Annotated in this window: 109 protein-coding genes, 1 tRNA gene and 2 riboswitches (1 of these 112 running past the window's edge); of the genes, 49 read left to right on the top strand and 61 right to left on the bottom strand. The window is 57.2% G+C overall.

The genetic code is table 11. The annotated features are described in order from the left end of the window. Positions 1-1,165: the 5' portion of a glycosyltransferase family 4 protein gene (locus HK24_RS10475; protein WP_086634426.1), read on the bottom strand. It extends 23 nt beyond the left edge of the window; only the first 1,165 of its 1,188 coding nucleotides appear in the window; its start codon is at positions 1,163-1,165; its stop codon lies beyond the left edge, outside the window. Between the two features lie 144 nt (positions 1,166-1,309). Here HK24_RS10475 and HK24_RS10470 point away from each other — a divergent pair, with 144 nt between their 5' ends. After that, positions 1,310-1,510 (top strand): entericidin A/B family lipoprotein, encoded by a 201-nt coding sequence (locus HK24_RS10470; protein WP_046899903.1) that lies wholly within the window; start codon positions 1,310-1,312, stop codon positions 1,508-1,510. Between the two features lie 64 nt (positions 1,511-1,574). On the opposite strand, the gene ade is transcribed toward HK24_RS10470, so the two are convergent. After that, entirely contained in the window at positions 1,575-3,272 is a 1,698-nt protein-coding gene (ade, locus tag HK24_RS10465; RefSeq protein ID WP_086634425.1) for an adenine deaminase, read from the bottom strand. A 206-nt stretch (positions 3,273-3,478) separates the two neighbouring features. Between ade and HK24_RS10460 the strand changes: the two genes are divergently transcribed. From HK24_RS10460 to HK24_RS10435, 6 genes are all read left to right on the top strand, one after another. Further along, positions 3,479-6,037 carry a TonB-dependent receptor gene (locus HK24_RS10460; RefSeq protein ID WP_086634424.1) on the top strand — a complete coding sequence of 853 codons (2,559 nt, stop codon included), beginning with the start codon at positions 3,479-3,481 and terminating at the stop codon, positions 6,035-6,037. Positions 6,038-6,119: 82 nt separating this feature from the next. Further along, complete coding sequence (locus HK24_RS10455; RefSeq protein WP_086634423.1) at positions 6,120-7,343, top strand: TIGR03862 family flavoprotein; 1,224 nt, start codon at positions 6,120-6,122, stop codon at positions 7,341-7,343. 4 nt (positions 7,344-7,347) lie between these two features. Next, positions 7,348-8,793 (top strand): ATP-binding protein, encoded by a 1,446-nt coding sequence (locus HK24_RS10450; RefSeq protein WP_086634422.1) that lies wholly within the window; start codon positions 7,348-7,350, stop codon positions 8,791-8,793. 98 nt (positions 8,794-8,891) lie between these two features. Next, positions 8,892-11,270: a TonB-dependent receptor gene (locus HK24_RS10445; protein ID WP_086634421.1), complete on the top strand. Its 2,379-nt coding sequence runs from the start codon at positions 8,892-8,894 to the stop codon at positions 11,268-11,270. Between the two features lie 10 nt (positions 11,271-11,280). After that, positions 11,281-12,393: a glycerophosphodiester phosphodiesterase family protein gene (locus HK24_RS10440; protein WP_086634420.1), complete on the top strand. Its 1,113-nt coding sequence runs from the start codon at positions 11,281-11,283 to the stop codon at positions 12,391-12,393. A gap of 312 nt (positions 12,394-12,705) precedes the next feature. Continuing rightward, complete coding sequence (locus tag HK24_RS10435) at positions 12,706-13,923, top strand: glycosyltransferase (RefSeq protein WP_086634419.1); 1,218 nt, start codon at positions 12,706-12,708, stop codon at positions 13,921-13,923. Positions 13,924-13,971: 48 nt separating this feature from the next. Here the strand turns inward: HK24_RS10435 and HK24_RS10430 are convergent, their stop codons facing one another. The 12 genes from HK24_RS10430 to tkt form a co-directional block, all read right to left on the bottom strand. After that, positions 13,972-15,399 (bottom strand): DUF563 domain-containing protein, encoded by a 1,428-nt coding sequence (locus HK24_RS10430; protein WP_158093001.1) that lies wholly within the window; start codon positions 15,397-15,399, stop codon positions 13,972-13,974. 519 nt (positions 15,400-15,918) lie between these two features. Continuing rightward, complete coding sequence (locus HK24_RS10420; protein ID WP_086634417.1) at positions 15,919-16,446, bottom strand: type 1 glutamine amidotransferase domain-containing protein; 528 nt, start codon at positions 16,444-16,446, stop codon at positions 15,919-15,921. Positions 16,447-16,503: 57 nt separating this feature from the next. After that, complete coding sequence (aldA, locus tag HK24_RS10415; protein WP_086634416.1) at positions 16,504-17,946, bottom strand: aldehyde dehydrogenase; 1,443 nt, start codon at positions 17,944-17,946, stop codon at positions 16,504-16,506. 143 nt (positions 17,947-18,089) lie between these two features. Beyond that, complete coding sequence (locus HK24_RS10410; protein ID WP_086634415.1) at positions 18,090-18,956, bottom strand: LysR family transcriptional regulator; 867 nt, start codon at positions 18,954-18,956, stop codon at positions 18,090-18,092. Positions 18,957-19,031: 75 nt separating this feature from the next. Further along, positions 19,032-19,511 carry a YaiI/YqxD family protein gene (locus tag HK24_RS10405; RefSeq protein WP_046899914.1) on the bottom strand — a complete coding sequence of 160 codons (480 nt, stop codon included), beginning with the start codon at positions 19,509-19,511 and terminating at the stop codon, positions 19,032-19,034. Next, the gene (locus HK24_RS10400) at positions 19,495-20,073 is read right to left on the bottom strand and encodes a gluconokinase (RefSeq protein ID WP_046899915.1); all 579 of its coding nucleotides are present in this window, start codon (positions 20,071-20,073) and stop codon (positions 19,495-19,497) included. Before HK24_RS10400 ends, HK24_RS10405 begins: the two co-directional genes overlap by 17 nt. Further along, on the bottom strand, positions 20,061-20,753 hold the full coding sequence (gene rpiA / locus HK24_RS10395) for a ribose-5-phosphate isomerase RpiA (RefSeq protein ID WP_046899916.1): 693 nt from the start codon (positions 20,751-20,753) through the stop codon (positions 20,061-20,063). The genes HK24_RS10400 and rpiA overlap by 13 nt, the downstream gene beginning before the upstream one ends. Further along, positions 20,750-21,490 (bottom strand): 6-phosphogluconolactonase, encoded by a 741-nt coding sequence (pgl, locus tag HK24_RS10390; protein WP_086634414.1) that lies wholly within the window; start codon positions 21,488-21,490, stop codon positions 20,750-20,752. The genes rpiA and pgl overlap by 4 nt, the downstream gene beginning before the upstream one ends. Beyond that, on the bottom strand, positions 21,487-22,347 hold the full coding sequence (locus HK24_RS10385) for a Cof-type HAD-IIB family hydrolase (protein WP_233126232.1): 861 nt from the start codon (positions 22,345-22,347) through the stop codon (positions 21,487-21,489). The genes pgl and HK24_RS10385 overlap by 4 nt, the downstream gene beginning before the upstream one ends. Before the next feature lie 82 nt (positions 22,348-22,429). After that, the gene (gene gnd, locus HK24_RS10380; protein WP_046899919.1) at positions 22,430-23,428 is read right to left on the bottom strand and encodes a phosphogluconate dehydrogenase (NAD(+)-dependent, decarboxylating); all 999 of its coding nucleotides are present in this window, start codon (positions 23,426-23,428) and stop codon (positions 22,430-22,432) included. Between the two features lie 2 nt (positions 23,429-23,430). Beyond that, complete coding sequence (locus HK24_RS10375) at positions 23,431-26,301, bottom strand: bifunctional transaldolase/phosoglucose isomerase (RefSeq protein ID WP_086634412.1); 2,871 nt, start codon at positions 26,299-26,301, stop codon at positions 23,431-23,433. Between the two features lie 11 nt (positions 26,302-26,312). Further along, entirely contained in the window at positions 26,313-28,370 is a 2,058-nt protein-coding gene (gene tkt, locus HK24_RS10370; RefSeq protein ID WP_086634411.1) for a transketolase, read from the bottom strand. Between the two features lie 121 nt (positions 28,371-28,491). Between tkt and HK24_RS10365 the strand changes: the two genes are divergently transcribed. The 4 genes from HK24_RS10365 (at position 28,492) to HK24_RS10350 (ending at position 31,535) form a co-directional block, all read left to right on the top strand. Beyond that, entirely contained in the window at positions 28,492-29,550 is a 1,059-nt protein-coding gene (locus tag HK24_RS10365; RefSeq protein ID WP_233126231.1) for an MBL fold metallo-hydrolase, read from the top strand. Continuing rightward, complete coding sequence (locus HK24_RS10360) at positions 29,547-30,050, top strand: ankyrin repeat domain-containing protein (RefSeq protein WP_046899923.1); 504 nt, start codon at positions 29,547-29,549, stop codon at positions 30,048-30,050. The genes HK24_RS10365 and HK24_RS10360 overlap by 4 nt, the downstream gene beginning before the upstream one ends. After that, the gene (gene hisC / locus HK24_RS10355; protein WP_086634410.1) at positions 30,047-31,117 is read left to right on the top strand and encodes a histidinol-phosphate transaminase; all 1,071 of its coding nucleotides are present in this window, start codon (positions 30,047-30,049) and stop codon (positions 31,115-31,117) included. The genes HK24_RS10360 and hisC overlap by 4 nt, the downstream gene beginning before the upstream one ends. 133 nt (positions 31,118-31,250) lie before the next feature. After that, positions 31,251-31,535 carry a hypothetical protein gene (locus HK24_RS10350; RefSeq protein ID WP_046899925.1) on the top strand — a complete coding sequence of 95 codons (285 nt, stop codon included), beginning with the start codon at positions 31,251-31,253 and terminating at the stop codon, positions 31,533-31,535. Between the two features lie 19 nt (positions 31,536-31,554). Here HK24_RS10350 and HK24_RS10345 read toward each other — a convergent pair whose 3' ends face one another. Beyond that, positions 31,555-32,346, bottom strand: coding sequence for a glycosyltransferase (locus HK24_RS10345; RefSeq protein ID WP_086634409.1), 792 nt, complete (start codon positions 32,344-32,346; stop codon positions 31,555-31,557). A 197-nt stretch (positions 32,347-32,543) separates the two neighbouring features. Between HK24_RS10345 and HK24_RS10340 the strand changes: the two genes are divergently transcribed. From HK24_RS10340 to HK24_RS10330, 3 genes are all read left to right on the top strand, one after another. Next, positions 32,544-33,791 (top strand): aminopeptidase, encoded by a 1,248-nt coding sequence (locus HK24_RS10340; RefSeq protein WP_086634408.1) that lies wholly within the window; start codon positions 32,544-32,546, stop codon positions 33,789-33,791. Then, a complete protein-coding gene (locus HK24_RS10335) occupies positions 33,788-34,300 on the top strand; it encodes a hypothetical protein (RefSeq protein ID WP_086634407.1) in 513 nt (170 codons plus the stop codon). Before HK24_RS10340 ends, HK24_RS10335 begins: the two co-directional genes overlap by 4 nt. A 73-nt stretch (positions 34,301-34,373) precedes the next feature. After that, the gene (locus HK24_RS10330) at positions 34,374-34,790 is read left to right on the top strand and encodes a hypothetical protein (RefSeq protein ID WP_198942117.1); all 417 of its coding nucleotides are present in this window, start codon (positions 34,374-34,376) and stop codon (positions 34,788-34,790) included. On the opposite strand, the gene HK24_RS10325 is transcribed toward HK24_RS10330, so the two are convergent. Then, the gene (locus HK24_RS10325) at positions 34,782-35,207 is read right to left on the bottom strand and encodes a flagellar export protein FliJ (protein ID WP_086634489.1); all 426 of its coding nucleotides are present in this window, start codon (positions 35,205-35,207) and stop codon (positions 34,782-34,784) included. The two genes, HK24_RS10330 and HK24_RS10325, sit on opposite strands and share 9 nt — an antisense overlap. A gap of 20 nt (positions 35,208-35,227) precedes the next feature. Beyond that, positions 35,228-36,604 (bottom strand): flagellar protein export ATPase FliI, encoded by a 1,377-nt coding sequence (gene fliI, locus HK24_RS10320; RefSeq protein ID WP_086634406.1) that lies wholly within the window; start codon positions 36,602-36,604, stop codon positions 35,228-35,230. A gap of 153 nt (positions 36,605-36,757) precedes the next feature. On the opposite strand from fliI, the gene HK24_RS10315 reads away from it, so the two are divergent. Next, on the top strand, positions 36,758-37,498 hold the full coding sequence (locus HK24_RS10315) for a response regulator transcription factor (protein ID WP_086634405.1): 741 nt from the start codon (positions 36,758-36,760) through the stop codon (positions 37,496-37,498). Between the two features lie 10 nt (positions 37,499-37,508). Here HK24_RS10315 and thiD read toward each other — a convergent pair whose 3' ends face one another. The 16 genes from thiD to secA form a co-directional block, all read right to left on the bottom strand. Continuing rightward, the gene (gene thiD / locus HK24_RS10310) at positions 37,509-38,318 is read right to left on the bottom strand and encodes a bifunctional hydroxymethylpyrimidine kinase/phosphomethylpyrimidine kinase (RefSeq protein ID WP_086634404.1); all 810 of its coding nucleotides are present in this window, start codon (positions 38,316-38,318) and stop codon (positions 37,509-37,511) included. Positions 38,319-38,321: 3 nt separating this feature from the next. After that, positions 38,322-39,680, bottom strand: coding sequence for a phosphoglucosamine mutase (glmM, locus tag HK24_RS10305; protein ID WP_086634403.1), 1,359 nt, complete (start codon positions 39,678-39,680; stop codon positions 38,322-38,324). Between the two features lie 102 nt (positions 39,681-39,782). Continuing rightward, complete coding sequence (gene ftsH / locus HK24_RS10300; RefSeq protein ID WP_064273855.1) at positions 39,783-41,687, bottom strand: ATP-dependent zinc metalloprotease FtsH; 1,905 nt, start codon at positions 41,685-41,687, stop codon at positions 39,783-39,785. A 167-nt stretch (positions 41,688-41,854) separates the two neighbouring features. Then, positions 41,855-43,015, bottom strand: a complete 1,161-nt coding sequence (gene tilS, locus HK24_RS10295) for a tRNA lysidine(34) synthetase TilS (RefSeq protein WP_233126230.1) — start codon at positions 43,013-43,015, stop codon at positions 41,855-41,857. Positions 43,016-43,076: 61 nt separating this feature from the next. After that, positions 43,077-43,964: a tol-pal system YbgF family protein gene (locus tag HK24_RS10290; RefSeq protein WP_086634402.1), complete on the bottom strand. Its 888-nt coding sequence runs from the start codon at positions 43,962-43,964 to the stop codon at positions 43,077-43,079. A gap of 155 nt (positions 43,965-44,119) precedes the next feature. After that, positions 44,120-44,599, bottom strand: coding sequence for a peptidoglycan-associated lipoprotein Pal (pal, locus tag HK24_RS10285; protein ID WP_046899934.1), 480 nt, complete (start codon positions 44,597-44,599; stop codon positions 44,120-44,122). A 597-nt stretch (positions 44,600-45,196) separates the two neighbouring features. Then, positions 45,197-46,561 carry a Tol-Pal system beta propeller repeat protein TolB gene (gene tolB, locus HK24_RS10275; RefSeq protein WP_086634401.1) on the bottom strand — a complete coding sequence of 455 codons (1,365 nt, stop codon included), beginning with the start codon at positions 46,559-46,561 and terminating at the stop codon, positions 45,197-45,199. Positions 46,562-46,578: 17 nt separating this feature from the next. After that, a complete protein-coding gene (locus HK24_RS10270; RefSeq protein WP_086634400.1) occupies positions 46,579-47,574 on the bottom strand; it encodes an energy transducer TonB in 996 nt (331 codons plus the stop codon). Between the two features lie 12 nt (positions 47,575-47,586). Next, the gene (gene tolR, locus HK24_RS10265) at positions 47,587-48,024 is read right to left on the bottom strand and encodes a protein TolR (RefSeq protein WP_046899937.1); all 438 of its coding nucleotides are present in this window, start codon (positions 48,022-48,024) and stop codon (positions 47,587-47,589) included. A 3-nt stretch (positions 48,025-48,027) separates the two neighbouring features. Next, on the bottom strand, positions 48,028-48,771 hold the full coding sequence (tolQ, locus tag HK24_RS10260; RefSeq protein WP_046899938.1) for a protein TolQ: 744 nt from the start codon (positions 48,769-48,771) through the stop codon (positions 48,028-48,030). 77 nt (positions 48,772-48,848) lie between these two features. Further along, on the bottom strand, positions 48,849-49,274 hold the full coding sequence (ybgC, locus tag HK24_RS10255; protein ID WP_046899939.1) for a tol-pal system-associated acyl-CoA thioesterase: 426 nt from the start codon (positions 49,272-49,274) through the stop codon (positions 48,849-48,851). A gap of 29 nt (positions 49,275-49,303) precedes the next feature. Continuing rightward, positions 49,304-50,347: a Holliday junction branch migration DNA helicase RuvB gene (ruvB, locus tag HK24_RS10250; RefSeq protein ID WP_046899940.1), complete on the bottom strand. Its 1,044-nt coding sequence runs from the start codon at positions 50,345-50,347 to the stop codon at positions 49,304-49,306. Next, positions 50,344-50,946 carry a Holliday junction branch migration protein RuvA gene (ruvA, locus tag HK24_RS10245; protein ID WP_086634399.1) on the bottom strand — a complete coding sequence of 201 codons (603 nt, stop codon included), beginning with the start codon at positions 50,944-50,946 and terminating at the stop codon, positions 50,344-50,346. The genes ruvB and ruvA overlap by 4 nt, the downstream gene beginning before the upstream one ends. Further along, a complete protein-coding gene (ruvC, locus tag HK24_RS10240) occupies positions 50,943-51,449 on the bottom strand; it encodes a crossover junction endodeoxyribonuclease RuvC (protein WP_046899942.1) in 507 nt (168 codons plus the stop codon). Before ruvC ends, ruvA begins: the two co-directional genes overlap by 4 nt. After that, the gene (locus HK24_RS10235) at positions 51,446-52,195 is read right to left on the bottom strand and encodes a YebC/PmpR family DNA-binding transcriptional regulator (RefSeq protein ID WP_086634398.1); all 750 of its coding nucleotides are present in this window, start codon (positions 52,193-52,195) and stop codon (positions 51,446-51,448) included. The genes ruvC and HK24_RS10235 overlap by 4 nt, the downstream gene beginning before the upstream one ends. Positions 52,196-52,227: 32 nt before the next feature. Continuing rightward, positions 52,228-54,966: a preprotein translocase subunit SecA gene (secA, locus tag HK24_RS10230; RefSeq protein WP_086634397.1), complete on the bottom strand. Its 2,739-nt coding sequence runs from the start codon at positions 54,964-54,966 to the stop codon at positions 52,228-52,230. Between the two features lie 272 nt (positions 54,967-55,238). On the opposite strand from secA, the gene HK24_RS10225 reads away from it, so the two are divergent. From HK24_RS10225 to HK24_RS10205, 5 genes are all read left to right on the top strand, one after another. Further along, positions 55,239-56,159 carry a peptidylprolyl isomerase gene (locus HK24_RS10225; RefSeq protein ID WP_086634487.1) on the top strand — a complete coding sequence of 307 codons (921 nt, stop codon included), beginning with the start codon at positions 55,239-55,241 and terminating at the stop codon, positions 56,157-56,159. Positions 56,160-56,169: 10 nt separating this feature from the next. Next, the gene (gene argJ, locus HK24_RS10220; protein ID WP_046899945.1) at positions 56,170-57,405 is read left to right on the top strand and encodes a bifunctional glutamate N-acetyltransferase/amino-acid acetyltransferase ArgJ; all 1,236 of its coding nucleotides are present in this window, start codon (positions 56,170-56,172) and stop codon (positions 57,403-57,405) included. A gap of 103 nt (positions 57,406-57,508) precedes the next feature. Continuing rightward, entirely contained in the window at positions 57,509-58,738 is a 1,230-nt protein-coding gene (locus HK24_RS10215) for an NAD(P)/FAD-dependent oxidoreductase (RefSeq protein ID WP_086634396.1), read from the top strand. A gap of 52 nt (positions 58,739-58,790) precedes the next feature. Further along, positions 58,791-59,540 carry a 2OG-Fe dioxygenase family protein gene (locus tag HK24_RS10210; protein ID WP_046899947.1) on the top strand — a complete coding sequence of 250 codons (750 nt, stop codon included), beginning with the start codon at positions 58,791-58,793 and terminating at the stop codon, positions 59,538-59,540. A gap of 53 nt (positions 59,541-59,593) precedes the next feature. Continuing rightward, positions 59,594-60,154 (top strand): hypothetical protein, encoded by a 561-nt coding sequence (locus tag HK24_RS10205; protein WP_086634395.1) that lies wholly within the window; start codon positions 59,594-59,596, stop codon positions 60,152-60,154. 17 nt (positions 60,155-60,171) lie between these two features. On the opposite strand, the gene HK24_RS10200 is transcribed toward HK24_RS10205, so the two are convergent. After that, positions 60,172-60,245 (bottom strand) — tRNA-Gly (locus HK24_RS10200). Positions 60,246-60,355: 110 nt separating this feature from the next. Then, positions 60,356-60,435, top strand: a riboswitch (SAM riboswitch). Positions 60,436-60,514: 79 nt separating this feature from the next. On the opposite strand from HK24_RS10200, the gene metZ reads away from it, so the two are divergent. From metZ to HK24_RS10185, 3 genes are read left to right on the top strand one after another with little or no spacing between them, the layout of a single operon-like run. Then, positions 60,515-61,708, top strand: coding sequence for an O-succinylhomoserine sulfhydrylase (gene metZ, locus HK24_RS10195; RefSeq protein ID WP_086634394.1), 1,194 nt, complete (start codon positions 60,515-60,517; stop codon positions 61,706-61,708). Positions 61,709-61,749: 41 nt separating this feature from the next. Beyond that, on the top strand, positions 61,750-62,223 hold the full coding sequence (gene apaG, locus HK24_RS10190) for a Co2+/Mg2+ efflux protein ApaG (protein WP_086634393.1): 474 nt from the start codon (positions 61,750-61,752) through the stop codon (positions 62,221-62,223). Between the two features lie 52 nt (positions 62,224-62,275). Continuing rightward, positions 62,276-63,442 carry a bifunctional 2-C-methyl-D-erythritol 4-phosphate cytidylyltransferase/2-C-methyl-D-erythritol 2,4-cyclodiphosphate synthase gene (locus HK24_RS10185; RefSeq protein ID WP_086634486.1) on the top strand — a complete coding sequence of 389 codons (1,167 nt, stop codon included), beginning with the start codon at positions 62,276-62,278 and terminating at the stop codon, positions 63,440-63,442. Positions 63,443-63,567: 125 nt separating this feature from the next. On the opposite strand, the gene HK24_RS13990 is transcribed toward HK24_RS10185, so the two are convergent. The 11 genes from HK24_RS13990 to aat form a co-directional block, all read right to left on the bottom strand. Next, complete coding sequence (locus HK24_RS13990; protein WP_255376441.1) at positions 63,568-63,696, bottom strand: hypothetical protein; 129 nt, start codon at positions 63,694-63,696, stop codon at positions 63,568-63,570. 140 nt (positions 63,697-63,836) lie between these two features. Then, a complete protein-coding gene (locus tag HK24_RS10180; protein ID WP_086634392.1) occupies positions 63,837-64,526 on the bottom strand; it encodes an ATP12 family protein in 690 nt (229 codons plus the stop codon). Continuing rightward, complete coding sequence (locus HK24_RS10175; protein ID WP_086634391.1) at positions 64,523-67,096, bottom strand: AsmA family protein; 2,574 nt, start codon at positions 67,094-67,096, stop codon at positions 64,523-64,525. The genes HK24_RS10180 and HK24_RS10175 overlap by 4 nt, the downstream gene beginning before the upstream one ends. Next, complete coding sequence (locus HK24_RS10170) at positions 67,093-68,085, bottom strand: RluA family pseudouridine synthase (protein ID WP_086634390.1); 993 nt, start codon at positions 68,083-68,085, stop codon at positions 67,093-67,095. The genes HK24_RS10175 and HK24_RS10170 overlap by 4 nt, the downstream gene beginning before the upstream one ends. Continuing rightward, positions 68,082-69,494 carry a replication-associated recombination protein A gene (locus tag HK24_RS10165; RefSeq protein WP_086634389.1) on the bottom strand — a complete coding sequence of 471 codons (1,413 nt, stop codon included), beginning with the start codon at positions 69,492-69,494 and terminating at the stop codon, positions 68,082-68,084. Before HK24_RS10165 ends, HK24_RS10170 begins: the two co-directional genes overlap by 4 nt. 77 nt (positions 69,495-69,571) lie before the next feature. Then, positions 69,572-72,802, bottom strand: coding sequence for an AsmA-like C-terminal region-containing protein (locus tag HK24_RS10160; RefSeq protein ID WP_086634388.1), 3,231 nt, complete (start codon positions 72,800-72,802; stop codon positions 69,572-69,574). Positions 72,803-72,866: 64 nt separating this feature from the next. After that, the gene (bcp, locus tag HK24_RS10155; RefSeq protein ID WP_086634387.1) at positions 72,867-73,352 is read right to left on the bottom strand and encodes a thioredoxin-dependent thiol peroxidase; all 486 of its coding nucleotides are present in this window, start codon (positions 73,350-73,352) and stop codon (positions 72,867-72,869) included. Between the two features lie 60 nt (positions 73,353-73,412). Beyond that, the gene (locus HK24_RS10150) at positions 73,413-73,799 is read right to left on the bottom strand and encodes a hypothetical protein (protein ID WP_046899957.1); all 387 of its coding nucleotides are present in this window, start codon (positions 73,797-73,799) and stop codon (positions 73,413-73,415) included. Positions 73,800-73,941: 142 nt separating this feature from the next. Beyond that, positions 73,942-74,514 carry a hypothetical protein gene (locus HK24_RS10145; RefSeq protein WP_086634386.1) on the bottom strand — a complete coding sequence of 191 codons (573 nt, stop codon included), beginning with the start codon at positions 74,512-74,514 and terminating at the stop codon, positions 73,942-73,944. After that, positions 74,511-75,389 (bottom strand): hypothetical protein, encoded by an 879-nt coding sequence (locus HK24_RS10140; protein ID WP_086634385.1) that lies wholly within the window; start codon positions 75,387-75,389, stop codon positions 74,511-74,513. Before HK24_RS10140 ends, HK24_RS10145 begins: the two co-directional genes overlap by 4 nt. Further along, positions 75,389-76,048 (bottom strand): leucyl/phenylalanyl-tRNA--protein transferase, encoded by a 660-nt coding sequence (gene aat, locus HK24_RS10135; protein ID WP_086634384.1) that lies wholly within the window; start codon positions 76,046-76,048, stop codon positions 75,389-75,391. The genes HK24_RS10140 and aat overlap by 1 nt, the downstream gene beginning before the upstream one ends. 92 nt (positions 76,049-76,140) lie before the next feature. Between aat and HK24_RS13605 the strand changes: the two genes are divergently transcribed. Next, positions 76,141-76,308: a hypothetical protein gene (locus HK24_RS13605; RefSeq protein ID WP_157091174.1), complete on the top strand. Its 168-nt coding sequence runs from the start codon at positions 76,141-76,143 to the stop codon at positions 76,306-76,308. A 3-nt stretch (positions 76,309-76,311) separates the two neighbouring features. Here the strand turns inward: HK24_RS13605 and HK24_RS13930 are convergent, their stop codons facing one another. Genes HK24_RS13930 through HK24_RS10125 form a run of 3 tightly spaced genes read right to left on the bottom strand, consistent with a single transcriptional unit; the run spans position 76,312 to position 77,569 of the window. Then, the gene (locus HK24_RS13930) at positions 76,312-76,545 is read right to left on the bottom strand and encodes an MAPEG family protein (protein WP_233126229.1); all 234 of its coding nucleotides are present in this window, start codon (positions 76,543-76,545) and stop codon (positions 76,312-76,314) included. 18 nt (positions 76,546-76,563) lie between these two features. Continuing rightward, entirely contained in the window at positions 76,564-76,704 is a 141-nt protein-coding gene (locus HK24_RS13925) for a hypothetical protein (RefSeq protein WP_233126228.1), read from the bottom strand. A gap of 31 nt (positions 76,705-76,735) precedes the next feature. Continuing rightward, positions 76,736-77,569 carry an EcsC family protein gene (locus HK24_RS10125; RefSeq protein ID WP_086634383.1) on the bottom strand — a complete coding sequence of 278 codons (834 nt, stop codon included), beginning with the start codon at positions 77,567-77,569 and terminating at the stop codon, positions 76,736-76,738. A gap of 120 nt (positions 77,570-77,689) precedes the next feature. On the opposite strand from HK24_RS10125, the gene HK24_RS10120 reads away from it, so the two are divergent. Continuing rightward, positions 77,690-78,205, top strand: a complete 516-nt coding sequence (locus HK24_RS10120) for a hypothetical protein (RefSeq protein WP_086634382.1) — start codon at positions 77,690-77,692, stop codon at positions 78,203-78,205. A gap of 15 nt (positions 78,206-78,220) precedes the next feature. Here the strand turns inward: HK24_RS10120 and HK24_RS10115 are convergent, their stop codons facing one another. Further along, positions 78,221-78,637: an EVE domain-containing protein gene (locus HK24_RS10115; protein ID WP_086634381.1), complete on the bottom strand. Its 417-nt coding sequence runs from the start codon at positions 78,635-78,637 to the stop codon at positions 78,221-78,223. 148 nt (positions 78,638-78,785) lie between these two features. Here HK24_RS10115 and ccmC point away from each other — a divergent pair, with 148 nt between their 5' ends. From ccmC to HK24_RS10065, 11 genes are all read left to right on the top strand, one after another. Further along, positions 78,786-79,547 (top strand): heme ABC transporter permease CcmC, encoded by a 762-nt coding sequence (gene ccmC, locus HK24_RS10110; protein WP_086634380.1) that lies wholly within the window; start codon positions 78,786-78,788, stop codon positions 79,545-79,547. Continuing rightward, the gene (locus tag HK24_RS13490; protein ID WP_143412318.1) at positions 79,544-79,711 is read left to right on the top strand and encodes a heme exporter protein CcmD; all 168 of its coding nucleotides are present in this window, start codon (positions 79,544-79,546) and stop codon (positions 79,709-79,711) included. The genes ccmC and HK24_RS13490 overlap by 4 nt, the downstream gene beginning before the upstream one ends. After that, positions 79,708-80,211, top strand: coding sequence for a cytochrome c maturation protein CcmE (gene ccmE, locus HK24_RS10105; protein WP_064273832.1), 504 nt, complete (start codon positions 79,708-79,710; stop codon positions 80,209-80,211). Before HK24_RS13490 ends, ccmE begins: the two co-directional genes overlap by 4 nt. An 8-nt stretch (positions 80,212-80,219) precedes the next feature. Further along, positions 80,220-82,199: a heme lyase CcmF/NrfE family subunit gene (locus tag HK24_RS10100; RefSeq protein ID WP_086634379.1), complete on the top strand. Its 1,980-nt coding sequence runs from the start codon at positions 80,220-80,222 to the stop codon at positions 82,197-82,199. A gap of 12 nt (positions 82,200-82,211) precedes the next feature. Then, on the top strand, positions 82,212-82,766 hold the full coding sequence (locus HK24_RS10095) for a DsbE family thiol:disulfide interchange protein (RefSeq protein WP_086634378.1): 555 nt from the start codon (positions 82,212-82,214) through the stop codon (positions 82,764-82,766). Then, the gene (locus HK24_RS10090) at positions 82,766-83,224 is read left to right on the top strand and encodes a cytochrome c-type biogenesis protein (RefSeq protein WP_046899969.1); all 459 of its coding nucleotides are present in this window, start codon (positions 82,766-82,768) and stop codon (positions 83,222-83,224) included. Before HK24_RS10095 ends, HK24_RS10090 begins: the two co-directional genes overlap by 1 nt. A gap of 4 nt (positions 83,225-83,228) precedes the next feature. Then, entirely contained in the window at positions 83,229-83,969 is a 741-nt protein-coding gene (gene ccmI, locus HK24_RS10085; protein ID WP_086634377.1) for a c-type cytochrome biogenesis protein CcmI, read from the top strand. Further along, positions 83,966-84,250, top strand: a complete 285-nt coding sequence (locus HK24_RS10080) for a hypothetical protein (protein ID WP_046899971.1) — start codon at positions 83,966-83,968, stop codon at positions 84,248-84,250. The genes ccmI and HK24_RS10080 overlap by 4 nt, the downstream gene beginning before the upstream one ends. A gap of 198 nt (positions 84,251-84,448) precedes the next feature. Next, complete coding sequence (locus HK24_RS10075) at positions 84,449-85,855, top strand: lyase family protein (protein ID WP_086634376.1); 1,407 nt, start codon at positions 84,449-84,451, stop codon at positions 85,853-85,855. A 114-nt stretch (positions 85,856-85,969) separates the two neighbouring features. After that, on the top strand, positions 85,970-87,472 hold the full coding sequence (locus HK24_RS10070; protein ID WP_086634375.1) for a S10 family peptidase: 1,503 nt from the start codon (positions 85,970-85,972) through the stop codon (positions 87,470-87,472). 155 nt (positions 87,473-87,627) lie between these two features. After that, positions 87,628-89,832 (top strand): histidine kinase dimerization/phosphoacceptor domain -containing protein, encoded by a 2,205-nt coding sequence (locus HK24_RS10065; protein ID WP_086634485.1) that lies wholly within the window; start codon positions 87,628-87,630, stop codon positions 89,830-89,832. A gap of 87 nt (positions 89,833-89,919) precedes the next feature. Here the strand turns inward: HK24_RS10065 and purF are convergent, their stop codons facing one another. Genes purF through thiC form a run of 4 tightly spaced genes read right to left on the bottom strand, consistent with a single transcriptional unit; the run spans position 89,920 to position 94,175 of the window. Beyond that, on the bottom strand, positions 89,920-91,359 hold the full coding sequence (gene purF, locus HK24_RS10060) for an amidophosphoribosyltransferase (RefSeq protein ID WP_046899973.1): 1,440 nt from the start codon (positions 91,357-91,359) through the stop codon (positions 89,920-89,922). 25 nt (positions 91,360-91,384) lie between these two features. Continuing rightward, complete coding sequence (locus HK24_RS10055) at positions 91,385-91,948, bottom strand: CvpA family protein (RefSeq protein ID WP_086634374.1); 564 nt, start codon at positions 91,946-91,948, stop codon at positions 91,385-91,387. A 3-nt stretch (positions 91,949-91,951) separates the two neighbouring features. Next, complete coding sequence (locus HK24_RS10050; RefSeq protein WP_086634373.1) at positions 91,952-92,308, bottom strand: hypothetical protein; 357 nt, start codon at positions 92,306-92,308, stop codon at positions 91,952-91,954. A 13-nt stretch (positions 92,309-92,321) separates the two neighbouring features. After that, complete coding sequence (gene thiC / locus HK24_RS10045) at positions 92,322-94,175, bottom strand: phosphomethylpyrimidine synthase ThiC (RefSeq protein ID WP_233126227.1); 1,854 nt, start codon at positions 94,173-94,175, stop codon at positions 92,322-92,324. A gap of 58 nt (positions 94,176-94,233) precedes the next feature. Beyond that, positions 94,234-94,383, bottom strand: a riboswitch (TPP riboswitch). Positions 94,384-94,482: 99 nt separating this feature from the next. On the opposite strand from thiC, the gene HK24_RS10040 reads away from it, so the two are divergent. After that, complete coding sequence (locus tag HK24_RS10040; RefSeq protein WP_086634371.1) at positions 94,483-94,980, top strand: DUF1543 domain-containing protein; 498 nt, start codon at positions 94,483-94,485, stop codon at positions 94,978-94,980. Between the two features lie 31 nt (positions 94,981-95,011). Beyond that, complete coding sequence (locus tag HK24_RS10035) at positions 95,012-95,359, top strand: gamma-glutamylcyclotransferase family protein (RefSeq protein ID WP_233126226.1); 348 nt, start codon at positions 95,012-95,014, stop codon at positions 95,357-95,359. 75 nt (positions 95,360-95,434) lie between these two features. Here HK24_RS10035 and hemA read toward each other — a convergent pair whose 3' ends face one another. Both hemA and HK24_RS10025 read right to left on the bottom strand, forming a co-directional pair. Then, positions 95,435-96,646 carry a 5-aminolevulinate synthase gene (hemA, locus tag HK24_RS10030; RefSeq protein ID WP_046899979.1) on the bottom strand — a complete coding sequence of 404 codons (1,212 nt, stop codon included), beginning with the start codon at positions 96,644-96,646 and terminating at the stop codon, positions 95,435-95,437. After that, positions 96,643-97,596, bottom strand: a complete 954-nt coding sequence (locus HK24_RS10025) for a LysR family transcriptional regulator (protein ID WP_086634370.1) — start codon at positions 97,594-97,596, stop codon at positions 96,643-96,645. The genes hemA and HK24_RS10025 overlap by 4 nt, the downstream gene beginning before the upstream one ends. Positions 97,597-97,708: 112 nt before the next feature. Here HK24_RS10025 and HK24_RS10020 point away from each other — a divergent pair, with 112 nt between their 5' ends. After that, positions 97,709-98,413, top strand: a complete 705-nt coding sequence (locus HK24_RS10020; protein ID WP_086634369.1) for a pirin family protein — start codon at positions 97,709-97,711, stop codon at positions 98,411-98,413. A gap of 131 nt (positions 98,414-98,544) precedes the next feature. Further along, the gene (locus HK24_RS10015; RefSeq protein WP_086634368.1) at positions 98,545-98,904 is read left to right on the top strand and encodes a YidB family protein; all 360 of its coding nucleotides are present in this window, start codon (positions 98,545-98,547) and stop codon (positions 98,902-98,904) included. Between the two features lie 52 nt (positions 98,905-98,956). Here the strand turns inward: HK24_RS10015 and HK24_RS10010 are convergent, their stop codons facing one another. Next, positions 98,957-99,850 (bottom strand): EAL domain-containing protein, encoded by an 894-nt coding sequence (locus HK24_RS10010; RefSeq protein ID WP_233126225.1) that lies wholly within the window; start codon positions 99,848-99,850, stop codon positions 98,957-98,959. Between the two features lie 336 nt (positions 99,851-100,186). Between HK24_RS10010 and HK24_RS10005 the strand changes: the two genes are divergently transcribed. Next, complete coding sequence (locus tag HK24_RS10005; RefSeq protein WP_046899984.1) at positions 100,187-101,473, top strand: MFS transporter; 1,287 nt, start codon at positions 100,187-100,189, stop codon at positions 101,471-101,473. Here the strand turns inward: HK24_RS10005 and HK24_RS10000 are convergent. Genes HK24_RS10000 through HK24_RS09985 form a run of 4 tightly spaced genes read right to left on the bottom strand, consistent with a single transcriptional unit; the run spans position 101,470 to position 104,683 of the window. Further along, positions 101,470-103,077: an NAD(P)/FAD-dependent oxidoreductase gene (locus HK24_RS10000; protein WP_086634366.1), complete on the bottom strand. Its 1,608-nt coding sequence runs from the start codon at positions 103,075-103,077 to the stop codon at positions 101,470-101,472. The genes HK24_RS10005 and HK24_RS10000 overlap by 4 nt on opposite strands. Beyond that, on the bottom strand, positions 103,074-103,691 hold the full coding sequence (locus HK24_RS09995; RefSeq protein ID WP_086634365.1) for a TIGR00645 family protein: 618 nt from the start codon (positions 103,689-103,691) through the stop codon (positions 103,074-103,076). Before HK24_RS09995 ends, HK24_RS10000 begins: the two co-directional genes overlap by 4 nt. Before the next feature lie 60 nt (positions 103,692-103,751). Beyond that, positions 103,752-104,075 carry a ribbon-helix-helix domain-containing protein gene (locus HK24_RS09990; RefSeq protein ID WP_086634364.1) on the bottom strand — a complete coding sequence of 108 codons (324 nt, stop codon included), beginning with the start codon at positions 104,073-104,075 and terminating at the stop codon, positions 103,752-103,754. Positions 104,076-104,101: 26 nt separating this feature from the next. Then, positions 104,102-104,683: a DJ-1/PfpI family protein gene (locus tag HK24_RS09985; RefSeq protein ID WP_064273810.1), complete on the bottom strand. Its 582-nt coding sequence runs from the start codon at positions 104,681-104,683 to the stop codon at positions 104,102-104,104. A gap of 195 nt (positions 104,684-104,878) precedes the next feature. On the opposite strand from HK24_RS09985, the gene HK24_RS09980 reads away from it, so the two are divergent. The 3 genes from HK24_RS09980 to HK24_RS09970 are packed head-to-tail and all read left to right on the top strand — an operon-like array spanning position 104,879 to position 107,465. After that, positions 104,879-105,847, top strand: a complete 969-nt coding sequence (locus tag HK24_RS09980) for an ATP-binding cassette domain-containing protein (protein WP_086634363.1) — start codon at positions 104,879-104,881, stop codon at positions 105,845-105,847. Then, positions 105,844-106,668: an ABC-2 family transporter protein gene (locus tag HK24_RS09975; RefSeq protein ID WP_086634362.1), complete on the top strand. Its 825-nt coding sequence runs from the start codon at positions 105,844-105,846 to the stop codon at positions 106,666-106,668. The genes HK24_RS09980 and HK24_RS09975 overlap by 4 nt, the downstream gene beginning before the upstream one ends. Further along, positions 106,665-107,465 (top strand): ABC transporter permease, encoded by an 801-nt coding sequence (locus HK24_RS09970; protein WP_086634361.1) that lies wholly within the window; start codon positions 106,665-106,667, stop codon positions 107,463-107,465. The genes HK24_RS09975 and HK24_RS09970 overlap by 4 nt, the downstream gene beginning before the upstream one ends. Here HK24_RS09970 and HK24_RS09965 read toward each other — a convergent pair. Next, complete coding sequence (locus HK24_RS09965) at positions 107,462-108,055, bottom strand: DUF805 domain-containing protein (protein WP_086634360.1); 594 nt, start codon at positions 108,053-108,055, stop codon at positions 107,462-107,464. The two genes, HK24_RS09970 and HK24_RS09965, sit on opposite strands and share 4 nt — an antisense overlap. Before the next feature lie 214 nt (positions 108,056-108,269). Here HK24_RS09965 and HK24_RS09960 point away from each other — a divergent pair, with 214 nt between their 5' ends. From HK24_RS09960 to HK24_RS09940, 5 genes are all read left to right on the top strand, one after another. Continuing rightward, positions 108,270-109,316 carry a cation diffusion facilitator family transporter gene (locus HK24_RS09960; protein ID WP_086634359.1) on the top strand — a complete coding sequence of 349 codons (1,047 nt, stop codon included), beginning with the start codon at positions 108,270-108,272 and terminating at the stop codon, positions 109,314-109,316. Positions 109,317-109,324: 8 nt separating this feature from the next. Then, positions 109,325-110,218, top strand: coding sequence for a cation diffusion facilitator family transporter (locus HK24_RS09955; protein WP_086634358.1), 894 nt, complete (start codon positions 109,325-109,327; stop codon positions 110,216-110,218). Between the two features lie 20 nt (positions 110,219-110,238). After that, positions 110,239-111,600 carry an L-serine ammonia-lyase gene (locus HK24_RS09950; protein WP_086634357.1) on the top strand — a complete coding sequence of 454 codons (1,362 nt, stop codon included), beginning with the start codon at positions 110,239-110,241 and terminating at the stop codon, positions 111,598-111,600. A gap of 371 nt (positions 111,601-111,971) precedes the next feature. Further along, the gene (locus HK24_RS09945) at positions 111,972-113,222 is read left to right on the top strand and encodes a chloride channel protein (RefSeq protein ID WP_369826534.1); all 1,251 of its coding nucleotides are present in this window, start codon (positions 111,972-111,974) and stop codon (positions 113,220-113,222) included. Positions 113,223-113,800: 578 nt separating this feature from the next. After that, complete coding sequence (locus tag HK24_RS09940) at positions 113,801-114,658, top strand: Hint domain-containing protein (RefSeq protein WP_086634355.1); 858 nt, start codon at positions 113,801-113,803, stop codon at positions 114,656-114,658. Positions 114,659-114,689 lie beyond the last annotated feature (31 nt).

The following is a 114,689-nucleotide window of genomic DNA, read 5'->3' as shown; positions in this document are numbered from 1 at the left end:
GCAGTAACTGAGCCAACGCCGCATCAAGCTTCTCGGGCGTATGATTCTGCAATATCAGATCACGCCCGTGACGAATGACCATCTCCCATCGAGAGGCCTGTGTGTAGAGCGCCACAATGGCATCCACCACATCCTGCGGAAGATCAGCAACAACCAGCTCTTTGAGCTGCGGCGTGAAGTCGAAACCTTCAGCGGCAACGGATGTCATGACACAGGGCACCCCATGAGACAGGCTGCTTAAAACCTTTCCTTTTGTCCCTGCTCCATACCGAAGCGGCGCGACAGTTATCCTTAAACTGTTCAACACAGCCGCCAAATCTGGCACGTGCCCTAGCACAACCAGACGCGCGTCTTTCTGCGCCCGTTCTGTCAGCCAGTCTGGCGCACCCGCCCCCACGATCAGAAATCTGCAATCCGGCATGCGGACAGCCAGATCCGGCCAGACATGCTCCAGAAAATAACGCACAGCATCTTCATTCGGCCGATGCCCGAAATTGCCGATGAAACCAATATCGCGGCGCGCGTCCCAGGTATCTCCCTCGGCAGATGGCCGGGGGAAAGCCAGATGAACAACCAGCGCTTCCGGCAATTCCTGACGTAAAAGATTTTTCTCATAGCTAGACACTACGAGTGTCGCATCTGCACGACGCATAATGGCGAATTCATTATCCCGCGTGACCTCAACTGCTTTGAGCGCGGTATAATCTCCGGCAAGACGCGCAGCCCGTTCTTCTCGCAGAAAATGCAGATCACACACGTAGAAAATCATGCGGGCGGATGGAAACGCCGCACGAAGCCGATCGTAAGCTGCGCCCCCACAGCTCACGCGGCATGGGATGCAGGTATCAAGCTTCGGCCCGATCTGTTGAAGAGCCTTTTCGATCCCCTTCCATCCGGGTGAAGCCACATCATCACCGGGCGTCAGGCAGGTCACTCCCCAGGCGCGATATTCTTCCCTCGCGTTCCTATCCCGCTGCTCTCTGGGAAGGAAATACTCCCCCAGCGCAAGAAAGCTGACCTTACATCCCTGACGCAGCAGCGAGTGGATCAGCGCGTCCAGATCCATCGACCCGGAATCATGGAGGGGCCGCGGAAAATTACAGTCCACAATCAGAACTGACTTTCCAGGCGAACGCTCCGGGTTACGACGAAACACTCTGAACATCGCTGTGGCCCAATGAAATTTCTCTAACAATTTTCAGGCCTTTTTCCGTTCCTGCCGACGCAGGTCAGTACTTAAAAACGCAACTTTTTGACACGACAGGCTTTTACCCCTGAACAAACACACAGAACATAAGGACATGCCCGCATGACCAAGACCCGTAAATCCACGTTCGCTCGCCTGATGCTAGTCTCTGCCCTGCTTACAGGTACGGCAGTGTCTCTGTCCGCCTGCAACACGACGCGTGGCGCAGGCCAGGATGTCAGTGCTGTTGGCCATGCAACGTCCCATGCTGCAACCAGTGCACAGCAGGGCATCGCCAATGCAACGGGTGCCTCCACCCACTGATCAGCCTTCGTCAGGCCTGATAAAAAAAGACCCGCCCTCTCACAGGGGCGGGTCTTTTTGCGTTTCAGACCAGTTCCATCGTTCTGACGTCAATCATTCCAAGATCCGTAATCTTGAGATGCGGGATAACAGGAAGAGGCAGGAAAGCCAGTTGTAAAAACGGCTCTTCCAGAGAAACGCCCATCTCTTTCGCAGCTTTCCGCAATACGATCAGTTCGTCGCGGACCTGTTCGAACGGCGCATCACTCATGAGGCCCGCCACCGGCAGCTTCAGTTCTGCCAGCACCTTGCCATCCTGAACGGCCACAAATCCGCCGCCCGTCGCTTCCAACCGGTTCACAGCAGTCGCCATATCCGCATCATTGGTGCCTACAACACAGATATTATGGCTGTCATGCCCGACAGATGACGCCAGTGCTCCGTGCTTCAGGCCGAACCCTTTCACAAACCCCCTGCCGATATTGTCATTATGTCCATGTCGCGCCAACACACAGACCTTGGCCACATCGTTCGGAACATCCGGCAGGGCCTGCCCGTTCTCTTCCGGCAATGTCAGCCGCAGATATTCCGTAATAATCTGGCCAGGAATGAGCCCCATCACAGGGCGGTCTGTTCCACTGCCATGAATTTCCATATCCGACGCAGAAACCACACTTGGCAACTTCACACTGCCCAGCCCTACGGGCGGAATAATCTCCCGTTCAGCAAACAGGGCATCCGTGACCAGACGCCCGGCAGAAATGACATCTGACACCAGACAAGCCTCAAGATTATCCAGAAGCACAACATCTGCACGCTTGCCTGGAGCAATCTGCCCGCGGTCCCGCAGACCAAAGGCATTGGCAGCCGAAAGTGAGGCTGCGCGATACGCTGCCAGCGGCTCAACCCCCAGTTCGATCGCCCGGCGGATCAAAAAGTCCAGATGCCCTTCATGTGCGATTTCAAGCGGATTACGGTCGTCTGTGCAAAAGGCAAAGAATGGCGACGTTGCAACATTCAACAGCGGAACCAGAGCTTCCAAATCCTTGCAGACGGAGCCTTCCCGGATCAGCACGGTCATGCCCTTGCGGACTTTTTCCAGCGCTTCTTCCGCGGCGGTTGCTTCATGGTCCGTCGAAATGCCCGCAGCCAGATAGCCATTCAGTGCCTTGCCGCGCATCAGCGGCGCATGACCGTCAATATGACCGCCGGCAAATGCGGCCAGCTTGTCCAGGCAACCTGGATCACCGTTCAGAACACCCGGAATATTCATAAATTCTGCCAACCCGATCACCTTGGGATGGTCCCGGTAGGCCACCAGATCAGCTGCATCCAGTGTGGCCCCGGATGTTTCCATAGGCGTTGCAGGAACGCAACTCGACAGATTGACCCGCAGATCCATGACGGTCCCCTCAGCCGCAGCCAGAAAATAATCGAAGGCTGACCGCCCAAGGACATTGGCCATCTCATGGGGGTCACAGATGGCGGTCGTCACGCCATGCGGCAAAACGCACCGATCAAACTCGAAAGGCGTGACCAGAGAGGACTCAACATGAAGGTGGGTATCAATGAAACCGGGAACAGCGACCCGCCCGCGTCCATCGATCTCCTGCCTGCCTTCATATGTCCCGTACGTTCCAACGATCCGGTCACCGCAGATCGCAATATCCGTCGGGACCAGTTCACCTGTCACGAGATCCAGAAGACGGACGTTGCGGATCACCAGATCTGCTGGTTCCCGTCCCTGCCCCTGAGCCACCCGGCGCTGGATTGCGTTCTGCATGCCTGAAACCTCCGAATGTCAGCAATGACCACTTATAGCGCGTAGATGCCCCGGCACTCAAAGCAAGCTTTCAGGCCACTTTTGTTGCGAAAATATCACGATTATTTATGTCGTAATGTTTCATATGCCAAACTGTTGATGATTGTGACAAAGCGTGGTTTTCCCCTTCTCGCTTATTTCACTATCCGAGAAAGACCATCTTCCTGATGCGCCTTGCACGCCTGCTTTCAACGTCTGCACTCATTGCCTTAGGGGTCGCTCCTGCACTGGCAGCCCCCGCCGCGTCGTCCCCTGATCATAAGTCAAACCGCCATCAGGCAGCCGCAGCGGCACCGTCAATGATGGGTAATACCGCGCCAACAGATGAAGTGCATGAAGAGCACGTGTCCGTCAGTGGTCGGCGCAAGTATTTTGACGGCGTTACACGCCGTGACGTTGGTGGCGGCCTGATGCAGAAGCAGGACGCAGCAAAGTCTGTTTCCAGCGTGTCTCGCGATTTCATTGAAAAGCAGGCTCCGGGTCAGGACCCGATGCAGCTCATCTCCCTGCTTCCAGGCGCCAACGTGTCGTCTTCCGACCCGGCAGGCCTGACAGGTAGCCACATGAGCTCCCGTGGCCTCGATCAGACGCAGATGGGCTTTACCCTTGAAGGTTTCCCGATCAACGACGTCGGCTCCTTCCAGACATATTCCCAGGAAATCGTGGATTCAGAAAACCTTCAGAAGGTTAATCTCGCACAGGGTTCCGCGGATCTGGACAGCCCACATCTGAGCGCCACGGGCGGCGTGGTCGACATGTACATGATCGATCCGAAGATGAAGGCTGGTGGCGCATTCGACGTGTCCTACGGGTCTTATGATTATACCCGCGGCTTCCTGCGCCTCGACACTGGCAAGATCGGTCACACGAACCTGCGCGCCTATTTTTCCGGTTCCTATGCGACGGAAGATGCCGTTCATAGTGAAGCAACGAACCGGAAGCTGCACGCCGAAGGCAAGATCGTGAATGACTGGGGCGACGGCAACCGCGTCTCTCTCGCGATCGTTGGCAATCGCCTTTACAACTACCTGAACCGCTCCGTGAACATGGCATCGTGGGACGAATACGGTCTGGGCGTGAAGGACAAATACGTGACGTCCTGTTCGGCTGGGGCAACCTGCACGCGCCCGAATGGCAGCACATTCAAGAACACCACCACGTCCACGATCTCCAACACCGTCTATAATGGCGTGTACAAAGATCCGACCGGCCAGACCACGAAGAGCGATGCGGACTATTACAAGTTCCATCAGAACCCGTTCACCAACATTTATGTCAGTGCACCGTCCACCTTCAAGCTGACCGATCACCTGACACTGACGGAAACACCTTACTTCTGGTATGGCAGCGGCAGTGGCGGCGGGGCATACACGGTTCCCACCAGCTATGGTGCGACAACAATGGGCGGAACGCTTGAAGGGCAGTCCGTTGCCAAAGGCAGCCTGCTCTATGAACCGTCCATCACCACAACCTATCGCCCCGGTGCCGTCACGAAGCTGACGCTGACAACAGGCGTAAACCGCCTGATGGTTGGTTACTGGTTCGAATATTCCAAGCAGATCCAGAGCGGCCCCGCCACGGGCATTGGTGCGGACGGAACGCCCTGGAGCGTTTGGGGACAGGCTGCAAACTACGTCTTTGACAACGGGCAGACCTATCAGTACCGCTCCAACCTCACGCAGACCCGCGTGCACACAATGTTCATCGGGGATAGCCTGTCTCTGCTGAACAACAAGCTCACGATCGAGGGCGGCCTGAAATACGCCATCGTCACCCGTGATGCGCAGAATATGCTACCAAACACATCCACCGGCCCGTACATCAACAAGACGTACTATGAGCCGCTGCCGACGGCGTCGATCCGCTACCAGATCAACCCGGAAAACCAGATCTTCATCTCCGGTGCGACCAACTTCCGGATGCCGACGAACTACGCACTTTTCGATGCAGGCACGTATTACAATGTGAAGGCTCCCAACCAGGCCAGCAGCGGTTACGCCACACGCGGCACCTCAAACCTCAACCCGGAAATTTCCATCTCGGAAGAAGCGGGCTGGCGTTACACCGGTTCGACCGTCATGGGATCGATCACGTACTTCCATTATAATTTCACCAACAGGTTCTTCTCGCAGAGCCAGTGCACCGATGACGCCTGCTCAAACTACTACAGCAACAACATCAATGCGGGCGGTCAGAGCACAAACGGTGTGGATGCAGAAATCGGCACGCGTCCGATTTTCTATCATCTGCGCCCGTATGTATCCTTTGAGTATGTTGATGCTCGCACGACCAGCAACCTGCGCGGCGGCAGCGGAAGCTCCGTGGATTATCTGCACACCAAGGGCAAGTTCGCGCCTGAAACACCAAAATATCAGGTTGGCTTCAACCTGGATTACGATGACGGAAATCTCTTCGGCGCCTACAGCCTGAAATACGTGGCCAAGCAGTATTCAACGTTCATGAACGACGAGGCACTGCCGTCTTACGTGCGTATGAACCTGACCGTCGGTTATCGCTTCCACAATGTTGGCTTCCTGCAGAGCCCCAACGTCAAGCTCAACATCTCCAACATTGCCGACAAGCACTATCTGGGCTTCCCGCTCAGCGTGCAGACGAATGCAACAACCATGAAGGGCATTTTCGGCAATACGGTAAAGGGCACAGCCCCGACCTACGCCATTGCAGCACCTTTCGCCGCAACGGGCTCCATCAGCGCCGGTTTCTGATGCCCTCCTGAGGCTGACCCTCGTCGGCCTCAGAAGCACGTAGAACCTGACAAACCATCCGGCTCATGGCAATCAGACAGCCATGAGCCCTTTCTCCACGCCTCCAGTTGTTGCCATCGTTGGCGCAGGTCCCGCCGGCCTGTTCGCCGCTGAATATCTTTCTGGTCATGGATGTCACGTCGAAATCTTTGAGCAGATGCCCAGCGTGGGGCGGAAACTGCTCATGGCAGGCCGAAGTGGCCTTAACCTGACCCACTCTGAGCCACTCGACCTTTTCATAACACGCTATGGACCAGCTCAGGACTGGCTGACCCCAGCCGTGCTGAACTTCCCGCCAGATGCCCTACGCCGCTGGGCTGAAAGCCTTGGGCAAGAGTGCTTTAGTGGAAGCTCGGGGCGAGTTTTCCCCAAAAGCATGAAAGCGTCTCCCCTCCTTCGCGCATGGCTCAATCGACTTGCAGAACAAGGTGTTCAGATCCGGACACGCCATCGCTTCACAGGATGGGAGGCTTCACGACTGACCTTTGAAAGCCCTTCAGGTCCTGTCACCTTTGCTGCGGACGCCACGCTCATGGCCACAGGCGGAGCAAGCTGGTCTCGCCTGGGGTCAGACGGGCGGTGGGCCAGTCTGTTCCCTGCGGAAACATCCCCTTTCAAACCGTCAAACTGCGGCTTCATGCCCAACTGGCCCGATGACGTCCTGCAACGCCATGACGGGGAAGTGCTCCATTCCGTCGGACTGTCGTTTCAGGGAACGGAAACCCGTGGAGACCTCACCATTACGCCGCGCGGACTGGAAGGCTCTGCCCTTTATGCCCTCTCGGCCTCTCTCCGTGATGCCATCACCTCTACGGGCACCGCCACCCTGTCACTGGATCTGCGCCCCCCCCTTTCTGAAGACGCCATTCTCAAACGCCTTCAGAACCAGCGACCGAGAGAGAGCCAGTCCAACCGCCTCCGCAAAGCTCTGTCTCTCGATAGTGCCTCCCGAGAATTTCTGCGACAGGCAACGCCAAAACAAGCGACACCCCTCCAACTGGCCCGGGCCATTAAAGCCCTCCCCATCGTCCTGACCGGGACAGACACCCTCGACCGCGCCATTTCGACGGCAGGGGGATTACGTCAGGACGCATTGGACGAAAAATTCATGGTGAAGGCTCATCCCGGGGTGTTTGCAGCTGGCGAAATGCTGGATTGGGAAGCCCCAACCGGGGGTTATCTTCTGCAGGGATGTTTTTCCACCGGTCTTGCCGCAGCAAAAGGCGTCCTTGGGTGGCTAGAATCGTCAGTTTCGGGTATCCGCTGACGCCATGACATCCATCGTTCTCGGACAGGGCCGCGACGGCTCAGACACCTGCATTGATTTGCCGGAACTGCTGGCCACGCGCCTATTGGTTCAGGGTAACTCCGGCTCGGGCAAATCCCACCTTCTGCGCCGCCTGCTGGAACAGACAGCAACCCTCGTTCAACAGGTCATGATCGACCCGGAAGGCGACTTCGTCACCCTGGCAGACCGCTATGGCCATCTGGTCATTGACGTTGAAGACCAGTCTGAAGCCAGTTTGCGCGCAGCTGGTGAACGTGTCAGGGCGCATCGTGCATCTGTTGTGCTGAACCTTGAACAGGTGGAAGCCGAAATGCAGCTGCGTGCTGCTGGTGCATTTCTGAACGGCATGTTCGAAGCACCACGCGCCAACTGGTATCCGGCTCTGGTTGTGGTGGACGAAGCCCAGCTCTTCGCACCGGTTGCGGGCGGGGACACATCCGATGAAGCCCGTCGCCTCTCACTGGGGGCCATGACGAACCTCATGTGTCGTGGGCGTAAACGTGGTCTGGCCGGTGTTATCGCAACACAGCGTCTGGCCAAACTGGCAAAGAACGTCGCGGCAGAAGCCTCGAACTTCCTGATGGGCCGGACCTTCCTCGACATCGACATGGCCCGTGCGGCAGATCTTCTGGGCATGGAGCGTCGGGCCGCGGAATCGTTTCGTGATCTTGCCCGCGGGCAGTTCATGGCGCTCGGCCCCGCTCTGTCCCGTCGTCCGAAGCTGCTGACAATCGGCCCCGTAGAAACAGCCAGCCACAACACGGGGCCAGTGCTTGTTCCCTTGCAGCCCATGGATGCCGAGGACCTGCGAGACATTATTCTCGAGCCCGTTCACGAATTTTCGCCCCGCCCCCGCCGCGAAACGCGCCCCCCTCCGCCGGATCTTCTCGCACAGCTCGATGCCTATGGCGCGACCCGCGAAGCGGCTGAAGAACCCACCACAGCAACCGAAACGACCGAGATTGATCCAGCCCATATCTGGGACATGGTTGCTGGCGTGGCATCCGAGGAAGGCGCGGATTATAAGCCGCTTGCCACCCTCTATCAAGACTTCCAGCTCCGGGCGCGCATTCAGGGGCTATCACGAAACGTCCTCGATCTCGGTCGTTTCCAGCGCATTCTTGCAACCATCCGCGCGGGTCTGGACCGGGAACGTGCAGAAAGTGAAGAGTGGCAAAAAGCCGAAGCCATAGCCGCGTCTCTGCCGGAAGATGTTCAGGGCGTCTTTTTGTTGCTGGCACGCACCGCGCTCGATTCGAAAACCTGCCCGGATGACAGCGCTCTTGCCCGCGCCTACGGCACGCACTCACTGGGACGGGCCCGCCGCCAGCTGACATATCTTGAGGAAAGAGAAGTCATAGTATTGCAGGAGACCCCGTTCGGACGGCGCGTCGCGATCGTGGGCCTAGGCTGGCAAACGGCGTCATAAAACTGTCATTCCAGCTTCACACTAGGTTCACACACATCTAGCAGTATTGCGCTTAGGTTCCGCCCGTTTCGATTCTGGCTCGTTACGGGAAAACCATCATGCCTTCAAAGTCCAAGCGCAACAAAGGGTTGCTCTTTCTGTTCTGTTCGCCGCTGGCTGTCTGCATGGCACTGCCGTCTGCTCAGGGTGCTGATACGACCAAGATCGGCAAGAAACATACGATAGCTCACAAGACAGCTGCTGTTTCTGGCGGTTCGGAGCAGCTGGTCATTACGGCCAAGCGTACCCGCTCCGAGCAGACGCTGGGCCGCGTTCAGATCCAGCGTATCCTGCCGGGTATAAACCCCATCAAGTCACTCCAGATCCTGCCAGGCGTTGTATTCAACAATGCGGACCCTTGGGGCAACAACGAGCAGAACTCTTCCCTCTATGTACATGGTTTCAACCAGAATCAGCTTGGCTACACGCTGGATGGCATTCCCCTCGGCGAGCAGGCTTACGGTAACTATAACGGTCTGTCCCCGCAGCGCGCAGCCATCAGTGAAAACATTGGATCAGCGTCCATTGCGACGGGTGCAGGTGGCCTCGGCACGGCATCTACGTCCAACCTCGGCGGTACGCTCGAATTCGAAACGCAGGACCCCCTCCACAAGCGCGGAGCCCAAATCGAACAGGTTTTCGGCAGCTGGTCCACGTTCCGCACCTTCGCCCGTCTTGATACGGGTGAATTTGGAAACGGCAACTCAGCCTATGTGTCGTTTGCCCGTCAGGATGCCCGCGCGTGGGACTTCGCCGGCCATCAGGGTGGCTACCAGGTCAACGCCAAGTTCGTTCACCATAGCGCACACGATCATTTCTCCGCTTTCTTCGACTGGTCCCAGAAGGTTGAGCCGAACGAAGATAGCGTGACCTTGCCGCAGGGTTACGGCACATATGTCCGTCCGTTCACATATCCCAACTTCAATTACGCAAAATCCTATATCAACTCGGCAGCGTACAAGAATGCGGGCCTGAACTATCGTAACTACTACTCTGCCGCCCAGCGCGAAGATTTTCTCGCCTATGCCAAGTGGACGCATGATTTCAGTGCGAACCTGCACTGGGACAACTCGATCTATTATCACCATGATCTGGGCGAAGGCGTCGTCGCTGGTCCGATCACCGCAGCGGGCCTTCCGACGCTCTTTGCGGCCTACTTCCCCGGCCAGGATCTCAGCTCTGTTTTCGGTGGCTCCGGTTATGCAACCCGTACCACAGAGTACTGGGACAACCGTGGCGGCCTGATGTCCACGCTTCGCTACCATCTCGGCAAGCATTCCATCGAAGTCGGTGGCTGGTACGAGCGCAACAACAACACGCAGGCCCGTCGCTGGTATCCGCTGGACGCCAACAACCCGACCACGCCTTACGAGCGTCAGCAGAACGCCCTGATCGACCAGTACACAAACAACTTCTACACTAATACGTTCGTGACCCATCTGCAGGACAACTGGCAGATTTCCAAGAACTTCTCCCTGGCGGCCGGCTTCAAGTCCGAGCTGGTCTATACGAACGGCACGCTCCCTGTCGCCGCGAAGGCCGGCTCGCTATCTCCGTCCTATGCCGTCACGGCTCCGGGCGGCACAATTGCCGCGGAACGTCCGTTCCTGCCATCCTTCGGTGCGGTCTGGAACATCACGCCGAATGAACAGTGGTTCGCCACCATTCAGGAAAACATGCGCTCCTTTCAGGACGCGGGCTACGGCAACGCCACACCTTGGGGCGCAACCAGTCAGGCTGCATTCGAAGACTTCAAGAAGAACGGCAAGCCGGAAACATCATGGACGTACGAGACCGGTCTGCGTGAGCATCGCCAGATCCACCTTGGCCCGCTGACGTCTATCGAAGGGCAGCTGTCATACTATCACGTGCACTTCTCGAACCGCCTTCTGGCTGTTGCCACCACGCAGACGCTGTCTTCCATCATCGGGTCTGCCACAACGCTTGCCAACGTTGGTTCCGTCACAACCGACGGTATGGACTTCTCCTTCACGTCCCATTTCGGCGAGCATTTCTCGCTCTACAACGGCCTGTCCTATAACAAGTCCACCTACAACGATAACTACAGCACCGGCACGACAGTCGTGCACACGGCTGGCAAGAACGTTGTGGGTATGCCTGCCTGGTCTGAGAAGTTCGTCTTCAGCACCAACTGGGGCAATGCTTATGGCCAGTTCATCGGTGTCGTCACCGGCAAGCGTTATGCAACCTACACCAACGACATGTACGCCGCCCCATTTGCTCAGTTTGACATGAACGCCGGCTACACGTTCCATGGCATCCCTCACATTGCAGCCCTGCGTGTTCAGGGTAACATCACCAACCTGACCAACACACACGCCTGGTCCACCATCAACGCGACCCAGACTTCTGGTCAGTTCAGTGCCTTCCCGGTTGCCCCGCGCAGCTTCTTCCTGACACTGAACGCCACGCTGTAAGGACTGATCCATGCTGACGCGCCGCCGCACTCTGGGGCTGTTTTCCGCAGCCCTCCCCGCCCTTCACCTGAGCCGCTCCGCAAAGGCGGCTCCTTCCCTGGCTCCAAAGCCACTGGTGTTTGCCCACCGTGGCGCGTCGGCTCTCCGTCCTGAACACACACTCGGCGCTTATGCCAAGGCAATGCTGGACGGTGCTGATTTCATCGAGCCCGATCTGGTCATGACAAAAGACAGCCATCTGGTCGTCCGTCATGAAAGCAACATCGCCGATACGACAGATGTTTCGGATCACCCGGAATTCGCCGACCGGAAAAAGACCGTCACCATCGACGGTCAGAAACAGACCGGCTGGTTCACAACGGACTTCACGCTTGCGGAACTCAAAACACTCCGTGCCCGTGAGCGCTTGGCCACCCTGCGCGTCCATAACACCCGCTATAACGACCGCTTCGAAATCCCCACGTTTGAGGAAGTCATCGAAGTTGTCGCTGCTGAGGCTGCGGCCACCGGCAAGACCTTTGGCCTCATCCCGGAACTCAAGCATTCAACGCATTTTCACAGCCTCGGTCATGATCCGGAAGCGATCTTCCTCAAGACCATCGCGGCACACGAATATACGCGTCAGGCCCCGCTCGAAATCCAGTCTTTCGAAACGTCCAACCTTGCCCGTATCCGGGAGCAAGCACTGGCCATCAACCCACAGACACGGCTGATGCTTCTGATGGGTGAACGCAGACAGGTTCCCCCTGATCTTGCCGCAGCAGGAAAAACAACAACCTTCGGCGACCTGATGACACCGAGCGGCCTCAAGGAGGTCCGTCATTATGCCGACGTCATCGGCCCATCGAACACGGATCTGATCCCCCGGGATTCCAAAGGCGCATGGCTTGAACCCAGCACACTGGTGGATGACGCGCACCGTGCAGGTCTGCTCGTTCATTCCTACACAGCACGCCCAGAAAACTACTTTCTTCCTGCTCAGCTTCGAAATGACGCGGGCCCAGCGGCTCGCAACCCCCAAGGTATGATCGCAGAGGTCCGCCGCTACCTGGATATGGGGATCGACGGGTTCTTCACAGATGACCCAGCCCTCGGACGCCATCTAGTGGACACAACGTTTTAATAAATATTGGAGGATATTTTAATTACCTCGAATACCCTCCCATATACTAGTAGAAAACCCTGTAAAAACCGAGTTTTTAGAATAAACTATTATTTTAAAAATATTCGAATTTTTACCTATTTGTCTTATTTTACGCGCAGACTGACATTTTTAAAAAAGAAATATGAAAAAAACACTATCCCGAAAATTTATTTTCATTTTTCTAAAAAGGCTCTACCATTTTAACAAATTGGTGTGCCGAAATTATAAAGCAACGCCATTGATAAGAATAACACCGGTGGCGCAAACGCCAAGGCTTGCAAGGAAACAGTCATGCGTGTGGGAATAGCGATCTTATCCTATAAGCGGTGTGATATTACACGCCACACCATTGAACAGGTCCGACGCCACACCAAGGCCGATCATGAGCTTATCGTCGTTGACGATGGATCACCTGATAACACTCAGAATATGCTTGAAGAGCTCGGGGTAGCTTACATACGAGGACCAAACTGTGGGGTCGTATGGAACAAAAACCGAGCGATTTTTTATCTTCATGAAATGTGCCACTGCGATGTCGTCATTCTTCTTGAAGAAGACACTTTCCCAATAGAGGACGGCTGGGAACAAGCGTGGATCGATGGAGCAAAACAATGGGGTCACGTTAATCTCGCCCCGTCTCACTGGCCCTTAAATGATCGAATTGGCGGAACTGGCACTGTCTCCAATCCGATTATTTCGCGGTATGTAACTGGCCAGTGCTGCTCCTTTTCGCGAGAGGCGCTCTCGGTCGTCGGCTATCTCGACACCCGCTTTCGGGGGTACGGCCATGCCCATGTCGAACATACTATACGCTTTCTAAGAGCAGGGTGGGGAGGCTACATAAAATCAGGCCGAGATCATAATTTTTATCTCATTCGTTCCCCACTCAAGGTTACCTGCCTTGATAAGCCGCCACCGGTAGCTGATTATTCTAAAAATGGTGATGTATTTAATAGCATAAGGCATGATCATATACATCGCTGGTGCTGGAGAGATGAAGAAGAGATGGCTATTTTCCATACTTCTTTTGCAACTCTATCAAGAAGTGGAATTCCAGTTCCAACAATTTCAAAACGAGAATGGTTTTTATCTGATAACACAGATCAAAATTTAGTCTGGGATCAGAAATCTCAAGTTGTCATTTCCACTCCAGACAAAAAAGATGAAAGACCTAAAATCATTGCTACGGTCTCAGGTGAAACGGTGCAGTTCAAAGTTTTGAAAGATCAAACATTTTGGATAACATGGGGCCAACCAGGAGAAGCCGCGTTAAAGGAAAAACGTTCTGAAGCTGCCACTTTCAAACTCATTTATGGAAAAAACGGTGGAGTAGGATTTTCCTGTAACGGCCTCTTCCTTTGTACAGATCATAGTTTTGGTGACCATGTTATGCTTTCGAGGTCAGAAATGAAGAAATGGGAAATTTTCCATTTCTCAGGCTTCTCTGAGCTAGAACAACCCATCAACAACCCTATGCGCTCTGACCGCATTCAGGACTGGACTCTTTAGAGAAACATTATTGCCCCTTAAACATTTCAAGAGACAATAATATTTTTCTTAGTCTTGGTTTGTAGAAATCAAGAAAAATTGCTCCCAAGCTCGTGCATATTCTCTATTGCACTCCACAACTCCATCAGGAGTTGTGGATACAAACCTGCTTGTGACCGGATGCTTAAGTGAAAATGTTTTTTCATTTTGACTAGTCTGCATTTTAAAATTTAAAGTATTTGAAACGCTATCAAGCTGATCCATAGATAAAACATCCCCACCTGCTGTAGAAAGCTCTATCCATTTTGAATCATAAATATATGCAAAAATTTTATGTATCCGCGGGCCGACTCCACTTCCAGCATGAATTTTTCCAAGCTGCCTGTCTATTTGAAGAAAAGAGTCGAATTTTGTTTTTATTAAATAAGGACCTTCCTTTTTACTGTAGTTATCTTTGTTATTTTCTTCCTTTAAAACAATTTTATCTTCGTAATAATCTATGACTAGGTTCGCAACGTCCATAGGATTATCTATTGTGAACTCTGCGGGAACGCCAGCTCCTGGAGATTTTTTAAGGATTAGTGTCGGTGTCGAAAAATATTGAATGTTTGCGTCGTTGACCTGGTCCATCAGCCAGAAATTTGTGGAATAACTATTGCCATAGCAAAGCGCTAAACCACGAGGAGAGGAACAAAATATACTATTGTGAAATGCGGAGCCAACAAACCCACTGGTCAATCTATCAGAAGAAAAAAGACCCATTTGCTCTCTTATGGAAAGAGTTTCCGGGTAAACAATTCTAAACCCTCTATTCCTTAAAATAGAGGTTATTTCCTCCTCACCTTCTATTGTTCTCATCGCACTTTTAAATTTTTCTCTCGAAAGAAAAATTGGATCAGAAATACCTAAATCAATAGCATATTTTCTACCCAATCTATTGCAAAACTCTGCAAATTGTCGATGAGAAAAATGATTTTCTTCAAATGATACGCCAGAAATAAGGAGGCTGGTGATTGTCGTCGGACGATCAAAAATAATAAATTGCTCTTTTACAAGACCGATCATCTCGAAAATTTCTTTAATCCAAGAAACGGAAAATAATTTTTCTATAGTATCTCCACTGTGGCAGATGATTTTTTTATTAAGATACCAATGTGGCGCGCACCAAAATCTCGGCAACGTCTCTGTTAAAAAATGCCCAAAATGCGTTCCAATATGCCCCCCATAAAAATATGAGTTCTCCGTCGCGCGCGGATATGATGATGAGGGAGAAATACTGGAACTTGGAGACTGTCCTAATGAAAAATTTGGCCAACCTCGACGAGGGCCAGCTGTTTGTACAAGACGCCCATAACTATCATAAATACCGTAATTGAAATCATGTGGGCCAGGAATTCTCGGGATATAAAGGACATCATCATAGATATTTATTTCTGGCGGGTTTTGAAGAATTTTTAGCCCTGCACTAACAGGATTAGCCGAAATTATTTTATTCATAATTATTTCCATTATATCTTAAAGACGATTTAATCGAAGAAACACTCACGCTTCAGATGAAAAATATTATGCTATTTTTCAATTCTTCAAAACATCTTTTGAAAAGAAACCAAAATTGTTCAGCCATACGTTAACCCTCTGAATACTCAGGAGGTTAAAGTGTATCTTCGTTCTGTAGGTCTTTTCGTTATTCTTTTTAGCGTTCCCGTCAGCGCGTCGGCCGAGTGCAAGCAGAGCCCGTTTTCCTTGGAACTTCCTAATCAGCGTATGGATGAGCGACTGCAGAATCTTGCTCACCAGACAGGGTGTTTCGTAGAGGTAGATTCGGCGCTTCTAGGCACTATGAGAGCGCCAGCCGTCTCAGGTGTCCTGACACCCCGACAGGCATTCAGTCGATCCCTAAAAGGGAGCGGCCTACGCTATCGGTTTGTGAAAGATCATTGGAAAATTACATCTCAAAGCCAGACAACCGACCATCCAATTCATGACTCGTTCGTCCAGCCTTGGTGATGCGATGTATCACCCCACCTTGAAATGCTTGATAATCGCCTTGTTGAAAGCAGGCAGATCGTCGGGGCATCGTGAGAAAACATAAGGGCCGTCTGTCACAACTTCTGTGTCCACCCAGCTTGCTCCCGCATTTTCAAGATCGGTCTTGATTGCAGGCCATGATGTAACGGTACGGCCTCGTAGCTCGTTTACTTCGATTAAAACCTGCGCTCCGTGACAGATTGCAGCGATCGGCTTGTTGGCCTTCACAAACTCCTTCACGAACGCCACGACATCCCGGTTCATGCGGAGGCTATCAGGTGAGGCAAGCCCTCCCGGCAGCAAAAGAGCATCAAAATCGGAAGCTTTCGCATCCGCAATGCCTAGCTCTGCTTTAATTTTGCGAGACGGATAAATGTCCTTGTTGACCGCCTGAAACTCGCCTGCTTTCAACGAGATTACAGTCACAGTCGCGCCCGCTTTTTCCAGCGCCTCTTGTGGGGATGTCAGCTCGATTTCTTCCAGGCCATCAGTGGCCAGTGCAGCAACTTTAACCATGTTTCCGGTCCTTTCATAAAAAAAGGGCAGTCCGAAACCGGACTGCCCTTTTGAACATCAAGCGTTGAGATAAATCGTCTTGGTCTGCACATAGGCTTCCAGCCCGTGCTGTCCGTCTTCCCCCCCAAGGCCACTTTCTTTGTAGCCATGGTGGAAACCCTGCGGCGCTTCACCGCCGGGACGGTTCACGTAGACTTCCCCGAACTCCAGCTCACGCGTCATACGCAGGATACGACCCAGATCCTTTGTGAAGAGGTAGGCTGACAGCCCATACCGGCAGTCATTGGCCCAGGCGAGCGCCTGATCAAAATCCGCCACCTTGATAAGCGACATGACCGGGCCAAACACCTCGTTATGAACAATGTCCATATCCTGTGAGACGTCCGTCAGCAGTGTGGGCGCGTAAAAATAGCCCTTATCGTAGACACCGCCCGTTAAGCGTTTCCCGCCAGTTTCCAGCGTGGCGCCTTGGCGAACAGCCTTTTCGACAATCTCGTGAACCTTGGTGAGTTCGTCTTCGCTCACCTTGGGGCCCATTTCCGTTGAAGGGTCAGTCGGTAGACCAACCTTCAGAGCGTCGATCTTCTGGCGAACCTTCTGCACAAAGTCGTCGTAAACCGCTTCATGGATGTAGGTACGTTCATTGCAGGTGCAGACCTGCCCCGTGTTCATAAAGCGAGATTGCACAGCCGCTTCCGCCGCCTTTTCCAGATCAGCATCTTCCATCACCAGGAAAGGAGCCTTGCCACCAAGTTCCAGTCGGACTTCCTTCAGCGTCTCCGCTGCGGCGGCCATGATCTTTTTCCCGGCAGGCGTTGAGCCGGTCATGGTGATGAGCTTCACATCCGGATGCGCGACCAGCGGAACTCCGACTTCCGGACCGTCACCCGTGACGATATTAACGACACCTTTGGGAATGCCTGCTTCCTCAACCAGCTTTGCCAGATGAAGCGACGCAAGCGGCGTCAGTTCGTGCGGCTTTACAACGATCGTATTACCAGCCGCGATGGCCGGCCCAATCTTGCGAGCACAAAGAGCCAGCGGAAAATTCCAGGCCGTAATGGCTCCAATCACGCCAAGAGGCACACGATCAATCAGAATTTTCTCGTCCGGGGTACTCCCCGGAATGATTTCCCCCTGAAGACGCAGCGTGTTTTCAGCCGAAAACCGCAGCAGCCCGATTGCGAAATCAACTTCGACTTCAGCTTCCTTTAGGGGCTTACCCATTTCGGACGTAATGATCTGGGCCAGAACCTTCTTGTCCCGCTTCACCAGATCTTTCAGCGCATGGACATAATCAGCGCGCTCCGTCGCTGTCTTTCGGCTCCAGGCCGGAAATGCCGCCTTAGCTGCTGCTACCGCCTTATCCAGATCGGCCTCACCACCCCGAGCCGCCTGGCCGACCGTTTCTTTCGTGGCAGGATTTTCGACAGCAATCCATTCTCCCGTCTGCGGGGAAACCCATTCACCGTTAATGAAGAGATCGTATTTCTGAGCCATGAGTGCTCCTGTTTTGCAGGAAGCGCATCCTGCGCCGCTTTATTCCAGACGCATGAGACCGCTGCCGGTTCAATCGATGACCCGACACTGGCAAGAGATATGTTTTATTAAAAGTGATGATAAATCAGTCTTTCATTCACTATTTATGAGTCTTCAGAGATTGAACCCAGACTATCCATGAACAACCGGGCCAACACGCTCACTCGCGGCTCCCGCCAGACAGAATAGATATCACTGCCCTGAAGATCTGTGGGGTACTGCACAGCAATGCCTGTCTTACGAACAGCCCCCAGAGTTGAAAGAACACTCTGCGGAATACACGAAATTCCCAACCCCGCCTCTACGCAGGCCATAATGACGTCATAAGACTCAACGGTATGGATAAGACCGCCGCCAAAGCCCTTCTGTTCCAGCCAAGCCTCAAAATACCGGCGATACAAACAGTCTGTATTGAACAGAAAGACTGTCTGGCCTGACTGAAGTGTCTTCTGTCCTTCGGGCAAAATAAGTGCCAGACGCTCGCGAAAGGCAAACGCACTGCCCATCATGGGATGCTCGATTGGCCCATCCGTTAGAGCAAGATCAATCTCGCCATCAACCAGCATACGCTCAAGTGTATCTGTCGGCCGGATCAGGATCCTGATCTCTACGCCCGGTGCCGCCGCCAGAAACTGCGGCACTCGACTGGGTAAATATTCCTTCAGTGCGACGTCCAAGGCGCCAACAGTCAGTATCCCGCGAGGCACACCTTCAGAAAAGAGATCTGTCAGGTGTCGTGCCTCTTCAACGACGGTTTTGGCCTGTTGGTGAAACAATCGTCCTTCCGGCGTCAGAAAGAGACGGTTCTTTTCTCGCGTAAACAGCTCCCGCCCAAGAAGCTGCTCCAGTTCCCGCAAGCGCGCCGTCACGTTGGACGCCACACAGTTCAGTTTCCGTGACGCTGCCACCACAGTTCCTGTCTCGACGACAGCACAGAACATTTCCAGCTGTGCAAGACGCAACGGATTCATGGGCGATTTTTCCTCAACAGCGGACTCTTATCCCCAGATTCATGGAACATCTCCGGGGACGTCCCTGTGGATGTTTTATGAAGAACTGGGGATCACTCTGGAAAGGGCAGCTTTCCTGCGGAGTCGCACGATGAGCGTATCGAGAGCGGAAAGAAACCGGCTCCGATCCGCTTTTCCAAAGGATGGATTGTACGTATTCACCACTCCGGTTTCGCGCAGGTCATGCATCAGATCCCGCATGGCCGAGACCATTCCTACGGACCGATCATCGATTTCTTCGCCATTAGGGCGCAGAACGGCCGCCCCCTTTTCCAGACACCGCACGGCCAATGGCACGTCGTTCGTGACCACGATGTCTGCTGTGACAGCCTGCTCTGCAATCCAGTCATCCGCAACGTCTGGCCCTTCCGGCACGACCACACGCTCAATCAGTGGCGACTGGGGGATATTGATCCAGCGATTGGCAACAACCAGCGTCTGGAGGCCGTAACGGCCTGCCACACGGTAAATCTCGTCCTTTACAGGGCAGGCATCTGCATCAACCAACAGCCGCATGGAGTTCCTTCTGGTTTTCTTCATCACGAAACTGCTGGATCAGTTTCTCCAGCACAACATCGGGATGATCTTCACCACAGACATGAATAACCGGCTCGTCGTCACCCGGCTCTTCAAATGTGGAAAGCTGGCTCGGCAGCAGACTTGGCGGCATGAAATGACCTTTTCGATGGGTCATACGATCAGCCAGAGTGTCACGAGCAACACGGATATGAATAAATTCAACGGGAAGATCGCGGCGTAGCTGTTCGCGATAAATGCGCTTCAAGGCGGAGCAGGTCAGGACAGCACCGTGACCCGCTTTTACTTCCCTGCTCAGCCAGTCATGACAGAGTTCCAGCCAGGGCTTGCGGTCTTCGTCCGTCAGCGGCTGACCTGAGCTCATCTTGTCAACGTTACTTTGGGGATGGAGCGCATCCCCTTCCTGAAAATGCCACCCCAGGCGGGTGGCAAGGCCGGTGGCGATTGTTGTTTTGCCTGTCCCGGAAACACCCATCACGACCAGAAAACGCGGCCGGACACCTATGGCCTTACTGACGTGCGCAGTCTCTATGGTTCCCATCGCTCCACTCCCTGTTCTGTCGCAACCAGAACTTCAGACGCCATGTTCAGGAACATGCCGTGTTCCACCACGCCCACGATCGCGTCTATTTGGCGCGCCAGATCTTCCGGGTCCTCGATCGGGCCGAACGTGCAGTCCAGGATCATGTTGCCATTGTCACTGACGAACAGGTTCCCATCACGGTCGGTCCGGGGCTTAACGCCCTTGGCACCGCAGGCTGACAACCGTTCTGCCGTGCATTCCCAACCAAAAGGAATCACTTCCACGGGAACAGGAGCACGCTCCCCAAGGTGATCAACCGGCTTGCTGCCATCCACAATCACCACAAATATCTTCGAAGCCTGAGCCACGATCTTTTCACGCAGAAGCGCTCCGCCAAGGCCCTTGATGAGGTGCAACGGCCCCCGCTGAACCTCATCCGCGCCATCAATGGCGATATCAAGCTGACGATGAGCGGAAAAATCCGTCAGCGGAATCCCCGCTTTTTTGGCCTTGCGGGCACTGTCTTCAGACGTCGGAATCCCGACAATGTGAAGGCCTTCTGCCACGCGCTCACCGAGCCGCTCGATCATGTAGGTGGCGGTGCTTCCCGTGCCGAGTCCAACTACCATGCCACTCTTGACCATATCGGCAGCACGACGAGCAGCAGTGCGCTTGTGCGCCTCCATATCCGAGCTCATGCGGCGTCTCCCGTTGCGGCACGATCTGCCAGAATGACGATCCGACCTTCACTGGTCACATTTGCAGACGGCAGAGTTTTGTCGCCCTCACGAAGACGCTGGAGCATTTCCACCTTGGATTCCCCGGTCACCAGAAAGACGACCAGCGCGCTGGAATGGATGGCAGGATACGTCAGCGTAATACGCTCGTAAGGTGCGGTCTTCGGCGCTGCCGTTCCCACCCACGCCGTCTTTTCCTGAAGCACAGGCTCGCCCGGAAACAGGGAGGCCGTATGTCCATCCGTTCCCAGGCCAAGCATCACGAGATCAAACAGCGGACGAGCGGGATCCAGCTCCGTCGCGCCGTATGCAGTCTCAAGAGTTTTCTGATAGGCGCGCGCATCTGCCTCGACCGTCCCACCCGTCGGGATCGGATGCACGTTCTCGGCAGGAACCGGAACATGGCTGATCAGAACAGACTGGCCAACCGTATGGTTGCTGTCTGCATGCCCTTCGGGAACATGGCGCTCATCCCCGTAGAAAATCTCAATACGATCCCACGGAATGCGCTTTGCCAGCTCTGGCTCGGCCAGCAGTTCGAACAGTCGCTTGGGTGTCGAACCACCAGACAGAGCCACACGGAACTTGCCGTCCGTCTTGGCAAAAACACCTTCCACCAGAAGATCCGCCATTCGAAGGGCTACTGCTTCTGAGCTCGGCAGTGTTTCCAGTGTGGCAGTACGGATATCGGTCGTCATGTGTTTTTGACCCTTGGCAGAATGTAGCGCTCAATGGCTTTGGCCCAGCCATCACGCTCATTGGTGTCAGTAAGAACCTGGGCAGCGGCTCTCACATCGTCTTCAGCCTGTCCCATGGCAATGCCTAACCCCGCGACAGCAAACATCGGCAGGTCGTTGTGGGCATCACCCAGACAGGCCACTTCATGCGGCTTTACACCGTGAGCGAGAGCCAGCTCACGGACGGCTTCGCCCTTGTTGGCAAGCGCAGGCGTAATATCGAGCAGCATTTCGGAGGAACGGCGCACACTGGCTTCACCACGAAGCATAACAGCCAGTTCCGTCTCGACACGCTGAAGCAGATCGTAGTTGTTGCTCACACCCATGACCTTGCCGATCCCGTCAAACTCATGACGTAGATCCGGCACAGCATGAGGCGTCAGCCCGGTAATACGGCGCTCATGCTCGACAAACGGCGTCGCGGCGTCACTGACCATCCAGTAAGACTGACGCAACAGCCACGTTTCAATCCCATGGACATGCAGCATGTCATGCACCACGGAGAGCACATCACGCGAAAGGACACGGCTCACTGTCGGTGTTCCGTCCGGCGCAAAGATAATGCCGCCGTTGAAACCCGCGTTCTGACCGCTCAAGCCGAGTTGTGAAATGTATTTTGTCATCGCAGCCGGGGGCCGCGCGCTTGCCAGACAGAGCGGAATACCGCGCTTCTGGAGCTCCTTTGCCATCGCCATTGTAGAGGGAGCGATTGTCTTTTCCGGTGTCAGGAGCGTTCCATCCATGTCGGACACAACCATCCGGATCCTCTCCGGAAGCGCTGGAAGTTCCGCGTGAATGGTATCTAGGTCAATGGACATACAAGCCCCTGTCGGTCGGCCATATTGAATGGGGGAGTGAGCATACTGTGCCCACTCCCCCTTGCCCATCCGTCAGAGGGGCTTATTTCTGCTCGACGTGACCGCCAAAGCCGAAACGCTGCGCCGAGAGAATCTTCTCGGCGAAGTTATTGCCCGACCGCGAACGGAAACGGGTAAACAGCGCCGCCGTCATCACTGGCGCCGGCACATTTTCTTCAATGGCGGCTTCGATCGTCCAGCGACCTTCACCAGAGTCAGCAACTTCACCCGAGAACTCGGACAGTTCGCCCGACTTCGCGAGCGCTTCCGCCGTCAGATCCAGCAGCCAGGACGACACGACACTGCCGCGACGCCAGACTTCGGCAATATCCGCCATGTTCAGGTCGAAGCGTTCACCTTCGGCCAGAACGGGCGAGTTCTTGCTCTTCATGATGTCAAAACCTTCAGCGAAGGCCTGCATCATGCCGTACTCGATGCCGTTATGGATCATCTTCACAAAGTGGCCCGAACCGGACGGACCACAGTGCAGATAACCCTGCTCGGCACGCGGATCGAGATTGGTCGCATCCCGGTTCGGCGTGACGGGAACATCACCCTTTCCAGGGGCCAGAGCCGCCAGAATTGGATCGATATAATCCGCAGCCTCTTTCGGCCCGCCATACATCATGCAGTAGCCACGTTCGAGGCCCCACACACCGCCGGACGTGCCAACGTCAACGTAGGAAATCCCCTTCGCTGCCAGCTCTTCCGCACGACGGACGTCATCCTTGTAGTAGCTGTTGCCACCATCAATAATGACATCTCCCTTGCCGAGAAGCGTGCCGAGCTGCTTCACGCAAGCTTCGGTAATCGCACCAGCCGGAAGCATGACCCAGACGACACGATGCGTGTCACCTTCAAGACCCTTTACAAGCGCCTCGACGCTGTCCACGCCTGTGGCGCGACCCTTTTCGGATCGCTCCACAGTCGCTGCCGTCACGGCAGCCGTGCGGTCATGCACAACAACATCATGTCCATGCCGGGTCAGACGGACGGCAATATTACCGCCCATACGACCCAGACCAATGATACCGATCCGCATGTTTATGCTCCTGCCACCGCTTTATGGATTGCCGCGGCAAGGGTCTTCAGGCCCTCTTCCAACGGTCCATCGATATGCACCCGGAGGGCACGACGCCCACGGGCCGAGAGAACTTCGAAGTCACCGCGTGCCTGTGCCGCCTTGACGACACCGAAGCTGAAACCATGCCCCGGAACCGGGACATCAGCAGCATCAGCCGCAGTTACCTGAAGGAAAACACCACTGTCGGGGCCACCCTTGTACGCCTGGCCTGTCGAGTGAAGAAAGCGCGGACCGAACTCGGCTGCCGTGGCAACCTTCAGCACGTCGCGCAATTCCATCCGAACGTCCTGCGCCCAGTCCCGTGTTTCGCGGTTGCGCTCGATATAGGCCAGAAGACCGACATAATCGCCCGCACCAACACGGCTGAAATGCTTCTTGAGAACGGAAACAGCGTCTCCTCCCCCAAGAACACCCGCATTCTTTTCGTCTGCGTAGAAAGATAGCTTTCCGTCGATTGCGAACGGCTCTTCTGCTGGCAATGAACCAGTTTCAGCATAGGCGTTCGTCAGCTTGCGGGTTTCAACCTTGCTGAACTCGACATCTGGCTGATCAAACGGGTCAATGCCCAGAACCGCACCTGCGACAGCAGTTGCAAATTCAAAGACAAAGAAAGCCTGTCCGATCTCGTTTTTGTCTGCCAGACGCACCGTAATCACTGGAGCTCCAGCTTCACGCAGTGCCCCAAGACGACTGTCCGGAACGTCGTCGCCCAGCAGGATGTCCACGAAAACGCGGTCCTTGCCGTAGACGTCGGGCGTGCCGAGCACTTCCTCGTCAATCGGGATCAGACCTGTGCCCTTCTTACCGGTGCTTTCCGCAATAAGCTGCTCAAGCCAGGCCCCGAAGGACGCAATGCCCTTGGACGCAAGGATCGTCACCTTGTCACGACCGAAACACTTGGCAGAATGACCAAGGATCAGACCCAGCGTCACACCCGGGTTAACGTGTGCCGGTGCGCTCGGACCACAGCTCTCGACCATCAGATTGGTAATGGTCAGGAACTTACGAACATCAAGACCGCTGACTGCGGCTGGCACCAGTCCAAAGTTTGACAGGACAGAGAACCGTCCACCAATTTTTGGATCACCGTAAAAAATGCGCCAGAAGCCGTTCTCTTCGGCGACCTTCTGCATGTGGGAGTCAGGGTCCGTGATGGCGATGAAGTTATCGCCCGGAGCCTTGCCCAGAGCCTGACCGGCAACCGTCCAGAAATGCGCGAACAGAATGTTCGGCTCCAGCGTGCCGCCAGACTTACTGGCCACGATGAACAGGGTCTTCTTGAGATCAACGGCCTTCTCGTAAGCCCGAACCTGCTGCGGGTCGGTGCTGTCGAGAACATGCAGCTTCGGCCAACCTTCCTGCTGACCGAAGGTTTCGGCCAGAACCTCTGGGCCAAGGCTCGAACCGCCCATACCCAGAAGCAGGATGTCAGAGAAACCACGACTGCGGACATCACGAGCCAGAAGTTCCAGCTCTTCGATGTGCCACAGACGATCCTGAACGATGGTCAGCCAGTTCAGCCAACCGGCTTCAGCACCATTCGTCCAGACAGAGGCGTCCTTCGCCCAGATGCGACGGACCAGACCTTCCTTGCTCCACGCCGTCTCGGATTCAGCAACATCGTCGCGGATATCCGAGGGAAGGTCAGCTGTGACGTGGAGCAACCGTTTTCCCAGCACAGACTCCCGCTTTTCAGCGACCGCACCGAGAAGAGTGTCAAAGGACTCAGAGAAGGAGGCACAGCCATCCTTCACCAGCTTCGCCGTGACACCAGCCAGATCCAGACCAAGGCGCTCGGCCTCAGCCAGAACGTGACGGGCTTCTTCAATGTTTTCCGTCAGGCTCTCACGGAGCTTGCCGTGATCGCGGAACGCATCGAACGTTGCTGGTGGAATGGTGTTGACCGTCTCAGGACCAATCAGCTCTTCGACGTACAGGACGTCAGAGTAAGCCTTGTCCTTCGTGCCGGTGCTGGCCCAGAGCAGACGCTGCGGGTTTGCACCCTTGGCAGCAAGTGCCTGCCAGCGCGGGCTCTTCTTGACGTCAAGGTAATACTGATAGGCGGCCTTGGCGTTTGCGATGGCAACCTTGCCACGCAGAGCCTTGAGCGCTTCTGCGTCCTTGTCACCAGCAGCGACGCGGCGGTCGATTTCGCCATCAATCTTTGCGTCAATACGGCTGACGAAGAAGGAAGCAACGCTGGAGATGTGGGAGATATCTTCCCCACGGGCTGCGCGGGCTTCAAGACCGGAAATGTAAGCTTCCAGAACGGCCTTGTACGCATCCAGAGAGAACAGCAGCGTCACGTTGATGTTGATGCCGTCTGCAATCGCTTCGCGGATCGCACCCGTGCCTTCTTCCGTACCCGGAATCTTGACCATCAGGTTCTTGCGACCAACAGCCTTCCACAGGCGACGGGCTTCCGTGATGGTACCGTGCGCGTCGAAGGCCAGATACGGAGAGACTTCGAGGCTGACGTACCCGTCCAGACCCTTTGTCTTTTCGAACACCGGATAAAGGACACCGCAGGCAGCGCGGATGTCGTCAATCGCGAGGTGTTCGTAAAGGTCTCCAGCAGAGAGACCTTCGCCTTCGAGAAGCTTGCGGATCTGGGGATCGTATTCCGTCCCCTTACCGATGGCCTTCTCGAAAATGGCCGGGTTGGAGGTCACCCCGCGAAGCCCGTCTTCCTCGACAAGCTTCTTGAGGCTGCCATCTTCCGTAAAACTGCGCTGAATAAAGTCCAGCCAGGGGGACTGGCCGTACTTTTCCAGATCCCGCAGGACACTGCCCACTTTGTCTAGGCCGGTGTTAGAGATTGTGTCCGCCACAGGTTCTCTCCTTACTTGCTACGGGCAGCCTGACGCTTCGCGGCGCCATAAACTGCTTCCGGCGTAAAACCGAACTTGGTCAGAAGTGCAGAGGCAGGAGCCGATGCACCAAACGAATTCATGGCAATGATCGAGCCGCCAAGACCGACATAACGGTCCCAACCAAAGGCCGCAGCCTGCTCGACAGCCACGCGGCCGATCACGTCAGGCGGCAGAACGGAATCGCGGTATTCCTGGCTCTGCTCTTCAAACAGATCGAAACTCGGGATCGACACCACGCGGGCCTTCACACCTTCTGCCGTAAGCTTTTCATAAGCTTCGACAACCAGCGATACTTCAGAACCCGAAGCCATCAGAATCACATCCGGCTTACCTTCACAGGAGGCCAGAACGTACGCGCCCTTCGCCAGACCGGAAGCCGCTGCATACTTCGTACGGTCAATGGTTGGCAGATTCTGGCGGCTTAGAGCCAGAACAGCAGGCTTATGCGTCATCGGGATCAGCGTGCGCCATGCCTCTGCCACTTCGTTGGCGTCGGATGGGCGGATCGTCATGATGCCCGGGGTCGCGCGAAGTTGAGCAAGCTGCTCGATCGGCTGATGGGTCGGACCATCTTCACCGACGCCGATGGAGTCATGCGTGAAGATATACGTGACCGGCAGTTCCATGATGGCCGACAGACGGATCGGAGCCTTCATGTAATCAGAGAAGATCAGGAAGCCTGAGCCATAGGCGCGGATGCCGGACAGTGCGATACCATTACAGATCGAGCCCATCGCGTGTTCACGGACACCGAAATGCAGGTTGCGGCCACCATAGGTGCCACCCCACTGCGGCGGCTGGAACGATCCACCACCCTTGATGTCCGTCTTCGTGGACGGCGTCAGGTCAGCAGACCCACCAATCATCCAGGGCAGGTTCTTGGCAACGGCGTTCAGCACCTGGCCAGAGCTTGCACGGGATGCAACGCCCTTAGCATCAGCCTCGTAAACCGGGATGTCCTTGTCCCAGCCTTCTGGCAGACGGTGCTCGAAGATTGCTTCAAGCTCGGCGGCTTCCTTCGGATGCGCTTCCTTGTAAGCCGAGAACAGTTCACGCCACTGAGCACTGGCCGCTGCACCGCGCTTGCCGAGACCTTCGGCGAAATGCTCCTGGACACCATCCGGAACATAGAAATCACCGGCATTTTCCGGCCAGCCATAAGCTGCCTTCGCACCCTTGATTTCATCTTTGCCCAGCGGTTCACCATGAGCAGATGCCGTGCCGGCCTTCTTCGGCGCACCGTAACCAATGACCGTCTTCAGAACGATCATGCTCGGGCGGTCCGTGACCTTCTTGGCTTCCTGAAGGGCCTTCAGGATTGCCTGAACGTCGTTACCGTCCGTCAGTGTCTGAACGTGCCACTTATAGGCCTCGAAACGCTTGCCAACATCTTCGGTCAGGGCAAGGTCGGTCGAGCCTTCAATGGAGATCTGATTGGAATCGTAAACCCAGGTCAGGTTGCCGAGGCCCAGATGACCGGCCGTTGAAGCCGCTTCCGAAGCCACACCTTCCATCATGTCGCCATCACCACAGAAAACCGTGACGTGATAGTCGAACAGCTTGAAGCCAGGGCGGTTGTACGTTTCAGCCAGCCACTTTTCAGCAATGGCCATACCCACGGAGTTGCCACAGCCCTGACCCAGCGGGCCGGTCGTTGTTTCAACGCCTGAGGTGAAACGATATTCCGGGTGGCCCGGCGTCCGGGAGCTCAGCTGGCGGAACTGCTTCAGGTCCTCGACAGTGAGAGCTGGCTGGTCCACGACCTTTCCATCCTGGATGTCCCGAACGCCTGTCAGGAACAGCGTCGAGTACAGGAGCATGGAGGCGTGTCCGACGGACAGGACGAACCGGTCACGGGCTGGCCATAGCGGATCGGCAGGATCGTAGTTCAGATCATGCTGCCAAAGCGCATACATGGCCGGGGCGAGAGCCATTGCGGTTCCGGGATGCCCGGAATTCGCACGCTCGACGGCGTCCATGGAAAGGGTGCGGATGGTATTGATACCGAGTTCAGGAAGCGTACTCATCGGTATGGGGTCTCCGGCTTGTGACGAGCGGGGGAAAGGTCAATGATGCCCCCGCACCTTCTGCAGCCACGGCATGACGCGATATCACGTCTGACGCAATGCTTGATGGGTAAACCATATTGTGAAACACGGTCTTGTGCTTGACGACAACCCGCCTCACTTCGATGGAACACGTTATTTCAACCCACCTTCGTGGCGCCCGGATAACGCTGTTTCAGGACGAACCCCTGCCCAGCGCTTCCGCAATATCCTGAAGTGGCAGCTCAGCCTGCGTCCCCGCTGGCCTGATGCCCTGCCCCCTCAGAAACCCCACACCCTGACTGCTCCCGCGCCCGGTGAATGTCTCGCAACGTTCATCGGTCATGCCACCGTTCTGCTTCAGTTCGGCCGGCAGGGACGTGAACCATTACGCATCATCACGGACCCGGTGTTTTCAGAACGCTGCTCCCCGTTCCGGAGTTTCGGCCCCAGACGCGTCCAGCCACCCGGCATCTGTTTTGAAGACCTGCCGCCAATCGATCTCATTCTGGTTTCACATTGCCATTACGACCACATGGACCTCCCGACCCTGCGCATTCTGGCGCGCAAAGGTGATCCGCTGTGCATTACGTTGCCGGGGAACCGTAGCCATCTGGAAAAAGCTGGACTGCCCCGCATTGTCGAACTTGACTGGTGGGACAGCACGCAGGCGGAAGGCGCGCGCATTTCTGCAACGCCCGCCCTGCATGGAAGTGCTCGTACTCCATTCGATCAGAACAAGGCCCTCTGGGGCGGCTTCATGATCGAAACTCAGGACAAAACCGTGTTCTTCGCCGGGGACACAGCGTGGGGCCGTCACTTTGACGCGATCCACAATCGCTGGAACACGATTGACCTCGCAATCCTGCCAATCGGTGCCTACGAGCCACGCAATTTCATGCGTCGTGTTCACATGAATCCGGAAGAGGCGGTCATGGCCTTTGACACCCTCAAGCCCACCCAGGCGATGGCCATTCACTTCGGGACATTCCAGTTGACTGATGAAGCTATTCTGGAGCCTGCGGCACGCCTCAATCTGGCCTTTCAGGACCGTGCTCGTCCCTTTAAAGCTCTGGAAAACGGGGAAACCCTGGCTCTTTCGCCCCCTCCCGCAAGCCGCTACCCTAACGGCACTATGTCCCCCTTGTGGAAACCGTCATGAACGCACAGACCGTCAATTTCACGCCTGAACAGATCACTGCCCTGTTCATTGACGCCGCCCGTGAGGGTGACACGGACCTCCTGACCCAGTTTCTGGATGCAGGAATGGTCATCGATACGCCTGACAGTCGCGGCTACACGGCCCTCATTGTCTCGACCTACAACGGACATCTGGATGCCGCACGGCTACTCCTCGCACGCGGGGCCAATACGGAATCCGTTGATCTGAAGGGGGCCACGGCCCTGTCCGGCGTCGCCTTCAAAGGCATGACGGACATTGCACAGGTCCTGATCGACAATGGGGCTCAGGTGGATCACGCAAATTTCTCGGGCCGGACGCCTCTGATGTTCGCCATCATGTTTGGCCGTACGGACATGGCACGGCTTCTTCTGTCTGCAGGCGCCAACCCGGATCATCGGGATGGCGACGGCGTTTCTGCCCGTGACCTCGCAGAGCGACAGGGTGTGACTGGCTTTTTCGATCAGGAAACAGGCGCATGAGCCGCTTCTGGAACAAACGCGTCCACGCTCTGGACCCTTACATCCCCGGCGAACAACCTAAACTAACCAACCTGCTGAAGCTCAATACGAACGAGTCTCTGTATGGTCCGAGCCCGCGGGTGCTGGAGGCTATTCGAGAGACTGCAACGGACGACCTTCGCCTTTACCCGGACCCAACTGCGACGGTCCTGTGTGAAACCATCGCAAAGCGCTTCGGTGTCACAACAGACCGGGTTTTCGTTGGAAACGGCTCCGATGAAGTCTTGGCTCACGCGTTCCGTGCCCTCTTTCACGATGACGCACCGCTCTACTTCTCGGACGTCACTTACGGCTTCTATCCTGTTTATTGCAGCCTGTTTGAACAGCCCTTCAAGCAGTTCCCGCTCAACGACGACTACGAGATCGACATCAACGCTTATGATGGCCCCTGCGGTGGCGTTGTCGTCGCGAACCCCAACGCCAATACGGGTCTGGCCCTCTCGCTTGAACAGATCGAAACGCTCGCTCTTCGTCATCCGGACCGGACGGTCATCATTGACGAAGCATACGTGGATTTCGGTGCCGACTCGGCCATCGAACTGACGAAGCGTCATGAAAACCTTCTTGTCGTTCAGACACTGTCAAAATCCTATGCTCTGGCTGGGCTGCGCGTCGGTTTCGCAATCGGCTCACCGGAGCTGATTGAAGGACTGATCCGCGTCAAGGACAGCTTCAACTCCTATCCGCTTTCACGCCCGGCGCAGGCAGGGGCCATCGCTGCTATCAAGGATACGGAGTGGCTGGAAGAGATTACAGCCCGAGTGATTGCCAGCCGGAAAACACTTGTCCCTGAACTGGAAAATCTCGGCTTCCAAGTCCTTCCATCCTGTGCCAACTTCATTCTCATGCGCCACCCGGCGCATCCGGCCGGATCGGTTGCGAGCGCCCTACGCGAACGTTCGATCCTGGTGCGGCATCTTTCAACCCCGCGTATCCAGAACTGGCTACGCGTCACGATCGGAACTGACGAGGCCTGCACACGCCTGATTGACGCCCTGCGGGCCATCATTCTCACAAACCGATCCTGAACCACAGTTGGGCGGACTGATCCGCCCTCACGATCATGACCTTTCAGAGGCTGCCCGGTGTGCATTCGCGCACCGTTCCGCATTCAGTGATGATGCGGAGGCCTCTGGCGTTTCGTGCTGAAAGACCAAGACCATGCGCGCATTCCACGGACAGATGTCCGACAATCAGCCTATCCGCCGTAACCAGGCAGAGAAGGAAAAGCAGCTTCGGGACCTCAAGGAAACACTTGCTTCCATGAAGTCTCACACATCCCCTGCTCTGAAAGAGAGCGTCCAGCGCCGTATCAAGGAACTGGAAACCGAACTCCGCGCCGCAGCCCGTGACAAGGCTACCCGCGCCGCCAACCCGAGCGCCCAACCGCAGGACCAGCAGCGTCAGCGCCGCGCGCCGCGCCGGAACACCATTCGCTCCATGTAAAATTGTGAACCGGGCAGCCTTACAGGCCTGCCCGGTTCCACGCCTCTCCCATGCACTGCAGGCGAACCGGATGCATGCCGTCCGTTTCTGTCAGAACATAAAATGCTGAGTACTTTCCGGTAGGTTTGCCGGGCCGGCTTTTCAGCCAGTTGAAAACACTTCGATCTGCCGTCATCCCGCCCTGATCCTGCGGAAGAGGCTGATTCCAGAGATCCAGAACCTCCGGAACTCTCGTCCGATCAATCATCAGACAATTCGGGTCTACAAACCCTCCAAAGGACTCGCGGAAGAGCCCCCCGCCCGGGCCCACAGATTCCCATTGATCTTCGCAGACCGGCCTTAACGTTTTGGGATGTACAAACCATCGACCTGACCAGGCCCAGTCCTTTCCCTTAATCGCTTGAACAAGCGATGACAGATGATCCGGTGCCCACCAGTTGTCATCATCCAGATAAGCCACCCGAGGCGCATTGGAGAGCTGGCTCAGAACACTCCGCAGCACGCCTCCGTCACGTGCGCGGCCAAACCCTCCATGCCGCACAGACGTGGAATATCCCGGCCACAGCACCTCCACTGACCAGCCCTCCGGACGCGCCTGACAGGCACTCTCCAGCATCTCCTGCGCTCCATCTGGTGGCGTAGTATCCGCACCGATCATAATCTGCACGCGCAGGTCACCACTCTGGGCGAAGATCGACCGCAAAGCGTGAAATAATGAGGGCCTCAGCAGGCTGGGCATGACAACAGCGACATCAAACGGCTGCTGGTCCGGCTGACCATCGTCAGCGAAAATATGAAGTCCAGGACGCATCCTGCAAGACTACGGCGTGCAGCACTCTCCGTCCATGCTGCTCAACCCGGCACTTAATCTCGTCCCAGCTCCAAGCGCCACACCAACCGCATTAAAACGGCGGCCCAACCACTTCAGACTGCACAGGGCATGCTCTTGCACTTCGGTCGTGCAGCCCCCACGATGAAAAACAGAATTCCACTGCGAAAGAGCAAGATGTGTCCGCTACTTCCCAATTTTCGCACGAGCAGCTTCTTGACCGCCTTGGCGAAGTCGCAGTTCGCGTCGGACTGAACATCAAGCCGGGGCAGCAGCTCCTCATTACAGCCCCGCTGGATGCCGTTCCGCTTGTCCGGCGCGTTACCGAACACGCCTACAAGGCTGGAGCATCTCTCGTCACAACGCTGTACGCCGATGATGAAACGACACTCGCCCGTTACGTCCATGCCTCTGATGCCGCCTTCGATACAGCCCCAACCTGGCTGGCTGACGGTATTGCCCGCGCTTTCCGTGAGGGGGCAGCGCGCATGGCTATTACTGGGGCCAACCCAACTCTCCTTGCCGGCCAGGATCCAGAGCGGATTTCACGCGCAAACCGCGCAAACTCAGCAGCCAACCGACCGGCGATGGAAATCATTACCCAGTTCGCAGTGAACTGGAACATCATCGCCTGCGCCACCCCGGCATGGGCCGCACAGGTCTTCCCCGATCTGGCTCCAGAAAATGCATTGACAGCGCTGTGGAACGGCATCTTCAAAGCTTCGCGCGTGGATGTCCCAGACCCGGTAGCAGACTGGAAGGCCCACAACGCCCGCCTGCATGCCCGTGCCAAATTCATGAACGACACACGCTTTGACGCCCTGCACTTCACCGGCCCCGGTACTGATCTTACGGTTGGCCTTGCGGATGGCCATGCCTGGGCTGGCGGATCGGAAGAGGCACTGAACGGCATTGTCTGCAATCCGAACATCCCAACCGAAGAAATCTTCACAACACCCCACCGCTCCCGCGTGAACGGCACCGTTTGCAGTACCAAGCCACTATTCCATCAGGGCACACTGATCGACGATATTTCCGTCCGTTTTGAAGATGGCCGCATTGTCGAAGCACACGCGAGCAAGGGTGAAAACGTTCTCCATCGTATTCTGGACACTGATGAAGGCGCACGCCGGATTGGCGAGGTAGCTCTTGTGCCCCACTCGTCGCCAATTTCCGCAAGCGAAATCCTCTATCGGAACACCTTGTTCGATGAGAACGCATCCAGCCACATTGCGCTGGGCCAAGCCTACACCAAGTGCATGGTCGACATTGAAGGTCTGACGCCGGAACAGCTTCTGGAGCGTGGCGTTAATGACTCCCTGATCCATATCGACTGGATGATTGGCTCGGATAAAATCGATCTCGATGGGATCAAAAACGGCAGCCGCACGCCTCTGATGCGTTCCGGCGAATGGGTAAACGCATGACTTTGAACATCAAAACGCTCACAGCGCTCGCTCTCTTCGCCAGCGCGGCTCTTCCTTGTTCTGCACACGCACAGGGCTACCCAAGCCAGACACAGGTTGACGGGCAACAAGCCCAGCAGCCTGCGCAGGTTCCCCCGCAGTTCAAGGCCGACACAGAGCGCGCTATGCGCTACGCCCTGCCCGCAGACTTTATGCCGCGCGCTACGAGCACGATTGGTGAGCTCCAGGCCCGCAATATCCAGCCCCCCAACTCTCAGGGGCTTGGCTTGCAGGCGATGATTAGCCAAGCAGGTCAGGTTCCCGGTTTTGCCGCCGTGCTCTCATCCCATGGCTTTACGCCGGAAAGCTTCATCACTGGCATGACGACCTTTGGCATGACGCTTGCCGTAAGTAACGGACAGGTTCCAGCAGGCATGCCGTCTCCCAACCCGAACAACGTTGCGCTATTCAAAGCCCACCCGGATCAGGTCAACGCCCTGATGCAGGCCATGGGCAACCCTCCCCACTAATTTTTACGAGCGTGCCCTGACTTTGTGCAGGGCGCGCCTTCTTTTCCCACCTTCTCACTGATAAAAAGCCGACATGTCTGTCGTGCTTGATCCTTTCACACTCCCGGCCGTCAACATTCTGGGGCTTGCCCAGTCTGGGGCTATTCTCCGTGCTGAACGGGAAACACCGCCCGATGGTGTTCCTGCGTTCATTACAAGCGAAGGATGGGATGAGCTTATTGCCGCTCACGCCTCAGAACACGATACGCCGCACACCATCGTTCTTCCGGCTCTCGAAAAAGCCGTAACGCGACTCTTGGCCCATGCCGCTCAGGCAGCGTCGGAAGAAGGCGGGACTGCTCCCGTCGTCAGCCTTGAAAGCGATCTTTTCCCGAGCGACGGGACGTTGATTCTCGCCTTCGTCCGTGATGAAACGCACCCTGTTGCCTGCACACTTATTGGAACGGCACACCAACTCGCAGGCGTTTTACGCTCAGCAACGTCAGTATAGGGCCCTCTGACGCAGAGCCAGTTCGTCCAGAGCGGCTTGCTCCTTACGAAGAGCGAGATAATTCATCTCAAGCCGCTGCTTATCCTGCAGTTTCTCAACAGCTTTTAGAGCTGCCTGAGCCATTAGTAGAGCCGAACGAAGACAATCCCGATCAAGTGCCGCCTCCCGGCAAAGCTCCTGTGCGTCAGCGATCGCACGCTGGCCAACGGGCAACCAGCGGCTGAATGCTTCTACTGCATCGTCATCAGCCTGCGGATCTGATGCCAGCCCCTGTTCCTGAATCAGTAGCAAATGAGCCTTGCTCAACACTGCTTCAGCAGCAGTCTCCCGCGCTACTGCTTCGCCAAACGCCTTCTCAACTGCCTCCAGTTCATGGCGCCGAAGGCGCTTGAGCGTATCCAAGGGCATCTGCTTCATTTTACCTGCTCCCATTGTGTTCAGGCCTCGGCATTCACAATGCTGGAGAGCTGTTCAAACGCTTCCGCACAGTTAGACCGCTCGCTCTTGCCTTGAGAAAGAAACTCTTCAAGCCTGGGCATAAGCCGCACAGCCTCATCGACGTCTGGCTCTGTTCCAGCCTTGTATGCCCCCAGACGAATCATATCGGCCATCCGTTCATAGGTTGCCATGGTCGCCCGCGCCTGCTTCGTGAGCCTGTTTTCCTCAGCTGAATTACATCCCGGTACGGCACGTGACAGAGACCGAAGAACGTCAATCGCGGGGTAACGCCCCTGCTCACCGATCCGCCGATCCAACACAATATGTCCGTCGAGAATTCCACGAACGGCGTCTGCAACCGGCTCGTTATGATCGTCACCCTCCACAAGCACAGTGAACAGGGCGGTAATCATGCCTTCTCCCGGATAACCAGGCCCGGCGCGTTCCAGCAATCGCGGCAGTTCAGCAAAAACAGATGGAGGATAGCCACGCGTGGCAGGAGGTTCGCCAGCTGACAGACCGATCTCACGCAGGGCCATGCAATAACGGGTCACACTATCCATTAGCAAAAGTACGGATTTACCCTGATCACGAAAGTGCTCTGCAATCGCCATACCCGCAACGGCAGCATCCCGACGCATCAACGGCGGGGCATCTGATGTGGCAATGACCACCACACTCCGCGCCAGCCCCTCAGCCCCCAGATCGTCTTCAATGAATTCACGAACTTCACGGCCGCGCTCACCGACCAGTGCAATGACCGCCACATCGCAGTTGGCACCGCGCGCCAGCATGGACAGCAGAGTGGATTTTCCGACCCCAGACCCGGCAAACAATCCCAGCCTCTGACCACGCCGACAGGTTGTAAACGCATCGAGCGCCCGCACTCCCAAATCTATGCGCTCTCCAAGCCGTGCCCGCGTTGCAGCGTTTGGAGGTGCGGCACTGACAGGCTGTTGCTGGAATGCTGGCGCTAATGGCCCCTTCCCGTCGATCGGCACCCCGAGAGGGTCCACGACTCTTCCAAGCCAGCTCTCATTCACACCCAGACTAGCTGACTGACGACCACTCAAAGAAATACGTGCCTCACATCCGGGCCCAATCCCTTCAAGGCTCCCAAAAGCCATGACCCGGGCGTGTGCATTATGAAACCCTACAACCTCAGACTGTATCGATACCCCAGAACGTGCCTTCACGTTAATTCTGTCACCGATAGAAACGAGTCCCTCAAGGCCGTGAATGGTCATGCACAACCCCGTTACATCCCGAACAACTCCGGTTGCACCGTCAACGTGCATGGATGAGAGCTTTTCGAGAAGGCTCTTCAACCCGCCTTTTCCCTGGATTTTCTGAGGATTTCCGAGATGTGATGTCATCAAACAACCATAAGGAGTGCAACCTTAACAAACCCTGAACACGCACCCTTTAATGAAGCAATGATGAAAATTTTACGCTTTTTGATTTGTATCTATCGACAAACACAACTCTGAGTAGTAACCATTGCTTCACCAATCCGTGAGTTGAGAAACATGCGTATCCTTCTTGTCGATAGCGATCTTCAGGCCGCAGCCCATCTGTCTCAGACCCTTCGTACGGCTGCCTTCACCGTCGATCATACGTCCTCTGGCGAGGAAGCAATCGAGATGCTCCGGCATTACGATTATGATCTGATGGTGCTGGAACTGATGCTGAACGATATCGAAGGTTACGATGTGATCCGCCGTGTCCGCGCAGCCCGGATTACGACGCCCGTTCTCGTTCTCTCTGCGCTTCTCCGTCCCCAGGCCAAAATCCGTGCCTTCTCGATGGGTGCCGATGACTACATGACAAAGCCTTATGACTCAGGCGAGCTTGTTGCCCGCCTTCAGGCCGTCATGCGCCGCTCTCGCGGCTTTTCCGAACCTTGCCTGCGCATTGGCAATCTGGAACTGGATCTGAACGGGAAAAACGTCACTGTTGAGGGGAATGCCCTGCACCTGACGGGCAAGGAATATGCCATTCTGGAGCTTCTGATTATTAGGAAAGGCTCTGTCCTGACCAAGGATGCTTTCCTGAATCATCTTTATGGCGGCATTGATGAGCCTGAGATGAAGATCATCGATGTCTTCATCTGCAAACTTCGCCGTAAGCTTCAGAAAGCAGGGGCCAGTAACCTCATCTCTACCGTCTGGGGACGTGGTTACATTCTGCGTGAAGAAACAGCAGCCGAGCCCCTGCCCGCGCCTGTCAGCTCAATGACCAGAACTGCATCTGAACTGACCGTCGCCTAAAGCGTACTTTTCAGGATTGGTACCAGTCCGGCCGGATCGTCACACCATGATTGACCGGCCCGTGACCAACGCCATATCCCGGCGCATTTGAGAGCGCGAGCCGTAGATAGGCATGAGCCCGACGCACCGCCGCTTCAAGATCCGTGCCCTGGGCAATGCCCGTCGCAATGGCACTGGCAAGCGTACAACCCGTTCCATGAGTATGACGCGTATGAATCCGCGTTGCACGGTGTACGTACTCATCACCATTTGGGAAGACCAGAAGATCCTCGAGATCCTCTCCCGTCATATGCCCCCCCTTAAGCAGAACGGCCGCGGCTCCCCGCTCTTGCAGGATATGAGCTGCCCGACGCATTCCTGCCAGATCATGAATGACCTCACCCGTCATGACTTCTGCTTCGGGAATATTGGGAGTCACGATCAAGGCCCGGGGCAAAAGACGGGTCATCACAGCATCTACGGCGTCATCAGCCAGAAGAGCTGACCCGCTGGTGGATACCATGACCGGATCAAGCACCAATGGGAGATGCGTATGACTTTCCAGTTCGTCAGCAACGGCATGAACAATGTCTGCAGTCGCCAGCATTCCGGTTTTGCAGCAATCTGCATCCAGATCATCAAGAACGACCTGCATCTGCTGCCGAACAAGCTCTGGGGAAACAGCCTCCACCCCAAAGACGCCGAGTGTATTTTGTGCCGTCAGAGCTGTAAGGGCGCTCATTCCAAAGCCCCCCAAAGCAGTAATGGTCTTCAGGTCGGCCTGAATCCCGGCCCCGCCACCGGAGTCACTTCCCGCTACTGTCAGAACCCGGCCACGCATACGTCAGGCCTCCGTAATTGCTCTGATCGCCTCACAGACATGATCCACGACCTGAAGAACCAGAGCATCGTCTTCTGCTTCCGCCATTACGCGAATCAGAGGCTCAGTCCCACTGGCTCTCAGAACCAGACGACCGCGCCCGGCAAGACGTTCTTCCGCCCAGGCTTTGGCAGCAGCCAGTTCGGGACTGCTCAACGGATTAGCCCCTGAGTAGCGAACGTTTTTGAGAAGCTGGGGGAACGGCTGGAAGACCTGACAGATCTCGCTGGCAGGCTTCTTGGTCTCTACCGAAACTGCCAGAACCTGCAAGGCGGCAATCAGTCCATCTCCGGTCGTAGCATAATCTGACAGGACCATGTGCCCGGATTGCTCTCCGCCCAGGTTGCCACCATTCTCACGCATGCGCTCAACGACGTAGCGATCCCCGACGGCCGTCCGCTGAAGTTCCAGACCATCTTCCGCAAGAGCCTTCTCCAGCCCCATATTGGACATGACCGTGGCCACGACCGTGTTGGTCCGCAGACGTCCATGCTGCTTCCAGAAGCGGGCGATCAACCCAAGAATCTGATCGCCATCAACCAAATTGCCGTTCTCATCGGCGATCAGAACACGGTCGGCGTCTCCGTCCAGCGCAATGCCGAAGTCCGCGCCATGTTCCTTCACGGCAGCACAAAGCGTCTCTGGATGGGTGGAGCCAACACCGTCATTAATGTTCAGGCCATCCGGTGAACAACCAATCTTGATAACTTCCGCACCCAGCTCCCAAAGAGCGGTTGGTGCCACGCGATATGCAGACCCATTTGCGCAATCGAGAACAATCTTCAAACCATCCAGACGCAGCCCGCGTGGGAAAGACGCTTTGGCATTCTCAATGTAGCGACCAGCAGCATCGTTCAAACGAGAGGCACGCCCGATTTCTGCTGGAGAAGCCAAACGCTGAGACAGATCCTGCCCCATCATGGCTTCAATCTCCCCTTCCACTTCATCAGAGAGCTTGAAACCGTCTGGGCCAAACAGCTTGATGCCATTGTCGGTGAAGGGATTGTGAGAGGCCGAGATCATGACCCCGAGGTCTGCCCGCAAAGACCGCGTCAGCATGGCAATTGCCGGTGTCGGAAGCGGACCGACAAGGATCACATCCATACCGGCGGACAGAAAGCCAGCCACAAGCGCACATTCAATCATATACCCGGACAGACGTGTGTCCTTGCCCAGCACAACAGTGTGTCGACGGCTCTGACTGCGCATGAAATACAGGCCTGCGGCCTGTCCAAGCTTCTGAGAAACTTCCACCGTCATCGGAGCGGTGTTTGCGGTTCCCCTGATGCCGTCCGTCCCGAACAGAGCCCTCTTGCTGGCCATGGTTATGAAATCCTGCCTGTCTCGATAGATAAGAAAAAGGCGCGGCACCGGAGAGGAAATTCCCCTCCAATGACGCGCCTTGCGGTGCGGTTAACGGTTTGATTAGCCTGCCTGAGGAGCCGGATCAAACGCACCCGGACGTGTCGTCGGCACAGAGGCGCGGCGATTATCCGGCAATTGCTCGTCATCGGACGGACGCTCGATCGCCTCTCCACGCATGATCCGACCGACATCGTCTCCGGTCAGGGTCTCATACTCGAGCAGAGCCGCTGTCAGACGATGCAGATCATCAATCCGCGTCAGAAGCAGATGATGCGCCTGCTGGTAAGCCGTATCGATCAGAGCCTTGATCTCTACGTCGATATCGCGCGCCGTCTGCTCAGACAGATTTTTGTTCTGCGTGACAGAATGCCCCAGGAAGACTTCCTGTCCGTTATCGCCATAGGAAATCATGCCGAGCTTGTCGCTCATGCCCCATTCCGTGACCATTCGGCGAGCCAGATCGGTAGCGCTCTTGATATCACCAGACGCACCAGCACTGACTTCTTCCGGGCCAAAGATGATTTCTTCAGCCACACGGCCACCCATGGCAATCACCAGACGCGCCAGGCACCATTTCCGGCTATAGGAAATGTTATCTTTCTCAGGCAGCGTCATCACCAGACCCAGAGCGCGCCCACGCGGCACAATCGTAGCCTTGTGAATGGGGTCACTACCCGGCGTGAAGATCGCGCAGATGGCATGCCCGGCCTCATGATAAGCCGTCGAGCGCTTTTCGTCCTCGGTCATGACCATGGACCGACGCTCTGCGCCCATCATCACCTTGTCCTTGGCCTCTTCAAACTGAGCCATTCCGACCGTACGGCGTCCCTGACGGGCAGCCATCAGAGCAGCTTCGTTCACAAGATTGGCCAGATCAGCACCGGAGAAGCCTGGCGTGCCACGAGCAATCACTTTCGGGTCCACATCTGAAGACAGCGGTACTTTCTTCATATGAACGCGCAGAATCTTCTCGCGACCAGCAACATCGGGGTTCGGCACAACGACCTGACGATCAAAACGCCCCGGACGCAGCAGAGCCGGATCCAGAACATCCGGACGGTTGGTTGCTGCAATCAGGATAACGCCCTCATTGCTCTCAAAACCATCCATCTCGACGAGCATCTGGTTGAGGGTCTGCTCGCGCTCATCATTGCCGCCGCCAAGACCGGCACCACGGTGGCGGCCAACGGCGTCAATTTCATCGATGAAGATGATGCACGGAGCAGCCTTTTTGCCCTGCTCGAACATGTCGCGCACACGGGATGCACCGACACCCACGAACATCTCCACGAAGTCCGAACCGGAAATCGTAAAGAACGGCACATTGGCTTCACCAGCAATCGCACGGGCCAGAAGCGTCTTACCCGTACCTGGAGGGCCGACCAGCAGGGCGCCCTTGGGGATCTTGCCGCCCAGACGCGTGAACTTCTGCGGGTCTTTCAAGAATTCGACGATTTCCTCGAGTTCAGCCTTGGCTTCATCGATACCTGCCACATCATCAAATGTGACGCGGCCCGTCTTTTCCGTCAGCAGACGAGCCTTGGACTTGCCAAAACCCATCGCACGGCCACCACCGGCCTGCATCTGGCGAAACACCATGAAGCACAGGCCAACAAGCAGAAGAACGGGAAGATAATTTCCCACATACCGCAGGATGGAGTTCTCACCGCTATCCATTGGCTTGGCTGTCACTTCAACACCCGCGCCGGTCAGACGAGCCGGAAGGCCCGGATCCATCGGTGCATAGGTTTCGAAGGAGGTACCGTTCGTCAGTGTTCCAGAAATATTCTGTTCCTGGATAACCACCGAGCGCACTTGGTGCTCGTCCACATCATGGACAAAATCGGAATAGGCGATCTGCTGGGCAGCATGCTGGCTTCCACCGGGCTGGAAGGCGGTCAGCACTGCCATTCCGACCATGATGATGACCACCCAGATCGCAACGTTACGGCCTAAATTGTTCATCTCGTTCTCTGTCGTCCTTCAGACTGTCCGTCAGATGCAGCGGGGCTTCATCATCTCAACAGGCCGACGTCATAGTCTGCGTTGACTTCATAACATAGGCGGTCCTGCCCATGATCCTACCCCATCAAGGGCAGGAAAACGCATTTCCACGCATTTTGGTACGCTTTTCACCCGTTTACGCCGTTTTCGCCGGTAACTGGAACCCCTCCAGCCCAGACGAATGGAACCGTTCCGGCCCTTTCCAGAAGATCTGGCAACCCTATGACACAGCCGTCGCGCCAGAGAGCGGGGAGTGCCTGTAACGCTTCGACAGGAATTCCCAATCGTCTGGCATCAAGACCCTGCGCCCCACTTCCAAGAGCTCCAATAAGAGTTCCTTCAGGCACATCCTCTTGCAGGCATCGCCAGCGCCCATCCCAGAGAGGCTGCCCGGCAGCACAGACAGAGGCCTCTACAGACCGCATTTCTCTGACAAAGATAACGCCGTTCCCAAACCGCCCTGCTGCCCGCATAATCACGCCCCCAAGTGAGCCTTGTCCCTGCTTTATGAGTGACAGGACTTTCTCACGCGATGGACGATAACGACCGCCAGAAACCAACCGCACCAGAGCAGACACGCTGTCCTCGCAAACGCCATTTTTTCTTAAGAAAACCCAGCCCGCAGGATGCCATACGGCCTCATTCGCCAGTAAGTCAGCTAGACCAGCATCTTTTACCGCGCGGTTCAGCACAGCGCCGGCTTGCCACTCGCGAGCTAGAGCCCGCGCGCTCTGTGTCAGATCCTGGCGCCATCGCACCCGTTCAAATCGACGATTCTGATTGGAAGGATCTTCGACCCAACTCAGACTGGCAGCTCGCAGCGTCCCTCTCAGGCGCTCTGGATGACAGGCCAACAACGGCCGAATAATCCTGATCCGCCCCCGAATGGCAGAGGCAGCAATCCCAGCCAAACCGGCCTGTCCGCTTCCAGCACCATGCCGCATCGAGACGGTTTCATCCTGGTCATGAAGATGGTGCGCCACCAGAAGGTCCAGGCACCCTGCGTCGACACATGCCCGTTCCAGAGCATCAAATCTCGCATCCCGGGCTCGCTCCTGAAGCCGCCCCTTTGGAAATGGCCCCAGAGTTAATACCCGGGCTTCCACCCCCATCTCGGACAGCCTTTGAGCCGTTAGTCTCGCTTCCGCTGCGGACTCGGGACGCAAGGCATGATCAACAATGAAGGCGAGAACATGCTGACGCCAACGCTGTGCAAGCCATGCGAGCGCCAGAGAATCTGCGCCTCCGGAAACTGCAAGCCCGACCGGCGCGGTTGGCGCATCAGGCAACCAAGGCCCCAAAGACTCCATCCAGGCAGAAAACTCCGCCGCCTGGATGGGATTATTTACATCAGTGACAGGCTGCACGCCCACGGAACGTCGCTGCTGCTGATTTGACGCGAGGCGTCGGTGTCGGGAATTCGGTCTTCAGCTTATCAAGTGCCTGACAGGCCGAGTTCTTATCACCCATAGCCAGCAGAGAAGCCGCAACACCCAGGAGGGAGTCCTGTGCTTTCGGCGTTTTCGGAGCTTTATTGTAGGCGTCGTAATAGGCGACTGCAGACTCACGATACTGCTTCTGCCCCGCAAGGGACTGAGCCAGTAGGAACTGAGAATCCATTTTACCCGAAGCGCTTTTGGCGGTCTTCACGGCAAAGCGTGCATTCGTTTCAGCATCTTCATACTTGCCAGCCTTGAGAGCAGCATTGCCGACCTTCAAAGCTTCAAGAGCCGTTTTGGGGGCCTCATCAGAAGACGCAGGCGCCGTCTCTGCCGTTTTAGACGTGGCCACAGTAGCACCGGCGGCGGCAGGAGCAGACGCTCCACCTCCACCGCCGCCATTCTGGGAGGCGAACTGCATGTCAGAAATCTGCTTGGACAGATTGGCCTGCGTTTCCTTCTGCGCGTTGCTGAGCTGATCCAGCTCACCCCGCATCTGACGGTTTTGCTCTTCAAGCGCAGCAACACGCTCGAGAAGCTGGGCCGTCATGTTGCCATCAGTTCCCGACGAGGAGGAACCACGCGATGAGGACGAACTCGGCGCAGGCAAAGGCCCGCTGTTCTGGATCTGCGAAAGCTGCTGCCGCAATGAGGCAATTTCATCCTGAAGGGCAATCGCCTCGCGGGAGGAAATACCCCCACCATCTGACGCGTCCTGAGCCATGACTGGCAGGACAGGACAAAGCACAGAAAGCGCCGTTCCGAGCATGACGGCACGGAGGGGACGGGACAGGGCCATGCAAGATCTCCTGAAACATGTTTGACGCCCGGCCTGAGCGCCCTCTCGCAATCACCGGCGAGTTCGGCTGATGAACAGTCTTAAAACAGAAACGGCCGGGGGATAAACTCCCCCGGCCGTTCAAACTGTCAGTCCGTCAGACGGATGACCTGGGTTCAGCGAACCGAGGTGATCGCGTTACGGTTCTGAGCCCATGAGGCTTCATCGTCACCGTCAGCCGTCGGACGATCCTTGCCGTAGGAAATCGTCGTGATGCGGGAAGCGCTCACGCCCTTGGCAACAAGGTAGTCACGAGCAGCATTCGCACGACGCTGGCCGAGAGCAATGTTGTATTCTTCGGTGCCGCGATCATCGCAGTTACCAGCGATCTGAACGCTGACCTGCGGGTACTTCGCAAGCCATGCAACCTGCTTGTCCAGCGTTGCACGAGCTTCTTCAGAAAGCTGGGATACATTCAGCTCGTAGAAGATACGGTCGCCAACATTGGCAACCAGGTCAGCTTCGCTGCCCGGCGTCGGGCCGGCTTCCTGCGTGGCTGCGCCAGCACCGGTGCTGTTGCCCGTATCGGTTTTGCCGTCGGAGCAGGCTGCGAGAACAAGCGCCAGACCAAGCGCACCAAACACCTTGAACTTCATGTGTCTCAACCCTGAGAACGGTTCCGTATCAGAAACCGAAATGCGGCATATTGCCGCGTTGTTCCGGACCACACACCCTTCCACTCAGGAACGCTCAAGAATCCTTTACGAACTCTCTGCGAACCACTGGAAAAGCACTGGCCACTAGCGCCCATACCCATGACTTAAATCCGGGGTCAAGCATCCTGTGAGGGCCTACCCCCGAGCTAGAGAACGATTCTGTTTCGAAACTAGAAAATGCAACATAAATGTCACAGCAGTTAGACAGGAATGTGGCGGAATTCTGCCAGTTGTTTTGCTGAACATTCTTTAATCGTTTTATCCTCATGCAAGCCTTGCGTATCAGCCAAGCGCCGCATGCGGGGCACATTCAATCCGGGAGCTAAGGCGCTAAAGTCGATTTACAGAAGATGCGATGGAACGCCGGACTCTGACAGCTGGAGAGAACGCCCAAAATCGACTCCGTTCGAAGCCATTTTTCACGCACTTCATCAGGACAGATGTGTCGTGCCCTTGTGTGATCGAGCGAACGCTCCAGATCTGTTCAGGGAAAAATACTCCCCGTTGATCATTGCCAACGGGGAGGGAAAAAGCTGATCAGCCGTTCAGTGGAGACCAGGCTGGATCAGACGCACCTGTTGCCGTGCGAATTGGGCGCTCATTGAAGCCCGTGATGTCGATTGTACCGATGCCAGACGCAAATCCGGCACCGCCCGCGCCCGAAGCGCTCTGACGGCAGAACGCCAGCACACGGCCATTCGGGCAGAACGTTGGAGACTCAACAGTAAAGCCCTGCGTCAGGATACGTTCACCCGTACCATCCGGGTTCATGACGCCCAAAGAGAAGCCACCATGCCCAATGCGGGTAAAGGCAATCAGATCACCACGAGGTGACCAGACCGGAGATCCATACTGGCCAGAGCCATAGGAAATTCGGCGTGCACCACCGCCCGATGCACCCATGATGTAAAGCTGCGGGCTGCCGCCACGATCGGAGTTGAATACGATCTGGCTGCCATCCGGGCTGAAGCACGGGCTGGTATCAATCGCACCGCCAGAGCTGGTGATCTGATGCTTGCTGCGGGAGGCCAGATCCACAACAAAGATGTCAGATCCACCACCGCGCGTTGCAGACAAAACAACGCGGCTTCCATCCGGAGAGAAGCGCGGCGCGAAGGAGATGCCGTCAAACTCACCCAGCATCTGCTGACGGCCAGAGCCCAGATCAAACAGATACACGCGCGGACGGTTGTTCGCATACGACATGAACGCAACCTGATCGCGCGCCGGGTTAAAGCGCGGTGTCAGAGTCAGCCACTGGCCGCCTGTCAGCATCCGGGAATTGAACCCGTCCTGATCCATCAACGCCAAACGGGTGATCTGATGACGGCGCGGACCTGTACGGGCAATATAAGCGATACGGGTATCGAAGTACCCCTTCTCACCCAACATCCGCTCGTAAATCACGTCAGCAATAATATGTGCAATCCGGCGCCAGTTGGATGGCGACGCCGTATAAGCCGTACCCTGAAGCTGCTCACCGGCAACAACATTCCACAGACGCATCTCAACGCGAACACTGCCCGAACCAACTGCACGTCCGGCAACAGCAGCGCGCGCGCCCTGAGCCTTGAGTGCACTGAAATCCGGCGTGCCACTGGGCGACACATCGCCTGTCATCACTTTGAACAGGCCAGTCCCAGCCAGATCGGAAGAAATGACACTGGAGATCTGTTCACCCATTCCGGCACCAAAGCTCGGAATGACAATGGGAATAGGCGCCTGACGGGCCTGATCAACAGTAATTTCAGCTTCCCCAGCCCCACCGGCCGCAGTTCCTTGCGCAAAAGCGGAAAGCGGGGTTGCAAGAAGACCACCAGCCGCGGCTGTGGCACCGAGGATGGAACGGCGCGACAGCAGCGCGCTCAGAGCATCAGCTTCGGAATCGGAAATGAAGGTCATGATGATTCCTCTAGGGTTTACGGCCTGAAGACAAAACGCAGCTGATGCGTCTGGCCTAGCAGGTTGGAAGGAATGGGGAGATGGGCACAGGTCGGGCTCAGAACCGCATCCCGCGCACGCTCCGCCAGCACACGATAGGACGGATCTGCCGCCATCTTCGCTGCCGTATCCGGAGCATACTTCACAAGACGCGCCTCACCCGTTGCATCCACCGTCACAATCAGATGCGCGACAAAGCTCGCATAGTTCCGCGCTTCCGTGTCTTCCGTGTAGCAACGCCGCACGGAGCCACCGATCGCCTTCTGATCCGCCATGGACAGAGACTTGGTGATATCTCCATTCGGCACACCGCCGCCGTCCGGGGCACCACCCTGCGGCGGGTTGGCTTTCGCCTTGGGTGCATGCGTCTGCTTCTGGTCAGACCGGAAACTGTCCAGCGTCGCCAAAAGAGAATGACTGTCCGCCTGCGTATTCTTGGACGCATTCGGCTGGGTCAGATGCGAGAACTTCGGCGTATCCGGCAGCTTGTCAGCCTTCTGTGTCTGCGGGCTCGGCGGAGCCACCATTGCAGACTTAGACGGCGGAGACGGCTTCGGCGGAGACGCAGGAACAGGCTCAGGCGACGGCTCCGTAATTTTTGGCGGAAGCTTCGTCGGCGGCAGAGGCTGAGGCTTGGTCTCAGGCGTAGGCGGAACAGGCTGCGGCGGCGGTGGTGGCGGAGGCGGTTCTTCCGTTGGCGCTTTCAGAGGAGGCGTCGGAGACGGAGGAGCCTCGTTCTTCACGGGCGCAGGCGCAGGAGCCGGCTTCGGAGCCGGATGATCAGCCTTGATGGGATGGGTGGGAGGCCCTGCCTCCTCAAATTCCATCTGCACCGCCGGAGGCTCCGGCGGTTCAGGTGGTTTCTCGAACGGGATCCGCACAACCAGGTACAGGATCAGTGCCGCATGGACACCGACTGAACCCAGAAGCGCGTTGCGAAAGCGACGCCTGTCCGAACGACGTGGACGCACCACTGCGGTGTCCTCTTACTGGCCGCTCTGAGGCTGCTGAGCCAGCAGTGCCACATGCGTAAAGCCGCCAGACGTAATCTGTCCCATAACCTGCATCACGCGACCATAGTCGATATGTGCATCAGCCCGGACAAAGATCCGATGGTTCGGATCGTTCTGGGACTGGACCTTGAGCTGGTCCACAAGCTGCTCGGGTGTGATCGGGTCTTCCCCCAGGTACAACGAACCATCGTTGCGCAGGGAAACCGTGATCGGCTTGGTGTCAGCATTGACCGGGCTGGCATCCGTCTTGGGCAGATCGACATTGACGCCACTGGTCATCATCGGCGCCGTCACCATGAAAATGATGAGCAGCACCAGCATGACGTCCACAAGCGGCGTAACGTTGATCTCAGACGCGGGGCGCCGACGACGGCCACCCATACGCCCACCTCCTCCAGCGGACATCCCCATGGATCAGGCCTTCCCGCTGGACGTCTCGTCCGCACGTTCTTCCGACTGGCGGGAAAGAATGGCGGCAAATTCGGTCCCGAACGCATCCATGCGGTCCGCGAACTTGTCCAGCGAGTTGCTGATGACGTTATAGGCCACATAGGCCGGGATAGCGGTCACAAGACCGATCGCCGTTGCGAACAGAGCTTCGGAAATACCCGGAGCCACAACGGAGAGGTTGGTGTTGTGCATGGCAGCGATCGAGCCGAACGCATGCATGATACCCCAGACCGTTCCGAACAGTCCGACGAACGGCGCAACCGGGCCAATCGTGGCAAGGAAAATCACGCGGCGACCCAGACGGTCGTTTTCGCGCGAAACGGTGATGTTGATGGCACGGTCGATACGGTCCCGCACGCCACCACGCGCCAGATCAATTCCGACAATACGTGCCGAGCGACGCCATTCGCCCATGGCAGCGCCGAACACGGCGGCCATCGGATGAGTCGGGCGTGCGCCATCAGATTCGTAAAGGTCGTCCAGCGAACCGCCGGACCAGAAACGGTCTTCAAATTCCGTTGCTTCGCGATTGACGCGACGCATCAGAAGGATTTTTTCCGCAATGATCGCCCACACGCCTGCACTGCACAGGACGAGCCCGACCATGACCAGCTTAACGACGATGGACGCGTGCAGGAACAGGTCCAGAGGCGACAGACCGGCCGCACCGACCGCCCCAAGCGCACTCGAACTTACCTCATGATCCACTGTTCTCTCCTGTCCAGATCCTGTCCCTTACGGGTCAGGACTCTCCATTGCACTTCGTGAGGAAACAGGAAAGTGGGTCAGACCTCTCCAGCCTCGAGTTTTCGAACAGCATCACACCACCGAGGCGGAATTTTGGCAGGTTTCATGGCTTCGGCAGAAAGACACGCCAGCTCTACGTCAATGACGACGGCGGTTTCGTTGCCATTCGTGCTGTTTCGAACAGTTTGTTCAAGTTTCAACCGCGTTGGCGTCATTGCAACCAGTGCTGTCTCGATTTCCATTTCATCATCGAGTCGCAACGGCGCGCGATAACGCACTCCAACCTGCCGCACGACAAACGCCAGACCAAAATCGCGCAGAAGCTCCGTCACCGAAGCCCCTGCATCGCGCATGGCTTCACTGCGCGCACGTTCCGCAAAGCCGAGATAGCGGGCATGATAGACGATGCCACCTGCATCCGTGTCTTCGTAATAAACCCGGAAACGGATCTTATGCGTTGCCATCAGTTTCTCCGCTCATTGGCAGTGGCTCTTCAGCCTGCCGTGTCGTCGTCGAGCCCGGACAGAAGATCAACCTGGCTCGCTGGCGGGTTCAGGCCCAGATGTCTCCACCCAGCCTCACCCAACATGCGCCCCCGCGCTGTCCGCAGGATGAGCCCCTCCTGAATCAGATAAGGCTCGATGACGTCTTCCAGTGTGTCACGCGCCTCTGCCAGACCGGCAGCCAGCGTCTCAACACCCACAGGGCCACCATGGTGATGCTCTGCGATACGCTGAAGATAGCGGCGGTCCATAGCATCCAGACCGCGCTCATCAACTTCAAGACGCGAAAGTGCGGCATCAGCCGTCGCGCGATCAATGATCGGCTTCTTCGCGACAAGCGCAAAATCCCGAACACGACGCAGAAGACGGCCCGCAATACGGGGCGTGCCGCGAGAACGACGGGCAATTTCCTCTGCTCCGTCATCATTCAGATGAACCCCGAGCTTCGTGGCGCCCCGTGATACGATCGCCCGCAGCTCTTCCGGCGTGTAAAACACCAGTCGCAGGGGAATACCAAAACGATCCCGAAGAGGCGTTGCCAACAGACCTGCACGGGTTGTGGCGGCTACGAGTGTGAACGGTGCCAGATCAATCCGCACCGAACGTGCTGCCGGCCCTTCCCCGATAATCAGGTCGAGCTGGAAATCTTCCATCGCCGGATAGAGAATTTCCTCGATCGCCGGCTGAAGACGATGAATTTCATCGATGAACAGCACATCACGAGGCTGAAGATTTGTCAGGATTGCCGCAAGGTCTCCAGCGCGCTGAATCACCGGTCCAGACGTCGCCCGAAATCCAACGCCCAGTTCACGCGCCACAATCTGCGCCAGCGTGGTCTTGCCCAGACCTGGCGGTCCATGCAGCAACACATGATCCAGAGCATCTCCACGGGCCTTTGTTGCCTCGATGAAGATAGCCAGATTTTCACGGCTTGCTTTCTGCCCTGTAAAATCCGCGAGCGTTTCAGGCCGCAAGCCGCCTTCGGCAATATCATCCGGCAGCCGCGCGGCATCCGTTTCACGAAATTCGCTCATCGGGCGAGATCCTTCAGGCAAAGGCGGATTGCCAGATCAAGCGAGGCATTTTCGTTTTCGGCCAGAACACGACTGAGAACAGGCCAGGCCTCTGCCCGCCGAAAGCCGAGACCAGCCAGAGCCAGGAGCGCATCATTCTCGACGTTTGGCCCGGTCACCACGCCTGGCATCGGGGCGGACGCACCACCACCGGGCATTTTGGCAACCTTGTTGCGAAGTTCGCTCAAAATTCGATCAGCTAGACGAGGGCCGACACCAGCCGCCCGCGTCAGAGAACCACGATCGCCCGCATTGATTGCCAAGAGAAGCTCACCGGGAGAGTTGGCCGAAAGGATCGCCAGCGCGACCTTGGCACCCACACCTTGCACGGTCGTCAACAGGCGGAACCACTCGCGTTCGTCCGTTGTCACGAACCCATACAGAAGGATCGCGTCTTCCCGAACAACGGTTTCGATCAGAAGACGCACAACTTCTGGAGGCTGCGGAACAGATGAGAGTGTGCGTGTTGACGCTGACACCACATAACCAACGCCATTGACGTCAACAATGCAACGCTCTTTTTCGATCTGCCCGACAAGCCCTGTAAGCTGTCCAATCACGCCATTCGCCTTCCAGCCGTTACATAGGCCGCACTTGCACGATAATGGGCATGGCAGATCGCTACAGCCAGCGCATCCGAAGCATCGGCCTTGTAGATGGCGACGCCCGGCAGAAGCCGCTTCACCATCATCGTGACCTGTTCCTTCGTGGCAGACCCGGTTCCCACAACAGATTTCTTGACTGTCATAGCGCCATATTCCGCTACCGGGAGGCCTTCATAGGCGGGCGTCAGAAGTGCCACGCCACGGGCATAACCGAGCTTGAGCGTGGAGGAGCCATTGCGGTTTACGTACGTTTCCTCAACCGCCGCTTCGGCGGGAGCATACTCACGAATCAGATTCTGGAGTTTCCCGTGCAGCTCACAGAGCCGCAGGGGAACCGATTCATGACCATCTGTCGCAATCACACCAGAGGCCACATGCTTCAGGCGGTTGCCATCCACATCAATAATTCCCCAGCCCATGAAACGCAGGCCGGGGTCTATTCCCATCAGACGGATCAAGCGGCGAGCGCCTGCGCCACATCGTCTGGAAGATCAAAGTTGGCGTAAACAGCCTGAATATCGTCGTTATCTTCCAGAACGTCGATCAGCTTCAGAACTGTCCGGGCCTTCTCTTCATCCAGAGAAATGCTGTTTTCCGGGCGCCAGTCGAGCTTGGCGGACTGCGGCTCGCCGAAACGACCTTCAAGAGCGTCACGCACTGCGAAGAAGTTTTCCATCTCGCAGGTGATCTCGTGCCCTTCCTCGGTCAGCACGGCATTATCCGCACCAGCCTCAATGGCGGCTTCCAGCATCTCGTCTTCAGAGGCGGCATCGACCGGATACGTCACAACACCCAGACGCTGGAACATGAAGGACACGGAGTTCGATTCACCCAGCGAGCCACCATGCTTGGAGAACGCTGCACGAACTTCACCGGCCGTCCGGTTCCGGTTATCGGTCAGACCTTCGACGATGATCGCCACGCCAGCCGGGCCGTAGCCTTCGTAGCGCACTTCCACATAGTCTTCGCCACCAACAGCGCCAGATGCCTTCTTGATGGCACGCTCGACATTGTCTTTCGGCATATTTGCTTCACGCGCGGCGGTAACAGCAGCACGCAGACGCGGGTTGGATGCCGGGTCAGGCAGACCAGACCGCGCTGCAACCGTGATTTCACGCAGGATCTTGGCGAACTGCTTGGCGCGCTTGGCATCCTGCGCACCTTTCCGGTGCATGATGTTCTTAAACTGTGAATGACCGGCCATCGGTCGCTCCTTCCTCTACGGGTGTCAGAGGCTCAGACGAGCCTGCCATGACAGTGTTTGAACTTCTGGCCCGAGCCACACGGGCAAAGCGCATTGCGCGGCGTTTCTTCATACCACTGCTGAAGCGTCGCTGCATCCGGCTCGTTAACTGAGCCCGCAGCCGCAAACTGTGCCTGTGGCGCTGCAAAGCTCACAACAGGCTCTGGCTGCGTCAGTGCGGGCGCTGCTGGCGGCGCTTCGAAGCTTTCATGGTGTGCAGAGCTATCGACCACCGGATACGGTGGCGGCTCACTCACAGCCTGGATCCGGCACATCGTCTGCGTCACACGCAGTCGCATGTCATCCAGCATCGCCGTGAACATCTGGAAGGCTTCCTGCTTGTATTCGTTCAGCGGATCCCGCTGACCATACGCACGCAGGCCGATACCCTGGCGAAGCTGATCCAGCCCATGCAGATGCTCTTTCCAGACGGCATCGAACGTGGTGAGAACAACCTGCTTCTCGATCATGCGCATAAGGTCCGGCCCCATATTGGCCGTCCGGGCAGCCTGAGCCTTCTGGGCTTCAGCTTCCACGCGCTCGATCACGCTGTCAGCGTCCATGCCGTCTTCCTTCGCCCAGTCAGCGATCGGAAGCTCAAGATTCAGGACGCGGGAAATTTCAGCCGTGAGCCCAGCCGTATCCCAAGCCTCGGCAAAGGATTTCTCAGGAATGTGGGCGTGAACCAGATCTTCAACGGTGTGCAGGCGCAGTTCCGCAATCACACCCGACAGATCTTCGGACGACATATATTCCTTGCGCTGGGAATAAACTTCCTTGCGCTGGTCATTCATGACGTCGTCGTATTTCAGCGTGTTCTTGCGCATGTCGAAGTTACGGGCTTCAACGCGCTTCTGAGCCTTCTCGACGGCCTTGTTCAGCCAGGGGTGAACAATCGCCTCCCCTTCCTTCAGGCCCATCTTCTGCATCATCGCGCCCATACGGTCGCCAGAGAAAATGCGGATCAGATCGTCTTCGAGGGACAGGAAGAAGCGGGAATTCCCCGGATCGCCCTGACGTCCCGAACGGCCACGCAACTGGTTATCAACACGACGGCTCTCATGACGCTCCGTACCGATGACATATAGGCCGCCGGATTCATGAACTGCGCCATGATTGGCTTCAACGGCTGCACGGATTTCTTCGGTGATGCGCGCACGCTCTGCGTCATCCTCGATCCCATCCGTATAAGCATGGGTCAGCATCTCGATATTGCCGCCCAGTTTAATGTCCGTTCCACGACCCGCCATGTTCGTGGCAATTGTAATCGCACCCGGCGCACCAGCCTGCGCGATGATACTGGCTTCTTTCTCATGATGACGCGCATTGAGCACGCTATGCTTGATGCCGCGCTGATCCAGAATACTGGAAAGGTACTCGCTTCTTTCGATGGACGTCGTACCCACCAAGATTGGCTGCCCCTTGGCGCTCACTTCCTGGATCAGATCTGCAACGGCGTTATATTTTTCGCCCGCAGTCAGATAGACTTCATCGTCCGTATCAATCCGCTTGACGGCACGGTTCGTCGGAATTTCAACAACCGTCAGGTTATAGATTTCCGCGAACTCATCCGCTTCCGTCATAGCCGTACCCGTCATGCCGGAGAGCTTCGGATACAGGCGGAAGTAGTTCTGGAATGTGATGGATGCGAGCGTCTGGTTTTCCTGCTGGATCTCGACGTGCTCTTTCGCTTCCAGCGCCTGATGCAGGCCATCGGAATAACGACGGCCATCCATCATACGTCCGGTGAATTCATCAATGATGATCACCTTGCCGTCACGAACGATGTAATCAACGTCCCGCGTGAAGAGCGTGTAGGCGCGAAGCGACTGCTGAACGTGGTGAACGACAGCCACGTTATGAATGTCGTACAGACCACCTTCCTGCAGAACACCGTCCTGGTTCAGAAGTTCTTCGATACGGTGTGAGCCAGCTTCCGTCAGCGTAACACTGCGCAGCTTCTCATCCTTGTCGTAAGCTTCCGGCTCCAGCACCAGCTTGGCCACAACAGCATCCACTGTCCGATAAAGGTCGGAGCTGTCATCTGCCGGGCCAGAAATGATCAGGGGCGTCCTGGCTTCGTCAATCAGGATACTATCCACCTCATCCACGATCGCGTGGTTGAACGGACGCTGCACCATATCGCCGAGCGAATATTTCATATTGTCGCGCAGATAATCGAACCCGAACTCGTTGTTCGTTCCGTAAGTAATATCTGCTGCGTAAGCTTCACGACGTTCCTCATCCCCCAGATTCGGGATGATCACGCCGGTTGTCAGACCGAGGAAGCTGTAAAGAACAGACATTTCCTCGGCATCACGGCGGGCCAGATAATCGTTCACCGTCACAACATGCACACCCTTGCCGGAGAGCGCATTCAGGTAAACAGCCAGCGTTGCAACAAGGGTCTTGCCCTCACCGGTCCGCATTTCCGCAATGCGACCGTCATGCAGAACCATCGCGCCGATCAGCTGCACGTCAAAATGACGCTTGCCCAGAACACGGCGAGAGGCCTCACGGCAGACGGCAAAAGCTTCAGGCAGCAGTTTATCAAGGTTTTCGCCTTGGGCGACCCGCTCCTTGAACTCTATAGTCTTGTGCTGAAGCTGCTCGTCACTGAGCCCCTGAACCGTGGGCTCCAGAGCGTTGATCTCCGGCACACGGCGCTGATACGCCTTGAGCGAACGATCATTGGCGGAGCCGAAAAGGGCGCGTGCGAGGCGTGCGAACATGCTGAACCTTGAGATGCCGAGCACCCGGCCGGAAAAGCTCTTTCCACCATCGGAAAGACCTCCCAAACCGGGCAATGACGATTTTCACGTCAGGTGGAGATAGGACCCGTGTGCCCATGGGTCAATGGAGAGGGACCAGAGAAGGCCCTCAAAATACCCATTTCCGCTACGTGACGGAATGGTAAGGGTGCGCGCACTTGCGGGGTTGAGCGGCCTTTGTCATGGTGCAGTCCATTCGGTTTTTCTTATTCTTTATGGTCCGAGGTATTTTCATGCGGCTTTCCCGCTCCACTCTCGCCTGTGCAGCTCTTCTGGCTGGCACGTCGGTTTCGGCTCCCCTCGCATTTGCTGCTCCGGCCGCACCTGCTGCAACCGCTCCGGCCCCGGCTGCTGCACCAGCTCCGAACCCGAACATGGTGATTGCAACCGTTAACGGCGAAAAAATTACCTTGGGTGACGTTCAGCAGGCTGCTGGCAACCTGCCGCCGCAGGCTCGTCAGCTTCAGCCGTCCATGCTGATCCCGCTGCTGGTCAACCAGCTCGTCGATCAGAAGGCAATCCAGATTGCCGCTGGCAAGGAAGGCTTGACCAATAAGCCTGAAGTCAAGGAAGCCATGCAGAACGCCGCCAATAGCGCGCTGCAGAATGCTTATCTTGAAACCAAGGTTGGCCCGCAGATCACGGATGCTGCCCTGCACGACTACTACCAGACGCATTACGCCAACCAGAAGCCAGAGCAGGAAGTCCACGCTCGCCACATCCTCGTGGAGACGGAAGCACAGGCCAAGGACATTATCGCCCAGCTCAACAAGGGTGCTGACTTCGCCAAGCTTGCTGGCCAGCTGTCCAAGGACAAGGGCTCCGCAGGTGCCAATGGTGGCGACCTGGGCTGGTTCAAGAAGGGCGACATGCTGCCGGCCTTCTCTGAAGCCGCTTTCTCCATGAAGCCGAACACGATTTCCCAGACGCCGGTTCACACGCAGTACGGTTACCACGTGATCCAGGTTCTGGGCTCCCGCACGGCTCCGATCCCGAGCTTTGACCAGATCCATGACCAGGTCCGTCAGGAACTGATCCGCGAGAAGGTTCGCCAGATCGTCCAGCAGGCTGAATCCCAGGTGAAGGTTGTTCACTTCGACGCACAGGGCAAGCCGGTCACGGCCGCTCCGGCACCGGCTCCAGTCAAGAAGTAAGACCAAGACCATGGCAAAGCCGATCCCTGTCTCTCCGCTGGCCCGTCCTCTCCCGGACCTTTCAACGGTTGCTGGTGTTCGGCTTTCCGCCGTCGCCGCGGGCGTCCGCTATCAGGGACGAACAGACCTGATGCTCGCGGAATTTGTCCCCGGCACGATTGTCGCAGGCGTTTACACCAAGAACGCCTGCCCTGGCGCACCCATCCTGTGGTGCCGCCAGGCTCAGACAACTCCCTATGCGCGCGCTCTTCTGGTCAATGCCGGAAACGCCAACGTCTTCACAGGACGGGCCGGCATTCAGGCCTGCGAAGACTGTGCAGACGCTGTGAGCAAACTGCTCGACTGCCCCCCGCAGGACGTTTTCCTCTCATCGACAGGCGTCATTGGGGAAAAACTTCCACAGGACAGAATTATTGCTGCCCTGCCCGCTGCCCAGGCTGGCCTCTCGGAAGATAACTGGGCGCAGGCTGCCCGCGCCATCATGACGACGGATACCTTCCCCAAGGCCGCACGTCGTGACGTGACGATTGGTGGCAAGCCGGTTCGCCTTCAGGGCATTGCCAAGGGTTCTGGAATGGTCGCCCCCGACATGGCCACGATGCTGGCCTATGTCGCGACGGATGCGAAGCTTCCCCAGAATGTTCTCCAGTCCCTTCTGGCCTCTGGCTGCGCGCAAAGTTTCAACTCCATCACTGTCGATTCGGACACTTCCACGTCAGACACTCTGATGCTGTTCGCAACCGGCCTGGCCGATAATCCGGCCGTTGATGACGTCAACGATCCCGCTCTCGCCGAATTTACCCTCGCCCTGAATGACCTGCTTCTGGAGCTTGCCCTGCTGGTTGTCCGGGATGGCGAAGGGGCGACGAAGCAGATCCGCGTTGAAGTCACCGGTGCTGACTCCAATCTTTCCGCACATCGCATTGCGCTCTCAATTGCCAACTCGCCACTGGTCAAAACAGCCATCGCTGGTGAAGACGCAAACTGGGGCCGTGTCGTGATGGCTGTCGGCAAGAGTGGTGAACCCGCAGACCGTGACCTTCTGTCCGTTGCCATCGGTGGAACCTGGATCGCGCGCGATGGTGGCGTTGTCGAGAACTACGATGAAGCCCCGGTCGTCGCGCACATGAAGGGCCAGGACATCGAAATTACAGTCGATATGGGGCTTGATGATGGACAGGCCCGCGTGTGGACGTGTGACCTGACGCATGGCTACATCGACATCAATGGTTCTTACCGCAGCTAGAGCGATCAACACGAGAGCGGGAGCGGGGGTTGTGCAGCCCTCCGCCTCCCGTTAGCACAGGTATCGCTCCAATTGGCGGGCGCTTGGTATGAGGAAACTGTCCATGTCTGCTGCAACTCGTGTCGTTGTTCTCGGTGGCGGTGTCGGAGGTCTTGAGGCTGCTACGGCCCTTGGTCGCCGAAACAACATAGCCGTGACACTCGTTGACCGCAGCCCGGTCCATTACTGGAAGCCTTCCCTGCATGAATTTGCAGCAGGCACGATGCAGCACGACGGCAACTGTATTCCTTTCGCAGAAACCGCTGGAAAATTCGGTTTCAGCTTTGTCCAGAGCCTGCCCACCGCCGTTGACCGTACCGCTCAGACAGTCACGCTCGAAAACGGGAGCACCCTCTCCTACGACTATCTGGTTGTCGCGCTGGGTTCCCGCGCCAATGATTTTGGCATTCCAGGCATTCTCGATCACTGTCGCTTCATTGACAGCCTCAATGACGCAGACACTCTGTACTCCGAATTCCGCAAGGCCCTTCAGACAGCCCGCGCAGCCGGTCAGAAGCTGAGCCTCGGTATTGTTGGTGGTGGCGCCACGGGTGTTCAGCTCGCTGCCGAGCTTTGCAAAGCCATTGATGAAGCGCCCGGCCTCGGCCCGTCAGTCCGCAAAACGGGTCTTGATGCTGTCCTGATTGAAACCGGGCCGCGCATCCTTCCCGCCTTCCCGGAAGCCGTGTCCACGGCGGCAGCCAGCCAGCTTGAAAAGCTTGGCATTTCTGTGCGTACGGGCGCCATGGTTGTTGGCGCGGACGAGCATGGCTTTAATCTTAAATCCGGCGAGCAAATTCCTGCGACCCTTCGGGTCTGGGCTGCGGGTGTTCGCGCCTCTGATGCCACAGGCCTTTTTGATGGCCTGGAACGCGGCCGTGCAGGGCAGCTTGGTGTGACACAGACTCTTCAGACAACTGAAGACGCCAAGATCTTTGCGATTGGCGACTGCGCCCGCATTGACGCCGCACCAGTGGCCCCAACGGCTCAGGCTGCCCGCCAGCAAGGCCAGTATGTTGGGCGCGTCCTGCCGCAGATCGTTGCGGGCCAGACACCTGCACCATTCGTCTATAATGATCGCGGCGCCGTCGTGGCCCTCGGCGATTATAACGGCTGGGGTATGCTGGATGCCAATCGCAGCTTCGGTGGCGGTCTGGTGTCTGGTCTGTTTGCGCGCCTTATTCATGAAGGGCTGTACCGCCAGCATCAGGCTGGTATCGTGGGCCTGGTAAAGACGGCTTGCACAACGGTGAAAGAGCATCTTTCTCCCGTAAAGCCAGACCTCGGCGCCTGAAATCGCCCGACAGATGTGACCGTCGGGCCGTGGCATCACCAAGTGAGCGGACATGACCGACGCACATCTGCCTTCCACGTTCGATCAGACCATGCAGCGGGTCGAAAACGTCCTGTCTGACAAGGGCTTCAAATTCCTCCAGGCGGATACCATGCGTCCGCTTCTGGAGCACGAAGGCCTGACAGACTGGGACAGTTTTGCCGCCAGCTGGAATGACCTCGGTCTTGATCTCTATATGGCCGATGGGGGCCGCTACCGCCGCCGTCGCTATGCGACCTTTACGGTCAGTTCCGAAAACATCACACGCAAACCAAATCAGCCCCACTATCAGAGTCGGGATCACAACCTGCTCAATGGCGGCATCGAACGCTGGTTCGGGCCGATTGAAGACGCGATTGCCACTCATCCAGCCATGCTGGCAGCCATTCGGACAATTGGCCGATTCGCAGATGCCCTGACACCCTCCGAATCACGGCCCGAAACGTGGCATGCAGAGGTTCACCAGTTCCGGATTGAAGCCAACCCTGACAGTGAAGGGCGCCCCACCCCGGAAGGCATGCATCGCGATGGCGTGGACTGGGTGCTCGTCCTGATGATCGGCCGCCACAACGTTGAGCAGGGTGTGACGACAATCCACGATGACCAGAAAGATCTTCTGGGCTCATTCACCCTGACCAAGCCATTTGATGCTGCGATCGTGGACGATCATCGCGTTTACCATGGCGTTACAGCCGTCACCCCACAGGATGCAGACAAACCTGCCTATCGTGATGTGCTGGTTATCACCCTTCGCCACGAATAAACCTGAAATCTCCGATGGATCGACAGGCTTAATTCCGTGTTAAGAATAACATCATGACGATCCAGCAGATTCTTTCCCGTATCCGGCTTCGCCATCTGGCGCTGCTCACAGTCTCAGCCCTCTCGGTCGCCGCTACGGTGAGCGCTGCGACAACGCATCACCGGACGTATCACACGCGTCAGGCAAATGCCGTCAGCGCAGGGGCCGCACCGGTCATCCTGTCTGCCCATCCCGGCACACAGCTTGATATCGATGCCCGCAAACTGAACACGGACGATCTGGAAGATGCCGCCAAGCATCACGATCAGCCGGTCGTACTCGTCGGCTCTGCCCCGCTTTCTGCTGGCAAGAATGACGAAGCCCTGTTCGTTCAGCTTCAGTCAGCCCGGCTCTGTGGGTCTGCTGGCTGCACCACATCCGTCTATCTGCGCCACAACGACAGCTGGAAAACAGTTCTGGATTCCGTGAACGGCGATATTTCTGTTCTCCCCACACGCCATAAAGGCATGCATGACCTTCTCGTTGGCAAGAACGACAAGTGGATCTGGGACGGCAACGAGTATCAGGACACGCTCAGCGCGCCACCCATGCCCAAAATGAACGGGCCGAACTGACAATTTTTAGGAAAGTCTGGAGCGGGTGAAGGGAATCGAACCCTCGTATGCAGCTTGGGAAGCTGCCGTTCTACCATTGAACTACACCCGCGACGTCGCTGCTTATATCCCCCCCTTTGCGCCTCTGCAATCCATGCCGAAGGGGTGTTGACGCAAAACCACTCCTCGGCCCATAGTCCGCTCGTGAAATGGCCATAAAGACCGTTTCATCCTCGTGATTTGAGCGGCCGGCTTGCGGCGAGGATAAATAACTGCGCTAAAGAGGCCCTGCGGTTTTCCATCCAAGATTTCCCAGGACTTCCACGGCCCGCCACATGCTTTCCGCCTATCCGGGTGGAAACCTTATGGAGGGACTGATCTATGTCTTCAGAAAACTGGCGTACTGCCACCCGTCTCCTGCACGACGCACCGAACCGCACTGAATTCGGTGAAACGTCCGAAGCCATCTTCCTGACGTCCGGTTTTGTCTACGACAGCGCCGAACAGGCTGCTGCGACGTTTACCGGTGACGTTGAGCACTTCCAGTATTCCCGCTTCGGCAACCCCACTGTCGACACGTTGCAGGAGCGTCTCGCTCTGCTCGAAGGGGCTGAAGCCTGCATTGCGACCTCTACAGGCATGGGTGCCGTTTCTTCGGCTCTTCTGGCCCATGTGAAGACTGGGGAGCGCGTCATCGCATCCCGCGCCATCTTTGGGTCCTGTTACTGGATCGTCACCAGCCTGCTCCCGCGCTACGGCATTGAGACGGAGCTGGTCGATGGTGATGACTATGAGGCATGGGAGCGCGCGCTGTCCCGCCCGACAGCCGCTGTTCTGATTGAAAGCCCGTCCAACCCAATGCTGGACGTTCTCGATATCCAGCGCATCGCAGACCTTGCTCACAAGGCAGGCGCGCTGCTGATGGTGGACAATGTGTTTGCTTCCCCCATTGGACAGTCTCCCCTCAAGCTCGGTGCTGACGTGGTACTGTATTCCTGCACGAAGCACATTGATGGTCAGGGTCGTGTTCTGGGTGGCGCTGTTCTGGGCAGCGACAAATGGATCAAGGAGACCCTCCAGCCCTTCACCCGCAACACGGGTAACGCGCTGTCTCCGTTCAATGCATGGGTGCTGCTGAAGGGGCTGGAAACTCTCAAGCTCCGGACCGAAGCCATGGCGCGCAATGCGGCAGATGTCGCAGATGCACTTGCTGGCCTGCCGGGCGTCGTGAATGTCCGCTATCCAGGCCGTAGCGATCACCCGCAGCATGAACTTGCTCAGAAGCAAATGAGCAACGGTGGATCTCTCGTCGCTTTCGAAGTCGAGAACGGCAAGGCCGGCGCTTTCGCATGCCTCAACGCCTTCGGTCTCATCGCAATTTCCAACAACCTCGGTGACGCCCGTAGCCTGGCCACGCATCCGGCAACCACAACGCACATGCGTGTTGGCGAAGATGAACGCGCACGTCTGGGCATTACCGACGGCGTGATTCGTCTTTCCGTTGGTCTGGAAGATGCAGCCGATCTGATTGCTGACGTCACCGCCGGTGCCGCTGCTGCTCACGCTGCAAAATAAGTTTTCCTGACAAAGGCGCGGGATGACATTAGAATGGCGTTATGCCTGACAAGTCATCCCAACCCCATCTCCTGGCTGATCCGGAAGCGGCAATGGCCGAAGCCATGGAAAACGCCCCCCGTTTCAGCCAGATAACGGACGACGTGACCGTAACCGTCCGCACGTTCTGGCTGGACGACCAGTCCCAGCCGGAAGACCACCGCTTTGCGTGGGCGTATCATATCTGCATTGAAAATGGTCGGAAGGACACCTTCCAGCTGATTTCCCGGAGCTGGGAAATTGTAGATGGCCTCGGACGGACTGAGCACGTTCACGGAGATGGCGTTGTTGGAGAACAGCCCATCATCGGTTCGAAAGACCAGTATGATTATACGTCTGGCGCCATGCTCACCACACCGAGCGGTTTCATGCGCGGCACGTACCACATGCTCGAGCCGGTTTCAGGCCAGCGCTTTGACGTGCATATCCCCACGTTCAGCCTCGACAGCCCCCACGAAGCCGGGCTGCTGCACTAACTCCTGACACCTACCCTTGACGTTGCGCGCCCGGCAGCCCATTCCTGCGCGCATGCGTATTGCTGCCCTTCTTCTCGCCGCCGGTCGTGGCCGGCGCTTTGCAGCTGGCTCGCCCGAGGGTGAGGGCTCCAGCAAGCAATTCCGGATGCTGCGGGGAAAACCTGTCATCCGCCGTGCCGCTGAAGCTCTGCTTCCACACGTGGACATCCTGCTTCCCGTAGGAGATGACCCACTACTGGCTGACAGTCTGGCCGGCCTGAATGTTCTGCCGCCTGTATCAGGCGGCGCAGAACGTCATGACAGCGTACGCAACGGACTGGAAACGCTCGCCAATCTGGCAGAGCCTCCGGATCTCGTGCTTGTTCATGACGGAGCACGCCCCTGCGTGCCGCCCGAAGTGGTTCAGAACGTTATTGAAGCACTGAAGGCTCATGCCGGTGTTATCCCAGCCGTTGCGGTCAGCGATACGATCAAGAAAGTGGAAAACGGTATCATTGTCGATACCGTCTCCCGTGAAGGCCTGTGGCGCGCACAGACCCCGCAGGGCTTTCACTTCCCGACCCTGCTCGAACTTCACCGAACCCAACGTGATGCCCGCACCGATGATGCCGCATTGCTGGAACATGCAGGCCATCCGGTCGCAATCGTTCAGGGCTCGGACAACAATATCAAACTGACAGTTGCGGAGGATCTGATGCGTCTTGAAGGTGTAATCGACGGCAACCTGCTGCCCCGCGTTGGGCTTGGCTATGACGTCCACGCATTCGAGGAAGGCCGCAAGCTGATCCTCTGCGGTATTGAAGTTCCCCATACGAAGGGTCTGGCCGGTCATTCAGATGCCGATGTCGGCATCCATACGCTATGTGACGCCATTTATGGCGCGCTGGCTGAGGGCGACATTGGGCGTCATTTCCCGCCGACTGACAACGAGTGGAAGGATATGGATTCCGCCCGCTTCCTCATCCACGCTGGCGAACGTATCCGTGCCCGTGGCGGCTTCCTTGTCAACGCGGACATCACTCTGATCTGCGAACGCCCGAAAATCGGCCCTCATGCCAAGGCGATGCAGGACCGTCTGGCAGAGCTGCTACAGGTGAATGTCAGCCGCATCTCCGTGAAGGCCACCACATCGGAACGCCTCGGCTTCACAGGCCGCGAAGAAGGGATTGCAGCAACAGCTGCGGTCAGCATTATGGTGCCGGATAACGGAGACGCCTGAGCCTCCAAGTTTACTTTCTAGGAAAATTCCAGAGCCCATTCTTCGTAGCGAAGAGTGGGCTTTTTTCTTGTCGCAACAACAGAGGCGACAGGCCTGACAGGTTTTCAGGCCCAGTTCATGGCGCTTCAACCGTGGATAGCGCAGACCACGACAATAATCGGCGTAGCGGCAAGAAGAAACCATGCCCCCATGGAGCACTTTGCTACAAGACGTTTACCCATGTGACGCATGGGACGACTGACGGATACCGACATATCTTCCTCGACTCTGACATTGCAGGACAGAGCGGAAACTGCGCCATAACTCCCTGTGGAAGCCAGTCACTAATCATCTCGTTCTGTCACAGCGCCAGATGCGCCCCGATTATGGCAAGATCATGCCCTAAACCGGGAAATCAGGTGTTTCGGGCCAACTTTAGAAACTGAACGGTTTCCGCAGCATCTTTCTCCCGAATTGCGATGATGCGAATCAGCTCATCGTCCTGTCCCCAGACCAGAAGCTGCTGCCGTTCATCAGCATTCGCGACAAAAACCGCCTCTTCCAAGCTGATCGCGTCGTAAAGCAGCGCCAGAGATAGCAGCAGACTTCCAAAACACTGTGTCAGCACCCCTAGGGCCGCGAGCTCCGCTTCTCCCTGCCGGGATAGCAGACGCTCCAGCCCCGTCACGTAATCGCCAGACTGCGTTACAGGCATAAGCCCGTCTGTTACTTCCGGACGAATGCCCTGCGTCGCCAGCCAGGCAAAGACGCGCTCAACAGTCGAATCGGCAGGTCCTTTGCGATAGCAGAGCCCGTCATCCAGACCCAACCGTAGAAGCGCTTCCCGAGCCTCAATCAGATCCGGGCGAATCCGCTCGATCATGGTTCCGGCAACGCGGGTCATGGAGAGTTGTTCAGGCGTAAAGGAGGCATCCTTTGGAATAGCCTCCCATTCTGCCGCAATCGCCTTAGCCAGGGACTGCGAGGCAACGGCCAGTACAGTTCCCTGAGGAAGCCGGATGGGCCGCCCGTCCAACTCAGGAGAGAATAACCCGTCGCGCTCCCCGACTGAAACGCTCTGCCAGAATCGTTTGCGGCTGCTCAATGGAGAACTCCCAGCGCGCGCAGAATGTCACCCGCTTTGTTGTGATGATGAGACTGCTCGGACGGCGGCGGTCCAGCCTGCCCTTCACGGGCAGCCGAAAGCGCGGCTGTGCAGGGATCAGTCGGGGCTTCCCCACCAATCGAAAGCTGGAATCGGCCACCGGCATCCCTGTCCTGCTTCGCCTGTGGCGCAGACAAGGTGCCCGTTACGATAACAGGGGTGGAAGCACCGGCACCTTCGAAGTCGATACTCGGCACGAGATGCAACTGGAGTTCCTGTGATCCCAGACGGACCTCACCATGCCCCGCCGTAGAGAACCGGCCAGACTGGAGCCCAATCGTGTCCAGCGTGGCCGTATCGTTGGCAAGCGCCATGTGCAGACCGATACAACGCAGCGGCCGCACTCCGCTTCCCAGAAGGGAATCCGCGCCTGGGCCAGCAATGCGGCCCAGGATCTGGCTGTCCACTTTCCCGTCCACCATGGAGACGCCCAGATGCCCGCTCAAAGACTGCCGGAGATCCTCAGCCGTCTGGCCCTGACTCGACACTTCCCCCACAAGCTGGACTGGCCCCTGAAGCAGCAATGGCAGCCCCAGTCCCTCTTCCAGAAGACCGATCGGGAGTACCAATGGCTGGAACGTCAAATGAGTTGTGACCGGCAGATGGGATGCATCCAGATCCGCCTGTCCCGACAGGGTCAGCCCCTGCCCTTGTCCGGAAATCGGCTCAAGGCGCAGATGACCGTCTGACAGGGTCAGGTGCGTGGCCAGGTTGGTGTAGTCATGTCCATAGAACACAACCCGGTCGAGCGTCAGATGAAGGTCAAGGTCCTGGGCCCGCAGACGCTTGACCCATGAAGGCACAGCCGCGTTTTCCACAACACCTGCGTCAGACACGGCGGGAACAGAAGACTGATCCTGCATCTGAACAGGCTGTGTCGCTGCTTTTTCTACGGTCCCCGTCGCTCCCGGAATAGTTGCAGGCGGAGCTTTCGCAGGCTGCTGAGCAGTTGCTTTTACATCCTTCAGCCAAACATCTCTCAGCGCATCCAGATCAAGCTGGGTTGCATGCAGATGCCCGTTAAGGAGCGGCGTAGAGTTTTCATCAGTCAGAAGATGAAGGGCGCCATCGAAGTCTGCCTCGCGGCTCTTGAAAGCCATATCATCCAGCGTGGCTTCACTCAGCCCTTTACTGCTGACCGTGCCCTGAAGTGAAACGTCATGCAAAAGAACGCGCGGCAGATGAAGCGCCTTAGCCCCGCCCTGCACCACGAGATGACTCTTCTCGGCTCCCACCGTGCCGGAGACCGTTACTTTGGCATCATCCTGAGCATTAATGGGCGGCGTCGCGCCTTCAACATTCAACGCGCTGGACAGAGACAGCGGCATGGACCGCAGTTCAGCCTCAACAGGCACTTCCGTATGGAAATGATCACGTCTTGCGAGATCAACCTGTTCGAGGGTCCCGGCTTTACCAAGAATTCTCCAGCCCGTATCGCGCCACAGCACATCTGCGGCAACCGAAAGCGGTGCAGATGCTGCATCAGCATCAAGGTGCAGATTACTGACCGCTGTTCCACGAACCGTCAGACCCGCAACATGCAGATGGATGCGGCTGGGTGCCAGACTCGCCAGTAAGGCCCGCGCCTTCTCGGTCCAGGTCGCATTTGCCACCTGCCCGGCATCACCCTGCACCGTGATGTCCCCACCCAGTCCACGCATGTCAGGCAAGCTGGCATGAGGAAACAGGCGATGAGCATCCTGCAGATTAGGCCATTCTCCCTGCGCAGTCAGAACGAGGCCGCGCAGATTCGATGCATCATGAATCTGACCGTCCACATTCAGCCAGTCACGCTTGGCATCCGTTCCAAGCGTTGAACCCAGGCTGAAAGTCCATGGCTTTGCGCCAGAGCGCAGAAGGGCCAGATCACCCACATGTCCCTGCACCGTGAAGGGGGTTCCGCCGTGGCTCCCCTGCAAATTGATCCAAGGGCTTTGGCTTCGCAGACCAGCCAGATCCATCGTGCCAATCTGGAAGCTACCGCTCATTTTCTGAGCCTGATCGCGCCAGTTCACTGCGCTGTTCGTCAGATGCAGCGCATCCAGAGAAAGATCCCAGTGAGCCTGCACGCGCTCACCAACATGCTGTCGAACCGGCAACGGAGCCTCTGCGCCACCTGCGTCTGAACGCGACGGCTGACTGAACGTCCAGTTGGCATTCCCGTCCGCATCGCGCTCCAGTGAGAGCGTGGCGCCATCCACTACGAAATCCTGAAAGCGGACCTCGCGGTGAAGAAGCGCCAGAACGGAAAGACCTGCATGCACGGTCCTGGCCTGAAACACCGGAGTCTGGCCCGGGCGCTGCAACACCAGATTGCGCGCCTCAAAAGACGGCCAGGGCAGGATCTGGATGGTGGAGCTTTTTACCACCATCGAAAGACCCGTCTCTTTTTTCAGAGCCTCGGCCACACGCTGGCGCAGCGCATCCTGATCAATCAGCTCATGTGCAGCAATGCTGACGCCCACGAAGGCAACGATGACCCCGATGAGCGCGCCAGTGAGTTTCCTCATTTTGCAGGCCCTCTGCTTCCCTTGATGCGCTTCGGCGCAGGTGTATCGCCCGGCACGAACCCGAGTGAACGGAACGTTTCGCGCATATGCGGCGGCAGTGGTGCCGTCACGATCAGACGACCACCGGCCGGATGCGGAATATCCAGCTGACGGGCATGGAGATGGAGCTTGTCGATAAAGCCTTCCGGATGAGCCGTTTTCCCACCGTAGCGCGGATCACCCACAATCGGCGTGCCCAGAGACTCACAGTGCACACGAAGCTGATGCGTCCGTCCCGTCAGTGGAGACAGGCCGAGCCAGGAGAACTTCTTTCCCGCAGCGTCGATCGTCTCGTATTCGCTCTTGGCAGAAACCGCATCTTCTTCACCGCGGGACGCCGCCACAACAAGCGCAGCACCGCCCGCACCGATTTTGGCCAGAGGCTGGTCAATAATGCCAGACGCCTGTGCGGGGCGACCGACAACAATCGCCCAGTAGGTCTTGCCAACATCACGCCCACGGAACGCTGCTGCCAGCTTGGCAGCCACACCAGGCGTACGCGCAATCAGGAGAATACCGGACGTATCCCGGTCAATCCGGTGCACAAGGCGCGGACGGTCTTCGTCTTCCTTGCGCAGGCCATCCAGCATCATGTCCACATGCTTGGTGATACCCGGGCCACCTTGCGTAGCCAGACCAGATGGCTTGTCCAGCACCAGAAGATGATCATCCTGATAGATCACCATCTTCTCGATTTCGCGCACAAGCATCGGATCTGGCGGCGGCAGCGGGGCCTGACGGGTCATGTCCGGCAGCGGCGGAATACGCACGCTCTGCCCAGGAGCAAGACGTGCGTTGCTCTGGACCCGGCCACCATCAACGCGGATCTGGCCTTTACGGCACAGCTTCTGGAGCGCGCCCTGAGTGAGATTGGGGTAGTGACGTCTGAACCAGCGGTCGAGGCGCAGATCGGCTTCGTCTTCGGTTACAATGCGGTTGGAAACTTTCATGGATCGCGGGATGCCCTTTTGGCGGCCCGTATGTCCAGAAGTTTTCTGATACGGCCCTCGTAACCCCGGTCTGTCGGCTGATAGAGCGAGACCCGCTCCATGCCCTCCGGGAAATAATTCTGTCCCGAAAATGCGTCTTCGGACTCATGGTCGTACTCGTAGCCCTTCCCGTAGCCAATGTCTTTCATCAACGTTGTCGGGGCATTGAGAATATGAGACGGCGGCATGCGGCTTCCGGTCTCACGGGCCAGCTTCCGTGCGGCCTTGTAAGCCATATACACGGCATTCGACTTGGGCGCCGTCGCCAGATGAACTACGACCTGCGCCAGAGCCAGCTCACCTTCCGGCGACCCCAGCCGCTCGTAGGTCTGCCAGGCCGCTACGGCCATTGGTAGAGCGTTCGGGTCCGCCTGCCCGACGTCTTCCGCTGCAAACCGGGTCAGGCGACGGGCGATATACCGCGGATCTTCGCCACCTTCGAGCATCCGGGCGAACCAGTACAGCCCTGCATCCGGATCGCTCCCCCGCAGGGATTTGTGCAGTGCGGAAATGAGATTGTAGTGCTCTTCCCGGTCACGGTCATACAGAATGGCCCGTCGGGACAGGATAGCCGCAAGATCTTTCGGGGTCAGTTCCCTGTCCGGGTCCAGAACAACCAGTTGCTCCACCATGTTCAACAGGTAGCGTCCGTCGCCATCCGCCATTGCCCGAAGGCTGGCACGCGCTTCCCGATCCAGGGGCAGGCGATGGCCTACGTCTTTTTCCGCATGCGTCAGTAGCGCTTCCAGACTGGCATCGTCCAACCGGTTCAGCACCAGAACCTGACATCGGGATAAAAGCGCAGCATTCAGCGCGAAAGATGGATTCTCTGTCGTCGCCCCCACCAACACGACCGTCCCGCGCTCGACATACGGCAGGAACCCATCCTGCTGCGCCCGGTTGAACCGATGGATTTCATCCACGAAAAGCAACGTGCCACGACCTGTTACGTCCTGACGCCGATCCGCCTCTTCAAAGGCTTTGCGCAGTTCAGCCACACCCGAAAAAACAGCCGAAATCTGTGCATAATGAAGATTGGCTTTGCCTGCCAACAGGCGCGCAATGGTCGTTTTGCCACAACCGGGCCCACCCCACAGGATGAGGCTGGACAACGTGCCCCGCGCAAGCATTCGCGTCAGAGTACCTTCTGGCCCCAGCAGATGATCCTGGCCGCGCACCTCTTCCAGTGTTTTCGGGCGCAGACGATCTGCAAGGGGCTGCGTCCGTGACGGCAAACGAACGGGTATTTTTGGCGCCTCAATAGGGCGGGGCGGTGAAGGCTGCCGAGCAGACTGCGTGTTCCCACGAGACGGCGGCTCGCGCCCCGCAAGTCCGGGATTTGTCCCGAACAGATCTGTCATGTCCGCCATGGCTGCCTCCTGATACGGGAACGATCATAGAACTCCCGCACATATTTCGGAACAGCTGTGACTTTAAGGAAGAGCGCCTACTGGAGAATTTTCCGTAAAGCTCCAGGAAGAAGCATGGAAAGCGGATTGACGGTCATCTCAGGCTGACCAACGACACCCGTCACATCAAATGTCGCGGCCAAGACTCCACCGCCCTTCTCTGGCGCCAGAATATGCCCGATCCCCGGTAGCTTCCCCGGCAGCGCGTTCAGACCAAAGAGCGGCACAATAGTGCCATGCAGAGCCAACGCTGACGTATCCAGATCCACCGGCCCTTCTACAGTGGCGCCAAGAGCCTGATTACCAATTGTTCCATCACGCAGGACGAGCTTTCGCCCTTCCAGAGCAATCTTTGTGGACACGTGGCTTACACTGAAACGATCCGTGCGGCTTTGCGACCAGTGCAGCGGGGAAAGATCGGAAACGGCTGTCAGGGTAAAGGGCGGCTGGAGGAACTGGAACGGCCCGATTTCCAACTGCCCCCGGAAAGGCGGAAGTCCCAGCCCAAGGCCCGACGTGCCAGCTTTCTCGCGCAGGAAATTCCCGTCCAGATGTGCCGCGCCGCCGCCGATCCGATCATATAAGCCCAGTCCTTTCAGCAGTGCTCCCAGATTGTCCACATCCAGAACGAAGGGCTGCCTCCTGCCTGTATCGGCCAGAACGGCTCTCACACGCGACGGGGCATCCAGTGCAAATCGTCCGGATGTCAGGCTGCCGTTTCGCAACTCGATATGCGACACGACGCCCCCAACCAGCCCTTTAGGACCAAAATAGACCCGCGGGGCGTGCAGATCGATGGACCAGGCATCGCCAACACCGGAAGTCTTGTCGGCAGCAGGGCTCCCTGCTTCGCGTGACGCAGCCTCTGCCGCATCCCGGGCAGCCTTGCGTGAGGCTGGATCGAAGAGTGGTGCAAGATCCAGCGGATCAGCGTCCAGAGCGATCTGAATGGGAGCGGACGGCTCCTCCGGTAACATAATCTGGGCGTCACCTTCGCTTCGGCCCAGACGGAAACCTTCAATAATGATACTGCTTAAACGTCCGGCCTGCGTTACGCCGCGACCTGCGACAGAAAGCGTCTGACCATGCGCCTGCAACCCATCCAGCGCCACCATGTCATGGCCCCGAAAGCCAATATGGGCAGACGCGACAGCTGCCTCCCCTTCAGGCTTGGTCCAGACCGGAACAGTAATTCCGGCCTTCTCCATGTTCAGGGAAAGAGCAAGATCTGCAAGCGTATCAGCATGCTCAATGTAATGCGCTGAAAGCGTGGCCTGCCCCGTGAACAAACCCGCTGGCACAAGATGCGACTTCACGGCAGACAGGGGATCCAGAAGCGCTGTTGCACGAATATCCTGCAACACACTTCCCGGCGCTCCCTGCTGGAAATTTTCATCCAGCGCGACATGGACAGGAATGCCCGACAACCGCCCATCCCCTGTCAGGTTCAGGCCGTTTTCCGTTGCCCCGAGTGTGCCGGACGCTCCATCAACAGGCCGCCCCATCAGGACATTGCCAAGATGCACGTTGGCAAACGAGGCTTTGGCCTGAACATGAATGTCACTGTTTTTGAGACGCGCCGTCAGCGGCAGCGTTAGCCGCGCCTCCGCATCAATAGTCCCGGAAGGCTCCGTGAACGGAAGCGGATGCCGTGACAGAAGATGCAGCCTGGGGTGAGAGAGAATATCCCGAAAGGCTGCGACTGATCCCTGAAGATGGGTCTTGATATCCCCTGTCGTCGGGCCTTTCTCATACAAATTGCCTATGCGCACCTGACCGTCAGGGATGTTAATGATTCCATCTGGCGTGGCCTGCTGACCATGCTCCAGATCAAGAACCAGCGTATCAAATCCATCAAACCCGAGACGTGCATCAATCCCCGTCGCGGGCGGCACAGGCCGCAGCCAGTGCACGGTCAGGTCATGGCCCAGCAACTGGCCATCCATGCTGGTGGGCAGAATGTGCGACAGCCCATCGCTCGTATGAAGATGGGTTCGGACCATCAGGTCCCGGCCCTGCCCGCTGGTGATGTTAGCAGCAATCCATTTCCGCCCGCCCCTGATGATACCAGCAGGCCAAACGCTCCCGAGCGTCGCAAAATCAAACCCATCAAGACTGGCCGTCGCGTCTCCATCCAGCACGTGAATATGCTGGAGATCATTGACGGTCAGATCAGCAGTCGCATGAAGGTGCGTCAGAGCATTATTGGTATCAGCAAGCGTCAGCGAACAGTCAGGAACGGAAAGCCTTGCGGCCCCCTCTGTGCCAGGTTTTGCCATAACCAGATGAAGGGATGCCTTGCCGTCACGCAGATCAACGGGCAGGGCTTCTTTCTGCGCAACATGCCCGGCTCCAAGGGCAACCTGCATCTCAATGCTGGCGGGAAGCTCTCCCATGCCATGAGGCACGACATGAATGTCCGCGCCCACTGTGAGCGGGACGTCCCATGCCGCCAGAGCCGGAGCGAACATATTCAACCCGGACGGTCTGAACGTCGTGGACGTCAGATGCCATTGGCCAGTGGTCGCGGAGGTCTGTCCGCCTTTTGCCGTCAGGAGCGTCTGGAATGATCCAACGCGCACGGAACTGCGCCACCAACCATTCCACAGGTAATCATGAGACGCAGCAGCGACTTTCAGCCGCTGCCCGTGCGCTTCAATCGGCCCCAATAGCAGTCGTTGTCCATTGGGAAGCCCCAGCAGCGTAATGCTGACGTTCTTGAGGTCCAGGGCCGCCAGTCTGTCCATCTGTGTCGGAACACCGCGGCCGCCGTGTTTCTGGGATGGCAGATCCAGATCGACATCACCATTCGGCTGACGACGCAGAACCAGCGTGACATCCTGCAGGCGCAATCTGCGCGGCGCGATGATGCCGTGCAGAAGCGGGGCAAGTGCCAGAACCGTATCGGCCTCACCGGCCTGTTCGGCAGGCGTGCCATCCAGCCGGGCAACCGTCAGCCCGCGTGCTTCAAGCATCAGCCCCGCAGAAATACCACCGGAGCTTGGTTGCCATTGAACACGCAGCCGGGACCACGAAAGGCGCCCGGCGGGATGCCCCGGCTTTTTGCCTGCGACGACAGACACCGGTTCAATGAGACGTGAAACTGCTGTGATATCGACTGGCCCATGTGCCAACTTCCACAACAGGACAGCCGACAGCGCCCCGGCCACGGCGACAGGAGCGACAAAGGCAATGCAGGCCCACCGTGCAACATGCAGATGACGGGGCAAATGAAACGGGCCAGGTGTGTAAGGATCAGGCAGGGCCATGACTGGTTTGCCGGGAAGCCTCCGGCGTTCTCCCTGTCTGTGAAAGAGATGGCTGGAGAGGCTCTCAGGCCCCTGAGGTCAGGCTCCGGAACGCTTCTGCCACAAGGGCAGAGTGCTCAGCAGGCTTAACTTTGCGCCAGATGTGGCGGATGACGCCGCTCCCATCCACCAGAAAAGAACTGCGTTCCATACCCATGTAGGTGCGGCCATACATGGATTTCTCAACCCACGTACCATAGGCCTCAGCCACCACATGGTCTTCATCCGACGCCAACGGGAACGTTAGTGAGTACTTTGCAGCGAAGCGTTCGATTTTTGAGACGGCATCCGGGCTGACACCGATAATGGTGAGGCCTTCACTGTCAAAAGACGGCAGATTCTCCTGAATGGAGCAGGCCTGCGTCGTACAGCCGGGCGTGTCAGCTTTCGGATAGAAATAAAGCAGATATGGCTTACCCTTCAGCGCATCGCTGCTGACGGTACCGCCTCCCGAGACGGGAAGCGAAAACGCAGGGGCCTGGTCGCCCACCTGAAGAGCATGATCTGTCATAGGCACCATGATTGCCTGACACCCTTCGCCTGATCAAGGCGGACGAAGGGTAAAAAGGGCTCAGTATTGCGGATAAACCACAACTGGCGGCGGCGGAGCATAAACGACCGGCGGCGGTGGCGCATAAACCACACGTGGCGGCGGGGCATACACGACCGGCGGCGGTGGCGGACCATAAGAGTTGCTCAGCATGGCGCCACCAACGGCACCGATCGCCAGACCGCCTAAAATGCCACCGACGACGGCACCGGTATTTCCACGATGACCGCCACGATGCCAGCCCGGTCCCGGGCCATAATATCCACGCCCTGGGCCACCGTATCCGGGGCCGCCATATCCGCCATGCCAATGAGCTTCAGCGGCGGGAACTACGGCATTCGGGGCAACTACTGCCGTGCCGATCAGCAGGGGCGCAGCCAGAAGGACTGCACGGGTGATGCGACGCATGGCAAATCTCCTCATTACGTCAGACGGGGGATCAGAAGAGATCCTGTCCGTCCTGTGAGAAGAAATCTGCCACACGAAAATGGCAGGAAAAGGCAACAATCATGGCAAGATTTTCTCAAATTATGACTATTGCCCGCCGCTCTCAGTGCTTCGGGTCAATCCGGTGATAACCAGCTGGTGGATCAAAGAGTTCTGCTGGCTGAGACGCACGATTTACCGAGGCAGCCTGTACCACAAGCCGCCCGCTCTGGGTCGCGCCAAGTAGCAGACCATCCGCCGTGTAACAGAAGTCTGTGGGCTTGTTGTCGGTGTCCGCAGCTTCCCAGATGACGCACGACTCCCCGGCAATTGTGGCCGGACCAACCTGTTTCCATGCTCCTGGCGCAGGTGTTCCCGGAGCGGAAAACGATTCGCCCGGCGCCTCGGTGACCGTGGCGGTTTTCAGAGCCGTATCCAGAACCATCAGACGATGAAGCCGGTAATCCGTCAGCATGACCGTTGCGGCCCCTTCCGGATCAACGCGCTGACGCCACATCTGCGAGTTCCAGCGCATCCGCTGGTGCAGATGCTGCCCTCCCGGCCCCACCATGATGTAATCGATATCCGCATCGTGCATCGGTGTGACAAAGGGGGCCGTCATGGTGTCAGCAGCGTTCGCTGCCCCGACTACGAGAGCAGCCAAGGTAAAGGCGGCGGCCAGAGAAATACGCTTCATTCTTTCATGCCACCGTTTACTGGTCCGCTTGGCGGCTGATCAGGCGAGGAGACCGTTCCGTCTCCAGCAGAATCATTAGGAACAGATGGCTGGGTTGTATCCTGCGAAGGCGCAACCTGCCCTGGCAAAAGCGTTGGAGCCGCAGGACCTGACGTTTCCGCAGGAGTGCCTTCTGCTGCAATATGACCCTGCGTCTGCACACTGGAATCGCCCGCAGCGCCACCTTCCGGCACAGGAGATGGCGTTAGTGTGTTCGCCTGATTGCCGGCTCCCCCCTGACGGCGAGACGCCGTGCGAGGCGTAATTTCCTGGAAACCAGCCGGAGGCTGGAAGGTCGCGGTCGGGAGATCTCCGTAGGACAGGCTTACAGCGCGGATAGAGCCCGAGGCACCATCGGCATCCACACCATCCTCGGCAAGAATGACACCATCGTCAGTCACGCAGGCCGAAGCTTTGCCATGGGCTGTCTGGATATCCCAATGATCACAGACGGCCCCGGCAATCGTCTCTTTACCGCCCTTGGTGTACTTCATGCCCAGATCCAGCATGAACGGATTATGCAGTCCGTGCTGGGGACGAATATGTGCGTACAGTTTGCGCGGCACCATCACGAGCGTCACGACCTGCCCCGGCCGGTCCAGAATCGTGATGCCTTGCCCATCTGCTGAGTCGATCCGCAGCAGATCACCCGAGCCTGAGAAATAGACCTTCACATCGCCGCCCTGAGAGGCCGGAGCAGACAGGTGATACGTCACGGTCGCATCACGCGCAGGCGCCAGTCTCGGATGGTCATCAGCGAGAGCCGATCCGCCACTGCCTGCGAGAAGCAGACCAATGAGAAGAGCAGACTGATGCCGCCGGAGGAATGAAATCATCAGGATTCTCCTGGATATGGGCGCAGAAACGCGATGTCATCGCGCAGGGCGTGCAGGCTGAAATCATCCGGCCAGATGGTACGGACAGTCAAAGCCTGGTTGAGCAGCGCCAGATAATCTGCCGCCGGGATACCGATGCCCCCAAGCGTTGTCAGATGGGGAGTGGTATATTGCGTATCCAGAAGGCGATACCCTCCCTTTCGCAATCCTGCAACGAGATGAACCAATGCAATCTTGGAAACATCGCGCTGGCGGGAAAACATGCTCTCCCCGAAAAATGCTCCGCCGAGGGCAACGCCATATAGCCCCCCGACCAGGGCACCGTCGTCCCAGACTTCGATCGAATGTGCAAAACCACGCTGATGCAGAGCGCCATAGAGGTTACAGATTTTCGGGCTGATCCATGTTTCCTCCCGGCCCGGCGCAGGGTCTGCACAGGCCAACATGACATCTCCAAAGGCCCGATCCGATGTAACCTGAACCTTGCCGGATCGGATCGTACGCATCAGTTTTCGGGGAACAATCATTGCGTCGAGCGGAAGTACTCCACGCTCCTCTGGAAAATACCAGCTGAGCTCGTCACTCTCCCGATCAGGGGCCATCGGGAAAATCCCCGAGGCGTAAGCATCCAGCAGGATTTCAGGCGTAATGTCAGACATCCGGTTTCTGCTTCGCGTCGCACATGGGGGATTATTCACCTTTCTGTACCCGGATGTGGTACATAGTACTCCAATCTCGATGGAGTACTGCATTGCCTATAGCGTTTGTTTATCTGATCTGTCTGATTCCGCTCGGGCTCGCACGCTTCCTGCTCCCTGAAGCTGACGGCCTGCTGATGGCACTCGTCAAAATCTGTTTTGCAGGAATTGTGTTCTGGGGCCTGCTGGACTTCTGGCGCCTTCGCCCCAAGCGAAGCTGATCGTCAGATCAGTCCGCCCAGAACCAGAAACAGCCCGATCATCGACACACCCCAGATCAGACTGCGGATGCTTCCCAGACCCATGGCATAGGCTGGAATATAAGCCAGTCGTCCTAGGAAATAGAGACCTGCTCCCCAGGTCACCAGACTTCCGTCCCGACCGGCCACATGGGCCACAAGGACTGCCCCGATAAAGATCGGGAGCGTCTCCTGAAAATTTGCCTGTGCCCGCCGCATTCTGGCGGCAACGCCTGTCTATCGCGGGGCTTCGCCGTCCCGGTTACTCGTGGCCCACTGCACACCATCCTGCCTGCGGCAGGCCGCTGATGTCAGAAACAGCTGCACGACAGCCAGAACCAATGTGAAACTCAGCCAGACAAGACTGCTCGGCATCATATTTCCAGCTTTCGTTCAGCGTCCTGAAAAATCAGGAAAAGGTTTCCGATGCGGCACCTGAGCGGATGTCCACAGCAGCTTCGTGAACAGCACGACCGTGAGTGCGCTCCAGACGACGGATCGTGAAATGCGCCCGGGCAAGTGCGCGATAATGGGCGAGGAAGGCAGCGTTAAGCGAAGCACCACAGAGCGCACCTGCAACAGGAACCATCTGCAACGCGAACTTCCGCGACAGGCCAATTCCATAATGAGAGGCCACTTCGGAAATCAGCATCACGACCGGGCGTCCACGCAGCAAAGCACGCGCAGAGAAGAACCCGAGCTCCCCATCGTCCTCTTCCTGACGGGCAGGGAAAGTTTTGAGTGCAAACACTTCAAGGCACGCGCGACGTGTTCCCTCATCACGCAGATCCTCACCCTCTTCACGGGCAATCCGCGCGATTTCCCGCATGATGGTCAGGGTTGTGAACCCGACGTCAGGAGCCAGTCCAAAAATTCCACCAAAACCACCGACGGCGCCCGACACGGCAACAGCAGCCTGTCCGGCATTCTCACGCCACGGTTCACGAACGAGCGGGACGTCATTCTTGATGCCGACAATCGCAATATTGAAAGCACGTTCAATCGCGATTTCAGCCGTCTTCTGAATTTTCTGTTGCACTGTGGGCGCAAGGCCAAGGCCTTTCATCCCGAGTCGCGCAGCCTGCCCGACGGCTCCTCCCATCAGATCCGCCAGACGGACAAGGACACCGCGCCCCTGTTCGACGCGTTCCAGCACGGACTGAAGCTGGGCCAACGAGTCCCCGTCCAGCGCCAGTGATGCAAATTCGCTACTCGGAAGCTGCGAGCCATTCTCTACGGTCATGACGATCAAAACTCCTGTTCGTAAGACCTGAAACCGTTTACCCGATAGCAGGTTTCATATCGCATCACGAAAGCCCCCTGCTTGACGGGTGCCCCGGCCGGGTGTGGAGAAGGACATATTATGAAAACATTTTCCCGCTGGATCCTGTCTGCCCTGCTGGTAGCCAGCCTCCTTGTGACAGCAGCCACACCGGCTCTGTCCGCTCCACATCATGCCCATCGTAGCCACAGTACAGCCGATCTGCCACAGATCCCGCCGTCAACGGCGCATCAGCTGAACAACCGGCCAGAGAAAAACCTGACGCCCGCCCAGCAGGTTGCACTGCCAGACGGTGGAGCTCCTCCGCCGCCGCACGGCTATGTTGCCGTGGAAGACTCCGAAGAGAGACTCGCAAATTTCAGCGGTGAAGTGCGGACGCATCTTCCTGTCGGAATGCCGGGCACCAACGCAGAGCAGAAAACCAACGGCACAAACAACCTGCCGTCCCACTTCAGCATTTTTGGTATGCCAGTGAAGTTCAACGCCCCTGTTACGGCGCCCTATCACAGCGAAGACCTTCCCCTCACCTACGCTGGGCACCCGTCCAACGGGCAGACCAATGTTCTCGTCAACGGGGATGCGTCAGACATTCACTAACCGGGAGCGGGTCCGTCAGGCGCGGACCCACCCGCCGATTTTCGTCAAATGCAGGAACTCCTGCTCCGTCACCGGGGCGACAGAAAGGCGCGATTGCCTGAGAAGAGCCATCTCTTCCAGAGCCGGATCTGCCTTGATCTGAGCCAGGGTTACCGGAGTCGTGAAAGCACCATTCGCCTTCACATCCACGCAAACCCAACGCGGATCGTCCGCAGTCGGGTCCGGATAAGCTTCCTTCACGACCCTGACGACACCAACGATCTGCTTTTCGCTCACCGAATGATAGAAAAACGCCAGGTCACCCGTCTTCATGGCCGCAAGATTGTTCCGCGCCTGATAGTTGCGAACGCCGGTCCATGGTTCGATGTCATTACGAACCTGTTCATTCCACGAAAAGGCTTCGGGTTCGGATTTTATCAGCCAGTACGCCACGTCTTTCTCCTGCGGAAAGTTCCCATTTCGCGCTCATTTCCGTGAAACGTGATAACAGTCATAGGAACAATGGGACAATGCGCCCCTTCCGAATGCGTGGGGTTCGGACTATTTCAAGTAGAAATATTTCTCCGAGTTGAGAGTTCCCGTGCGCCCTACGCCCAATCTGCTCCATCGTTATGCCAATCCGGGGCAATTCCTGCGTCTGGCCCGTGCGCTTCAGCCGTGGCTATCCACAGGTGCGATCATCTTCCTGACCGTCGGCATTGTCTGGGGCCTCTTCTTTGCTCCCGCTGACTGGCAACAGGGCGAGACAGTCCGGATCATGTATGTGCATGTCCCGATGGCCTGGCTTGCATCCTCCTGCTACCTTGGTCTCGCTGTCTGCGGGCTTCTCTCCCTCGTGTGGCGGCATCCGCTGGCGGATCTCGCCGCCATCGAAATTGGCCCGGTTGGGGCCTGCGCAGCCGCTCTTTGCCTCATCACAGGCTCGCTCTGGGGACAGCCGATGTGGGGCACATGGTGGGTCTGGGATGCACGCCTGACCTCCGTACTGGTGCTGTTTTTCCTGTATCTGGGCCATATCGCCCTGATCCGCGCTTTCGATGAGCCTGCCCGTGGACAGCGCGCCGCTGCCATTCTGGCACTGGCCGGCGCCATCGATCTGCCGATCATCAAGTTCAGCGTCCAATGGTGGAATACGCTACATCAGCCGGACAGCATCACGCTGACCGGTGCACCGACCATGTCCATGACGATGCTCTGGCCGCTTCTCATCACAACCATCGGCTTCACACTTGGTGTCGCCGCTGTCATTTTCGCCCGGCTGAGTGCCGCAATCCACGAGAGCCGCGCGCGCCAGCTGATGGCACGCTCCAGGCTCAACCGTCCGGACAGGTCCGCAGCATGATGCACCTTCCCAATCACTGGCCCTATATCGCCGCAGCTTATGGTCTCACCATCGGCTGCTCGCTGGTTCTCGGTATCGGCGCGGCTTTGCGCCTGCGCCGTGCCAAAGCCCGGCTGGCGGCTGTCGAAAGCCAGCTCCGTCACCGTGAAAGCTCTGCATCATGACCCGCAAGACACGTCGCCTGTGGATTGTCATCGCCTGCCTCGCCTGCATCAGTTCCGCGGCAGCCCTGACGCTGAGGGCCTTCTCGTCCAACATCGTGTTCTTCATGGCCCCGTCTCAGGTCAAGGCGCACCCCCCGGCGCCTGATCGCACGATCCGCCTGGGCGGAATGGTCGTTGCGGGCTCACTGCACCGCATCACGGAACACGACGCCCCGGTAAACTCATTCAACGTGACGGATGGTCAGGCTTCAGTCGAAGTTCACTACACCGGTATCCTTCCTGACCTTTTCCGTGAAGGACAGAGCGTGGTGGCACTCGGCACGGTGCAGAAGGATGGTGGTTTCACGGCCAGTGAAGTGCTTGCCAAGCATGACGAGACTTACATGCCCAAGGAAGTGGCCGAAGAACTGAAGCGTACCGGCAAGTGGGACCCACGTTTTGGTAAAGCTCCTGACGCGGCAAGCTGGGACACCATGACAGCCAAGAAAACCGGAGGCTGAACGCCATAATGTTTGGACCAGAACAGGGCCATTTTGCCCTGGCCCTCGCCTGCGTTCTCGCACTCATTCAGTTTGTCGTTCCCCTCTGGGGCGCTCACAAGCGCAATGCCCGCCTTGTCGCCATGGCGCCATTTCTCGCGGTTTCACAGCTTTTCGCTCTGGCCATTTCTTTCTTCAGCCTGATCATGTGCGCCGTTCGGGATGATTTCTCCGTCCAGAATGTCGCAGCAAACTCTGCTGCCTCCAAACCGCTACTGTATAAAATCACGGGTGTGTGGGGAAACCATGAAGGGTCCGTTCTGCTCTGGACCCTGATCCTCGGCGTATGTGGCGCAGCCGTATCGACATTTGGACGCAATCTCCCAGACATTCTCCGTGGCCGTGTTCTGGCCATTCTTGGCGGTGTTTCAGCCGGGTTCCAGCTGTTCTGCCTCCTGACCTCCGACCCATTCGACCGTGTTTTTCCGGCTCCCATGGATGGTCAGGGCATGAACCCCCTACTTCAGGACCCCGGCCTCGCCTTCCATCCGCCCATTCTCTACACGGGCTATGTTGGCTTTGCCGTCCCATTTGCGTTTGCCGTTGCGGCTTTGCTTGAAGGCCGGGTGGATGCCGCCTGGGGCCGCTGGGTTCGCCCTTGGGCCGTAGCGGCCTGGTGCTTCCTGACCTGCGGCATCGCACTCGGGTCCTGGTGGTCTTATTATGTGTTGGGTTGGGGCGGCTACTGGTTCTGGGACCCGGTTGAGAACGCTTCGCTCATTCCGTGGCTGACCGGAACCGCACTCGTCCATTCCGCCATCGTCGTAGAAAAGCGCGAGGGTCTGAAAATCTGGACGGTTCTGCTGGCTATTGCGACATTCTCGTTCTCCCTGTCCGGCACATTCCTCGTCCGTTCAGGTATTCTGAATTCTGTTCATGCCTTCGCGAATGATCCGGCTCGTGGCGTGTTCATTCTGGCACTTCTGGCTTTGGTCATTGGCGGTTCGCTCGCTCTCTTTGCATGGCGCGCACCGTCTTTGACATCTGGCGGCCTGTTCTCGCCCGTCTCGAGAGAAGGCTCGCTCGTTCTGAACAATATCCTGCTGTGCTCAATCTGTGCGGTTGTTGTGACAGGCACGATGTATCCGCCATTCATGCAGCTTCTGGCGGGGCGCACCATTTCGGTGGGCAAGCCCTTCTTCGATGCGGCCACCATCCCACTCACAATCCCCCTCCTTCTGGCCATGGGCGTCGGAACAGCGCTGCCATGGAAGCGGGCGCAACTGGCACGAACATTCTCCCACCTGTTTGTTGCAGCCATTTTCGCAGCTATCGGCTTGGTCCTGTGTTTCTGGAAGTTCTCTGGAGCATTGCCCATCGCCTGTGGCGCTCTGGCGATCTGGGTCATGGCGGCCTCCGTTACGGATATTCTGCGCCGCATTGGCCTTGGTCATTCCAGCCGCAGTGAGATGCTGGCGCGCGCCAAGAGCCTTCCCCGCTCAAGCTGGGGAGCAGCACTGGCACATATCGGTGCGGGCATTACCGTGCTGGGTCTGTGTGGAATGTCTGGTGCCCAGCATGCGATCGTAGAGATCCACGTTGGCGAGACCCGCAGCCTTGCCGGTGATGACTGGACGCTCGTCAACGTTCATGACTATGCCGGGCCGAATTACCGCGCGATGCAGGCAGATATTGCCGTACGCCACAACGGCAAACTGATCACGATGCTGCATCCGGAAAAGCGGGACTTCACCACACAGAACCAGACCACAACGGAAGTCGCGATCCATACGAACTTCATTACGGATCTTTATGGCGTCGTGGGAGACCGGCACGGAACGGGCGTCGATGCGACCTATGTGCTACGTCTGCACAAGAACCCGCTTGCCCCGTGGATGTGGCTGGGCGGGCTTGTTATGGCCATCGGCGGAGCGTTCTCGCTCTCGGATCGTCGTCTGCGCGTTGGCGCACCGAAGCGGTCTGCCGCACGGACCATGGCCAAAGCCTGAGGAGAGACACGCATGAATGCAACACGACGCGGCCTCCTGACGGCCCTTCCGATTGTTGGCGCTGGCGTTCTGGGCGTCGGGTTCTGGAAAATGCTGCAAGGAATGGAAAGCGGCGGCTTTGACCCGCGGGCCATCAAAAACCCAAATGTCGGCCGCCCTATTCCTGAATTCGCCATGCCGGGTCTGCCCGGGCTGGGTGATGGATTTACGGATAAGGAGCTGAAGGCTGAAACACGCCCGGTTCTGGTAAATTTCTTTGCGTCCTGGTGCATTCCCTGCGTTCAGGAAATGCCTGGCCTACGATCCATTTCCCGCAATATGCCCATCTGGGGCATCGCGTATGAAGACAAGCTGGAAAATGCGAGCGCCTTTGTTCAACGTGATGGCACGCCTTATGCTCGCGTGGCTTCTGACAGACATGGCCGCGTCGCCATCGACTGGGGTGTAACGGGCGTTCCCGAAAGCTTTCTTGTCGCCCCCGGCGGCCGGATTCTCTGGCATGGCAGTGCCGCTCTCGATCCGCAAATCTATGACGCGGAAATCCGGCCAAGGCTTGCAGGACTATGATGAAACGTCTGTCTGCCCTGCTGCTTGCTGTGGCACTGGCGGGAGGCGGCATCGCTCTCGCAGTTGATGACCCGTCAGAAATGCTCCCCAATCCAGTGCAGGAAAAGCGTGCGGAAGCCATCGGCGCTCATCTCCGCTGCCTCGTCTGTCAGAATGAGAGCATCGAAGACAGCAGTGCACCGCTGGCCCGCGATCTGCGCAAAGTTGTTCGCGAGCAGGTCGCGGCGGGGAAGTCTGACCAGCAGATCATGGACTGGATGGGAGATCGCTATGGCGAATTCATCCGTCTGGCTCCCCAGTTTTCATGGTCCACAGCCCTGCTCTGGCTGATGCCTGCTCTGGCTCTGGTCGCCGGTCTTGTTATTGCGTGGCGTGCGACGAGGCGTCGCATCGTTACACCTGTGCCGCTCTCAGATGATGAGCGTGCACGCCTGGATGCCCTGTCGGGCCGGGAGTAAAGTCTTGTTCTGGTTGGGAATCCTGAGTGTTGCAGCTATCACGCTGCTACCGGCCCTTTATGGCCTCCGCCGCCTCCGCCGCCGCGTGGACGCGCGGGACTCTGCTTTGACGCTCTATCGCGGCCAGCTCGCCGAACTTGACCGGGACCGGGATCTGGGTCTCGTCAACGGAGATGAATACGGGGCAGCCCGCATCGAGATCCAGCGGAGGCTTCTGGCTGCCGACGAATCTTCCGCCACACCAGACCTGAAAGATGCAACGGCCCGTTCGAAGCGCTTTCTCCCCCTTCTGGCCGTTGGTCTTGGCATCCCGGTTGCAGCATTTGCGCTGTATATCGTGAACGGGCACCCGTCCCTGCCGCCACAGCCTCTAAGCGCCCGTCAGGTCAAGCCAGACGCTAAAGCCATGGTTATGATCCAGAAGCTTCAGGCGCAGGTCGCCACGATTCCGAAAGACAATCCGACTTACGAGACAGGTCATGTCCTACTGGGTCAGATCGAGGCGCGCGCTGGCCTGACCTCAGAAGCCATCGCCGACTGGAAGTCCGCTCTGGACATTCATTTCACTCCAGAGCTTGCAATCCAGCTCGCGGAACTCCAGACCCAGAAGGACGGGCACATTTCCGCGAGCAGTCTTGATCTGTATCGCCGTGCCCTGGCGGCCGCCCCGGCTGATGCGCAATGGCGCCTGGCTGTGGAAGCGCGGATCGCCGTCGGTGAACATGAGGAGAATCACGGCCAATGATGGAACCCCTTTCCACAGCCGTCACAATCTGTCCGGTCTGCCGGCAAAAAATCCGGTCAACCGCAGAGCACTGTCCGAACTGCGGTGCTGAACGTCATTTTGGCCCCCGGATGATCGAATCCGCCATCTGTGCCTTCGCAGGGATGGTTCTGCTTTCAGCCGTTTCGACCATGCTCCTCCCGATCTCCCTGTGGACGATCGTCTTTGCGGCCGCAGGTCTTTGCGCGGGTTTTCTGTTCTCCCACAATCGCTTCGGTGGGGATCGCTGGCTCGGCCGTTAAAGGCCGACATCTCAGTCATCAGGTGTCTGTGCTTCAAGCGGAAGCACCATCTGCTGATTGTCTGCGTCCGACAATGCTGGGGAACGTTTTTCATGCTCCAAGCCTCATCTGCGTCCCTTCCCCTGTTTTCCCCCCGATCCTTCTGGGATAGTTTCCGCGCAGGCATGAACTCCGTCCTGCAGGAAAGCTCCAGACCGCATGAGCCGTATTGAAACCGATGGCATGGGCCAGATCGAAGTTGCTGATGATGTTCTGTGGGGCGCTCAGACACAGCGCTCCCTGAAATATTTCAGCATCGGCCGCGAACTGATGCCGCAGGAAATGATCGAGGCTTATGCGATCATGAAGCGTGCCTGCGCCTCGGCCAATGCAGCCAGTGGCCGTCTGTCCCAGGATCGCGCCGATCTGATCCATACCGTCTGCGATGAGATCATGACCGGGCAGCATAACCGGATGTTTCCGCTCCATGTCTGGATGACGGGCTCTGGCACGCAGTTCAACATGAACGTCAATGAAGTCATCGCAAACCGGGCCAGCCAACTCACGGGTCAGCCGTTGGGTAGCAAGACACCATTGCACCCGAACGACCACGTCAACATGGCGCAGTCCACCAACTGCAACTTCCCAACCGCCATGCACATTGCGGCTGTTCTGGGTGTACATCGCCGCCTCATTCCTGCCCTCACCAGACTGCGGGATGCCATCGCTGCCAAAGCTGAAGAATGGAAGGATCTGGTCAAGGTTGGCCGCACGCATCTTCAGGATGCTGTCCCCATTACGCTTGGTCAGGAATGGTATGGCTACGCCGGGATGCTGACAGACAATATCGCACGCCTTGAAGCAGCCCGTGATGGCCTCCTCCCGTTGGCTCTCGGCGGAACGGCGCTCGGCACTGGCGTGAATACAGACCCCGGATTTGACACCCGTGCCTGTGGAGAAATCGCGCATCTGACGCAACTGGGCTTCACGGCTGGCGAAAACAAATTCGCCCTTCAGGGCGCGCACGATGCACTGGTCCACCTGTCGGGTTGCCTGCGGACTGCGGCGGGAAGCCTGTTCAAGATTGCCAATGACATCCGCCTGCTGGCCTGCGGCCCTCGTGCTGGTTTCGGCGAACTGCTGCTGCCGGAAAACGAGCCAGGCTCTTCCATTATGCCAGGCAAGATCAACCCGACACAGGCTGAAGCCCTGTCCATGCTGGCCCTGCAGGTCATGAGCAATGATGTGGCGGTTGGCTTGGGCGGGGCGTCCGGCATGATCGACATGAATGTGTACAAGCCGCTCATGATCCACAACATTATGCAGGGCATCACGCTTCTTCATGACGGGTCAGAGAACTTCCGTCAGCATCTTGTCGAAGGCATTCGCGCTAACGAAGACAAACTGAAGCAGGATCTGGACCGCTCCCTCGTGCTTGTTACGGCACTTTCTCCCGCCATTGGATACGACAAGGCCGCACAGGTCGCCCATCATGCGATGGAAAAGAACCTGAGCCCCAAGGAAGCTGCTCTGGAACTGGGCTTCATGACAGCCGATGACTATGACCGCGTTGCAGATCCGCGGCTGATGCTGTCTCCCAACATCAAGGCACCTCAGGGCCAGTAACAAGACAATACCGGCCCTGCATGACGAAAACTTCATGCGGGGCCGGTGGCAGACGAGCATCCGTGCTGGTAGGGCAGAAACAACCCTGCAATTCTCATCGGAGATGACAGACAGATGATGTCCCGCCGCGCGCTGCTGCTTGCCCTGTCCCTTCTTTCCCCCGTTTCTGCCTTTCCTGCCCTGGCGGCAGATGCCCCGAAGGACACACCCAAAGCTGACGCAGCCAAGGCCTCAGACAGCTTTACCGGTGAAGCCGCTCTGCTTCCCACTGACTCCGTTACGAAGCATCATCTGAATGGCATCGCCTACACCGCGCATGCTGGCACCCTGACCCTCCGTGGCCCCGATGGGAAGCCGACTGCGCGCATGTTCTACGTGTCCTACACCAAGGACGGCGCAGCGGACGCCAAGCGTCCTGTCTCGTATTTCTTCAACGGTGGCCCCGGTGCCGCGACAGCCTACCTGAACCTTGGCGCCGCAGGCCCGGTCGCACTGACAATGCCTCCCAAGGATGCAACCGACGGCACCCACGCGAAGCTTGGTGACAATCCGGATAGCTGGCTTCCGTTCACGGACATGGTGTTCTTCGATGCCGTAGGGACAGGCTATTCACGCCCGCTCGACACCGCCAAGGCTGGAGACCAGTTTTACGGCGTCAAACAGGATGCCAGCACGTTTGCCAAGGCCATCCAGCTCTGGACAGCCAAGAACAGTCGTCAGTCCTCCCCGCATTATCTAGTAGGTGAAAGCTACGGTGGGATCCGCTCCATCCAGGTCGCCAATGCGCTTCAGATGGAACAGGGAATTCTGTTGAACGGCGTCGTGATGCTGTCGCCTGCCATCGAGATGCCGCTTCTGGACACGGACGAGAACCCTCTGTCTGCTGCCCTCATGATCCCCAGCCTGATTTCGGCACATGAAAGCCCGAACGTCACCCAGCAGTCGGCTGATGCAGCATATGAATGGGCGATGGGCACTTATCTTCCCAAGGTTGCGGGCAAAATTCCCAGTGGCGAAGACGGAAAGACATTCTACGCCGAAGTCGCTCACCGTACAGGCCTTCCGGAAGATGTCGTAACGCGCCAGCATGGTGTGCCGGCTATCGGGTCGCATGACGTCATGTCCCAGAACGGTCGCCTGCACGGCCTGTATGACTTTACGCAGACGATTGCCGATCCTGCGGCAGACGGTCTGGACGAGAGCCCTGACCCAACGCTGTTTGGCTTTGGCCGGGCCTATGGCAATGCGTTCTCTGGTTATGCCGCCAACGACCTCGGTTTCCAGACTCCGCTGACCTATGATCTGCTCTCCTTCAAGGTCAATTCAAGCTGGAAATGGAGCGAAAACGGCCCCGCTCCCATCCATCAGATTCCGGTTCTGAACCGTCTTCTGGCGCTTGATCCCGGTCTGCGTGTGTTCGTTGCAAACGGGTACTACGATCTTGCCTGCCCATTCGGCACAGCCCGCTGGATGAAGGACCATCTGACGGTCGGAGCAGACCGCGTTTCCCTGCATCTCTATCAGGGTGGCCACATGCTCTATACGCGCCCGGCCAGCCGTCATGCTCTATCTCTGGACGTCGCATCCTGGATGCAACAGGACGCAATCCAGCAGTAAGCCAAATTGACAACAGGGGGCCGAGAACCTTAAGGTTCACGATATATTCCTGTTGAATTGTCGTATTTTCACAGGGGTTTGCTTTTCGAGCAGCCCCTGCCTAGATGACAAGACCAAACACTTTCTGCATTTCCGCCAAGAGGGATTTTCAGACCTTGACCTTATCGTCGAAGATCTCTCTCCAGTCGGGGCAGCCCCTTTCAGATGCGCTGCTCACATCCTGTGATCGTGAGCAGATCCATCGCCCCGATGCGATCCAGCCCTACGGGCTTCTCCTGATTGCCAAGGCCGATACCCTCCAGATTATTGCCGGCGCAGGCGATCTGGAAGCGCGCCTCAATCCGAACTGGCTGGGCCAGAGCCTGCCTGATCTTCTGAACATTCCAACGGATGGGCTGAAACAGTCAGGCGGCAAGGCCCTAAATAATACCCGGGTCTCCGGCCTGCAGGATGAGACGTTCAATGCCCAGTTCCATCTCTCTGGCGAGCACCTCCTGGTCGAGCTGGAACCTCTGGACAGTCGTAATTTCCTGACGTGGGAAATCTTCAGCCAGATTGATGCCACAGCTGATCGTTTCGAGCGTTGCCCGGACATTGCCGCCGTGTGCCATCACGGCGCACAGGTCTTCGCGAAGCTGACCGAATTTGATCGTGTGCTTGTCTACCGCTTTCAGGAAGACGGCTCTGGCTGCGTGATGGGGGAAAAGCGCAATGAGGCTTTCCCATCCCTCATGAACCACCACTTTCCGGCCAGCGATATTCCCCGGCAGGCGCGTGCGCTTTATCTGCGCAACCGTATCCGTGTCATTCCAGACATTCATTACGAAGCTGCCCCTATTCGCCCTGTTGAGGCTGGCACCACAGGCATCGACCTGAGCGATGTGCAGCTTCGCAGCATATCACCCGTTCATTTGCAGTATATGTCGAATATGGGCGTAGCGGCCTCAGCCTCCATCTCGCTGGTCGTGGACGGCATTCTGTGGGGCATGATCACCTGCCACAACGCGACACCGCGCATTCTCTCCGAGGACATCAGAGCCGCATGCCGGACGCTCGCTGGCGTCATGTCACGTCAGCTTCGAAACAAGGAAGAACTCATCACGTATCAGGAGCGTCTGCGCCTGAGGAATGCGATTGAGTTCGCGACGTCCCATTTCGACCCTGCCGCGTCCGTAAAGGACAACCTGCAGCGATCCGTCACGGAGTTGCGCAGCCTGTTTCCCTGCGATGGCTTTGCAGTCATTGATCAGAAAGAGATTAAGACGTCTGGCAAGGTTCCTGAACATTCGGATCTCTTGGCCATTCGGGACTGGCTCCGCCTGGGCAGCAACGGCGGGATTTTCTGTAGCTCCTGCCTGGGCAAGGACTACCCTCCCGCAGAAATGTGGCCCGAGGCTTCTGCCGGAATTCTGGCCATCACACTGCCTTTCCGAACCTCCCTGACGCTTGTCTGGAGCCGGGTCGAGATCGTTCAGGTCATTGAGTGGGCTGGCAATCCTCACAAGGGAGCGCCTGACCATGACGGCATTCTGCATCCTCGCAAGTCTTTTGAGTCCTGGGAGCAGACCGTTCTGGGTCATTCCCATCGATGGACGACAGAACAGAAGCAGGCCGCCCGTCGCCTTCGCCCCAGCCTGATTGCCGATTATCAGACCCAGCAACTCCGCGAGCTGAATGCGACCCTGACGGCGACAGTTCAGGAACGTGAGAGCCTGATTCAACAGAAAGACTTCCTGATCCGTGAGGTAAACCACCGTGTGCAGAACTCACTGCAAATGGTGGCATCTTTCCTGAAGCTTCAGGCCCGGACGTCCACGAACGAAGAAACGACCGAGGCCCTTTCTGAAGCCCAGCACCGAATTGCGGCCATCGGGCTGGTTCATCGGCGTCTGTATCGTGGCGATCAGATGGGCATGGTTGATCTGAGCCGCTACCTTGAAGAGTTGATGGAAGAGCTCTGCTCTTCACTTGGCGAGGAGTGGCAGGCGCAGCTTCGCATGGTTCTGTCACCCGTCTCCATTTCAGCAGACCGCGCCATCAATGTAGGGCTGGTGCTGACGGAACTGGTCATCAATGCCAGCAAATATGCCTACGGCGGCCAGGCCGGTCCGCTTTACCTCTCGCTTTCCGTCACTGGCGACCGTCTGACGCTGACTGTTTCAGATCAGGGCCGTCATGACATCAATCTGAACGGAAGCGGTTTCGGGACACGCATGATGAAGGCTGTCGTCGGAAGCCTTGGTGGTACCCTCACCTATACGCCGCTTTCCCCGGGCCTTGAGGCTGTCATGGCCGTGCCGCTCGACATCAACGGACCTGCCTCAGCGCATGAAGACATTCCTGACGGTCTGTATTCCTGAAAGCATCTGTCTGAGCACAAAAAAAGCGCCTGCTCCCTCATGAGAGCAGGCGCTTTTTTTATATGGCCGCAATAGAGCGAATATCACTCAGGAAACCAGATTGCCTTCTTTGTCCACGAGCGTGATCGGATAATCACCCGTGAAGCAGGCATCGCAGTAGCGACCTGCGCCATCCGTACGACTTTCATGACCCAGCGCCCGATAGAGGCCATCAAAGCTGATGAAGGCGAGGCTATCCACACCGATAACAGCAGCCATTTCTTCCATCGTATGCGTTGCTGCCATCAGCTTGCTCTCTTCGGGCGTATCAATGCCATAGAAGCAAGGGTGGCGCGTTGGTGGGGACGTAATGCGCATATGCACTTCCGTCGCACCGGCCGCGCGCACCATATCCACAATCTTGCGAGACGTCGTTCCCCGTACAATCGAATCATCGACCAGAACGACCCGACGCCCAGCCAGAACCGGACGATTGGCGGAATGCTTCATCTTCACGCCAAGATTTCGGATCTGATCCGTTGGCTCAATGAATGTCCGGCCGACGTAATGATTGCGAATGATACCCAGCTCAAACGGGATACCGCTCTCAGCCGCATATCCGATAGCAGACGGAACGCCGGAGTCCGGCACTGGAACGACAACGTCTGCTTCGACTGCCGTCTCGCGTGCCAGCTCTGCACCGATGCGCTTGCGGGCTTCATAGACAGGCTGGCCTTCAAGCACTGAATCAGGCCGTGCAAAGTAGATGTATTCAAAAACGCAGAAGCGCCCACCCTGATCGCCAAACGGGCGAAGGGACCGAAGCCCCTCAGAGTTTATCACTACGATTTCGCCGGGCTCGATGTCACGAACGTATTCTGCGCCAATGATGTCGAGCGCACAGGTCTCACTGGAAAGAACCCAGCCACCGTTCGAATCTTCGTAACCCGGCATCCGACCCAGAACCAGCGGACGAACGCCCAGTGGATCACGCATGCCGATCAGGCCATCATCGGGCGTCAGGGTAATGAGGGAGTAAGCTCCCTTCACCTGCTTGACGGCATCAATGAAGCGATCGAGCACCGTGGTGTAGAGGGAAATGGCGATGAGATGGATGAAGACTTCCGTATCCGTGGAGGAATGGAAGATACATCCGCGCTTTACCAGCGCCTGCTTCAGTGTGGCAGAGTTGGTCAGATTTCCGTTATGGGCAACGGCCAGACCACCAAACTCGTAATCCGCATACAGCGGCTGCACATTCCGGACATGCGTTCCGCCTGTGGTGGCGTATCGGTTATGACCGATGGCAACACTTCCAGGTAGCGTCGCCATGACACGGCTGTCTCCGAAGACATCACCGACCAGCCCCAGACCTTTGTGCTGATGGAACCGTTCGTTATCGAAACTGACGATTCCGGCAGCTTCCTGACCACGATGCTGAAGCGCATGGAGTCCTAGAGCGGTCAGGGCAGACGCATCAGGCACGCCCCAGACGCCGAAAACGCCACATTCCTCGTAAGGACGGTTGAGAGTATCGGAGGCAGTCATGCAGTTCGGCCTTTCCGGACTGGGTTCACAACGACGCGTCATGACCGCTTGTGGGCGGCGATGCAAGATGTGGTTGCAATGAATGTGGCAGATAACCGGCAAGTCGGGATGCTCCGGCCTCAATATATGGCCCGGTGAAGCTTCCCTGCATCAGGTAGGAGGTCCAGGACCCGAAAAAAGACCCTGCCAGCAGATAAAGTGCGATCAGCATCACATATCCGCGCAGAATGCCGAAAATAGCGCCCAGTATGCGGTCTACGCCACCAAAAAGAGTGCCCCTCACAGCTGCGCCGACACGCCCGGCGATCGTCGTCAGCGTCAGCAGGATGACGATGAACAGGACTGCCGCGCTTGCGCTCTCCGCCAGCCAGCTCTCATGCAGATAAGGAGAAATCCATGGAACCAGGGCAGCATGGAACCGATAGGTGAGAATGACGGCCGAAGCCCACGCGACAAGCCCGGAAAGCTCTGTGGTAAAACCGCGTGTCAGTCCCCAAAGAGCAGACAGACCAATCACGATCAGCACGCCGATATCCAGCCGGCTCAGGTCATCCGGCGAAATATGAGACAGATCTGGAAGAGAGGGCATGGCTCAGGGCAATTTGGTGGAACGATAGTGGCCGCCTTTACGCGGACGGATGCCATTAGCACGAAGTTCTTCCGCAAGGCGGATTCTTTCGTTCAGCTCTGCCCAGACCTGATCAGCTTCAACGCCACGGGCTTTCCACACCTTCTCAAGAAGACCGACGAAAGCCGCGCTTTCACGGACCAAACCGGCGCGATCATTGACCATGACATGCAGAACGCAGTTTGAAGCCGAATTGCCCAGCCGGGTCGCCAGTTTCGTGACTTTGCGGGTTTTCCGGAATGGGAGAAGGTCTTCCTTAAGCGGCATCACTCTATGATGAGGGTGATGGCCTATGGACGCAAGGCCATCACCCTCAATCATTCCGCGTCAGGTGTTATTCCGCAATCGTTTCTACTTCATTTTCCGGAACATAAAGTTTTGCACCATGTTCCTGAAAGACTTCACTCATCTGCGCCATCCCATCCTGACGTTCTGCCTCTCGGCGAATGTCGTGGCTGATCTTCATGGAGCAGAACTTCGGGCCGCACATCGAACAGAAATGCGCCGTCTTGTGAGCCTCTTTTGGAAGCGTTTCGTCGTGGAAGCTGCGTGCCGTATCCGGGTCCAGCGCCAGATTGAACTGATCTTCCCACCGGAACTCGAACCGTGCGCGGGACAGGGCATCATCCCGCAACTGAGCTGCTGGATGCCCCTTTGCCAGATCAGCAGCATGAGCCGCAATCCGGTAGGTTATGACACCCGTCTTCACGTCTGAGCGGTCCGGCAGACCCAGATGCTCCTTCGGTGTCACGTAGCAAAGCATCGCCGTCCCGAACCAGCCAATCATGGCCGCCCCGATACCCGACGTGATGTGATCATAGCCCGGCGCAATGTCGGTCGTTAGCGGGCCAAGCGTATAGAACGGCGCTTCGCCACATTCCTTAAGCTGCTTGGTCATGTTGACCTTGATCTTGTGCATCGGCACGTGACCTGGCCCTTCAATCATGACCTGACAGCCCTTTGCCCAAGCCACCTTCGTCAGTTCGCCCAACGTCGTCAGTTCAGCAAACTGCGCCGCATCATTCGCGTCGGCAATCGACCCAGGACGCAGCCCATCCCCCAGTGAAAAGGTGATGTCATACCGGCGCATGATGTCGCAGATCTCTTCGAAGTGTTCGTAGAGAAAGCTCTCGCGGTGATGCGCCAGACACCAGGATGCCATGATGGAGCCACCACGGGAGACAATTCCCGTGGTACGCTTTGCTGTCAGCGGGATGTGCTGAAGGCGGACACCAGCATGAATTGTGAAATAATCCACGCCCTGCTCGGCCTGTTCGATCAGCGTGTCGCGGAAGATTTCCCACGTCAGCTTCTCAGGAACACCATTCACCTTCTCCAGCGCCTGATACAGCGGCACCGTGCCGATCGGCACTGGAGAGTTCCGCATGATCCAGTCACGGATGTTGTGAATGTTCCGCCCTGTAGAGAGATCCATCACCGTGTCCGCGCCCCAGCGGATGGACCAGACCAGTTTTTCCACCTCTTCGGCCGCAGAAGACGTCACAGCCGAATTGCCGATATTGGCGTTCACCTTCACAAGGAAGTTGCGGCCAATAATAACCGGCTCAAGTTCCGGATGGTTGATATTGGCGGGAATGACAGCCCGCCCCCGCGCCACTTCTTCGCGCACGAATTCTGGCGTGATGAACGCTGGAATTTCCGCACCGAAATCCTCGCCATCTGCCCGGCGCTCTTCCGCTCCCTCAGCCATTTCAGCACGGCAGACGTTTTCGCGATGAGCAATATAGATCATCTCTTCCGTGATGATCCCGGCCCTTGCGTATTCATACTGCGTGACGTGCTGTGCGCCCTCACCCGAATAGACTTCGTGCGGTGCCGGACACGCCGGAACAGCTTGCGCCTCACTTGCGAAGCCGTTGTCTTCCGGCTTCACGGCCCGCGCTGCAACTCGCTCGAAACCCCGCTTGGTAAGCCATTCTGCACGTGGAGCCGAGAGGCCCTTCGTCACATCAATCGTGACAGACGTGTCTGTATAAGGACCAGACGTGTCATAAACTCTGACAGGCGCTTCATTCGCTGACGGATGCAGCGCAATTTCGCGATATGGAACCAGAATATCCGGGCGTCCCGGCGCTTCGGACCATTTCTTACAGGAACCCTGAATCGGGCCTGTCGTCACATGGCCTACAGCTGGTCTCTGGTTCAGGTTTTGTGGAATGTCACCCATGTTCGCCCCCTCTGAGGCAGAGGGAGCAACAGCACGCACCACTGGCAAAGCCAGTTTCGTTGTGTCTCAACACCATTCCCTCCGCCGGTTCTAACCGGATCAGGTTTCCCGGATGCAGGATGCACCCGGCAGGGTCGTCACACCGCAGACCTTACAGTCCTTCAGTGACCTCTCAGCTTCTTTTGGCGAAGCTCCCCCTGGTAGGGGCCACACTCATCGCATCGGCTTCATCCTGTCAATGCGTTTCACCGTGAAGTGAGCGGAGGAAACAGCTATGACCTGCTTTACGTTTTGAGGAGACACGCTCTTGAACCTGTATGTTTTCTATCTCGGTGGCGCAGCACCCGGCGCGAACATCGAAGTTCATGATGTTCAGTTTGCTATCGCGAACAAGCCGGAAGATGCTTATCCATCACTTGCAGAACGCTGGTTTGGGGTTCGGAATTCCCTGCACGTCGATGCCTACGGCATCATCACATGGGCGGACGGGCACGCCGTCACACTCAGTCCTGAAAAGCCTACAGGCTCCCAATCGCTCTATTTCATCAATATGGGTGGATATGCGGCCGGTGAGTTGAAGGAAGAGCACGCTTTTACCTTCCTCGTCGCCACATCGGCAGAGGATGCCAAGGCAAAGGCCAAAAAGACCCTATTACCGGGCTATGACCATCGCCACCGCGACAACTTCATGGAAGTGGATGACTGCCTGCCTCTGGAACAGATTGACGGGCTTTATATCCATCTGACTCCACAGGACGACGGGCACCCTGTCACAGCGCTTTGGCAAGGCTACCGTAAGATCTGACGTTCCTGCGCTTTATCTCACGGAGCTACTCATGCCTGACCAGATGCCAGTTTACCTGTTTTCTTACGGAACACTCCAGCAACCCGAGGTTCAGCTGTCCTCATTCGGTCGCCTGCTGCATGGCGAAGAGGATGCGATGACGGGCTATCAGGCGTCGATGATGGAAATCACAGACGCCGCTGTCATCAAGGCCAGCGGCAAACGCTTTCATCCTGTTATTCGCCCGAGTGACAATCCACAGGACGAAATCACAGGGCAAGTCTTCTGCATCACTGAAGCTGAGCTTCTCGCTGCGGATGCTTACGAAGTGTCCAGCTACAAAAGGGTGCAAGTTACACTGCGCTCAGGCAAAAATGCGTGGGTCTACGTGCACGCCTGACCAGCTCGGAATCAAAAAAGGCAGCCAGTGACCCGGCTGCCTTTTCCAGAATTCAGAACGCTGGCCTACCTGACTTCAGGCAGCCTCAGAGCGCTTGAGCTGACGTTCGCGCCAAAGCGTGGAGAGTGCTTCAACCAGTTCATCAATTGCTTCGTTCGTATGAAGCGGCGTCGGCGTCAGACGCAGACGCTCCGTTCCGCGCGGAACGGTCGGGAAGTTAATAGGCTGGATATAATGCCCGAAGCGGTTCAGCAACTCATCGGAGAGATCCCGACATAGCTCAGCCTCGCCCACCATGACGGGTACGATATGGCTCGGATTGCCGACATGCGGAATGCCTGCCTTGTCCAGAGCGGCCCGCAGATAGGCAACAGCGCGCTGCTGTCCTTCACGTTCTGCGCTGCTGCGCTTGAGATAACGGACGCTGGCCAGCGCACCCGCAGCAATCATCGGCGGCAGAGCCGTGGAGAAAATGAAGCCTGAACCGAAAGAGCGCACGAAATCGCAAAGCGGTGCAGAGGCAGCAATATAGCCACCCACGACGCCATAACCCTTGCCGAGCGTCCCTTCGATCACCGTCAGACGATGTGACAAGCCCAGCTTCTCAGCAACGCCTGCGCCGTGATCGCCATACATGCCCACGGCATGAACTTCATCAAGGTAAGTCATGGCGCCGTATTTGTCGGCCAGATCACAGAACGCTTCGATCGGGGCGATATCGCCATCCATGGAATAGACGGACTCAAACGCGATGATCTTGGGGACGTCTGCTGGAAGTTCCTTCAGGCGACGCTCCAGATCTTCCACATCGTTGTGACGGAAAATCTGCTTTTCAGCGCGGGAATGACGGATCCCCTCAATCATGGAGGCATGGTTCAGTTCATCAGACAGAACCACACAGTTCCGCAGACGGCCCGCAATAGTGCCGAGCGTTACCCAGTTGGACAGATAGCCCGAGTTGAAAAGCAGGGCGCTTTCTTTCCCGTGAAGGGAAGCCAGCTCTTTTTCCAGTTCCACATGATAGTGGTTCGTGCCGGAAATGTTGCGCGTTCCACCTGCGCCAGCGCCCGTCTCATCAAGGGCATCATGCATCGCCTTGAGGACTTCCGGGTGTTGCCCCATGCCGAGATAATCGTTGGAACACCACACTGTGACGTCACGACCGAGCCCATGATGATAGGCTTTCGGGAAATTGCCGGACCGGCGCTCAAGTTCCGCAAAGTAACGGTAGCTGCCATCGGCGCGCAGACCGTCCAGGGCGGACTGGAACATCGCATCATAATTCATCGCGTTTTCTCCTGCGCGGCACTGTAATCCTGTGAAATCTTTCCGCCAAGGGCCTGCTCCAGATAGGCCAGCAGAACACGGAGCCGCGCAGGCATCTGCATCCGGGTGGCACCACACCCCACGACCATGAACCAGACCGACAGAACACTGCCCCGCCACCTGGGCAGAACCTCAACCAATCGCCCCGCATCCAGATCCCTCCGCAGCATGAAATCTGGCAGAAGCGCTAGGCCTGAGCCATTTCGGAGCGCGGGCAAAAGCATGTCCCCACTATTCACCATCATCCTGCTTCGCAGACGAACAGAGGCCTGCTGGCCGTTCTCATGCGTAAGGCGAAGAAGGTCTGGCAGATCGGAATTCGCGTAGAGCAACCCTGCATTGCCTGAAAGATCTTCCGGCTTTTCGATCGTCCCGAGTCTCTCCTTCATTTGTGGCGAACAGACCAGCCGCATCACGGAACGACAAAGAAGATGAGCCCCTCCGTTGGTTACGGGGGCGAGATCTCCCGGTGTAATGCGGACGGCTGCTTCGAACCGGCCACTCAGCAGATCGACGGTCCGGTCATCCAGATCAATCTCCATGGAAATATCCGGATACCGGTCCATAAATTCCGGCAGAACAGGCCCGAGAATATCCAGCCCGAACCCCATAGGGGCCGCCAGGCGGATCGTTCCTCTCGGGCTGACTGAGCCTTCCCGCAGTTCTGCTTCCAATCCTTCGCCATCAGCCAACATCCGCCGAGCGCGTTCCAGGCACGCCACTCCGGCCGATGTCAGGGAAAGATGACGCGCACTCCGCTGAAAGAGAGTCGTTTTCAGGCGATGCTCCAGACGCGCAATCACCTTGGACACTGTAGGCGGGGACAGCCCAAGAGTGCGTGCTGCAGAGGCGAACGAGCCGCTTTCAGCGACACGGGCAAAAACAGCCCAGCCTTCCAGATCAGGGAGCATACAGCCTCTCTAAGATGCGCTTTATGGAAACTTTATATTTCCATCAATTCCATTTTCTTTACGCCACATCGCGCCCATCTTGAAGGCCATAACCTTTACTGAGGAGCGACCAATGCTCGATATCAGACCCTTCTCCTCGCTTGGCCACGCCAACCATGGATGGCTGGACGCCCGGCATCATTTCTCTTTCGCTGGCTACACGGATCGGCACCGCATGCACTGGGGCCGTCTGCGCGTCTGGAACGATGATAAAATCGAAGGTGGGACAGGCTTCGGCGCTCATCCGCACAAGGACATGGAAATCATCACCTATGTTCGCACCGGAGCCATTTCTCACGAAGACAGCCTTGGCAACAAAGGCCGTACGGAAGCTGGTGACGTTCAGGTCATGTCTGCCGGCAGCGGCATCGTCCATGCCGAGTTCAATAAGGAAACCGAAGACACCACCCTCTTCCAGATCTGGATCATCCCCAATGAACCAGGTGGCACGCCCAGCTGGGGCACCCGTCCTTTTCCTAAGGACGCCCGCAGCGGAAGGTTTGTAACTCTTGCGTCCGGCTTTCCAGAGGATGACGCTCTGCCGATCCGCGCCAAGGGACGCGTTCTGGGGGCAACCCTAAAAGCGGGCGAGACCCTGACTTTCGAAACGAGCCGGGAGAACTTTTCCTATCTCGTACCCGCAACAGGAAGTCTGGAAATCGAGGGTCGCACCGTTGCAACGCGGGACGGGGCAGCTCTGACGGATGTGGAAACCATCGTCATGACTGCCCTGGAAGACGCAGAAATTGTGCTGGTAGAAAGTGGCCCGTTAGACTGATGCGGAAGGGCGGAAACATCACGCAAAGGTGTTTCCGCCCCATGCTACACACGCCTTCCTCAAACGTTGTTATGACAGGGCCAAGTCCCACCGGATGCGGCCAGTTTCTCCCTTGATGAGGAGTACGGGTCATGACAACCACGACTGAGACCAAAGGCCAGAAATCCACCTCGCTGTTCGTCCGCTTCGGGGACTGGCTCAGCAATGCAAGCATGGACAGGTCTGGCTTGACGGAAGTGACAATCCGTCTGATGCGTGACGACTGTCACCTTGCCACCCGTGTGAGCGAAATTCACAACACGGAAACCAACCCGCTCACCCCCAAGGAAGTCGAAACGCTCATGGGTGAGAAGCATCTCAAGTATATTGCAGACCAGACGGGACAGTCGCTTGAAGCGATTGAGGATGCCCTGACACAAGTCCTCCCCATGCTTGCTAACCTGCTTCGCGTGGATCCAGAGCGCCTGTTCCAGTACCAATGCAAGATCTGAAGGCATGACCGGCAGCTCTTTCATGTTTGTAGAGAGCTGCCGGTTATGCTGGCTACAGCCCTTCGGCTGTCCGGGTCATACGTCGTCGTCTTGACCGACCGTCTACACTGGCGAACCGCTCGGTAATCTGAGCGGTCGTTTCAGCACCCGCCAAAATAAGGCCAGACGCCTCAGAGCAACCGGTTTTCTGAACGAATTCCAGTTGCTTTGGCGTGTCCACACCCGTGGCACGAATGCACAAGCCCAGCGCTTTGACGGCTTCAAGAGCAGCACGATAGAAAACAACTGCACCTTCATCGAGTTCTGGCACACTCCCCTGCAAACTCCAGGACAGCGTAGATGCAGACAGAACTGCGAGATCAAACTGCACGCCATCCAGCAGGCCGCTGATGGCGCGTTCTCTCAGCAAAGTCAGACTGGAGACCGAGGAGCCAAACCCGTTCGTGAAGATCTGAACGCCACGGTCCCGGAGAGATGCCAGCGTGTAACAGACTTCGCGCTCCTCCTGAGCAATCCCGCTTTCCTGGAAAACCAGATCCAGACGTGAAATCGGGAACCCACTCTGATCCAGAACACTGTTCAAGCGACCATTGAAAGCGGTGTCAGGCGCCTGATCGTCTTCAAGTGAAACCATGAGCCGCATACCATCTGGCCAGTTCGCGGCCTGCGTACATGCAACCTGCAGGAGCTCCAGATCAAACTCTCTCTGCTGCTGCTCCAGCGGCTTGCGACGACTTCTCCGAACGGTCCGTCGGGGAATAGCCAACCAGAGCTGACTCATGTCCACCTGAGCACCAATCAGCTTTTCCATTCCCGCTCGGCCAGCCCCCATCCGAGGCAGCCACCTCAAAGGCGGCAGTGCACTTTTCTGCCGCGCCCGGCGACTGCGCAGGGTGGTGGCGAACATCGTGGCACTCGTCGGAGAAATATTCGTCTCGGACCTCACAGGATCATCTCTCCGGTCTCTGGTCACAGCGCCAGTCACTCCGGGGCCAAATGAGGCTGCGTCCGCAAAACTGACATCCCGTCCTGCATCATCCAATTTCGAACATCTCCTGTTCCATATGTGCGACAGAATGACGGGAGAAGGCTAATTTTCCCTTAACAACTCCCATTTCCCGCTCACTTTCCCGTGGGGGCGCAACAAAATGGCTGTGGAACCAAGAGTGAAATTCTTCGTTCGCTCAATCAGGACAATTCTGCTACCGATTCTGCTCAAGCGGATTTTCCGTGCCACTTCCTTCAAGCGCGCAGGTTCAATCTGCCTGTCAGGACATTGTTGATGACGGATGCTCTCGCTCGCTCCGCCCCGAACACGTCTTCCCGCAACTCTCTCAAGGCTTTGCTACCTTTCTGGCAGGTGACGTTCGCGTCCTTTCTGGGATGGTTTCTGGACGCTTTTGACCAGACATCCCTGATGTTCACACTGCCGGACATCGCTCATGATTTCAGCTGCACCATCGGCACACTGGGAATGGTTCTGACGGCCCAGTCCCTTGGACGCGCCATCGGCAACACAAGCTGGGGCTGGCTCGCGGACCGTTACGGCCGTCGTCTGGCCTTTATGCTCGGCGTGGTCTGGTTCGGTGTCTTTTCTGCCATGACGGGCCTGTCCCACAGTCTTCTGATGCTGGGCATAGTCCAATTCCTGTTCGGAATCGGTTTTGGTGGCGAATGGACCGCCTCTGCAGCCCTCCTGATGGAAAGTGTTCCCGCCTGGACACGCCCGATGGCGTCTGCGCTCATGATGTCAGGTTATGAAGTCGGATATTTTGCAGCAGCCGGTGCGCAGGCTCTGATCCTGCCGCATTATGGCTGGCGCGTGCTGTTCTTCATCGGATTGGCGCCTGCTCTTCTGGCGATTTTCATTCGTCTCGGGGTCAAGGAAAGCCCGGTCTGGCTGCGGAACCGGGCAGACCGCGCGGCCGGTCAGGCCAAAACGCCGACACAGCCTCTTCCCAAGGTAAAATTCCGCCTGAACGGAGCGGCCATACAGGCAATTGCCTTCATGGCATTTCTGGAATTTCAGAAAGCGGCCATTTACACATTTTACCCCACGATCCTGCGTGGCAGCCATCACCTGACACCGCAGGACATCTTCATTCCCATTACCCTCTACTGCATCGGATCGTTCGCTGGAAAAATCCTGTGTGGCTGGCTTGCAGAACGATGGGGCGACCTGAAGGTCATGCTGGGGGCGATCGCGATTGTTGTTCTGACAATCTGGCCGTTCCTGAGCGCTCCGTCCTGGAGCATGCTGCTGACGGCAGCCTTCGTTATGGGCGCTGCGGCATCCGGTATCTTCGCCCTCGTGCCGCATTATCTGGCGAAATGCTTCCCTTCCGAGACACGTAGCTTCGGAATGGGGCTGGGTTATGCCCTAGGATCTATCGGGCAGGGTATTGCCGGATGGCTGATCCCGGGAATTGGCCGGACCCCGATTACACTCCCGCTCACTGCGGAAGCCTTCGTGGTCGGGTCCAGTGCCGTCACGGCCGGCATCGCCCTGCTTCAGCCGAAGCACCTTCCGGGTGAAACCATGGAAGGCGACGAAGAAGCAGCCTCTTAAAGAGAGGCTGCCAGCCACTCGGCGGTACGGATTCCATCTATGCCGGCGGACAGAATACCGCCAGCATATCCTGCCCCTTCTCCCGCTGGGAAAAGCCCACGCAATGTTGGGCTCTGGCCATCACGGTCTCGCTGAAGCCGGATCGGGGAAGACGTACGCGTTTCCACTCCGGTCATGACAGCATCATCCATCGAGAAGCCCTTTAACTTGCGCTCAAAACGCGGCAAAGCTTCACGAATGGCGTCCGAAACAAAATCCGGCAGACAGAGTGTCAGATCAGTGGGCGTCACACCCGGCTGGTAGGACGGCACGACGTCCCCCAGCGTTGTGGAAGGGCGACCGGCCAGAAAATCCCCGACGCGCTGTGCAGGAGCACGGTAATCGCCGCCACCGGCCACAAACGCCGCCTTTTCCCATTTCCGCTGAAGTTCGACACCCGCCAGAACATCGTTCGGAAAGTCCTTTTCCGGCGTCACTTCAACGACAATTCCACTATTCGCATTCCGTTCGGCACGGGAATACTGGCTCATGCCATTGGTCACGACCTGTCCAATCTCAGACGTCGCCGCCACGACCTGTCCGCCCGGGCACATGCAGAACGAATACACAGCCCGGCCATTCGACGCGTGATGAACCAGCTTGTAATCAGCGGCACCGAGCAGGTCGTTCCCGGCGTATGAGCCAAAACGGGCTGTATCAATGACAGACTGGGGATGTTCGATCCGCACACCGATAGAGAACGGCTTGGCATCCATGGCGACATTCGCATCACGGAGCATTTCGAAGGTGTCGCGTGCGGAATGCCCAACGGCCAGAATAACGCGCTCGGCAGGCAGGGTCTCTCCCGTTGAAAGGCGTAGGCCTCGCAGACGGCGTTCCGTTCCCTCACCCTCCATGTCAAAGCCATCGACGCGCGTCTCAAACCGGTACTCGCCGCCGAGACGCTCGATTTCCTCACGGATGAACATCACCATCGTGACCAGTCGGAAGGTCCCGATATGGGGCTTGGAGACGTACAGGATCTCTTCCGGCGCACCGGCCCGAACAAACTCTTCAATGACACGTCGGCCAAGATTGCGAGGGTCGGACACGCCAGAGTAGAGCTTGCCGTCAGAGAACGTCCCGGCTCCACCTTCGCCAAACTGGACATTGCTCTCGGGGGTCAAAACGGATTTCCGCCAAAGGGCAAACGTATCAACCGTTCGGGCGCGAACCTCTTTGCCACGTTCAATGATGATAGGCTTGAGACCGGCCTGTGCGAGCGTCAGAGCCGCCATGATTCCGCAAGGCCCTGCCCCGATAACCACAGGGCGCGGCATCCCCTCGGGCAACGTGGCTTGGGGAAGATGATAGGTTGTGTCTGGCGTGGAGCGAACATGCTGGTCTGCTTCATGGGCCGCAAGGACAGACGCCTCGTCCGTCACGTCACAGTCGATGCTGTACACCAGAACGATGTGACCGCGCTTGCGGGCATCGTAGCCGCGGCGGGCGATCTTGAAACTTTTCAGAGCCTCGGACGGGATATTGAGGCGCGTCAGCACCGCCTCCCGGAGCGCCTCTTCCGAGTGCTCCAGCGGCAGGCGCAGTTCTGTCAGGCGAATCATGCGTCGTGCTTTTCTTTGTGCTGGGCGGCGTCAGGCTGCGGATCGGCGTGATGCGTATCCGGCGAACCTTCCATGATGCGATCCATGACGGCCATCAGAACACCGGACACAACGAAGGCCAGATGAATCCCGACGCTCCATTCCAGAGCGCGTGTGGAGGTGTCATCCACACGAATGAAATCAGCCAGAACATGGATGGCAGACATGGCGACGATGGACGCCATGAGCTTGATCTTGATATCCCCGAACGTCACGTGACCAATCCAGGACGGATAGTCTTCGTGCTGACGGATATCGAGACGGGAAACAAAGTTCTCGTAGCCCGAGAACATGACGATCAGCAGCAGGTTCGCCAGCAGGACCAGATCGATCAGATCCAGCACACCAACGAAAACGTCATCGAAATCCAGGCCTGTTGCCTTGAGAACAAGACCCAGAAGCTGCTGGAAGAACTTGAAGGCCACCAGCAGCAGCCCGATGGTCAGGCCGAAATAAAGCGGTGCGGCAATCCAGCGGGTTGCGAAGAAGGCACGTTCCATGACGTGTTCTGCGCGTCGCGAGGACAATGGATTGCTGCCAGGTTTCTGGCTCTGTGGGGAAGAAGGAGTCGTCATGGTCCTTCTGTACGATTTTGCGAGCGTTTCCGCCAATGCCTCTTTGCTGCGCCGTATCGATTATCCAACACGACGCAAAGCAACAGTCTGACCAGCGGCGGAACTGGAACCTGACGGCACGCGTCGTTCCCGGTCCAGATAGCGAAGGCAACTGACCCTTAGGAACGACGCCATATTCGGCAGTTCACCACGCAGTTCGAGAATTTCGTCCGAAAGCTTGGTGATGAGTTGATTGACGGTCATGCCATCTGCCGCTGCGATTTCCGTCAGGATGTCCCAGAACATGTTTTCCAGCCGGATCGTCGTTACGACCCCATGAATCCGCAGCGACCGCGTGCGGCTTTCATAGAAGATCGGATCGGCACGGACATAGAGTTCACACATATGGGCTCTCCTGATGGAACAAAGGCTCAGGCTTCGATTTTGGTTCCCAGAACCTTCAGGAACTGACCAATCCATGCCGGATGTGCTGGCCACGCTGGCGCTGTTACGAGCTTGCCGTCTGTCACTGCACCGTCAATTGCGATGGCCTGATAGTCCGCTCCTGCAAGGATCATTTCAGCACGACAGGCCGGATAAGCGGAGACCTTGCGGCCTGAAATGACATTCGCTGCGGCGAGAAGCTGCGGGCCATGGCAGACCGCGGCAATCGGTTTGTCAGCCGTGACAAAAGCGCGGATCAGGTCCAGCACGCTCTCATCGGTGCTGAGCTGCTCCGGGGCGCGGCCGCCGGGAATGACCAGTGCGTCATAATCTTCCGCTTTTGCGCCTGCATAAGTGGCGTTCAGCGTGAAGTTATGACCGCGCTTTTCAGTGTACGTCTGATGGCCTTCAAAATCGTGGATGGCCGTTGCCACCTGCTCTCCAGCCTTCTTGCCCGGTGACACCACATCAACCTTGTGTCCCACCATCAGCAGCATCTGAAATGGCACCATGATCTCGTAATCTTCAACGAAATCGCCTGCGAGCATGAGAATACGTTTACCGGCCATTGGATCATCCTGACGATCAAGGTTCACAATACTGCTCCCGTCTTACCGCATTCAGGAAGCGCGTGGGTAATAGGTGGTGACGACATTCCGCTCTGTCACCATGGCCTCCCACTTGCCTGAATATGAGAGCTCACGCAGAACTATTATTCCGTTCCGTCATGGCACTCTGGTGCCGTCAGAAGGCCCTGTTCCGTCATGAAGAATGCTGCCGCGATTGAGGTACATGACCTCCGCAAGACATATCACGTCCGTGATGGCGGCAGCTGGCGTGGCAAAACGCGCGAAATCACGGCTCTGGACGGTATTTCTTTCACCGTCTCCGCAGGCGAGATTGCCGGTTTCATCGGGCCGAACGGCGCTGGGAAATCCACTGCCATCAAAATTCTGGCGGGTATTCTGCGCCCGACCTCCGGGACCGTCCGCGTTGGCAACCTGATTCCCTGGGAAAACCGGATCGCACATGTCGCGCGGATCGGCGTGGTGTTTGGCCAGCGCACGCAGCTCTGGTGGGATCTCTCTGTTGGGGAAGGTCTGGCGCTTCTCCGGGATATTTACAGCGTGGAGCCAGCGAGGTTCCTCCGCAACCGGGAGCGTCTGGCAGATGCGCTGGATCTGCACGGCATCATGGATCAGTCCGTCCGGCAGTTGTCTCTCGGCCAGCGCATGCGGGCAGAAATCGCCGCTGCCCTGATCCATGATCCGGATGTGATCATTCTGGATGAACCTACGATCGGGCTGGATGCCCCGTCCAAGCTGGCGGTGCGCGCGTTTGTTCGGGATCTGCGACGCGAGCGCGGCACGACAGTGCTTCTGACCACGCATGACATGCATGATATCGAAGCATTGGCAGACCGGGTCATCGTCATCGGTCACGGTCGTATTCTTGCAGATAGCCCGTTTGAAGCCCTTCAGGCGACCACTCTGTCGGAGCGAATTCTGGAAGCAGATTTTACCGGGCCGCTGCCAGACCTGCTTCTGCCCGAGGGGGCGACAGAAACAGCGCGTGGCTCTCGCAGCGTGACGATCACGTTTGATCCGCAACGCCTGCCCGCGCCTGTGCTTGTGGCGCATCTTTCGACACTGCCGGGCTTGGGTGATCTGCGGATCGGGCGCCCGGCGATTGAAGAAATTATTACACGCTTCTACGCGGACCACGCATCGTGACCATCAAACCCTATGTGACGTCCTTCGTCCTGCAATGGAAAATTGGTCTGCGATATCGTCTTGCGGTACTGGCGGGGCTTGTGGCGCAGATGTGGTTCGGCGCGATTTCCCTCATGGCCTATGCTGCGGTTTACCATCATGCCCCCGGCGTGGATGCCCCCATGACGCTGCGTCAGGCCATGACGTACACTTGGATCCAGCAATCCCTCTTCACTCTGCTTCCTCTTGGCTGCCTCCCCGCTATTGGTGAAGCGGCAAAGAGCGGAGCAATTGTCTATGACCTGTTGCGCCCCGTCGATCTATGGAACTGGTGGCTTTCGGCCTCGCTTGCCCGTCTTCTTGGCAACGCCATCCCGCGCGCAGTTCTTCTTGCCGCTGTCGCAGGGCCACTTGCTGCCCTCGTTGGGCTGAATGGCTGGAGCCTTGCCCCGCCCGCCTCATTGTGGGCCGCAATGCTGGCTCTGTGCTCCTTCATCCTTGGTGCTTTCATCTCTGCAAGCATCGTGATGTGGTGGAATATCGTCACGGCCCGAACGTTATCGCCTCTCGGAACGTATGCTGTCGGCACACCACTGGCTGTTCTGCTCTCAGGAATGCTCCTGCCGCTGCCGCTTTATCCGGACTGGGCGCGTGAGTTGCTCCTGTTCCAGCCTTTTGCCGGAATTTCTGACATTCCCATTCGGCTTTACATGGGCATGGCCATCCCGGGCGGCGTTCTGACCGCCTTGGGCATTCAATGTTTCTGGCTGGCCGCACTCACACTTGTGGGGCGCTTCTGGATGCATCGCACCATCTCCCGGATGGAGGTTCAGGGCGCATGAATGCATTTTCACTCTACCGGCGCATGGCAGCAGCCTCGATCAAGGCACAACTGCGGTATCCCGGAACATTCGCGCTTCAGCTCATTGGAAATTTCGTCACCACCCTGCTGAGCTTCTTCGGAATCTGGAGCTTGTTCCAGCGGTTTGGCAGCATCGCGGGCTGGGATATTGGCGCCGTGGCCGTTCTATACGGACTGGTAAACGTATCTTTTGCAATTGCCGAAACCCTTGGCCGCGGTTTTGAGGTTTTTGGCGGCGAGTACGTCAAGACAGGCTCATTCGACCGGCTTCTTCTTCGTCCACGCTCGACACTGGTCCTGCTTCTTGGTCACGAACTGCGACTTCGCCCGATCGGCCGCTTCCTTCAGGGAGCATTCGTTATGGGAGCAGGTTTCTGGCTCTCGCCACATGTCTCATGGGCGACAGTCTGGCTTTTGCCTTGGGCAGTGACGGGTGGAGCCGCCATGTTTCTGGGCGTTCTGATCGGACAGGCCGCCCTGTGCTTCGTAACGGTTGAAGGGCTGGAGGTTGTGAACGTCCTGACCTATGGCGGTGTGGAAGCAGGACAATACCCGCTTACCATGTTCGCGCGCTGGCTCCGTCGCTTCCTGACATGGGCGCTCCCGCTATCGGCCGTCTGTTACTATCCGGCTCTGGCCATGCTGAACCATCCTGACCCTTTGGGCATGCCCATCTGGTTTGGTCTGTTGTCTCCAGGGATGGGCTTTGCGTTTCTCGGTTTGATGGTTCTGTGTTGGCAGAGAGGCGTAGCCGGATATGTTTCAAGCGGGAGTTAGGGCTGTTTGGCCGGATATCCCCACTTGTTGATGCGATAGTCAGTATCGAAGCACATCATGATCCACACCGGAATCATCCCGATCACCGTAAAGTACAGGAGCATCCACCAGCCTGACCGACCGGTATCGTGCAACCTCCTGACAGAGACGCTGAGATCTACAACGAACATGTAGAGGCAGGGCAGGATGAGGAGGAGGTTCAGCAGTCCTGCAATCACACTGCCACTGTGTTTGAGATCATCGGAAATCAGGGAGACCAGGATCGTCCAGCAGATTTCGACAATCCTGAAGTACCAGTACTCCTTTCGGCGGGAGCGGCCCTGAAAGTCTGTCGCCCGGCGGAAACAGCTGCGAACGGCGTCAGTGAAAGACATGTCCGCAGCGGGCAAAGACGCAAACTGCCCGGCCTGAATATCCAGAAACACATTGTTGGCCATTGTGCCCCAGGGCTCGAAATCCACCCGCTGCCCCTTCATGGGCGTCAGAGTGTCCCGCCAGTTCATTTTCGAAAATGCATACCGGACGTCCTGATCATTCAGGATCAGGCCTTCGCCCGTCTGAACATCAAATCCGAGAACGGTGCCTTTCATGGACACTCTCCCTGCAAGTCCCCCTCTGCTGACATTGCAGGGCTAGGTCTCCTCTTTGTTACGGAATATAACCGACGCGTCCACCCACAGCGTTGAAAAACCGTGCTCTATCAACATGCGCGCACTGACAATTCTGGACGAGCCAGATCATCGCTTGGGTTGATGGAACGAGATGCTATATGATGCGAGACCCCAGCCACAGATTTGCCCGGACATGACATCAGATCACAGCCATACGTGCGCACACGGCCATGACCACACCGATCATGACCATTCTCATGCAGATGGGCACGACCATGCCTCTCATGATCACCAGGATCATGACCATGAGGGCTGTGACGGGCACGATCATGGGTTTGGTTTTGGGCGTCCACATACGCATGCACCGGCGAATTTCGGCCGTGCGTTCGCTATCGGGATCGTCCTGAACACAATTTATGTTGTGGCCGAAGCCCTCTGGGGTGTCTGGGCACACTCCCTGTCCCTTCTGGCAGACGCAGGGCACAACCTGTCGGACATTCTGGGCCTTGGTGCCGCATGGCTGGCGGAAAGCCTGGCCCGTCGTGCACCCACGACACGTTTCACCTATGGCCTGCGTCGTTCCACCATTCTTGCGGCCTTCGTGAATGCGACGGTCCTGCTGCTGGTGACGGGTGGGATCATCTGGGAATCCATCGTTCGTCTTTTCGCCAATGCGCCCGTCGAGGGATCGGTCGTCAGTTGGGTCGCGCTCGTTGGAATTGCGGTCAATGCGTTTACTGCCCTCCTTTTCATGAAGGGGGCCTCGAACGACCTCAATATTCGCGGTGCGTTCATGCATATGGCGTCTGATGCCATGATGGCCTTTGCCGTTGTGATTGCGGGACTCCTGATCACATGGACCGGCTTTCAGATCATTGATCCGATCGTCAGCCTCATTGTCTCTGTGTCCATCATTGTTGCGACATGGTCTCTGCTCAAAGGGTCGGTCTCGCTGTCACTGGATGGCGTTCCTGCCGGAATTGTACCCGCGGACGTTCAAACCGCCCTTCTGGCCGTTCCCGGCGTCAGTGGACTGCATCACCTGCACATCTGGCCGATGAGCACGACAGAAACAGCTCTTACGGTCCACCTACTGCGGGATGAGACGGCACAGCAAAGCCCCGAACAGATCATCACGCAGGCCACAATCCTCCTGCGTGACAAGTTCAAAATTTCTCACCCCACCTTCCAGATCGAAAGTCCACCAGCGTCCTGCGATCTTCAACAGGTCTGCTGCTGAGAGCTTCAATGACGTCCACACGCATCAAGATTGCCTACGCTTCCATTGGGGTGAGCTTAGTGGTTCTGGCCATCAAGTACGCGGCATTCTGGGTCTCCGGCTCAGATGCGCTGCTGTCTGATGCCATTGAAACCATTCTGAATGTCATTGCGGCGTTCGGCACCCTGTGGGCACTCTCCATTGCAGCGCTGCCCGCTGACGACAATCACCCTTATGGCCACGGCAAAGCAGAATACCTGTCCGCTGTGATCGAAGGCGTTCTGGTTGTTCTGACGGCACTAGGCATTCTCGTCGTGGCCGTACATGACTGGATGCATCCGACGCCGGTTCATGCCCCCTTCCAGGGCGTTGCACTGAATGCACTCGCCGGTGTCGTCAATCTGGTCTGGGCACGCATTCTCATCGGGTTCGGCCGGAAGAACTCCTCACAGGCCCTGCTGGCTGCAGGGGAGCACGTTCAGTCAGACGTCTGGGCGACTGTTGCGCTGGTCATCGGCGTGTCCCTGATCCCCGTCATCAAATGGGACCGGCTGGACGCCGTTCTGTCTGCCCTGGTTGCCCTGAACGTTCTGCGGGCTGGCTTCTCGATGATGAGCCTGTCCATGTCAGGTCTTATGGACGAAATTCCAGGCACAGAGGCGGTGGAAACCGTAAAGGCTGTCATCTCCTCAAGCGGAACGGGCGCTCTCGAAGCGCATGATCTTCGCCTGCGAAAAGTGGGCCCCTTACATTTCGTCGAGTTCCACCTCGTCGTTCCGAGCGAAATGAGTGTGCATGACGCGCATGAAATCTGCGACTGTATTGAAGCGGGTCTGCGGAAAGAACTGGGGCGGGCTTCGATCCATATTCACGTAGAACCTGCTGACAAGGCCAAGCATTCCGGCGTTCTGGTCCTGTCCTGACAGCTTCGGACATTCCGACCATGATCAGTCTTTTCGACCTGTTCCGCATTGGCCTCGGCCCGTCTTCTTCCCATACGGTCGGCCCCATGCGGGCCGGACACGCCTTTGCCGAGGCCCTTCCAGAAAGCATATCTGTCGCCAGAATTCAGGTGACCCTTTATGGCTCCCTGGCATGGACCGGCGTTGGACATGCAACAGACACAGCCGTTCTTCTCGGTCTTGAAGGATGGCTCCCGGATCAGATTTCGCCTGATGATGCCAAGCAGGTCATCGAAAAAATCCAGTCTACGAAACATCTGACACTCCGGGGCCAAACCATCCCTTTCGACCCGGTATCCGATACCGTCTTCGATTACGAAACCGTTCCTCCTGTCCATCCGAACACGCTCCAGTTCGAAGCATTTGACAGTGATGGAAGGTCTCTCCTACAGGAGCGGTACTGCTCAATCGGTGGCGGTTTTATTGTTCCGGAAGACCACTCTACCGAGGCCACTATCATCCCGCCCGTCGCCGTTCCTTATGATGTCATATCGGGCCGCAAACTGCTGGATGATTGCCAGAAGAGCGGCCTGACTATTGCTGGCCTGATCTGGGCCAATGAAACAACCCTTCGCGCCGATAACGACGTCACTGCCTATATAGATCGTATTCTCGATACGATGATGGACTGCATCGACCGGGGACTAAGAGAAGACGGCATTCTTCCCGGCAAACTGCATGTCAAACGCCGCGCACGCACTCTTCACCGCAAGCTGGAAAGTGGAACCCGCTGGAATCAGCGCGCACCTCATGAAATCATGGATTGGGTGAGTCTTTTCGCGATCGCCGTGAATGAGGAAAACGCTGCGGGCGGACGCGTTGTAACCGCTCCGACCAATGGTGCCTCCGGCGTCATTCCTGCCGTCCTGCGCTATTACAGGGACTTCTGTCCCGGCGCCTCACGGGAGGGCATGCGGGATTTTCTTTTGACCGCCACCGCTATCGGCGCCTTGTTCAAGCGCAATGCTTCCATTTCTGGTGCAGAAGTAGGCTGTCAGGGCGAAGTGGGCGTCGCATGCTCTATGGCCGCAGCCGGGCTTGCCGCAGCGTTGGGCGCCACACCGGATCAGGTTGAAAATGCTGCTGAAATCGGCATGGAGCATCATCTGGGCATGACCTGCGACCCGATTGGTGGCCTCGTCCAGATCCCCTGCATCGAGCGCAACGCGTTTGGAGCCATCAAGGCCATTAACGCGGCCTCACTCGCGATGCGCGGTGACGGAGTGCACCATGTTTCGCTGGATCAGGTGATCCAGACGATGCGCGAAACCGGCGCCGACATGAACCATCGCTACAAGGAAACATCGCTGGGCGGTCTGGCCGTCAGCTTTCCGGAATGCTGAGACCCTTGCAGCCACATTGCGAGTTATTGCGTTCATTTTCTACTTGATCGGTTCAGACTTCTTGACCCGGCGCGAAGAAGGCTGGCAGGACCGGACATGTAACGCGCGGGGTTTAAACCGGGCGTATCTTCCCTTGCCCGACACTCCTTCTTGGACGTCCTCCATTGGCCGATACCTTGCCCACTCCTCCAAGCCCTGCTCCCAAGCCCTTACCTCCGGGACATGTCTCCTCACAGCACGCCCTGCGCCGTAAGGATCGTATCCATCATCTGAGACGCTCGGCCCGCGCCACGACCACCCAGTGGCGGCGCACTGTCATCTACTGGATCGGCGCCGTTCTCATTGGTGTTGTTGCCGTGCTTTTCGCCCGCATGGGTGACGCTGCTGCTGATCTGAGAACGCGGATTCTGGAATGGCACCCCTGGGCGATGCTGTTCGTGGCCCCGGCAGGTCTCGCTTTCATCACATGGATGACCCGAACCCTTTTCAAAGGTGCACAGGGCTCAGGTATTCCGCAGACAATTGCCACCCTGCACATCGAGAATTACACGATGGTCGACAGGGTTCTGGCGCTCAAGATCTCGGTTGGGAAAATTCTTCTAACCTGTCTGGGCCTGCTTTGCGGTGCGTCTATAGGGCGCGAAGGGCCAAGCGTTCAGGTTGGGGCATCCATCATGCATGCCTTCTCCCGCCTCCTCGGACAGTCCAACATTGCCGCAAAGCGCAGCATGATCCTTGCCGGTGGCGCGGCTGGTATGGCCGCAGCATTCAATACACCGCTGGCCGGCATCGTCTTTGCGATTGAAGAACTCTCCCATTCTTTCGAACAGCGCACCTCCGGACGGACGCTGACCGTCGTTGTTGTCTCCGGTGTGACGGCCATCGCGCTGTTGGGAAACTACACCTATTTCGGCCATGCCGACGTTGATATCCCGGTTGGTACAGCGTGGATCGCGGTGCTGACCTGCGGCATCCTCGGCGGACTGGCAGGTGGAACGTTCGCGGCACTGGTCATCAAGGCGTCGCGTGGTCTTCCAGGCCCTGTCGGCCGTTTCGCCGGGAAGCGCCCAATCGCATTTGCGGCGGCCTGTGGGCTTGTACTGGCTATCATTGGCCTGATCTCCAAAGGGACAACCTATGGAACGGGCTATGCGCAGGCTCGCGCCATCTTCTCGGGCACAGAGCACTATCCGGCCTCTTTCTTCGTCCTGAAATATCTGGCGATGCTGGTGTCCTATTGCTCAGGCATTCCGGGCGGCATGTTTGCGCCATCGCTGGCGATTGGTGCTGCGATTGGAGGCTGGGTTGAGCAGTTTCTGCCCCACACCACGCCCGGCGCAGTCGTACTCCTGGGTACAGTCGCCTATTTTTGTGGCGTCGCGCAGTCGCCCCTCACAGCGACCATCATCGTCATGGAGATGTGTGACAACCAGCAGGTGACGCTTGCGCTGCTGGCCACGTCCTTTCTGGCATTTGGTGTCTCTCGCATGGTGTGTCCTCGCCCACTGTACACCGCGCTGGCTGACAGATTCATGGAAGCCAACGAACATGCCCTGCGACCGCCCAGACCTGAGGCGCCACAATCGAACACAGCAGCCACCGAAAATAAAAAAGCGCTCTGAGGAGCGCTTTTTTATTAAGAAACGAGGCTTAAGATTCTTTTCGTTAATAAGTAATTAATTCGACCCCAAACTCTTCCAATACGCCTCGATCTCTCTATCCAACAGTAAATCTATTTTACTGCACGATAACGCCTGATTAATCGTGAGTTTTCCGGCATTTCTTCATCCATTCAGAGATGCCGCCGTGAAAGTAACGGGATTTTAATTACCAAACCTCAATAATATTGGCGAAAATTCGTCCTTTTTTAATAAAAAACATCATAGTAAATTATATTAATTATTAAATTTATCCTTATAATTACTATTATGAAATTAAAAATACTTAAAGAAATACACCTATAGTTGGAATCTATATTTTAGGAAATAATAACTATCTCATCATAAGTCCTGGTGGCAGAACCATTAGCTCCATTCTGACAGTTCCAGACACTGAGGAAGTCATTTACTCCGGCGGAACGGCAACAGGCACAATCGCCACCAAAGGCGCGGGCCAGACCGTCAACACCGGCGGCGTTGCCAGTGACACGGTTGCAAGCAACGGCAATCAGTTCATCTTTGGTGGTTCAAGCTTCAATGCCTTGATCCAGAGCGGCGGCAAGCAGACCCTGACATCGGGAACGGCAACGGCCAACACCGTGACCTCTGGCGGCACAGTGGCTGCGACCGGCGGCACGACAGTTCGTGATCGTATTCAGGCGGGTGGCGTTGAGAACATCAGCCAGAATGCCGTTGCCTCAGGTGCGACTGTTTCGGGCGCTGCCGCGAGACTGAATGTTTCGAGTGGTGGCCGCGCCGTCAACACGATCGTCAATGCTGGAGGCAACATCGTTGTCGGAAGTAAGGGCATCGCAAGCGGGACGACAATTTCGTCTGGCGGATCTCTTGTCATTCAAGGCGGAAGCATCACCGATACGATGCTTGTCCCCGGTGGCCAGATCGACATCGGCACCCTGGATTATAAGGGCAATACGGCCGCCAAGATCGTCGGTAACGTCCTGACCGTGACACAGGGCAAGGCATCCTACACCATCAAGCTTGTAGGCGATTACTCCCAGTATCACGCCCATTTCTCCCCAGACGGAAATGGCAAGACAATCATCTCGCTGGATAAGGGAGCAGAAGTCTGCTTCCTCGCGGATACGATGATCCGCACCACAACCGGTGACATGCCCGTTCAGGACGTCCAAATCGGCGCTGAAGTTCTCGCCTGGACGCCCGAGGGAGAGCAGGTTCGCCCGGTCGTCTGGGTTGGTCGGAAGCATGCCATTGTCCGTCAAGGGCTGGCCTCGGATGTCGCGGGTTATCCGGTTCGCATTTGCAAGAATGCGATTACAGATGGCGTTCCATCCAAAGACCTTCTGGTGACACCAGAGCATAGCCTGTTCATTGATGGCGGCCTAGGTCGCGTTGACAAAAGGCCTATACGGTCTGCCTGAGATCTGATTCACTTTGTATCTGTAGGACAGC

It is taken from the genome of Gluconobacter sp. DsW_058, from assembly GCF_002153615.1.
Taxonomy (GTDB): Bacteria; Pseudomonadota; Alphaproteobacteria; order Acetobacterales; family Acetobacteraceae; genus Gluconobacter; species Gluconobacter cerinus.
This window is presented reverse-complemented; position numbering and strand designations above follow the sequence as displayed.

Excerpts from the sequence above, each read along its gene's own strand:
- HK24_RS10140 (WP_086634385.1), bottom strand. The coding sequence starts at position 75,389 with ATGATTTCATTCCTCCGGCGGCATCAGTCTGCTCTTCTCATTGGTCTG.
- HK24_RS10095 (WP_086634378.1), top strand. The coding sequence starts at position 82,212 with ATGAATGCAACACGACGCGGCCTCCTGACGGCCCTTCCGATTGTTGGC.
- HK24_RS10445 (WP_086634421.1), top strand. The coding sequence starts at position 8,892 with ATGCCTTCAAAGTCCAAGCGCAACAAAGGGTTGCTCTTTCTGTTCTGT.
- HK24_RS10145 (WP_086634386.1), bottom strand. The coding sequence starts at position 74,514 with ATGAAGCGTATTTCTCTGGCCGCCGCCTTTACCTTGGCTGCTCTCGTA.
- HK24_RS10100 (WP_086634379.1), top strand. The coding sequence starts at position 80,220 with ATGTTTGGACCAGAACAGGGCCATTTTGCCCTGGCCCTCGCCTGCGTT.
- HK24_RS10335 (WP_086634407.1), top strand. The coding sequence starts at position 33,788 with ATGACTTTGAACATCAAAACGCTCACAGCGCTCGCTCTCTTCGCCAGC.
- HK24_RS10405 (WP_046899914.1), bottom strand. The coding sequence starts at position 19,511 with ATGCGGCTGTTGGTTGATGCAGATGCCTGCCCTGTAAAGGACGAGATT.
- HK24_RS10185 (WP_086634486.1), top strand. The coding sequence starts at position 62,276 with ATGCGTATTGCTGCCCTTCTTCTCGCCGCCGGTCGTGGCCGGCGCTTT.
- ccmE (WP_064273832.1), top strand. The coding sequence starts at position 79,708 with ATGACCCGCAAGACACGTCGCCTGTGGATTGTCATCGCCTGCCTCGCC.
- ruvB (WP_046899940.1), bottom strand. The coding sequence starts at position 50,347 with ATGAGCGAATTTCGTGAAACGGATGCCGCGCGGCTGCCGGATGATATT.
- HK24_RS10070 (WP_086634375.1), top strand. The coding sequence starts at position 85,970 with ATGATGTCCCGCCGCGCGCTGCTGCTTGCCCTGTCCCTTCTTTCCCCC.
- ybgC (WP_046899939.1), bottom strand. The coding sequence starts at position 49,274 with ATGGCAACGCATAAGATCCGTTTCCGGGTTTATTACGAAGACACGGAT.
- HK24_RS10015 (WP_086634368.1), top strand. The coding sequence starts at position 98,545 with ATGACAACCACGACTGAGACCAAAGGCCAGAAATCCACCTCGCTGTTC.
- HK24_RS10290 (WP_086634402.1), bottom strand. The coding sequence starts at position 43,964 with ATGGCCCTGTCCCGTCCCCTCCGTGCCGTCATGCTCGGAACGGCGCTT.
- HK24_RS10055 (WP_086634374.1), bottom strand. The coding sequence starts at position 91,948 with ATGCCCTCTCTTCCAGATCTGTCTCATATTTCGCCGGATGACCTGAGC.
- HK24_RS10125 (WP_086634383.1), bottom strand. The coding sequence starts at position 77,569 with ATGACCGTAGAGAATGGCTCGCAGCTTCCGAGTAGCGAATTTGCATCA.
- HK24_RS10450 (WP_086634422.1), top strand. The coding sequence starts at position 7,348 with ATGACATCCATCGTTCTCGGACAGGGCCGCGACGGCTCAGACACCTGC.
- ftsH (WP_064273855.1), bottom strand. The coding sequence starts at position 41,687 with ATGAACAATTTAGGCCGTAACGTTGCGATCTGGGTGGTCATCATCATG.
- HK24_RS10385 (WP_233126232.1), bottom strand. The coding sequence starts at position 22,347 with ATGTCCATTGACCTAGATACCATTCACGCGGAACTTCCAGCGCTTCCG.
- apaG (WP_086634393.1), top strand. The coding sequence starts at position 61,750 with ATGCCTGACAAGTCATCCCAACCCCATCTCCTGGCTGATCCGGAAGCG.
- HK24_RS10430 (WP_158093001.1), bottom strand. The coding sequence starts at position 15,399 with ATGAATAAAATAATTTCGGCTAATCCTGTTAGTGCAGGGCTAAAAATT.
- HK24_RS09960 (WP_086634359.1), top strand. The coding sequence starts at position 108,270 with ATGACATCAGATCACAGCCATACGTGCGCACACGGCCATGACCACACC.
- tolR (WP_046899937.1), bottom strand. The coding sequence starts at position 48,024 with ATGGGGATGTCCGCTGGAGGAGGTGGGCGTATGGGTGGCCGTCGTCGG.
- ade (WP_086634425.1), bottom strand. The coding sequence starts at position 3,272 with ATGCAGAACGCAATCCAGCGCCGGGTGGCTCAGGGGCAGGGACGGGAA.
- HK24_RS10000 (WP_086634366.1), bottom strand. The coding sequence starts at position 103,077 with ATGATTCGCCTGACAGAACTGCGCCTGCCGCTGGAGCACTCGGAAGAG.
- HK24_RS10080 (WP_046899971.1), top strand. The coding sequence starts at position 83,966 with ATGATGGAACCCCTTTCCACAGCCGTCACAATCTGTCCGGTCTGCCGG.
- HK24_RS09995 (WP_086634365.1), bottom strand. The coding sequence starts at position 103,691 with ATGACGACTCCTTCTTCCCCACAGAGCCAGAAACCTGGCAGCAATCCA.
- HK24_RS10205 (WP_086634395.1), top strand. The coding sequence starts at position 59,594 with ATGACGATCCAGCAGATTCTTTCCCGTATCCGGCTTCGCCATCTGGCG.
- bcp (WP_086634387.1), bottom strand. The coding sequence starts at position 73,352 with ATGACAGATCATGCTCTTCAGGTGGGCGACCAGGCCCCTGCGTTTTCG.
- HK24_RS10075 (WP_086634376.1), top strand. The coding sequence starts at position 84,449 with ATGAGCCGTATTGAAACCGATGGCATGGGCCAGATCGAAGTTGCTGAT.
- HK24_RS10410 (WP_086634415.1), bottom strand. The coding sequence starts at position 18,956 with ATGAATCCGTTGCGTCTTGCACAGCTGGAAATGTTCTGTGCTGTCGTC.
- thiC (WP_233126227.1), bottom strand. The coding sequence starts at position 94,175 with ATGGGTGACATTCCACAAAACCTGAACCAGAGACCAGCTGTAGGCCAT.
- HK24_RS10175 (WP_086634391.1), bottom strand. The coding sequence starts at position 67,096 with ATGAGGAAACTCACTGGCGCGCTCATCGGGGTCATCGTTGCCTTCGTG.
- tolB (WP_086634401.1), bottom strand. The coding sequence starts at position 46,561 with ATGACCTTCATTTCCGATTCCGAAGCTGATGCTCTGAGCGCGCTGCTG.
- HK24_RS09945 (WP_369826534.1), top strand. The coding sequence starts at position 111,972 with ATGGGTGACGCTGCTGCTGATCTGAGAACGCGGATTCTGGAATGGCAC.
- purF (WP_046899973.1), bottom strand. The coding sequence starts at position 91,359 with ATGACTGCCTCCGATACTCTCAACCGTCCTTACGAGGAATGTGGCGTT.
- HK24_RS09955 (WP_086634358.1), top strand. The coding sequence starts at position 109,325 with ATGACGTCCACACGCATCAAGATTGCCTACGCTTCCATTGGGGTGAGC.
- aat (WP_086634384.1), bottom strand. The coding sequence starts at position 76,048 with ATGTCTGACATTACGCCTGAAATCCTGCTGGATGCTTACGCCTCGGGG.
- pgl (WP_086634414.1), bottom strand. The coding sequence starts at position 21,490 with ATGACGACCGATATCCGTACTGCCACACTGGAAACACTGCCGAGCTCA.
- HK24_RS10225 (WP_086634487.1), top strand. The coding sequence starts at position 55,239 with ATGCGGCTTTCCCGCTCCACTCTCGCCTGTGCAGCTCTTCTGGCTGGC.
- hemA (WP_046899979.1), bottom strand. The coding sequence starts at position 96,646 with ATGAATTATGATGCGATGTTCCAGTCCGCCCTGGACGGTCTGCGCGCC.
- HK24_RS09990 (WP_086634364.1), bottom strand. The coding sequence starts at position 104,075 with ATGTGTGAACTCTATGTCCGTGCCGATCCGATCTTCTATGAAAGCCGC.
- pal (WP_046899934.1), bottom strand. The coding sequence starts at position 44,599 with ATGAAGTTCAAGGTGTTTGGTGCGCTTGGTCTGGCGCTTGTTCTCGCA.
- metZ (WP_086634394.1), top strand. The coding sequence starts at position 60,515 with ATGTCTTCAGAAAACTGGCGTACTGCCACCCGTCTCCTGCACGACGCA.
- HK24_RS09985 (WP_064273810.1), bottom strand. The coding sequence starts at position 104,683 with ATGGCCGGTAAACGTATTCTCATGCTCGCAGGCGATTTCGTTGAAGAT.
- HK24_RS10160 (WP_086634388.1), bottom strand. The coding sequence starts at position 72,802 with ATGGCCCTGCCTGATCCTTACACACCTGGCCCGTTTCATTTGCCCCGT.
- HK24_RS09980 (WP_086634363.1), top strand. The coding sequence starts at position 104,879 with ATGAAGAATGCTGCCGCGATTGAGGTACATGACCTCCGCAAGACATAT.
- thiD (WP_086634404.1), bottom strand. The coding sequence starts at position 38,318 with ATGCGTGGCCGGGTTCTGACAGTAGCGGGAAGTGACTCCGGTGGCGGG.
- HK24_RS10165 (WP_086634389.1), bottom strand. The coding sequence starts at position 69,494 with ATGGCGGACATGACAGATCTGTTCGGGACAAATCCCGGACTTGCGGGG.
- HK24_RS10420 (WP_086634417.1), bottom strand. The coding sequence starts at position 16,446 with ATGGTTAAAGTTGCTGCACTGGCCACTGATGGCCTGGAAGAAATCGAG.
- HK24_RS10150 (WP_046899957.1), bottom strand. The coding sequence starts at position 73,799 with ATGCGTCGCATCACCCGTGCAGTCCTTCTGGCTGCGCCCCTGCTGATC.
- HK24_RS10460 (WP_086634424.1), top strand. The coding sequence starts at position 3,479 with ATGCGCCTTGCACGCCTGCTTTCAACGTCTGCACTCATTGCCTTAGGG.
- HK24_RS10435 (WP_086634419.1), top strand. The coding sequence starts at position 12,706 with ATGCGTGTGGGAATAGCGATCTTATCCTATAAGCGGTGTGATATTACA.
- HK24_RS13490 (WP_143412318.1), top strand. The coding sequence starts at position 79,544 with ATGATGCACCTTCCCAATCACTGGCCCTATATCGCCGCAGCTTATGGT.
- HK24_RS10025 (WP_086634370.1), bottom strand. The coding sequence starts at position 97,596 with ATGCTCCCTGATCTGGAAGGCTGGGCTGTTTTTGCCCGTGTCGCTGAA.
- HK24_RS09970 (WP_086634361.1), top strand. The coding sequence starts at position 106,665 with ATGAATGCATTTTCACTCTACCGGCGCATGGCAGCAGCCTCGATCAAG.
- gnd (WP_046899919.1), bottom strand. The coding sequence starts at position 23,428 with ATGCGGATCGGTATCATTGGTCTGGGTCGTATGGGCGGTAATATTGCC.
- HK24_RS10005 (WP_046899984.1), top strand. The coding sequence starts at position 100,187 with ATGACGGATGCTCTCGCTCGCTCCGCCCCGAACACGTCTTCCCGCAAC.
- HK24_RS10440 (WP_086634420.1), top strand. The coding sequence starts at position 11,281 with ATGCTGACGCGCCGCCGCACTCTGGGGCTGTTTTCCGCAGCCCTCCCC.
- aldA (WP_086634416.1), bottom strand. The coding sequence starts at position 17,946 with ATGGCTCAGAAATACGATCTCTTCATTAACGGTGAATGGGTTTCCCCG.
- hisC (WP_086634410.1), top strand. The coding sequence starts at position 30,047 with ATGAGCCGCTTCTGGAACAAACGCGTCCACGCTCTGGACCCTTACATC.
- HK24_RS10350 (WP_046899925.1), top strand. The coding sequence starts at position 31,251 with ATGCGCGCATTCCACGGACAGATGTCCGACAATCAGCCTATCCGCCGT.
- HK24_RS10345 (WP_086634409.1), bottom strand. The coding sequence starts at position 32,346 with ATGCGTCCTGGACTTCATATTTTCGCTGACGATGGTCAGCCGGACCAG.
- HK24_RS10235 (WP_086634398.1), bottom strand. The coding sequence starts at position 52,195 with ATGGCCGGTCATTCACAGTTTAAGAACATCATGCACCGGAAAGGTGCG.
- HK24_RS10470 (WP_046899903.1), top strand. The coding sequence starts at position 1,310 with ATGACCAAGACCCGTAAATCCACGTTCGCTCGCCTGATGCTAGTCTCT.
- HK24_RS10360 (WP_046899923.1), top strand. The coding sequence starts at position 29,547 with ATGAACGCACAGACCGTCAATTTCACGCCTGAACAGATCACTGCCCTG.
- HK24_RS10050 (WP_086634373.1), bottom strand. The coding sequence starts at position 92,308 with ATGATTGAGGGTGATGGCCTTGCGTCCATAGGCCATCACCCTCATCAT.
- secA (WP_086634397.1), bottom strand. The coding sequence starts at position 54,966 with ATGTTCGCACGCCTCGCACGCGCCCTTTTCGGCTCCGCCAATGATCGT.
- HK24_RS09950 (WP_086634357.1), top strand. The coding sequence starts at position 110,239 with ATGATCAGTCTTTTCGACCTGTTCCGCATTGGCCTCGGCCCGTCTTCT.
- glmM (WP_086634403.1), bottom strand. The coding sequence starts at position 39,680 with ATGGCCAGCAAGAGGGCTCTGTTCGGGACGGACGGCATCAGGGGAACC.
- HK24_RS13925 (WP_233126228.1), bottom strand. The coding sequence starts at position 76,704 with ATGATGCCGAGCAGTCTTGTCTGGCTGAGTTTCACATTGGTTCTGGCT.
- HK24_RS10090 (WP_046899969.1), top strand. The coding sequence starts at position 82,766 with ATGAAACGTCTGTCTGCCCTGCTGCTTGCTGTGGCACTGGCGGGAGGC.
- rpiA (WP_046899916.1), bottom strand. The coding sequence starts at position 20,753 with ATGAGCTCGGATATGGAGGCGCACAAGCGCACTGCTGCTCGTCGTGCT.
- tkt (WP_086634411.1), bottom strand. The coding sequence starts at position 28,370 with ATGAGTACGCTTCCTGAACTCGGTATCAATACCATCCGCACCCTTTCC.
- HK24_RS10210 (WP_046899947.1), top strand. The coding sequence starts at position 58,791 with ATGACCGACGCACATCTGCCTTCCACGTTCGATCAGACCATGCAGCGG.
- HK24_RS10120 (WP_086634382.1), top strand. The coding sequence starts at position 77,690 with ATGAAAACATTTTCCCGCTGGATCCTGTCTGCCCTGCTGGTAGCCAGC.
- HK24_RS10330 (WP_198942117.1), top strand. The coding sequence starts at position 34,374 with ATGTCTGTCGTGCTTGATCCTTTCACACTCCCGGCCGTCAACATTCTG.
- HK24_RS10325 (WP_086634489.1), bottom strand. The coding sequence starts at position 35,207 with ATGAAGCAGATGCCCTTGGATACGCTCAAGCGCCTTCGGCGCCATGAA.
- HK24_RS10170 (WP_086634390.1), bottom strand. The coding sequence starts at position 68,085 with ATGAAAGTTTCCAACCGCATTGTAACCGAAGACGAAGCCGATCTGCGC.
- HK24_RS10455 (WP_086634423.1), top strand. The coding sequence starts at position 6,120 with ATGAGCCCTTTCTCCACGCCTCCAGTTGTTGCCATCGTTGGCGCAGGT.
- HK24_RS10315 (WP_086634405.1), top strand. The coding sequence starts at position 36,758 with ATGCGTATCCTTCTTGTCGATAGCGATCTTCAGGCCGCAGCCCATCTG.
- HK24_RS10400 (WP_046899915.1), bottom strand. The coding sequence starts at position 20,073 with ATGGGAACCATAGAGACTGCGCACGTCAGTAAGGCCATAGGTGTCCGG.
- HK24_RS13990 (WP_255376441.1), bottom strand. The coding sequence starts at position 63,696 with ATGTCGGTATCCGTCAGTCGTCCCATGCGTCACATGGGTAAACGTCTT.
- HK24_RS10215 (WP_086634396.1), top strand. The coding sequence starts at position 57,509 with ATGTCTGCTGCAACTCGTGTCGTTGTTCTCGGTGGCGGTGTCGGAGGT.
- HK24_RS10035 (WP_233126226.1), top strand. The coding sequence starts at position 95,012 with ATGCCTGACCAGATGCCAGTTTACCTGTTTTCTTACGGAACACTCCAG.
- HK24_RS13930 (WP_233126229.1), bottom strand. The coding sequence starts at position 76,545 with ATGCGGCGGGCACAGGCAAATTTTCAGGAGACGCTCCCGATCTTTATC.
- HK24_RS10020 (WP_086634369.1), top strand. The coding sequence starts at position 97,709 with ATGCTCGATATCAGACCCTTCTCCTCGCTTGGCCACGCCAACCATGGA.
- fliI (WP_086634406.1), bottom strand. The coding sequence starts at position 36,604 with ATGACATCACATCTCGGAAATCCTCAGAAAATCCAGGGAAAAGGCGGG.
- HK24_RS09965 (WP_086634360.1), bottom strand. The coding sequence starts at position 108,055 with ATGAAAGGCACCGTTCTCGGATTTGATGTTCAGACGGGCGAAGGCCTG.
- argJ (WP_046899945.1), top strand. The coding sequence starts at position 56,170 with ATGGCAAAGCCGATCCCTGTCTCTCCGCTGGCCCGTCCTCTCCCGGAC.